We start from the raw sequence: 114396 nt of genomic DNA on the forward strand, positions 1-114396 counted from the left end.
ACGCCCTTTCCCCGTGACGACGGAACGGCCAGCACGATCAGCGGCGCCATGGGCCTGGCGAGTTTGTCGAACACCAACAGCTCACCGCGGCGCGGAATCACGGTGAAACGCCGATAGCCGAACTCGTTGTCCAGGCGGTCGGCGCCCAGGCCGGCGGCGTTGATGATCCACCGCCCCTGCACGGAGCCCGCGGTGGTGTGCAACGTCGTCGCATCGGCGCCCGCGACGACGTTCGTGACGCGGGCGCCACGCAGCAGACGTGCACCGCGTGCGACCGCGTCGGTGGCCAGGGCCAGGTTCGTGGTCCACGTGCAGATGATCGATTCCCCTGGCACAGTCAAGCCGCCCAGCGCGCCGGGCCCCAGATCGGGCACGCGACGATAGACCTCGTCGGAGTCGACGATCGCGCAGGCGTGATAGCCGTTGGCTTCGGCCTTTTCCTTGAGTCGCGGAAGTGCGTCGGCCTCTTCGTCGGTCCACGCGACCAGCATCGCTCCCGTGTGCTCGACGGGGATGCCGGTCTGCGTGGCGTACTCGCTCAGCAGCTGATAGCCGCGGGCGACGAGTCGGGACTCCAGGGTGCCCGGCTTCGAGTCGAATCCGGTGTGCAGCAACGCCGTATTGGCCTTGCTGGTGCCGTCGCCGACGTCGTTGCGGGCTTCCACCAGCGTGACAGAAAGTTCGGTACCGGCCAGCGCCCTGGCGATCGCGCAGCCGACGATTCCGGCGCCGACCACGACGACATCCGATATCACGCCGAAACCTCCTGTGCCAAAGTGCTTTCTGCGGCGCGCCGCCAACGATCGAGAAATTCCGCGGCCCGATCGGCGGGCCAGCGGGGCTCGTAGGTGTGCCGGGGTGACCACGTACTGACCGCCTCGGACGGGGTGATGCCGGGTTCGAGCGCCAGCCGTGCGCACGCGGCTGCGCCCAACGCGGTCGCGTGCATGGACGGGTACACGTCGACGGGCATCTGAGCCAGATCGGCTTGGGCCTGCATCAGCGAGGCCGAGCGGGTCAGGCCTCCGTCCACCCGCAACCGTGTTAGTGGGCTTCCCAGGTCGGCGGCGACGAGATCGGTCAGCGCGGTGACCTGCGCCGCCACCCCTTCCACAAGCGCCCTCACCAGGTGGCCCCGGCCGCTGGACAGTGTCATCCCGGCGAACGACGCCGTCGCCCGGGAATCCCACCACGGGGCGGCGAGCCCGGCGAGGGCGGGAACGCAGACGACCCCCTCACTGGATTCGGCTGCGGCAGAGTCGATCTGATCCGCAGAGGGGACCAGCCCGAGGTCGACGGCCCACCGGATCGCCGATGCGGCGGTGTAGACCTGACCATCGATGCAGTACGACGTGTCGCCGCGCAGGCGCCAGGCCGCCGAGGTGGTCAGCCCGGACGTCGAACGCACCGGGGTCGAACCCAGCTGAGCCAGCAGGAAGGCCCCCGTGCCGTAGGTGCATTTCGCGGATCCCGCCGTCAGGCAGCTTTCGGCGAGCAACGCGGCCTGTTGGTCGACGATCAGCCCCGCGACGGGCAGTTCGGGTCCGAAAACCCGGGTGGTGCCGACGATCTCGTCGCTGCCGACGATGTCCGGCATCGCTTCGCCGGCGAGCCCGAAGAAGGACAGCAGCTCGTCGTCCCACGCCAGGGGGTCCAGCGTCGTCACCAGTGATCTGCTGGCCGTCGATGCGTCGGTGACGAATGCGCCGCACATCCGGTGCACCAGCCAGGTATCGGTGGTGGTCACCACCCCGTCGCGGGTCAGGTTGGCGCGCAGCCAGGCCATCTTGGGCGCGGAGAAGTAGGGGTCGAGCACCAGCCCGGTACGTCGGGCCAGCTCATCGGCGTGGTCGGCGAGCGCAGCGCAGAGCGATTCGGCCCGGCGATCCTGCCAGACGATGGCGGGGGACAGAGGCTGTCCGGTAGTCCGGTCCCATGCCAGGACGGTTTCCCCCTGGTTCGCCAGTGCGACCGCGGCCACCGAAACCCCGGCCTGCTCGATGGCCCGACGGCCTGCCGCAACGACGGAATCGAACAGCGCCTCGGGGTCCTGCTCGACACCGCCGCCGGACAGATACTCGGGCCGCAGGGGGACCTCCGCTGTGGCGACCACCCGGCCCGTGTCGTCCACGACGACCGCCTTGGTGCCCGAGGTGCCCTGGTCGACAGCCAGGATGTGCTGCATCGCTTGTCCCGTCATTCCCTGAATTCAGCGTCGATCGAGTGCATGTCCGGCATCGACAGACCATGCTTGCCCCGTCTGATGAGCAGGTATGCCAGGTATGCCGCTCCGATGGCGACCATGACGAGCACGTAGAGCCAGGCTTCCTTGAACGCGGCGTCGCGGAACAACGCCAGTTCGAACGCGAGCCACACGACAGCGACGACGAGGACCGGGATCTCCCATGCCCCGAGATCGAACTTCCCCGATACGGGCAGCGTCTTGCGTTTGACCAGATACAGCACCACGGTCGAGGCGTACATGACGGCGGGGAGCAGCGTCGCCGCACCGAAAAGGGTGAACAGGGCGGTCTCGGAGTGGGCGAACACCGCCAGGATCAACTGGGCCAGGAAGAAGTACAGCAGTGTGGCTTTCAGCGGGGTGTGGAACCTCGGCGAGATCTGGTTCCACTGCTGCCACCCCGGGAACCGCTGGTCGCGCGACATCGCCCAGGTCACGCGGACGCCGGTGATCATGATGACCAGGCCGCAGGCGAAGATCGCCAGGACCACCATCAGCAGCAGCAGTGTGGCAACCGCGGAACCCAGTGTCCTGTCGATGACGTCGGCGATCGGGGTTCCCGATACTGCGAGGGCCACGGGATCTCCTGCCGCCAGGGTGACCGCGATGATGAACAGAAAGCCCAGCACGCCGGACGCGAGCACGGCTTGCCACATGGCCCGCGGCACCACGCGCTCGGGGTCGTGGGTCTCCTCGGCGAGGTTGGCGGCCGACTCGAATCCGACGATCGTGAAGGCGCCGAGCAGGAATCCGAGCATCCAGGGGCCGGCCGAGGTGAGGTCGCCGAAGCTCCAGTACCCCTCGCTCGGGATCGCACCTGTGCTGAACAGGTTGGAGAAGTCCATGTCGCCGCGGATCGCGGCCACGACGAGGAGGAGAACCGTCAGGGCGGCCATGCCGATCAGTTCGAGGGTCACCAGGCTGTTGTTGACCCGCTCGGCCCACGGCGTCGAGAGCGCCACGAGAAGCGCCTGGCCGGTCAACACGGCCGCGGTCATGATCCACGCGATGGTCGCCGTGCTCTCGTAGTTCAGCAGGACGGGCAGGATCGTCGACGCGATCGTGTAATCCACCGCGACCACGACGATGGCCAGGAACGTGAACGAGATCCATCCGATGATCCAGCCCAGGATCGGATTGGCCAGCCGGGACATCCACTGGTAGTGGTAGCCGGTCACCGGGATCCGTGCGGCGAGCGCGCCGAGCACGAACGCGACGGCGAGTTGTCCGACGACGGCGATGGGCCACGTCCAGATGCCTGCGGGGCCCGAGCTGTTGAGCACCGCGCCGTAGGTGGTGAAGATGCCGGTCGCGATGGAGACGAACGCGAAGGCAACGGCGAACGACGCGAATTTTCCGGTCCGTCGCTCCAACGACTGGGTGTAGCCGAACTGGGCGAGATCAGCGGAATCGCTGCGCGATGACTGGTCGGACATGTTCAACTCTCCGTCTGGACGATGGTATAGACCATGTGGTTGAACCAAAGTATCGGACAGCTCGGGTTATGCGTCAACGAAATCACAAAGTGTTTACACAGCACTTGTGACAACCGAAGTCGACTTACGTCGCTACGCTGCAGGGATGCCCTCTGGCACGCCCCTGTACATGACGATCGCCGCGGACGTCCGCGACCGCATCGACACCGAACAGATGGGTCCGCACACCCTGCTCCCTTCCGAGCGTGAGTTGGCCGAGCACCACAAAGTCAGCCGCATGACGGCCCGGCAGGCCTTGTCGCTGCTGGAGAGTGAGGGCGTCGTCTACCGGAAGCCGCCGCGGGGCACGTTCGTCGCCGAGCCGCGGGTGCGGTTCCATGTCGGCAGCTTCTCGGAAGAGGTCGCGCGCATGGGGCGCCGGCCCGCCGCGCAACTGCTGTGGGCCGAGCATCAGGTCGCCACCCCCGCGGTGCGCCGCGCGCTCGGCCTGGACGACGGTGCGGCTGTGCACGTGTTCCACCGGTTGCGCACCGTGGACGACGTGCCGTTCGCACTGGAGACGACGTTCCTGCCCGCCGCGTTGACGCCGGGCATCCTCGACGAGACCGACGACGGTTCGCTGTGGGCGGTGTTGCGCTCCCGCTACGGGATCGAGCTGGCACGGTCGACCGCGGTACTCGAATCGATCGTGCTGGACGACGCGTCGAGCATGCAGCTGGGTGTGCGTGCCGGGTCCGCAGGGACGCTGCTCACCCGCAACACCGTCGACAACACGGGCCGGTGCGTCGAGTACGCCCGCGACGTCTACCGCGCCGACCGCGCCGCCTTCGAGGTCTCCGAGGTTCTGAAGTCCCAGCGGCTCTCCGCGGTCTGAGTTGGCCGGAGGCCATCGTGACACTCCCGTAAGCTCGCTATTCGTGCAATCAGGCGGGCGACGTCGGCTAGGTGTGATGGGTGGGACCTTCGATCCCATCCACAACGGGCACCTTGTCGCGGCCAGCGAGGTCGCCGCACTGTTCGACCTCGACGAGGTGGTGTTCGTCCCTACCGGCCAGCCGTGGCAGAAACGCAGTCGCACCGTCACTGCCGCCGAGGACCGGTACCTGATGACGGTGATCGCGACGGCCTCCAATCCGCGCTTCTCGGTCAGCCGGGTCGACATCGACCGCGGCGGAGCGACCTACACCAAAGACACACTGCGCGATCTGCACGATCAGAACCCCGACGCCGACCTCTACTTCATCACCGGCGCCGACGCGCTCGCCTCGATCCTGTCGTGGCAGAACTGGGAGCAGATGTTCTCGATCGCCCGGTTCGTGGGTGTCAGCAGGCCGGGGTACGAACTCGACGGCAAGCACATCGCGGCCGCCATGGCCGAGTTGCCCCCCGACGCGCTGCACCTGGTCGAAGTGCCCGCTCTGGCGATCTCGTCGACCGACTGCCGCGTCCGCGCCGAACAGTCGCGGCCCATCTGGTACCTGGTGCCCGACGGCGTCGTGCAATACGTCGCGAAACGAAACCTCTACAGCAAGACCCCCGCAGGTGAAGGAGACCGCCCCTGACCGCCACAGCAGAAGCCATCGACATGGCCACCGTCGCCGCGCGGGCGGCGGCGGCCAAGCTCGCCGAGGACATCGTCGTCATCGACGTCTCCGGTCAGCTCGTCATCACCGACTGCTTCGTCATCGCGTCCGGAAACAATGACAGGCAGGTCAACGCGATCGTCGACGAGGTCGAGGAGAAGATGCGGCGCGCCGGCTACAAACCCGCGCGGCGCGAGGGCACCCGCGAGGGCAGGTGGACCCTGCTCGACTACGTCGACATCGTCGTGCACATCCAGCACCAGGACGAGCGCAATTTTTATGCGCTGGACAGACTTTGGCGTGACTGCCCGACGGTTCCCGTGGATCTCGCCGGCACAGAGGACGCGGAGGACTCGGAATGACGATCCGGCGGCTGGTCATGCTGCGGCACGGACAGACCGAGTACAACGCGGGCAGCCGGATGCAGGGCCAACTCGACACCGACCTCAGCGACCTCGGTCGCGAGCAGGCCGTGGCCGCCGCCGAGTCACTCGCGAAACGCCAACCGCTGCTGATCGTCTCGTCGGATCTGCGGCGCGCCCTCGACACCGCCGTCGCGCTCGGCGACCGCTCCGGTCAGCCCGTCAGCATCGATACCCGGTTGCGCGAGACGCACCTGGGGGACTGGCAGGGCATGACGCACCTCGAGGTCGACGCGGTGGCTCCCGGCGCCAGACTCGCGTGGCGCGAAGACGCGCGGTGGTCTCCTCACGGCGGGGAGAGCCGCGTCGACGTCGCCGAACGCAGCCTGCCGCTGGTGCGGGAAATCGTTGCCCAGCAGCCAGAGTGGGGTGTCATCGATTCGGACCGGCCGGTGGTTCTGGTTGCGCACGGAGGTCTGATCGCCGCGCTGACCGCGGCGCTGCTGGGGCTTCCCGTCGACAGCTGGCCGGTGCTCGGCGGGATGGGCAACGCGAGCTGGGTACAGCTGGCGGGGCATACCCGCGCCGACGGCGATCCTGCCTCGTTCGAGGACATCCGCTGGCGTCTCGATGTGTGGAACGCCTCCGCGCAGGTCGCCAACGATGTCCTCTAGGGCCGACTCCGGTCGCAGAACCTTGCTGGTCTTCTGCGATTCGCTGTCGTACTACGGACCGACCGGCGGGCTGCCTTCCGACGATCCCCGCATTTGGCCGAATCTCGTTGCAGAACAGTTGGACTGGGATGTCGAGGTCATCGGCCGCATCGGGTGGACCAGCCGCGACGTGTGGTGGGCCGCCACGCAGGACCCGCGTTCGTGGGCGGCGCTGCCCAGGGCCGGCGCCGTGATCTTCGCGACGTCGGGCATGGATTCTCTGCCGTCGCCGCTGCCCACCGCCCTGCGCGAACTCATCCGCTACGTCCGTCCGCCGCGGGCGCGGCGGTGGGCCCGTGACGGGTACGGGTGGCTGCAGCCCCGACTGTCGCCGATCGCGCGACCCGCGCTTCCCCCGCACTTGACGGCCGAGTATCTCGAAATGACCAGAGCCGCCATCGACTTCAACCGACCGGGGATCCCGGTCGTGGCATCGCTGCCGTCGGTGCACATCGCTGCGACATACGGGATGTCGCACCGGGGCCGGCCGGGAACCGTCGCCGCCATCACCCGCTGGGCAGCCGAACGCGATGTGCCGCTGGTCGACCTGAAAGCCGCCGTCGGCGAGGAAGTGATGAGCGGCAGGGGTAACCCCGACGGCATTCACTGGAACTTCGAAGCGCATCAGGCCGTCGCCGACCTGATGCTCAAGGGACTGGCCGAGGCGGGAGTGCAAGTGTCCGCCTCGGACGGTTGACAAGCCGCACATGCCGGTCGTCGTGGTCAGCGACTCGTCGTCGCGCCTGCAATCCGATGAACGCAAGCGGTGGGACATCCGCGAGGTTCCGCTGCACGTACTGGTCGACGGGACCGATCTGCGTGACGGTATCGACGAGATCCCGTTCGACATCCACGACCGTCCGAAGGTGACGACAGCGGGTGCCTCGCCCGCCGAACTCGTCGACACCTATCGTCAGGCGCTCGCCGACAGCGGCGGGGACGGCGTTGTCGCGGTACATCTTTCGGCCGCGCTGTCGAGCACCTACAGCGCGGCCGCGACCGCGGCGCGGGAGTTCGGGGCGTCGGTGCGGGTCGTCAATTCGCGTTCGGCCGCCATGGGCGTCGGGTTCGTCGCCAAGGCCGCCGCCGCGCGTGCGGCCGCCGGTGGCGACATCGACGCTGTCGAGGCCGCGGCACGATCGGCGTTGACCCGCTCACACGTCTTTCTGGTCGTCCACCGTCTGGACAACCTTCGCCGTAGTGGGCGGATCCGCACCACGGCGTCATGGCTGGGAACGGCACTGGCATTGAAACCGTTGCTGTGTCTCGACGTCGACGGGCGGCTCGTGCTGGACCAACGCATTCGCACCGTGAGCAAGGCGCACGCCGCGCTGATCGAGCGTGTCGCGGAGGTGGTGGGTGAGCGGGCCGCCGATGTCGTCGTCCATCACGTCGACAACCACGACGCCGCCGACCAGCTCGGCGCCGCACTGACACAACGACTTCCGCAGCTCTCGTCCCTCACCGTCGCCGACATGGGCCCGGTGTTGTCGGTGCATGTCGGCGGCGGTGCTGTCGGCGTCGCTGTCCAGGTGGCTCCCGCATGACGAAAGGGGCGCCTCCGAGGAGGCGCCCCTTTTGGTTCGTCGATCAGCGAACTTGTGCTGGACTGTCCGCTCAGCGGACTTGTGCTGGACTGTCCGCTCAGCGGACTTGTGCTGGACTGTCCGCTCAGCGGACGTTGACGTAGTAGACGTAGCCCGTGATCGTCTGCTGGTACGTGCGGTCGCTGAAGTCGTCCATGACGGTCCCGCGGATGGGGGCGCCGCGGTTGACGCTCACGACGTCGGCGTCGGCCAGTGACACGTCGGACTGCTTCTGGACGATGACGCGGTTACCGTCGGCCTCCAGCTGAGCGATGGTGGCCTGCGCGTCCCCGGCGCCAGTGGGTGCGGCCAGGGCGGGGGCGGCCAAACCCAGGACGGCGGCGGACAATCCGGCTACGGCGGCGGTGGTGATGCTGAGCTTCTTCATGGTCTTGCTCTCTTCCCTGTTGGGTCGACAGCCGTGGAGCGAGTCGCGCGGTTTCGACTTGAGTCGTGTAGATCTTTCCGATCTGACCGGTTAAACCCGCAGCTCAGGCGAATAATTCCAGTGGCAGAAATTGCATGCTGCCGTGGCAGGAACCCACCGTGCCCTCAGACCGAGGACCGCCCTGTGATCGGCGGAAGGTCGGCCAACGTCACGATCCCCGGTTTCGCCGCGACGACCGCGGGCACAGCATTGGTCACCGGCAGGGCGGTGTAGATCATGCCCAGGCCCATGAAGCCCGGCTCGGTCCAGTCCCTGGGCGGCAGGCAGTGCACCACGGTCCGCATGTTGGGCAGACCGAACACCTGCACGACGTGCCCGTGTTCGAGGGGCTTGGGCGGCGTGACGTGTTCGCCCATGATCCAGTTGAATCCGACGCTGACGACGTTGTGGTCGCCGACCCAGCCGCGGTGATAGCCCATGACGCCACCCACGGTGCCCTCGGGAATGGTCATGAAGCCGAGGTCGCTGTCGCCCGTCGCCGGCGTGAACGTGACATCGAAGGTCATACGGTCGAGTTTCGCGCCGATCGCATCGGCCATCATCGCCGCGGACTCGGCGAACACCTCGCTCTCGCGACGCACGTTCTCGGCGAGTCCGGGGGTGTCGGGATCCTGCGAAAAACCCATCGCGGTCTGGGTGCCCGCGGATTCATAGGTGGAGCAGTCGACAGACTCGGTGATGCGGATTTCGTCCACCCGCTCGCACGAGCCGGACAGCACCATGCCGACGAGGTTGCTCATCCCGGGGTGGGCGCCGCTGCCGAAGATCGTGGAGTTGCCTGCCTGGCAGGCTTTTCGAATGCGGTCGAGATCCTCAGGCGATTGCTTGCCGCCGGTGATCCACGCGGCGCTCGAACACACGTTGATCCCGGACTCCAGCAGTCGCACCAACTCGTCGATGCTGGGCCACAGCGGGTTGTAACAACATGCGTCCGGTTTCAGGGCGACCAGTTCTTCGATGTCGTTGGTGGCCCTCACCCCGGTCGGCTCGGCCCAGCCCGCGAGGTCGGCGGCATCCACCCCGACCTTGTCGGCGCCGTGGGCGAAGACGCCGACGAGCTCCATGTCGTCGCGGCCGATGATCGCGTGCAGCGAGCGTCGTCCGATGTTGCCGGTGGTCCATTGGATGACGCGCAGCGGTCGGTCGGTTGTGGTGGACATGGCAGGCAGGGCCCTCCTCGTCGAGTGTCGCTTCTCCTTCAACGAGCAAGCTACTGCCTCTAAGGTGACCGCATGAGCGACATGGCGCCGGTGGCCGTGGTGACCGGAGCGAGCCGCGGGGCAGGGCTGGGCATCGCGACGGCCCTGGCGTCGCTCGGGTGGCACGTGTACGGCACCGGCCGTACCGTCCCCGAGGCACCCGCGTGGGGCGTCGGGATCCGAGTCGACCACGGCGACGACGACGCCGTCGGCCGCATGTTCGAGCGTGTCAGCACCGAGGCCGGGCGCCTCGACCTCCTCGTGAACAACGCCGCGGTGATCTCCGATGCGTTGGTGAGCCCGAAACCCTTCTGGGAGAAGCCCCGCGATCTGGCCGATGTCCTCGACGTCGGCCTGCGGTCGGCCTACATCGCGTCGTGGTACGCGGCTCCGCTGCTGGCGGAGCAGGAACGCGGCCTCATCGCCTTCACATCGTCGCCGGGGTCGGTCTGCTACATGCACGGGCCCGCCTACGGCGCGCAAAAGGCCGGTGTCGACAAGATGGCGGCCGACATGGCGGTCGACTTCCGGGGCACCGGCGTCGCGACCGTGGCGGTCTGGATGGGAATCCTGTTGACCGACAAGCTCCGGTCGGCCTTCGACGGCAACCCCGAAGCACTCGACACGTTCGCCCAGCAGGCCGAGACGCCTGAGTTCGCCGGGCGGGTGATCGACGGACTCTACCGCGATCCGGACCTCGCCGACATCAGCGGCCACACGGTGATCGCGGCCGAAATGGCAGCCCGCTACGGCATCACCGATGAAGGGCGGACACCGCCGTCACACCGGGACATGTTGGGAGCCCCGCGGGTTCCCAGTTCGGTGGTCGTCCGCTAGGAGCTACGGGCAGATCAGACTCCACAGCCCCCCGGTGCCCGACTGCACAGCCATGTCGGTCAGCATCCGATCCCAGTGGCGCACCGACCCGTACTCCGAACGCCATGCCAGCGCGGCACGGGTGAACTCGTGGAGACGATGCTCCCTGGTGGTCCCGATCGCGCCGTGAACCTGATGGGCATTGCGCACCACCACGGTCGTCGCGTGACCTGCGCATGAACGGGCAACTGCGACAAGGAACTCCAGCGAGGGGGAGGACCAATGGGAGGCTGCGGCAACCGACAGCGCCGACTCTGTCGCACTCCGCGCCAGCGCGGCTTCGGCGGCGATGTCCGCGATCTGATGCTGAACGGCCTGAAACTTGGCCAGCGGCCGCCCGAACTGTTGCCGCGATGTCGTGTGCTCGATGGACAGCTCGAGCGCACGGTCCAGAGCCGCGCACACCTGAATCGACCGCACCAGCGCCGACCTCAGCCGCAACTGTGCCAGCAGTTCGTCGCCCACGAGGACCCCGTCGAGCGTCGTCAGGTCGGCGGCCACCCCATCTCGGGGCTCGCCGATCATGTTGGCGCCGGGGGTGATCGTCACGTGGTCGGCGGCGATGTCGGCCACGGCGTGGCCGCCGTCGCGGGGCCAGACGGCGACGATCCGTTCCGTACGCGAGGCCCACGGCACGTCACTCGCGAGGCCGCGCTCGTCGAACACGCACACCGTCCGCGTCGCCGTATCGCATCCGACACCGGCGGCTTCGAGGAGCCAGCAGGCCAGTAAATCGTGCTCGGCCAACGGGATCCGAACTCCGTGTCGCACCGCCGCGGACAGCAGTTCGGCGGCCTCGATCCAGCCGGCACCGCTGCCGCCGGAGTCTTCGGCGCCGGTCAGGCGTATGAGACCGAGCTCGTCGAGCCGGCGCCACAGCTCCGCATCCCGGCCGTGTTCGGCGAACACCGCATCCATCATCTCGGCGAGCGCCGGCTCAACCCCGGGCGTTGTCATCGGATCCCCAGACCGCGCGCGATGACCCCGCGCAACACCTCGTTGGTGCCGCCACGCAGCGTGAACCCGGGACGCTGATCCACTGCGGCATTCGCCATCGTGCACAAGTCCTGTCCCGCTGCGGATTCGGCAGAGAGATGGGCGAACTCGGCGATGTCACCCTCGGTCGTGGTGCCGAGCACCTTGACGACGGCGGCCGGGACGTCGGCGGGTTCGTGCCGTTCCAACGCTCCTGCCACCGCCGTGGACATCTGGTGTAGTCCGGCGACGCGGGCGACCAGGCGGCCCAGGTCGTCGCTGTGCGGGATAGCGTGCGCTGCCATGCTTTCTGCGCATGTGGCCAGCAGGACGAAGGTCGAGAGAAACCGCTCGGGCCCGCTGCGTTCGAAGGCCAGCTCGGAGGTGACCTGTTGCCAGCCTTCGCCGATCGTCCCGAAGACCATGCTGTCGGGCACGAAGGCGTTGTCGAGGATCACCTCGTTGAAGTGGTGCGCGCCGTTCATCGACACGATCGGGCGGATGTCGACGCCCGGCCCGCGCAGATCGACGATGAACTGGCTCAGTCCGGCGTGGCGATGCGCAGGATCGACGGGCTCGGTGCGGACGAGCGCAATGAACGCGTGGGCGAGGTGTGCACCCGAGGTCCACACCTTGGTGCCGGTCAGTGCCCAACCGCCGTCGACGCGTTCGGCCTTGGTGCGCACGCTGGCAAGGTCAGAACCCGAATCCGGTTCACTCATGCCGATGCCGAAGAAACACTCGCCGCGCGCGATCTTCGGAAGGAACTCCGCCTTCTGGAACTCGGTTCCGTACTTGAGCAGTGACGGCACGATCTGCCGGTCCGCGATCCAGTGCGCCGCCACCGGGGCGCCCGCGGCGAGCAGTTCTTCGGTGACGGTGAACCTTTCGTGGAACGAGCGGCCGTGCCCGCCGTACTCGACGGGCACGGTCATGCCGAGCCATCCGCGGTCGGCCAGCGCCCGCGTGAAGTCTTCGTCCCAACTGCTCAGCCATGCGTCGGGGGACGGCGTGAAGGTGCCGGCGGCGAGTTGGTCGGCAAGAAACCGGCGCACTTCGGTTCGCAGGGCCCCACCGGCGGAGGCGTCGGCGGTGGACGGTGGTACCAGTCGCGGTAGCGCCATCAGTCTCCTCGGCTTTCCTCGGCGGCGGTCATGTCCTCGGTCGGGCTGTCGTCCGGCGGGGGCACCGCCGCGACCGGTTCGCGCGGTGTCAGCGCGATCCCCAGGGCAAGGAAGAACGCCGCTGTCAGCGTGCCGCCCAGGTAATGGTTCATCGGTCCGCCGGGGGAGATGAAGCTGCCGGGGGGCCCGATGACGGTGATCGTCTCGATCAGTTGCTCGACGGTGTACACGGCGGCGGCGGTGCCCAGCCAGCGCGGCAGCTGACCTTCGTTGGCGGCCAACAGAATCGGGACGGCGACCAGGATGCTGGCGATCGTGGCGACGGGCAGCCACATGGCCCCGATGTCGCCGATGGCCCGTGCGGTGCCGACGGTCACCTGCCCGGGGCGCAGCGCGGGGCCGGCGACGAACCACACCGAAATGCCGATCTGTGCGACGGTCACGGCCGATCCGATGGTGAACAGGTGCGCGGGCGGTCCGACAAGGCGGTCCCGAGCGAACGCGAGGACGACCGCGACGGCGAGTGCCGAAAAGGTCAGCAACAGAGCCTGGACACGGACGACGCCGGGATCGGGGTTGGGCAGGGCGGCAAGCAGCAGTACGGCTGCGGCGTAGAGCACCGCGAACGCGACACCTGCGATCATCGGGGCTCGGCGATTCATCTCAAAGAGCAATGGTAGCCACCGCAAACGCGGGCCACGATCGGGCCCGCTGTCCCCAATGCCGAGTTCATCCACAGGCCGCGCCCGTCGGCTCTGTGGCGGACCGCCACCGTCGCCGGGGCGGAATACCGTCGCCGCATGTCCACCGAACTGCCCTCCGACCGTCTCAGACGCCGCCTCGGATCAGGCAACGACGCCGATGCCGCGGATGACGACGAGCCCTCGGACACGTCGCTGTCTCGATGGCTGCCCACACAGACGCAGGCGGGCCCGTCGGCGTGGCTGTCGAAGGTCCGTGCCGACCCGGGCCGCGCCGGTGTCGTGGCGCTCGGCGTCATCGGCGCCGTCGCGGTCCTTGTGACGGTGCTGACGCTGGTCCGGGACAGCCCGCCCGCAGTCGTCTCGGCCAAGCTCCCTCCCGTCGAGATGGCATCCTCGGCCGCCCCGACATCGGGCAGCTCCCCGGCCGGCCCCGCGCAGCCGGTCGTGGTCAGCGTCGTCGGTCTGGTGCACACGCCGGGGCTGGTCACGCTCGCCCCAGGCGCACGGATCGCCGACGCGCTCGACGCGGCCGGCGGTGCCCTCGACGGCGCCGATGTGCTGGGCCTGAACATGGCCCGCCGCGTCGCCGATGGTGAACAGATCGTGGTGGGCATCGGCGCGCCGCCCGGGCAGCCGGCCGAGATGGGGAGCTCGGTCGTGGCGGAGCAGTCACCTCCGGCGCATCAGAGTTCCGCTGAAATCGATTCGGCACCAACAGGTTTGATCGACCTGAATGAGGCCACCGCCGAAGAGCTGGACACTTTGCCCGGCGTCGGGCCGGTGACGGCCGCGGCGATCATCGCGTGGCGGGATGCCAACGGCCGCTTCAGCAGCGTGGATCAGCTCGGCGACGTCGACGGCATCGGACCCGCCCGGCTCGACAAGCTGCGTGACCGCGTCCGTGTCTGACCGCCGTGGACCTGCGACTCGTCCCGGCCGCGTTGACCAGTTGGGCGGTCACGGCTGCCGGCATCCTGTGGCTGCAGGCCGGTGCCGCCGCGGCGGCCCTGGGTGCGGTGGCGTGCACCGTCCTCGCAGGCTGGTGGGGCGCGCGCCGAAGTGCCGGTGGTCTGGACCGCAGAGCCCTGGCGGCGGGCGTGCTGGCGGTGGCGCTCGTCGGAGGTGGCTTCGCGGTTGCGGTGTCGGTGCGGGTCGGCGCGGTCCACGATCACCCGATCACCACGTACTTCGGCTCGATCACCTCTGTCACGGTGAAGCCGGCGGAGACGCCGCGGGTACTCGTCGGTGGCCGCACGATGATCCGCGGGTCGTTACTGGTGCTCGACGGGGCCGAAACTTCGGGCGACGTCCTGGTTTTCGCGTCAGGTGCCGACTACTCGACGCTGACGGCGGGACAGCCGGCGGCGTTCCGTGCGCAGGTCGGTCGGCCGAAGCGGCGCGACCTGACCGTCGCGGTGCTCTCGGCAACGGGCGCGCCGGTGCGGGGGGAGGCGGCCCCGATCCAGCGGGCGGCCCACCACCTGCGCACGCGCTTCGCCGAGTCCGCCCGCCTCGCGCTGCCTGCCGGCGAGGCCGCCATGCTGCCCGCGCTGGTCCTCGGCGACACCTCTGCGGTGCCGGCGGAGACGACGGCCGAGTTCCGGGTGTCAGGTCTCACGCATCTGACGGCGGTGTCGGGGGCCAACGTGACGATCGTCTGCGGGGCGGTGTTGATGTCCGCACTGCTGATCGGTCCGCGGGCCGCGGTCGGGCTGGCAGCGGTGACGCTGGTGGCGTTCGTCGTGATCGTCCAGCCGTCGCCGAGTGTGTTGCGCGCCGCCGTGATGGGCGCGATCACGCTGGTGGCGGTGTTGGCGCACCGGCGGCGCCAGGCGCTTCCCGCATTGGCGGCGACGGTGATCGCCCTGATGATCGGTGCGCCGCGACTGGCCGTCGATGTCGGTTTCGCGTTGTCGGCGTCGGCGACCGCGGCGCTGGTGGTGCTCGCCCCGGCGTGGTCGCGCCGGCTCACCGGGCGGGGCTGGCCGAAACCACTCGCCGACGCGGTAGCCGTGGCGCTGGCTGCGCAACTCGTCACGGCGCCGCTGGTGGCAGGGGTATCGGGCTCGGTCAGCCTGGTCGCCGTTGCAGCGAACCTCGTTGTGGCACCGGTGATCCCACCGATCACCGTCATCGGGACCGCTGCGGCCGCCCTGTGCGCTCTGTGGCCGGCAGGTGCCGAACTGCTCATCCGCTTCACCGGCCCGGAGGTGTGGTGGTTGCTGAGCGTGGCGCGCTATGCGGCGGGGCTGCCCGCCGCGTCGGTGCCGGTTCCGTCGGGCGTCGCGGGCGCGGCGACCGTCGCGGCCGCGGCGGTGGCACTGGGGGTGGTGTGGCATTGGGCGGTGTCGGAGCGACGTGGCACCATCGACCGGTGAGTCGAGTGGCGGGCCTGCACCTGGTGTTGGGCGATGAGGAGCTTCTGGTCGAACGCGCGGTCGCGGAGGTCCTCAAGAGCGCCCGCGCGGCCGCAGGGACGTCCGACGTGCCCGTCGATCGCATGCGCGCGGGAGAGGTCAGCGTCAGCGAGCTTGCCGAACTGCTCAGCCCTTCGCTGTTCGCCGACGAGCGGGTCGTGGTGCTGGAGGCCGCCGCCGAAGCCGGTAAGGACGCCGTCGCCCTCATTCAGAACGCCGCAGCCGATCTGCCGGAAGGCACCATGCTCGTGGTGGTGCATTCCGGCGGCGGTCGGGCGAAGGCGCTGGCCGATCACCTCAAGAAGGCGGGAGCGGAGGTGTATCCGTGCGCGCGGATCACGAAAGCCGCCGAGCGTGCCGACTTCGTCCGCAAGGAATTCCGCGCGCTGCGCGTGAAGGTCGACGACGCGACGGTGACCGCCGTGCTTGACGCGGTCGGTTCGGACCTTCGCGAGCTCGCTTCCTCGTGCTCGCAGCTGGTGGCCGACACAGGAGGAACGGTCGACGCGGCGGCGGTGCGCCGGTACCACTCCGGGCGGGCGGAGGTGAAGGGCTTCGACATCGCCGACAAGGCCGTGCTCGGGGACGTCGCGGGGGCTGCGGAGGCGCTGCGTTGGGCGATGACCGCCGGCGAACCGCACGTGGTGCTCGCCGACGCGCTGGCCGAGGCGGTCCACACGATCGCGCGGGTCGGTCCGCTGTCAGGGGATCCGTACCGGCTGGCCGGCGAACTCGGCATGCCGCCGTGGCGCGTACAGAAGGCGCAGAAACAGGCTCGGCGCTGGTCGCGGGACTCGGTGGCGGAGGCGGTGCGGCTGGTGGCCGCGCTCAACGCCGATGTGAAGGGCGCCGCAGCCGACGCCGATTACGCGCTGGAAAAAGCAGTCCGCTCAGTCGCCCAACTGGTCAGCGAATGATCGCCGGCGTGCTGGTCAACGACTGAGCGGAAAGAGAGCTGGGGGCTGAGCCCGTCGCTCAGATCTTCTGGAGGGCCTTGGCGAGCGCCGACTTGCGGTTGGCAGCCTGGTTCTTGTGGATAACGCCCTTGCTGGCAGCCTTGTCGAGCTTGCGGCTTGTCGACACCAGCAGCTCGCCGGCCTTCTCCTTGTCGCCGGCATCGATGGCCGCCCGGAAGCCGCGGACCGCAGTGTGCAGCGACGACTTCACCGACTTGTTGCGCAGCCTGCGGCGCTCGTTGGTGAGGATTCGCTTCTGCTGCGACTTGATGTTGGCCACGCGTGTATTCCTTCTAAATCTCGACAGGGTTGCTGAAGTCTCGGGGCGCCCGCACGGGGGCAGCGACTGTTCAGGGTAGCAGCGAGTGGGTAAAACCCCCAAAGCGAGATGCACTGGCCTGCCGAAATGGCCGGGATGCTGCAGCATGGCATTCGGATGCTCGCGCAACGTGCGCCCGGGAAAGAGTAGGGGACATCTTGGCGACCGAAACGGTACGGCCGGCGAAAACCGCCGCGAAGGCAGCTGCCAGGCGGCACGACGGGATTTTCGGGGGATACAACAAACTCGGGTCGTACTCGAAGGCGTTCGACGAGATGTTCGACGCCCACGGCAACGTCCGGGGCCCCTACAAGGGCATCCACAAGGAGCTGGCCCCGTCGGACGTCTCCGAGCTCGAAGCCCGCACCGAGGCGCTCGGTCGCGCGTTCATCGACCAGGGCATCACGTTCTCGCTGTCCGGTCAGGAGCGGCCTTTCCCGCTGGACCTGGTGCCGCGGGTCATCTCGGCCGCCGAGTGGACGAGGCTGGAGCGCGGCATCCGCCAGCGCGTCAAGGCGTTGGAGATGTACCTCGACGACATCTACGGCGAGCAGGAGATCCTCCGCGACGGCGTCATCCCACGCCGGCTCGTCACCTCCTGCGAGCACTTCCACCGCGAGGCCGTCGGCATCGTGCCGCCCAACGGTGTGCGCATCCACGTCGCGGGCATCGACCTGATCCGCGACGCCCAGGGCAACTGGCGGGTCCTCGAAGACAATCTGCGTTCGCCGTCGGGCGTCTCCTATGTCATGGAGAACCGCCGCACCATGGCGCGCGTGTTCCCGAATCTGTTCGCCACCCACCGGGTGCGTGCCGTCGGCGACTACTCCTCTCATCTGCTGCGCGCGCTGCGCAACGCCGCCGCCAATAACGTCGCCGATCCGACGGTCGTCGTGCTCACGCCTGGCGTCTACAACTCCGCCTACTTCGAGCACTCGCTGCTGGCCCGCCAGATGGGCGTCGAGCTGGTCGAGGGGCGCGACCTGTTCTGCCGCGACAACGCCGTCTACATGCGCACCACCGAAGGTGAACGTCAGGTCGACGTGATCTACCGCCGCATCGACGACGACTTCCTCGATCCGATGCAGTTCAAGCCCGACTCCGTGCTCGGCATCGCCGGGGTCCTCAACGCCGCGAGGGCGGGCAACGTCGTCATCTCCAGCGCTGTCGGCAACGGGGTGGGCGACGACAAGCTCGTGTACACCTACGTCCCCACCATCATCGAGTACTACCTCGGGGAGAAGCCGCTACTGGCCAACGTCGACACGTTCCGGTGCTGGCTCGACGACGAACGAGAAGAGGTGCTCGACCGTGTGGCCGAACTGGTGATCAAGCCGGTGGAGGGTTCGGGTGGCTACGGCATCGTCTTCGGACCCGACGCGTCGGAGAAGGAGTTGGCGGCGATCACCAAGAAGATCATCGCCGATCCGCGCGGCTGGATCGCCCAGCCGGTGATGCAGCTGTCGACGGTGCCGACCCAGATCGACGACAAGCTGGCGCCGCGCCATGTCGATCTGCGTCCGTTCGCCGTCAACGACGGCAACGACGTGTGGGTGCTGCCCGGCGGGTTGACCCGCGTCGCGCTGCCGGAGGGCTCGCTGGTGGTGAACTCCAGCCAGGGCGGTGGTTCCAAGGACACCTGGGTGCTCGCCTCGCGCACGTCGGTCGCCGACCGAGAGCTCGCCGCGGCCGAGGTGGTGCGCTCGCTGCCGACTGCTGCCGGCAAGAACGGCAGCAAGAACGGCAAAGTCGACAGCATTCAGGACCAGCAGCAACAGCAGAATCAGCAGTAGGGGGCGCTGAAACATGTTGGCACGAAACGCTGAATCGCTGTACTGGATCGGCCGCTACGTCGAGCGCGCCGACGACACCGCCCGGATTCTCGATGTCACCGTTCACCAGCTGCTGGAGGACTCCAGCGTCGATCCGGACCTCGCCTCGCGCACGCTGCTCCGAGTCCTCGGCATCGAGCCGCCCGACGACCGTCTCGACGTGTGGTCGCTGACCGACATCGTCGCGTTCAGCCGCGAAACATACGGGGGTTGTTCGATTGTCGAGGCGATCTCGGCGGCGCGCGAAAATGCCCGTGGCGCACGAGAGGTCACCTCCACCGAAATCTGGGAGTGCCTCAACACCACGTACAACGCCCTGGCCGAGCGGGAACGCGCCGCCAAGAGACTGGGCCCGCACGAATTCCTGTCCTATGTCGAGGGCCGGGCAGCGATGTTCGCCGGGTTGGCCGACTCCACCCTCAGCCGTGACGACGGCTACCGCTTCATGGTGCTCGGGCGGGCGCTGGAGCGGGTGGACATGACGGTGCGCCTGCTGCTTTCCCGCGTCGGGGACAGCGCGTCCTCACCCGCGTGGGTCACGCTGCTGCGGTCCGCTGGTGCGCACGACACCTATCTGCGGACATACCGCGGCGTGCTCGACGCCGGCCGGGTGGTCGAATTCATGTTGCTGGATCGCCTTTTCCCACGCTCGATCTTCTATTCGCTGCGACTGGCCGAGCACAGCCTCGACGAGCTGATGAACCGACCGCACAACCGTCTCGGTGCGACCGCCGAGGCTCAGCGCCTGCTGGGCCGGGCGCGAAGCGAGCTCGAGTTCCTCCAGCCCGGAGTGCTGTTGGACTCCCTGGAGGAGCGGCTGGCCGGTTTGCAGCAGACCTGCTTCGATGTCGGAGAAGCGTTGTCGCTGCAGTACTTCCACTCTGCACCGTGGGTTGCCTGGACGGATGCGGGGCACAACGCGTTGGTGATCGAAGAGGGAGAGATCTAACGATGAGCGCTTGCGCGAAGAGGAGACTCTGATGTGGCGGATGCGTGTGGTGCATTCGACCGGCTACGCCTACAAGTCGCCGGTGACAGCCTCGTTCAACGAGGCACGTTTGACGCCCCGCTCTGACTCCCGGCAGAACGTGATCCTCAACCGCGTCGAGACGGTTCCGGCGACCAGGTCCTACCGGTACGTCGACTACTGGGGTACCGCGGTGACGGCGTTCGACCTGCACGCGCCGCACACCGAACTCGAGGTGACGGCCTCCTCGGTGGTCGAGACCGACCGGCCCGAGGCGCCCCGGGACAAAGTCACCTGGCCGGATCTGGGCACCGAAGCGGTGATCGACAAGTACGACGAGGTTCTCGCCCCGACCCACTACGTTCCCGCGAGCAAGCGCATCGAGCGGGTCGGCAGGCGCATCGCGAAGTACCACGAACCCGCTGAGGCCGTCATCGAGGCGGCGCGCTGGGTGCAGGCGGAACTGAGTTACGTCCCGGGTACCACAGGCGTGCACACCTCTGGGGTGGACGCGCTGCGCGAAGGCAAAGGCGTCTGCCAGGATTTCGCACACCTGACGCTGATCCTGTTGCGCAGCATGGGTATTCCGTCCCGCTATGTGTCGGGGTATCTGCACCCGAAGAAGAACGCCAAAGTCGGCGACACCGTCGACGGGCAAAGCCACGCCTGGATCCAGGCGTGGACGGGGGAGTGGTGGTACTACGACCCGACAAACGATTCTGAGATCAACGAGCAGTACGTCAGCGTCGGGGTGGGCCGGGATTATTCGGATGTGACTCCGCTGAAAGGGATCTACTCGGGCGAAGGGTCAACCGACCTCGACGTGATCGTCGAGATCACCCGGCTGGCCTAAGTGGTGCGGGCGCACACGCCCGGGTGGACCTCGACACGGTGAAGGTCGTCGCCGATCTCGATCTGGCGGTCGAACTTCGACGCCGCCAACGCGCGCCAGTCGTCCTCCTGGCCGGGCTGCAGCGTCGGCACGTAATGCGTCAGGATCAGGATCCCGACGCCCGCGCGGGCGGCGGTCTCGGCGGCCTGCTCGACCGACGAGTGGTAGTCGCAGATGTCGCGGATGCGCTGCATCGGCATCGCGTCGATCAGATCGCGGCGGATCACGGTGTGTATTAGAGCCCCTGCGCCGGCGGCCAGTTCGTCGAGTCCCTCGCAGGGCACCGTGTCGCCGGCGAGTACCACCGACGCGCCGTGGTGCTCGATGCGGAATCCGATGGTCGGAGCGACGGGCCGGTGATCGGTCGGGCCCACCCGGATGGTCACCTCGTCGCGACCCCATACGACGCCGCCGGTCACCTCTTCGACCTCGACGGGCGGCGGTGCCGTCAGGTCGGCGTGGTGGGCGATGCGATAGCCGATGTCGTAGCTGAACGCCTTCAACATGTTCTCGACGACTTCGGCGGTACCCGGCGGGCCGATGATCGGCAGTGGCGGCAGGTCGGGCGCGAAGTTCGACACCCACCGGGTGATCAGGACGTCGCCCAGGTCGGCGATGTGGTCACTGTGCAGATGCGTCAGCAGCAGCGCGGTGATCGCGTTCGCGCCGACGCCGACGGCGGCGGCCCGTTGCAGGACACCGCGACCGCAGTCGATCAGGAACGTCTGTCCACCTGCCCGAACGAGTGTCGACGGGCCTGCGCGCCGGGCGTCGGGGATGGGGCTTCCGGTGCCGAGCAGCGTCACTTCGATCATGCCGCCAGGTATACCGCTCGAGGGGGTCGAGCGCGCGGGAATCGCGGGTTGGCCGCCCGTTATTCGCGGTTCGAGCCCACGTGGGACATGTCGGCGTAGCGGGCGCCGGTCGCCGCGTCGCCTGCGGCGCCGAGCGTGTCGACCTGTTCTGGCGTCAGGCTCACCGACAGCGAGGCGAGGTTCTCGTCGATCCGGGCGGCACGTCGCGTTCCGGGGATCGGCACCGAAGCCACACCGAGGGCGTCGGCACGGTGGCGCAGCCATGCCAGCGCGACCTGTGCCGGTGTCGCTCCCGCCTCTTCGGCGACCGCGGCCACCGCGTCGACCACGCTCAAGTTCGCATCCAGCGCGGCACCGGTGAAGCGGGGCATGGTCCGGCGGAAGTCGGTGTCGCCCATGTCGGCGGACGACCGCACGGTGCCCGTGAGGAACCCACGCCCGAGCGGTGAGAACGGGACCAGTCCGACGCCGAGTTCCGCGGCGGCCGGGGCGATGACGGCTTCGACGTCGCGGGTCCAGATCGACCACTCGCTCTGCAGCGCCGCGATCGGGTGAACGGCGTTGGCAGCCCGCAACTCTGCCGCCGAGACCTCGGACAGTCCCAGGTGGCGCACCTTGCCCGCGGCCACCAGCTCGGCCATCGCGCCGACGGTTTCTTCGATGGGGACATTCGGGTCGCGCCTGTGCAGGTAATAGAGATCGACGACGTCGGTCTCGAGACGCTGCAGGCTTTCGTCGATGCACTGGCGGACGTAGGCCGCGTCACCGCGCAGCGCGACGCGTCCGGCGGCGCGCTCGGCCGGGTTGGCCTGGATGCCGAACTTGGTGGCGAGCGTGACCTCATCGCGGCGGTCGGCCAGCAGGCGGGCGAAGAGTCGTTCGTTGTCGCCGGAGCCGTAGATGTTGGCGGTGTCGAGGAAGGTGACGCCGACGTCGACGGCGTGGTGGAGGGTGGCCAGCGATTCGGTGTCGTCGATCGCTCCGCCGTACACCGGGGTCAATGCCATTCCTCCGAAACCCATTGCACTGACCGATAATTCGTCGCCGAGGGTGATCGATTCCGGCATGGTGTCCTTTCGTGCGGGAATGGATACTGAGGTGTAACCGGGCTGATGGCGGATCTGTTCCGCGCCGAACCGCACAGTAGTAGCCTGATGTGAGCCAGGTCACTCAGGGAGATGTCGATGCGGATTTCCGACGTGTTGCGCAGCAAGGGTGCGACGGTCGCCACGATCACCCCCGAGACTTCTGTGGCCGGGCTTCTGACGGAGCTGTCGGTGCACAACATCGGGGCGATGGTGGTGGTGTCGCCGGACGGCCTCGTCGGCATCGTGTCCGAGCGCGACGTGGTGCGTAAGCTCCACGACATGGGTGCTGACCTGCTCCGCCGTCCCGTGTCGGAGATCATGACCACGCTGGTGGCAACGTGCTCGCCCGACGATTCGGTCGACAGTCTGAGCGTGCTGATGACCACCAACCGCGTGCGGCATGTGCCTGTCGTGGTGGACGGCCGGCTCGCCGGGATCGTGAGCATCGGCGACGTCGTCAAGACCCGCATGGAGGAGCTCGAGCGCGAACACGAGCAGCTCCAGGCCTACATCACTCAAGGCTGATGGCCGACGTCGATGTCCGCTTCGCGCAGAAGTCGGACGTGGTTGAGCTGTCGCGTGTGCTGGGGAGGGCGTTCTTCGACGACCCGGTGATGATGTGGATGGTCCCCGACGACGCCAGACGCGCTCGTGCGCTGCCGCGGGTGTTCGGGGCGATGATCCGCCACCACTTTCTGGGGAACGAGGCGGTGGAGACCGGGTCGAAGGACGGCACGATCGGCGCTGCGGCGCTGTGGGATCCGCCGGGGCGTTGGAAGCAGACACCGGGCGAGGAAATGCGGATGATGCCGAGCTTCCTGCTGGCGCTGGGCCTGCAGGTCGGTCGCGGCATGGGCATGTCCGAGTTGATGAAGAAGAACCATCCCGAGGAGCCGCACTGGTATCTCGCGGTGATCGGCAGCGATCCGGACGTGCGTGGGGGCGGGTTCGGGCACGCGTTGATGACTTCGCGGCTCGACAAGTGCGATGCCGAAGGGGCGCCGGCCTACTTGGAGTCCAGCAAGGAATCGAATGTGCCCTACTACATGCGGTTCGGCTTCGGAGTCACCGGCGAGATCACGATGCCCGGCGGCGGCCCGACCATGTGGCAGATGTGGCGGCGACCCGGCTAGCTCGCCCCGCCGGAGGCGAGAATCACGACCATGAGTATTCGGCGCGCAGCCGCGCCGCGACGAGGTCGAATACCGTCCGCTCCAGGATCGCGCCTTCGCGCCTGATGCCTTCCTCGGGCACGTCGAGCACCCGATCCAGGCGCACCCAGCTGGCTCTGCCCTCGTAGTCCCACGTGCCGCTGCCGATGCCGACCCAGTTGGGGTCGCCGCGGTGGTGGTCCTGGCTCGACAACATCAGTCCGAGCAGGATGTTGCGATCGCGGCCCACGACGAGCACGGGACGATCCTTACCCCGGGTCGGGTCGTCTTCGAAGACCACCCATGTCCAGACGATTTCGCCGGGGTCGGCGCGACCGTCGAGGTCGGGCGAATACGACACCCTGCGCGCGCGGTGTGCGGTGGGGACGAAATTGCTGGAAACGGGGCGGCCCGCGGGTAGCGCGGGCACAGTGTTGTCGGGTGCTCCGGCGAGGACGTCCAATCCGATGCGGATGCCCTGCTGGATACCGCGCTGCAGCGTGTCGGACTTCTGCAGTTGGCGGACCAGCTTCGGCGCCTCGTTGAACACAAGGTTCTCGGTGCTCTTCACCAGGAAGCGCTGAAACGCCTTGAAAGGCGATGCCGATGCGGACATACCCGACAAGCATAGGCGCTGAGCCACCACCTCGATCGCGGCTCGATTGGGCTGCGGGGTGCTGCGGTCGATACTCTGGACGGGCCTGATCAGGCTGACAGACCCCGCTCACCAGGAGATTCCCATCAGCAGCTTCGCCGACAAGACGTTCACTGCGCCGGCGCAGATTCGGAACTTCTGCATCATCGCCCACATCGACCACGGCAAGTCCACGCTGGCCGACCGGATGCTGCAGCTCACCGGCGTGGTCGACGAGCGTTCGATGCGGGCCCAGTACCTGGACCGGATGGATATCGAGCGTGAGCGTGGTATCACCATCAAGGCCCAGAACGTGCGATTGCCGTGGGTCGTGGACGATGAAGAGTTCGTCCTGCACTTGATCGACACGCCCGGCCACGTCGACTTCACCTACGAGGTGTCCCGCGCGCTGGAGGCCTGCGAGGGTGCGGTGTTGCTGGTCGACGCCGCGCAGGGGATCGAAGCGCAGACGTTGGCCAACCTGTACCTGGCGCTGGACCGTGACCTGACGATCATCCCGGTGCTCAACAAGATCGATCTGCCCGCGGCCGACCCCGATCGTTACGCCGGCGAGATCGCCCACATCATCGGCTGCGAGCCGGAGGACGTTCTACGGGTGTCGGGCAAGACGGGCGTCGGCGTCTCCGAGTTGCTCGACCACGTCGTCCGCGAGATCCCGCCGCCGCAGGGCGACCCGGACGCGCCGACCCGCGCCATGATCTTCGACTCCGTCTACGACATCTACCGCGGCGTGGTCACCTACGTGCGCGTCGTCGACGGCAAGATCACCCCGCGCGAGCGCATCGCGATGATGTCTACCGGCGCCACCCACGAACTGCTCGAGGTGGGGATCGTCTCGCCGGAACCGAAGGCGTCCGACGGACTCGGCGTCGGCGAGGTGGGCTACCTCATCACCGGCGTGAAGGATGTTCGCCAGTCCAAGGTCGGCGACACCGTGACGACCGCGCGCAAGGGCGCGACGGAGGCGCTGACCGGCTACCGCGAGCCCAAACCGATGGTCTATTCGGGGCTGTATCCGGTGGACGGGTCGGACTATCCGGTGCTGCGCGAGGCGCTGGACAAGCTGCAGCTCAACGATGCGGCGTTGACCTACGAGCCGGAGACCTCGGTGGCGCTCGGGTTCGGGTTCCGGTGCGGGTTCCTGGGGTTGCTGCACATGGAGATCACCCGCGAGCGGCTGGAGCGCGAGTTCAACCTCGACCTGATCTCGACCGCTCCCAACGTCGTCTACCGCGTCGTCAAAGAGGACAACAGCGAGATCGTCGTGACCAACCCGTCGGACTGGCCCGAAGGCAAGGTCCGTTCGGTGTTCGAGCCCGTGGTCAAGACGACCGTCATTGCGCCCAGCGAATTCATCGGCACGATCATGGAGTTGTGCCAGGCCCGACGCGGCGAGCTCGGCGGCATGGATTACCTTTCGCCCGAACGCGTCGAGCTCCGATACACGATGCCGCTGGGCGAGATCATCTTCGACTTCTTCGACTCGTTGAAGTCGCGCACCCGCGGCTATGCGAGCCTCGACTACGAAGAGGCCGGCGAGCAGGAGGCCGACCTCGTCAAGGTCGACATTCTGCTGCAGGGCGAGGCCGTCGACGCGTTCAGCGCAATCGTCCACAAGGACGGCGCGTCGGCGTACGGCAACAAGATGACGACCAAGCTCAAAGAACTCATCCCGCGCCAGCAGTTCGAGGTGCCCGTGCAGGCTGCGATCGGCTCGAGAATCATTGCGCGCGAGAACATCCGGGCCATCCGCAAGGACGTGCTGTCCAAGTGCTACGGCGGCGACATCACCCGTAAGCGCAAGCTGCTGGAAAAGCAGAAGGAAGGCAAGAAGCGGATGAAGACGATCGGCCGGGTCGACGTGCCGCAGGAAGCTTTCGTCGCCGCGCTGTCGACGGAGTCCGTCGCCGACAAACCCAAGAAATAGCCCGCGGAGTGAAGCGCAGGGCGTGTACCGGAGCCGTGATGGCCCTGACCGCTGTGTGGACAGCGGCCTGCACCAGCGTCGTGGAGGGTGAGCCGGTGCGCGGCGCCGGCGCCTCGTCCACCGAGATGCTGGGGGAGCGCGACCTCGGCGACATCCTGCTCGACGACGGTGAACTCGGCGACGTCCTGGGCAGCTCGAGCATCGAAGTCACCGACGAGGTCGACCGGATGACCGACGACACCGCCGACGTCTCGGACCCTGACTGCATCGGCGCGCTCTACACCGCGGAGGAGCCGGTCTACGCCGGCACCGGCTATACCGCCGTCCTCACCTGGCTCGCCAGCGAGTCCGGGGCCGAGTACGAGCACTGGGTGGAAGAGACGGGCGTCGTCATGCCGTCGGCGGCGGCCGCCGAGGAGTTCATCGTCGAGTCGGAGCAGCAGTGGCAGGACTGTGCGGGACGGGACGTGTCGGTCAGCGACGGGGAAGACTGGTACGACTGGGATCTGAGTGACGCGGTGCGCGCAGAGGGAATCCTGAGCCAGAGGTCGACGGCGGTCGATTCGATCCCGTGGCAGTGTGAACATGCCCTCGTTGCCGTGTCGAACGTGGTGCTGGAGGCGTCGGTGTGCGCCGAGCGGATCGACGACGAGGCGACGAAGCTGCTGACCGCGATGGTCGCCAAAGTCGCCGATCGGTAAGTGCGCGCGGGCTGCACGAGAAGCGTTGTTGATCTGTGTGCGCCGACTACGCCAGTACGTCGATCAATTCGCCGACCGTGTGTGCGGACTCCAGCGGGTGGCGCAGGCGTCCCGACGGATTCACCGAGTAGCTGTTCCGCCGGCCGACCTTCGTCTTTTCCAAGTAGCCCTCAGCGATGAGATCGGCCAGGATGGCCTGCACTGAGCGCTCCGTGATCCCGATGAGCAGGCTCAGTTCACGGGCGGTCAGCGATTCCCGCGCCAGGCACAACAGGACGTGGGCGTGGTTGGTCAGGAAAGTCCACCCGCGCGACTGACCGCCGGACTCGACGAGAGCCTTGACGTCACCCTCGGGCGCTTTCTTCGACCGCGCGCGGGTGGCTGCCTTATCGGGGGTGCGCGCCCGCGGGGGCGTCTTCGGCGTTCGTTTCGCAGCGACCATCGCCAACATGGTACGGCCCATTCATGTGAAGCATTTCACTAATCCAGCGCGTCGCTAGTCGGTTTTTCGGTTCGGGTTGCAAGCAGACTCCACACGATCGAGACGGTGAGCGTCACGACGATGACGCTCAGAGTCAACGGAATCGGAAGCTTGCCGACGGGAGTCTCAGACAGGATGAGCTTGACGCCTGCGAAGGCGAGCAGCACCGCGAGGCCGTAGTGCAAATGGGTGAACCGTCGGAGCAGACCGGATAGGCAGAAGTACAGGCTCCGCAAGCCCAGCACCGCAAAGGCATTGGCGGTCCAGACGATGAACGTACTGGTGGTGATGGCCAGCACGGCGGCCACCGAGTCGATCGCGAAGATCAGATCGGTCGCCTCAACGGCGATCAGGACGACGAAGAGCAGCGTGGCCATCCGCTTGCCGTTGACCCGGGTGAACAGTTTGTCTCCGTGGTATCGCGGATCTGTGGGGATCACCCGCTGCACCAACCGCACAATCACGTTTTTGTCCGGTTCGAGTGTTGTGTCGTGCTGGAAGGCCATCTTGTAGGCGGTGTAGATCAGGAAGGCGCCGAAGATGTAGGCGGTCCAGAAGAATGCGGCCAGCAGTTCGGCGCCGATGAAGATGAACACCAAACGGAACAGCAGCGCACCGATGACCCCCCAGAACAGCACCTTGTGCTGGTAGTGGTCCGGCACCGCGAAGTAGGTGAAGATCAGCGCGAAGACGAAGACGTTGTCGACCGACAGGGCCTTCTCGATCAGGTAACCGGCGTAATAGGTCCCCGAGACCTCGGCGCCGTACGCCCACCAGACGATCACGCCGAAACCCAGTCCCGCGGCAATCCAGATGGACGACCACACCGCGGCTTCGCGGAAGCTGATGACATGGTTGTCGCGGTGCAGGAAAAGGTCGATCGCCAACATCACCGCGATGGCCGCGGTCAGTGCGACCCATCCCCACAGTGGAACGACTATTGCGTCGGCCATCGGTCTCCTCGAATCTGGTGAACTGTCGGTATCAAGTCAGTCCGTGCTGGGCATTGCTGCCCCGATGCGTACCTCACGGACGCCGGGAACCATCCCCATCAGCGCCGTGGCGATCCGCCGCTCTGCGTCGCTGTCGAAGTGTCCGGCGATAAGCACCTCGCCCTGCCGCACCTGGGCGATCCACCGACTGCCGACGGCGACCGCCGGTGCTGTCATCGCAGTGATCGCCGTCGTTTCACCCGCGGGGCCGGCACGAAGTACGTCGCCGGCCGTGAGAAAGACTAGAAGACAACCAGATTCATCGACGACCGGCAGGCCGGCATAGCCGTAATCCGCCAGCACCGTACCGGCTTCACGCAGTGGCGCCGAGGACCGCACCGAGACCACCGGGCGAATCATGACATCTCCTGCGCGCACTGTCGGCGTCCTTCCTCTCACGACCTTAGTGCGAACAGTAACACACGAAACAAACTTCGTTACAAAACGATCTCAAAGATGCGCAGAAGAAAACACAACATTTGACACGCGCAATGCATTGCACGTAATTTAGTTCGTATGTTCGTGTGGGACGAAGCCGCCGCGCTCCTGCTGTTGCTCTCAGCGCCGTTATCGGCGGCCATGTTGGCGGCCGCGCTCGGACGAAGAGCGCCTGTGCTTACGGCGCGGTTCGGCTCCGTGAGCGCGGGAGCGGGATTCGTTCTTGCTGCAGGACTTGCCGTGAGCGCTGCCCGCGGCGAGGAGGTCACCGTCGGAACAAGTGTCTTCGTCTTCGGCACCGACCGGCTGGCGGTAACGGTGCTCCTGCTGATCTTCGGGGTGAGCACAGTGGCGCAGGCGTTTGCGGTGCGCTACCTCGCGGGTGATTCGCGGGCCTGGTGGTTCACCGCGGGCGCCGGCTTCCTGACCGCATCGTCCGCTGTGATGGCGACAGCCACGACAATCGTCGGCGTCGCTGTCGGCTGGACTGCGGCTGGTGTCGCATTGTGCCTGCTCCTGGGCACCTACTGGCATCTCGACAGCGCTCGCGACGGTGTCCGCCGTGCGGGGCTGGCATTTCTGATCGGCGACGGCGCGCTATGGCTTGCCGTGGGACTGATCTACGTCGGGACGGGCAGTGTCACCCTGGCCGACCTGCCGGCATCCCAGCTCGACGGTGCTTCAGCATCGTTGGCGGCCGTGCTGATCGTCACCGCCGCGTTGTCCCGATCTGCGCAACTCCCGTTTCACCGTTGGCTGCCCGCGACTCTGGCGGCACCGACCCCGGTGTCGGCACTGCTTCATGCCGGCGTGGTGAACGCCGGCGGAATTCTGCTGATCCGGCTGAGTCCGCTGCCCAGTCCGATGCTGGCCACCGCCCTCATCGTCACCGCGGGCGCAGCAACGATGGCCTATGGTGCCGCCGCCATGCTGGTAAAGCCGGACATCAAAGGCGCCCTTGCCTATTCGACCATGGCGCAGATGGGATTCATGATCCTGACCTGTGGGCTCGGACTCTGGGCTGCGACAGTGATCCACCTTGTGGCGCATGGCTTCTACAAAGCTACTCTGTTCCTTTCCTCCGGTTCGGCGATCGCCCGCCACCGTCGGCTCATCGCCCTGCCCCCAGCGCCGCGTCTGGACGGCCGCCGGCGGTTGTTCAGCCAGATCACCTCCGCGGCACTGCCGTTGGCCGCACTGCTCGCCGCCACCGGGCTGCTCTCGACCTGGACGCACACCCACGCGTCCGAGCAGGCTCTGCTGCTGTTCGCCTGGGTCACCGGTGCGGCGGCTACCTGGGGGTGGCTGAAGCGCCGCCCCGACATCGCCGGCGCAGTCAGCGCCGGGGCCGTCTTACTGCCCTGCGCTGTTGGCTACGTCGCAGTGATCAGCGCGATTACCGCCTTCCTTGCGCCGTCGCTACCGGACACCACGGTCGCCCCGGTCGAGGTCTGGGTGACCGTGACCGCCGCGGCCATCCTGCTCGGCGCGCTGGCAGTCTTGCGCCGGTCGCCGGTCGCCGCGGCCCTGCGCCGCACCGTTTACACCCAGGCGCTCAGCGCAGCAACCGTCCAACCTGCCACCGGAGGATCACCGCGATGACCGATTCCACGTCGAATCAACTGGACTCCCGGCGCGCGCGGCTGCGCAGCGACGTTCGCATCGCTGCGCGGGTGCTGCCGACCCACTATCCGCTCGAAACCTTCATCGCGGTCAACCCGCTAGCCGGCCTGCAGGCCATGCCGTTCGAACAGGCCGTCCGGCGTGCCGGCGACCTCTACGGGACACCGGGCACCCTTCACGAGACCGTATTCCGCAACCTGTACCGCCAGGGACGAATCACCGACGCCGACCTCGATCGGACGCTCCTGCGGCGCTACCCGATACTGGCCGGCGAGCCCGACCTGTCGCTTGCGGACCGCCGTCTGAGCGCGACCGCGCTGCTGCGTGCCGACCTCCTCCATGGCATTCCCGCCCCAGAACCACGGCGGTTGTACCGAACTCGAGCCGAGGACCATGGGGCTGACGCGGCCGACGTCGTCGACGCACAAACCTCCAAGTGGATGGCGGCTTTTCTCGGCGAGGCGGGTTGGCCGATGCCCGGCAGGGAACACGGCTTCTACAGCGCGTGGCGGGCGCTGGCGCCGACCGACCGCACGTTGCCGCGCACCTTACGCACCCGCCTGCGCGACATCGCCGAACGTCCCGACGACAGCGTGCTGGAAGCGCTTGACGCCCTTGCCATCCCGGATGAGAACCGGGTCACCTATCTGCAGGCGCATCTCACCCGGCTGCCGGGGTGGGCCGCGCACGTGAACTGGTGCGCCGATCGTGACGGCGGCATCGACCTGTTGCAGTACCTGGCCATGCGACTGAGTTATGAAGCGGCGCTTATGGAGAACGCGAACGGCCAGATCGAGGAGCCGGTGGTGTTCGCCCCGTCGACCGCCAGAGATCGTGCCGCGCACCTCTTCACGGTGTGGGGCCTGGCCGGCGCCACCGAGTCGGACCTGGCCACGGCCGCGCGCATCCTCGCCGCGTTGCCCGCCCCCGCCCGTCCACTCATCTGGCAGAACGCCTTCGAGGCTCACTATCAGGACGGGCTACTCGCCGACCTGGGTTCCTGGTCGCCCGGCAGCCCGGAGCCCGCGCACACCCACCTCATCACGTGCATCGACACCCGCTCAGAAGGTCTGCGCCGTCATCTCGAATCATGCGGCGGCTACCAGACTTTGGGTTTTGCCGGGTTCTTCGCTGTCGCCATCCGGTTCACCGACCTCCTGGGCGGTGCACCAGCTGACCTGTGCCCCGTGCTGATCCGGCCGCATCACAACATCGCCGAACAACCCGCGCCTGAGGCGCTCAGCGTCGCCGAGCGTCGCCTCAGCGGTGCGATCACCCTGGGCGGGGCCGAGTCGGCCTACCACGCCGCCAAAGAGTCTCCAGCGGGCCCGTTCACCCTCGCAGAAGCCGCTGGCTGGATCGCGGCTCCGTTGTCAGCGGCCAAAACCCTGGCCCCAGCTGCCGTCGCCGGCGTGCGGCGACGGCTGCGCGACGCGATCACGCCCGAGGCGAAAACCCTGGTGACCGTGGAATCGATTCCGCTGCACGAGCGTGTGCTCTTTGCGCAGGTGACCTTGAAAACCATAGGTCTAACAGATGGATTCGGAAGGCTCGTCGTCCTGTGTGCACACCACAGCGGCACCGAGAACAACCCGTACCAAGCGGCGCTGGACTGCGGCGCCTGCGGTGGGCAGGGCGGCGCGCCCAATGCCCGCACTGCGGCGCGCATCCTCAACCAGTCCGAAGTTCGCGACGAGTTGCGCAACGCAGGCATCGACATCCCGGACCACACCCACGTGGTGGCCGCTGTGCACGACACCGCCACCGACCGCGTCGCCGTCCTCGACGATCACCTGATTCCTCGCAGCCATCGCGCCGACATCGACCGACTCGAAGCCGACTTCGCCTGTGCTGGGGGGGCCTTGGCAGCCGAGAGGTGCGCGGTGTTGCCCGGAGCCCGGCGGCGTCCCTCGCCGCGCGTCGCCGCCAGGCACGTCGGGCGTAGGGCGGTCGACTGGGCACAGGTGTACCCGGAGTGGGGGTTGGCCGGCAACGCCGCATTCATCGTCGCGCCGCGTGACGTCACACGCGGACTCGACCTGGGTCGTCGAACCTTCCTGCACTCCTACGACGCCGATGCCGACGCCGACGCCACCGCGCTGGAGACCATCCTGACCGCACCCATGGTGGTGGCACAGTGGATCAACTGTCAGTACTACTTCTCGGCGGTCGCCCCCGACGTCTTCGGTGCCGGAAGCAAGACAGTCCACAACGTCGTCGGGAACGTGGGGGTGATCGCCGGTCACGCCGGCGACCTGCGCCTGGGCCTGCCCTCGCAATCGGTGAGCTATGGAGACCGGCTGCTGCACGAGCCGCTTCGGCTCCTCGCGGTCATCCAGGCGCCCCTGTCCCGCATCGACACGGTCGTCGAACGGAATCCGATTCTGCAACAGCTGTTTGGCAACGACTGGATCGTTGTCGCCGCCCGTGAAGATCCGACGCACTCATGGCAGCGCTGGACCCGCGCCGGCTGGCGGCCTTGGACTGAAACCCATCGTGCACAACAGGTTTACGACGAGGAGATGATTCCATGACCACCAACCTGACCAAGATGACCAAGATCGAAGTCGTGGTCGGAGGAGCCGACGCCGCGGCGGTGCGGGAGCTCATCGGGAGCGTCGGCGCCACCGGTTACACCAGCCTGTCCGGGGTTTCGGGGCTCGGCCATCACGGCTATCGCCAGGGCCGGCTGCTGTTCAACCAGCAGGCAACCCTGGAATTGATCATCACCGTCGTTCCGGACACGAAGGTCGAGGCATTGCTCGCCGGTCTGCGGCCACTGTTGGACGCGTCCTCGGGCGTGATGTTCGTGACCGAAACCTACGTCAGCAGGCCCGAGTACTTCAGCTGATCCACCATCACGAAAGGACGGAACTCATGACCCTTCCACTTGCAGCCTGGCAGCAGCTGCGTGACCGCGAGCGGCCGTCCTACGGACAGTCGTCAGATCACCCCGTCGCCGCCGTCTTCCGGTGTGCCGACGCCCTCCTGAGCATTGACGCGGTGTTCGGTCAGGACACCGGCGCGCTGTTCGACATCAGCACCTGGGGCCACGTCGTGGACAAAAGCGTGCTGGGCAGCCTCGAGTACGCGGTCGAGATACTCAAGGTTCCGTTGATCGTCGTGCTCGGTCACGACGACTGCCCGGCCATGCATGCGGCTCTGCGGGCATGGGAACACGCCGAACTCCCCGGCGGTTCCATGCGCCGGGTGGTCGAGCATGCGCTGGCGTCGGTGGTGCGGCGTGGAACAGCCGCCGACTCGGTCCAGTCGGTCGCCGCCGCCCACATCGTCGAGACCGGTGTCGCCCTGATGCAACGCTCCCCGATGCTGTCGCGCCGCGTGGACGACCGAACGTGCGGAATCGTGAGCGCCACGGTTTCTTCCACTGATGGCGAGGTGCACGTGCACGCCGCCTTCGGCGCCGTCGACGAGAGCGTGAGCAAGGTCTTCGAGCTCGTCTAGGTCTGACTGCGTGCCTTATTCGCGCACTGTGCCACACATTTCGTCAGGGCTTTGAGGAGTGGCCAATGACCAACCCGCAATCCTTGGGTAGCGCCAAGCTCGTCGCCGTCACGGTGGTGGTGCTCGTGGTCGTGTTCAACCTGACCGCGTTCTCGGCGGCGCTGCACCTCGGCAGCAAGTGACGTCGTCGCACCGCGAGCGCGCGTGTCGGCACGCCGCCACGCCGCACCTCCATGGCGCTTTGCGCGCGCACGTCTTCGGCGAACGCGCGTGGATTGTCAGCGGGGTCGGCGTGTTGCCGTGCTGACACGCGCGCTCGCGGTGCTTGGCGAAGTATTGAGGGTTCTCTGAACCAGGTCGCGCGCGGGGTCGAGGCGTGCTACCCAAGTGATATGTCGGGGAGATCAGCCGCCGGTGCGGTCGGCGCGGTGTGCGTCGCGCTCGGACTGTCCGGATGCTCGGGAGCCCCCGTCGACGACAGGCCTGTCGTCACGATCGTCGAGGCGGCGCAGCCATCGGCGGCGATCCCGCTCGCACGCTTCCTACCCAGCGCTCCCGAACTTTCCGCTGCGCTGGGCACCGGGTCGAACAGCCTGATGGGGCAGCCCGTCGAAGGTGAGGCCGACGTCCTGCTGAGCAGCGTCGCCGACGGCCAGGCCGCGCCGGTGGACTGCGTCAGCTCTGCCTACCGGCTCCAGAAGATCGTCTACGGCGCCAGTCCGGTGCAGTCGGTGGCAACGAACACGTGGGCCGGCGGCGGGTTCGACACCCCGCCGGTGACGGGCTTTTTCGGTGTGGTCCAGTTGGCTTCTCCCGGCGACGCGCAGGAGTTCTTCGCGTCGATGACCGATCAATGGCGGCGCTGCAACGGCCAGACGGTGTCGCTGCAGCTGCCCGGCCACGGGGCCGACGAGCTGAGCAGGATCACCGACGTCGCGTTCGGTGAGCAGGTGCTTTCGGCGAACGTGCTGCACACCTCCGGCGGCACCGAATCGCCGACCGGGATGCGCGCCGTCGGGCTCGCCGGCGACTGCATCGTCGAGGTGGAGCTCACCGATCCGCGACCCGGTGGCGACGCCCGCGGCGCGGTCACCGTCGCAGCCGCGATTCTCGACAAGATCAACACAACGCGCTGACGGGTGCCGCTGGTCACCGCGGCAGTGGCCCATGACCCACAATGAGTCGGTGAGAATCTCCGCCGCGAACCGTCGCGCCCGCCTCGCCGGCGTGATGGCAGCCGCATCGGTGCTGATCACAGGCTGTGTCAGCACCGTCGACGGGCAGGCGGTCCGCGGCCACGGGGAGGGACCGCTCAACGTTCCACCGCTCGACGAAGCCAAGCTCGACGAGATCTTGCTGACCATCGGAGAGATCAACGGCATCCTCGGCTCGACGCAGATGAAGGTCACCAGCGACCTCGACGACATGACCGACCACTCCGAGGACGTGTCCGATCCGGACTGCTTGGGCGCGGTGTACGGCGCCGAGGCGCCGGTGTACGAAGGCACCGATTGGACGGCCGTACGCGACCAGGTGGCACGCGAACCCGATGAGGACAACGACCATTGGGTGGAGCAGACGGCGGTGCTGTATCCGGCCGAGCAGAACGCCAGGGATTTCTTCGACCGCTCGCTGGCGACATGGCAGGACTGCGCGAACGACGCGATCGTCGTGGGCGAAGGGGAGTACCTGTGGCAACTCGACGACGTCCGCGTCGGCGACACGCTGATCACCCAGATGACCACGCAGGAGGGGGCCGACGGCTGGGGATGTCAGCATGCGCTGTCGTGGGTGTCGAACGTGACGGTCGAAGCCTGGGCGTGCGGCTACGACATCACCGACGAGGCGGCCGCCATCGCCGACGCGATGGTCGAGAACGCCGCGAAGTGACGCTCAGCGCGCAGCGGCGAGGGTCCCGGTACGGCTGCTCCTGATCAGGTCGCCCCACGCACTGAAGGCCTCGGCGTGGTCGGCGGATGACGAACCGCTCGCGACCGCCACCAGACCTGAGGCGATCGCTCCCAGGCCGATGCCGGTCTGATGTACGACGCGGACCAGTTCGTCGAACGCGTCCGCTCGCGCGCATCCGCGCAGCCCGACGAGAATGCCGACCGCGACATCGATGACCTGACGAGACGTGCCGTCCTGCCCACGGAAACTCATGCTCACGATGGTCCGCTTGACGGCGGGGCGGCGGGAGCGTTCTGCGCAGGCAGACGCAAAACCGCGACGGTCTTGTTACACAGGGGCGTTCGCGGGCTGGAAGACGCCTGAGCTGTCGGCCTCCTCCTCGGCGCGGATCACATGCACCACGGCGTTGATCAGAGCCAGGTGAGTGAACGCCTGGGGGAAATTGCCGAGGTGCCGTCCGGTGCGCGGCTCGATCTCCTCGGCGTAGAGATGCAGCGGACTGGCGAACGACAGCAGTCGCTCGCACAGGTGCCGGGCGCGGTGGATCTCGCCGATCTCGACGAGCGCCGACACGAGCCAGAAGGAGCAGATGGTGAAGGTGCCCTCTTCGCCGGACAGACCGTCGTCGGTCTCCTCGGTCCGGTAGCGCAGCACCAATCCTTCCTCGGTGAGCTCGTCGGCGATGGCCAACACCGTTGCCCGGATGCGCGGATCGTCGGGCGGGAGGAATCGGGTGAGCACGGCCAGCAGCAGGGACGCGTCCAGCGCCGGGTCGCCGTACCGCTGGGTCAGCACGCCCCGCTCGTCGACGCCGTGCTCGAGGATGTCGGTCTTGATCTCCTCGGCGATGGCACGCCACTGCTGGGCGTAGGACTTCTCGCCTTCGAGGTCGGCGAGTTTGGCGCCGCGGTCGAGGGCCACCCAGCACATGATCTTGCTGGAGGTGAAGTGCTGCGGTTCGCCGCGCACCTCCCAGATACCGCGGTCGGGCTCTTTCCAGTGTTTGATCGCCTCTTCGACCTGCTCCTTGAGGACGGGCCAGAGCGTCTCGGGGATCTGCTCGCGCGACTTGGTGTGCAGATAGACCGAATCGAGCATGGTGCCCCAGATGTCGTGCTGCATCTGGTCGAAGGCGCCGTTGCCGATGCGCACCGGCCGGGCGTTGTCGTACCCGGACAGATGGTTGAGCTCCTCCTCGACCAGGGTGCGCTCGCCACCGACGCCGTACATGACCTGCAGCGGGTGCCGTTCACCGTTGTTGGCGCCCGACACGTCGGCGATGAACGCGAAGAAGTCGTCGGCCTCGCGATCCAGCCCGAGCGTGTAGAGACCCCACAGCGCAAAGGTGGAGTCGCGCACCCAGGCGTAGCGGTAGTCCCAATTGCGTTCACCCTGAGGCGTTTCCGGCAGCGACGTGGTCGGGGCGGCCAGCAGCGCGCCGGTCGGGGAGTATGTGAGGCCCTTCAGCGTCAGCGCGCTGCGCTGCAGATAGGCCCGCCACGGATGGTCGGGGAAGTCGCCGACGTTGATCCACTGCCGCCAGCACTCGCTGGTCTGCCACATCTTGTCGGCGGCCTCGTCGAACGTCTGCGGCGCGGGGTGACCCGACCAGCTGAGCGCGACGAAGACGTTGTCGCCCTCCTTGAGCCGGGTCCGCGCACGCGCCTCGCGGCCCTCCAGCCCGATGCGCAGATTGGTCGTGAGCCGCAGCGTCGGATGCGAATCGGGATCCTTCGTCGCGCGCGCGATCGCCTCGCCGTAGGCCTGGGCCGAGTACTCCCACTGGGCGCTGGTGCGGTGGTAGTCGAATGACGGCTCGCAGCTCATGACCAGCTCGACGGTGCCGCTCACGCACCGCACCGTGCGCAGCAGGATGTGCTCGGCATCCCAGTCCATCGGGGTGCGGCGGTGTGTGCGCGAGCGTCGCTCGAGGTCGTGCCACGGGCCCATCACCAACGCGTCCCGCACGATGACCCAGCCGGTGTGGGTCTGCCAGGTGGTCTCGAGGATCAGGCTGCCGGGCAGGTACCGGCGCGCGGCGGGCACCGACACCCCGTAGGGACCGAGGCGAAAGTGGCCTGCGCCGCGATCGAGGATCGCACCGAACACGCTGGGGGAGTCAGGGCGAGGCACACACAGCCATTCCACCGACCCCGCCGAGGAGATCAGGCACTGCGTCTCGCAGTCCGACAGGAACGCGTAATCCGCGATGGGCGGGAATGGGTTCCGCAACGGGCCTGCGGTGGCGTACGGAGTCGGCGAAGGCAGGGTCAAGGCCGACGATTCCCCGTTGGGGGACACCCCGCCCGAGGTTTCGGGCTGCTGCAAAACCATGGGCACATCATCGACTGTCGGACACCCCGGCGTCTACCGGAACACCCCGTTATCCGTGTTGTTCGGCACCACCTAGGCTGGCCGGGTGGACGGCTTCCTCAACTGGTGGGACGGAGTGGAGCTGTGGCTGTCCGGGCTGCCGTTCGTCGCGCAGACGGTGGTCGTCATGCCGGTGGTGCTGGCGCTGGCGTACGCCGCGGCCGTGGTGCTCGACGGTCTGCTCGGCAACGGCATCAGGATTCTGCACCGTATCCGTCATACCGACGACGACAACGATGGACGTGAGGCTCCCCGATGACAGGTATGCCGCGCTCAAGGGTGACGCTGGCGCTCGTGGCGCTGATCGTTCTGGTCATCGTGATGTGGGTGCTCACGCGCTGACATTTCCGATCGCTCTGTTATTGTTCGCGCCATGCAACTGGCGTCCGGCAACAAGGGTGGTCACATCGTGGCCCTCATTGCCGTGGGTTTCTCCGCCGTTGCTGATGTCTGTTGTTGTTGCTGACACCCTGCCCGTTCGTGGCTCGGCGTCGGTGACGGCTGTGGCGTGATCGCCTTTCGGCAAGAACCTGCCTTTCCGCGACGGTCCATCCTCGCAAACCGACACCGGAAAGGTCACCAATGCAGAAGATCCTGAAATCCACGAGGCGCTGGCGCACCGCCGCCGCACTCGCCACCACGGCGACGCTGCTGGCGGCCTGTGGCGGCGGCGCGAGCGACGTGGCCGGCGGTGAGGGCGGCAGCGGCAATGCCGAGACCACGCTGACGCTCGTCGCGTTCGCCGTCCCGGAGCCGGGTTGGTCGAAGGCCGCACCCGCGTTCGCCGAGACGGACGAGGGCAGGGGCGTCGAGGTCACCGCCTCCTACGGCGCCTCGGGTGACCAGTCCCGCAGCGTCGAGTCGGGCAAGCCGGCCGACGTGGTCAACTTCTCGGTGGAACCGGACATCACCCGGCTCGTGAAGGCGGGCAAGGTCAACGAGGACTGGAACGCCGGCCCCAACAAGGGCATCGCGTTCGGCTCGGTCGTCACGTTCGCGGTCCGCCCCGGAAACCCCAAGAACATCCGCACCTGGGACGACCTGCTGCAGCCCGGCATCGAGGTCATCACACCGAGCCCGCTGAGCTCCGGTGCGGCGAAGTGGAACCTGCTGGCTCCGTACGCATACGCGAGCAACGGCGGCCAGAATCCGCAGGCCGGTATCGATTTCGTGAACAAGCTCGTGACCGAGCATGTGAAGCTGCGTCCCGGCTCGGGCCGGGAGGCCACCGACGTGTTCCGCCAGGGCAGCGGCGATGTGCTGCTCGCCTACGAGAACGAGGCGCTGAACTTCGACCTCGAACACGTCAACCCCGCGCAGACGTTCAAGATCGAGAATCCGACCGCGGTGGTCAACACCAGCCAGCACCTCGACCAGGCGCAGGCCTTCGTGGACTTCCAGTTCACCCCGGAAGGCCAGAAGGTGTGGGCCGAGGCGGGGTTCCGTCCCGTCGACCCGGCGGTGGCCGAGGAATACAAGGACAAGTATCCGGCGCCGGAGAAGCTGTGGACGATCAATGACCTCGGCGGCTGGAGCGCGATCGACAACGAGCTGTTCGACAAGGACAACGGCACCATCACGAAGATCTACAAGCAGGCGACTGGATGACGGTCGTTGACCCGAACCCTGAGGCCATCCGCCCGGAGCTGACACCGGCCCCGGGCGGGGGCCGGGGACTCCGCAGACCCGGTGGCGCCAGCCTCCAGGTCGGGGTCGCGGTGGTCTGGTTGTCGGTCATCGTGCTGCTGCCACTGGCCGCCATCGTGTGGATCTCCGCCAAAGGCGGCTGGGACGCGTTCGTCTCGGCGGTGACGTCGCCGTCGGCCATCGCATCGTTCGAAGTCACGTTGACGATCTCGGTGGTCGTGACACTGGTGAACCTGGTGTTCGGTCTGCTGATCGCCTGGGTGCTGGTGCGTGACGACTTCCCGTTCAAACGGATCATCGACGCGATCATCGACCTGCCGTTCGCGCTGCCCACGATCGTCGCGAGCCTTGTCCTTCTTGCCCTGTACGGCCCGTCCAGCCCGGTGGGCATTCATATCCAGCACACCCCGTGGGGCGTCGGAGTGGCGCTGGCCTTCGTGACGCTGCCCTTCGTCGTGCGGGCTGTGCAGCCCGTGCTGCTGGAACTCGATCGCGAGGTCGAAGAGGCGGCGGCCTCGCTGGGCGCCAACAATCTGACAATCTTCTTCTCGGTCATCCTGCCCGCGCTGGCGCCGTCACTGCTCTCGGGCGCCGGCCTCGCCTTCTCCAGGGCCATCGGCGAATTCGGGTCGATCGTGCTCATCGGCGGAGCGATCCCCGGCGAGACGGAAGTGTCGTCACAGTGGATCAGGACGCTGATCGAAAACGACGACCCCGCCGGTGCCGCGGCGATCTCGATTGTGCTGCTGGTGATCTCCTTCGTCGTCCTGTTCGTCCTGCGCTACTTCGGTGCCCGCGCCGCCAAGCGCGATGAGGCGGCGCGATGACCCTCTCGCTGCCGACCCGGCTGATCCTGCGCGTCATCGCGATCGTCTACATCTTCGGACTGCTGATCGTCCCCCTGGGGGCGATCCTGTGGCAGACGTTCGCGCCCGGCCTCGGTGCGTTCTGGGCCTCCATCACCACACCCGCAGCCCAGTCGGCGCTCTCGCTGTCACTGCTTGTCGTCGCCATCGTGGTACCGCTCAACGTGGTGTTCGGGGTGTCGACCGCATTGGTGTTGGCGCGCAGGAAGTTCCGTGGCAAGAACGCGTTGCAGGCGGCGATCGACCTGCCGTTCGCGGTCTCCCCGGTCGTGGTCGGCGTGGCGTTGATCGCGTTGTGGGGGACTGCAGGTCTGTTCGGCTTCGTCCAGAACGATCTCGGTCTCACGATCATCTTCGGCTTTCCCGGAATTGTCTTGGCCAGCATCTTCGTGACGCTGCCGTTCGTGATCCGGGAAGTCGAACCGGTGCTGCACGAGATCGGGACCGATCAGGAGGAGGCATCGGCCACCCTGGGCGCCAATGCGTGGCAGACGTTCTGGCGGGTGACTCTGCCGTCGATCCGCTGGGGCCTGACCTACGGCGTGGTACTGACCGTCGCCCGCACCCTCGGTGAGTTCGGTGCCGTGCTGGTGGTGTCCTCCAATCTTCCCGGCCAGTCGCAGACGCTCACACTTCTGGTGCACGACCGCTACACCCGGGGTGACGACTACGGCGCCTACACGATCTCGACGGTGTTGATGGCCGTCGCCGTCACGGTTCTGATCGCGCAGATCGTGTTCGACGCGCAGCGCAAACGCACGAAATCCGAAGACTGAGCAGGGGAGTCCCATTCATGACTGACGCGATCGTCGTCCGCGGCGCGAACAAGCACTTCGGTGATTTCGCGGCGCTCGACAACGTCGACTTCACGGTCCCGAAAGGGTCGTTGACGTCGCTGCTGGGGCCGAGCGGATCCGGCAAGTCGACGCTGCTGCGAGCCATCGCCGGGTTGGACAACCCCGATACCGGCTCGGTGGTGATCAACGGCCGCGACGTCACCAACATCCCGCCGCAGCGCCGCGGCATCGGTTTCGTCTTCCAGCACTACGCCGCGTTCAAGCATCTGACGGTGCGCGACAACGTGGCCTTCGGTCTGAAGATCCGCAAGAAGTCGAAGGCGGAGATCAAGGACAAGGTCGACAACCTGCTCGAGGTGGTCGGGCTCGCGGGCTTCCAGAATCGTTACCCGAACCAGCTTTCCGGTGGGCAACGCCAGCGCATGGCCCTGGCGCGAGCGTTGGCGGTCGACCCCGAGGTCCTCCTGCTCGACGAACCGTTCGGAGCGCTGGACGCCAAGGTCCGTGAGGATCTGCGCGCCTGGCTACGGCGACTGCACGACGAAGTCCACGTGACCACGGTGCTCGTCACCCACGACCAGTCCGAGGCGCTCGACATCTCCGACCGGATCGCCGTCCTCAACAGGGGACGGATCGAGCAGGTCGGTTCGCCGAGCGAGGTGTACGACGCACCGGCCAACGCGTTCGTGATGTCGTTCCTCGGCGCGGTGTCCTCGCTCAACGGAGTTCTGGTGCGTCCGCACGACATTCGGGTCGGGCGCAATCCCGACATGGCGATCGCGACCAGCGACAACTCGATCCAGGCCACGGGTGTCACCCGCGCGGTGATCGAACGCGTCGTCATGCTCGGCTTCGAGGTCCGCGTGGAACTGCTCAACGCGGCCACCCAGACGCCGTTCACCGCGCAGATCACCCGCGGTGACGCAGAAGCGCTGGGCCTCAAAGAAGGTGACACCGTGTACGTCCGCGCCACCCGCGTGCCGTCCCTGCCGACGGACCACGCGGTCGTCGTCTCCTGAGTCAGGCCGCTTCGGTCGGCAACAGCCGGTAGAGCAGATCCGTCAGCGTCAGCAGCCCGCGCCCCGAAGGCCCGTCGACGACCACGAGGTGGTTGCGCGTATTGCGCATGACTTCGAGCGCCTCGTAGACGGAGGTGTCCTCGGGCAGTGTGAAGATCGGACGCATCAGCTCCCGCGCGGTCGCAGACCCGGCGAGGCTGTCGCGGACGTGCACGACCCCGACCGTGGCGGCGCCGTCGGTCACCAACAGCCGCAGATGGCCTGTCGCCTTGGCGGTTTCCTGGATCTGCACGGAAGTGGCGTCGACGGGGACGTCGCTGTGCACGGTGTCGCGGCGGGCCACCTCGCCGACGGTCAGGGCTTCGAGCTCCAGTGCGCTGGCCAGGTTCGCGTGATAGCGCTCGTCGAGGGTGCCCACCGTCGCCGAATGCTCGACGAGCTGGCGCAGGGTGTCCGGGTCCTGGGTGTCGGTGAGCTCGTCGACGGGTGTGACACCGACGCGGCGCAGGCACCAGTTCGCGGCATGGTTGAGCGCGCGCAGCAGCGGGCGGGTCACGAACATGAAGCCGCGCATGGGCAGTGCCAGCAGGGTCGCCGAGCGTTCCGGATGCGCGATCGCCCACGACTTCGGCGCCATCTCGCCGATCACCAGATGCAGGAACGTCACGATCAGCAGGGCCAGGACGAAACCGCCCACGTCGGCCACCCACCCCGGTGCCCCGAGGTCTCTGATCATCGGAGTGATGGCGTAGTGCACAGCAGGTTTGGTGATCGCGCCCAGCAGCAGTGTGCACGCGGTGATCCCCAGTTGCGCGCCGGCGAGCAGCAGCGAGAGTTCTCCGGCGCTGCGCAGCGCGGCGCGGGCCGCGGCGCTTGTGGCCGCCGCATCCTCGAGCCGATTGCGGCGGGCGGCGATCAGCGCGAACTCGACGGCGACGAAGAACGCGCTCAGACCGATCAGCGTGGCGGTGATGGCGACGACAACCCACGGATTACTCATCGCCGGCCTCCGGACTGATCTCGATGGTGGCCGAAACCGTTGCCGGAACCCGTCTTTCGACGGACATGACCTTGGTGATCAACCGCCGCTTCGGTGGGGTGCCCTCGTCGATCAAGTCGGCAGGGTCGTCCGGCAGGTCGACCACCACGGTGTCGCCGACGGCGGGCAACCCGACGGCGTGGGCGATGACCATGCCCGCGACCGTCTCGTAATCCCCTGCGGGGAGCTTCACGTCGAGCGTGCGTTCCACTTCGTCGAGGGGGACATCGCCCGCCAGCAGCCAGCCGTCCCCGTCGGCCACGACGGCGGCGTCGCTTTCGGAGTCGTGCTCGTCGTCGATGTCGCCGACAAGCTCCTCGGCCAGGTCCTCGATGGTCACAATGCCGGCGAAGCCGCCGTATTCGTCGATGACGATGGCCATCTCCTCGCCGCGCTTCTCCAGCTCGCGGACGACATTGGGTAGCGGCAACGTCTCGGGAACGAAGACCGCCGGCCTGCAGTGCGCGCCTGCGCGGTCAGAATCGGGCACCGCCCCGAGCAGGTCATGCAGATGGATGACGCCGACGACGTCGTCGGGATCGGCTCCGGTGACGGGATAGCGGGTGTGTCCGGACGACATGCGTTGCAGTACAGCCGACACCGGTTCGTCGGCGGTGACCGCGTCTACGCGGGCGTGGGGCACCATCGCGTGTTCGGCAGTGCTGGTGGGGAAGTCGAGGATCCGGTCCAGCAGCGCGGACAGCTCCCGCGGAATCTCGCCGGCGTCCCGGGACGCGGCGACGATGTGGGCGAGGTCGCGTGGCGTGGCGGAGTGCTCGACATCGTGCACCGGTTCGATGCGCAGGGCGCGCAGCAGCAGGTTCGACGACTGGTCGAAGAGCTTGATGAGCCAGCCGAACACCTTCAAATAGAGCGTGGTCGACAGCGCCAGCCAGCGGGCCAGCGGCTCGGGGCGGGCGATCGCGAGGTTCTTCGGGAACAGCTCGCCGAAGAGCATCTGGACGATGGTCGAGAATCCGATCGCGAAGATACCGCCGATACCCACCGCCACCGCGGTGGGGATCCCGGTACCCCCCAGCACCACCTCGAACCCCCGACCGATCAGTGGTTCGGCGACGTATCCGACCAGCAGGCCGGTGACCGTGATGCCGAGCTGGGCGCCCGACAGCATGAACGACGTGCGGCGGGTGACCGTCAGTGCGCGTTCGGAGGCGGTGTCACCTGCCTCGGCGCGCGCTTTGAGCCGGGAACGGTCCACAGCCATGTAGGCGAATTCCTGCGCGACGAAGTATCCGGTCAGCGCGGTGATCAACAGGACGACGAGAAAGCCAGCGAGAATACCGAGAACGGCGGTCAGCATGTGACCGCCTCGGGTCTATGAGGATGCATCGAGTCCTTGCTCGTGAAAGGGCGTCGGCACCCACTGTACCGACTTCTCGGCAGTGGCGGCTTACAGCGGGGGCACGCGGTCCCGCCAGGGCACCGCCTCTTCGAGCTGAGCGGCGAGACGGAGCAGGAGCGCCTCTCCCGACAGCGGCGCCACGAACTGGACCCCGAGCGGCAGGCCGTCGGACGTCTGATGCAGCGGTAGCGAGATCGCCGGACGCCCAGTCAGGTTCGCGAGTTGGGTGTACGGAACCCAACCGAGGTTGTCGTCGACCATGTCGTCGACGATCTTGGTATAGCGCAGAAACCGCGCCGTGCGCGTCTTGAGCAACACGTCCGAGCCGCGCTGCAGAAGCTCCGGCAGGTCGAATTCACCGATCTTCGGGGGCGGCGTCGCCATCGTCGGTGTCAGCAGGAGGTCGTAGTCGGCGAAGAAGGTCGTCAGCCTGCGGGTGTGCTCGTGGCGACGCGCGACGGCATCGATGTAGTCGATGCTGGAGGTCGCCCGGCCCAGGGCCGCCATGATGAGCGTGTCGCGCTCGAACCCGTCGTCTCCCGCGCCGGAGATGCGCTTGGCTTCCTCGACCTGCCAGGCGAGGGTGGCGAACCAGGTGAGCAGGAAGTCGCGCGCGAGTGCGGCGTCGTCGAACGGTGCCTCCGGCAATTCCTCGACGTGATGGCCGAGGTCGGTCAGCGCGCGGGTGGCGGCCTCCACCGCGGCGTACGCCTCGCGGTGCGGTTTCGGGGTGATCGCGGACGGGACCCGCACCCCGATCCGGAGCTTCCCCGGGTCCTGGCCGACGAACGACGCGAACGGCGACTCAGGGAGGGCGGGAACGTAGGGTCCGCCGGGCTCGCCGCCGCAGAGGACATCGAGCATCGCCGCCGTGTCACGGACCGACTTCGACACGACGCCGTTGACCGCGGCTCCGTGCATCGGCTCGCCGGCCGACGGGCCCGACGGTGTCAGGCCGCGGCTCGGCTTGAGGCCCACGAGGCCGCAGCAGCCGGCCGGGATCCGGATGGAGCCGCCACCGTCGCTGGCCCCCGCGCACGGCACGATGCCCGCGGCGACCGCGGCCGCCGCGCCGCCCGAGGATCCGCCCGGGGCGCGGTTTAGGTCCCACGGATTACGCGTCGGCCCCCAGGCCACCGGTTCGGTGATGCCCTTCGCGCCGAATTCGGGGGTGTTGGTCTTGCCGAAGATGATGAGGCCGGCATCGATCCAGCGCTGGACGACCGTTGCGTGCTCGGCGACGGGCGTCGAGCGCAGGGCGCGCGAACCCCCCGAGGTGGGAAGCCCGGCGTAGTCCTGTCCGAGGTCCTTGATCAGGAACGGGACACCGCCGAACGGACCGGTGGGATTCGCCGGCGGCGATGCCGGGACGTCACGCACGATCGCGTTGATGCGCGGGTTCACCTCGGCCGCGCGGGCACGCGCCAGCGTGAGGAGCTCGTCGGCGGTGACCTCTTTGTCGGCGACCAGCTTTGCCAACCCGAGGGCGTCGAATGTGCGGTACTCGGCGAAATCCATCAGCTCACAGTAGGCGTGCCGGAGTCGGTGCGAGCGGCGCCCGCCGTTTCGCAGGATAGGGCCGCCACCGCCGCCATAGGGTTGTCGCATGGACGTGCTGCTCGGGATCGACATGGGAACGGGAAGCACCAAAGGTGTCCTGGTCGACCCCACGGGCACCGTGCTCGCCACCGAGACGATCGCCCACGGCATGACCCTGCCGCGGCCCGGCTGGGCGGAGGTCGATGCCGAACGGTTGTGGTGGCACGAGGTGTGCTCGATCAGCTCGACGCTGATGGGCCGGATGCCGCCGAACGCGTCGTTGGCGGCGATGTGCGTCAGCGGCGTCGGGCCGTGCCTGGTGCTCTGCGACGACGACCTGCGGCCGCTGCGGCCGGCCATCCTCTACGGCATCGACACTCGCGCTGCCGCCGAGATCGATTCTCTGACAGAGGAATTCGGTGCTGAGAACATTCAGGACCGAGCAGGCACCGTGCTGTCGAGCCAGGCGGTGGGTCCGAAGATCGAATGGGTACGCCGACACGAGCCTCACGTGTTCGATCGCGCGACGGGGTGGTACGGGTCGAACTCCTACGTCACGGCGAAGCTGACGGGCGAATACGTCCTCGACCACCACACCGCAAGCCAGTGCGATCCGCTCTACCTGACCCGTGAGTTCGCCTGGAACGAACCGTGGGCGCAACGCATCTGCGGTCATCTGCGGCTGCCTCGGCTGGTCTGGCCCAGCGACGTCGTGGGAACCGTCACCGCGACCGCGGCCGCGGTGACCGGGGTGCCGGCCGGCACGCCGGTGGCGGCAGGCACTGTCGACGCATACTCGGAAGCGTTCTCGGTGGGCGTGCGCCGGCCCGGGGATCAGATGCTGATGTACGGCTCGACGATGTTCCTGGTCCAGATCATCGGCGAGTATCACAGCGATCCGACGCTGTGGACGACCGCGGGCCCCGAGCGCGGAAGCCTCGCGCTGGCTGCGGGCACGTCGACTGCGGGAAGCCTGATCGGCTGGCTACAAGGTGTCACGGGAGAGGCCTCGTTCGACGACGTGATGGCCGAAGCGCGCGAGGTGCCGCCCGGGAGCGAGGGACTGCTGGTGGTGCCCTATTTCGCCGGCGAGCGCACGCCGGTCTTCGACCCGCAGGCCAGGGGACTCGTCGTCGGCCTGACATTGCGGCACACCCGGGGTCACCTCTTCCGTGCCGCCTACGAGGGCATCTCGTTCGGTATCCGTCAGATCCTGGAGCGCTTGGACGACGCCCACATGGGCAAGCGCACCGTTGCCGTCGGCGGTGGGCTGCGCAGTCCCATCTGGGCGCAGGCCGTCAGTGACATCACCGGCAGAACCCAACTGGTGCCCGAACAGGCCATCGGTGCCAGCTACGGCGACGCGTTGCTGGCCGCCATCGGTGTCGGACTGGTGCCGCCGGAAACGGACTGGGCGCGCATCGCCCACGAGATCACACCGGACCCGCGCAACAGGGACCTCTACGACGATCTCTACACCGCATGGCGTGAGCTCTATCCGGCGACGCGTGAGCAGGTGCATCGCCTGGCGGCGAGGGACACGACGTGAATCAGCGAAGTCCGCGCCGGACCGGGATCACGCAGCGGTCCGGTGTGCCATCGCGGAGTCGAACCGGTCCAGGACCGTCTCGGCGACCTGACGATGCGCGCCCAGTGGCGCCGACATCGGGATTCCTTGTGCCGCAGCGAAATCTGCCACTCGATCGGTGATGCGGCCGTGCGCGAGGAACCACGGCGCGACGACCAGTCGCGTGGCTCCGCGCTGCCGCAGCAGATCCGCAGCGTCGGCGAGCGTCGGCTGCGGGCCGGTGGCGAACGCCGTGGTCGCGCTCCAGCGGGTGGTCTGCCTGAGCTCGTCGGCGACCGATGCCGTGCGTGCGTTCGCATCCCCCCGCGACGAGCCGACCGCGGTGACGAGGACGCCGACCCGCGGATCCAACCGTGACACCCCGGCGTGCTCGAGCCGCTGCCGCAGCACGTGGATCAGCCGATCGTCCTCCCCGAGGACGTCGGCCTGCACGACGTCGGCACCGGACTCCGCGATCATCGCGGGGATGTCGACCCGCGCATGGTAGGCGTCGGCGAGCAGCAGCGGGACCACGACGGCCTCGCGTCCCCGCAGTGTCGACAGCACATCGCGCAGATTCGGAGCGTTCTTCTCGCAGAACGCGATTCGCGCATCCAGGCCCGGCCGCAGTCGCCGGATGCAGTCGACGATCGCCCCGGCCGTCGCGGCGGACCGCGGATCGGCACTGCCGTGCGCCGTCAAGACGAGCGTCACGAGGCGTGCAGCCCGCATTCCGTCTTGGCCTGCCCGGCCCAGCGACCGCTGCGCGGATCGGCGCCCGCGATCGGCTTGTTGGTGCACGGCGCGCATCCGATCGACGGATAGCCTTCGTCGACAAGGGGATTGACCAGGATGCCGTTGGCGTCGATGTAGTCCTGCATGTCGTCGTCGCTCCACGCAGCGAGCGGGTTGATCTTGACGAGCCCGAAAGCCTTGTCCCAGCTGATCAACGGCGCGTTGGCGCGAGTGGGCGCCTCGACCCGGCGGATACCGGTCACCCATGCGCTGTAACCGCGCAACGCCTTCGACAGCGGCTCGACTTTGCGCATGCCGCAGCACGCGCCCGCATCGCGCGCGAAGAGGTCCTTGCCGTACAGACGATCCTGATCGGCGACGGAGTTCTCCGGACGTACGTTGACGACGTTGACGTCGTACACGGCCTCGACAGCGTCGCGGGTGCCGATGGTCTCGACGAAGTGGTAACCGGTGTCGAGGAAGAGCACATCCACTCCCGGCCGTACTTTCGCCGCGAGATCGACGAGCACCGCGTCCTGCATGTTCGACGCGACGATGTAGTTGCCACCGAAGTTCTCGTCGGTCCAGCGCAGCAGGTCCTGTGCGCTCGCGTTCTCACCCAGCTCAGCAGCTCCACGCTCAGCCAACTGCTGCAGGTCCGCCTCTGTGAGCAATTCGGTCACCTCAAATCCGCCTCGTCTGCTCGTATGGCCCACGTAGCGAAACGCTCACCCTGCTCTCGTTGTTTCACGAAATTGCGGACAACCCGCTCGATGTAGTCACCGAGCTCGGTGGCCAGCACTTTGTGCTGGCGCAATTTGCGACCGAAACCGCTGTCCAGGCCCAGGCTGCCGCCGAGGTGCACCTGGAAACCCTCCTCCGGGCCGTTGCCGTCGTCGACCATCTGACCTTTGAAGCCGATGTCGGCGACCTGGATCCGCGCGCACGAGTTGGGGCAGCCGTTGATGTTGATCGTGACCGGCACGTCGAGCTGGGCGTTGATGTCCTCCAGCCGCTTCTCCAGCTCGGGCACCAGCACCTGCGAGCGGCTGCGCGTCTCGGCGAAGCTGAGCTTGCAGAACTCGATGCCCGTGCAGGCCATCAGGTTGCGCCGCCAGTGCGACGGCGTCGACGGCAGCCCCAGCGCATCCAGGCCCGCACGCAGCTCGTCCAACTTCTCGTCGGGGACGTCGAGGATGATCAATTTCTGGTATGGCGTGAACCGGACACGGTCGCTTCCTGCGGCTTCGGCCAGGTCGGCGACCTTGCTCAGGATGGTGCCCGACACACGTCCGGCAATCGGGGAAACACCGACGGCGTTGAGGCCGTTCTTGAGCTTCTGCACGCCGACGTGGTCGATGGGCCTGGTCACCGGATCGGGCGCGGGCCCGTCGATGAGTGGCCGCTTCAGGTACTCGGTCTCGAGAACTTCCCTGAACTTCTCCACGCCCCAGTCCTTGATCAGGAACTTCAGCCGCGCCTTCGCGCGCAGCCGGCGGTAGCCGTAGTCGCGGAACACGCTCACGACGCCCTCCCAGACGTCGGGCACCTCGTCGAGGGGCACCCACGCGCCGACGCGCTGGCCCAGCATCGGGTTGGTCGACAGCCCTCCGCCGACCCAGAGGTCGAAGCCGGGACCGTGCTCGGGATGGTTCACCCCGATGAACGCGACGTCGTTGACCTCGTGCACCACATCCTGCAGCCCGGAGATCGCGGTCTTGAACTTGCGCGGCAGGTTGGAATACTCCTTCTTGCCGATGTAGCGCTTGACGATCTCGTCGACCGCGGGGGTGCCGTCGATGACCTCGTCGAGCGACTCGCCGGCCAGCGGGGAGTTCAACACCACGCGGGGGCAGTCGCCGCACGCCTCGGTGGTCTGCAGACCGACCTCGTCGAGACGGCGCCAGATCTCCGGCATGTTCCGCACGTCGATCCAGTGGTACTGCACGTTCTGCCGGTCGGAGATGTCGGCGGTGTCACGGGCGAACTCTGTCGAGATGGCGCCGAGGGTACGGAGCGCCGCGACCGTGAGGGCACCGCCGTCGCTGCGAACACGCAGCATGAAGTACTCGTCTTCGAGCATGTCGGTGTTCTCGTCACCGGTCCACGTGCCGTCGTAGCCGGGCTTGCGCTGCGTGTAGAGACCCCACCAGCGGAAGCGGCCGCGCAGGTCGCCTTTGTCGATACTCTCGAAGCCCTGCTTGGCGTAGATGTTCTCGATACGGGCCCGCACGTTGAGCGGGTTGTCGTCCTTCTTGGACTGCTCGTTGGCGTTGAGCGGCTCGCGGTAGCCGAGTGCCCACTGGCCTTCGCCCTTGGGGCGCTTCACGGGCTTTGCCGCCGGCGAGCCGGCAGATGTTTTGGGTGCTGTCGTCATGGTGGGGCTCCTGGTCGGAGCCGGCGTTCAGATCGCGCTTCCCACCGGGGGGCTGTCCGGCGGCGCAGATCCGGCGGCCAGCTGTACGTGGGGTGAGGGCTGGGTCCTACGGAATAGCGGCTAAGGAAGACAGCAACAGCTACAGACGCGCTTGAAATCGACATGGCGGCGCGCCACCAGCGAGACCCGGCGAGGGAATCTGTGGGCTGCAGTCACGGGTCCGATTGTGCCACGGACACCCACATCAGCCCTAACCGGCCGATATTTGCGCTCAGGGTGAGCGAAAGTGCGCCCGACCCGGCGGCTGGGACACTGGTGGCATGCCTGTCACCGCGGCGCGCGCCGAACTGCCCGAGATGCAGTCGCCCGCGCGGGGGCCGTTCGGCATCTACGTCCACGTCCCGTTCTGCGCGACTCGGTGCGGTTACTGCGATTTCAACACCTACACCGCCGGCGAGCTGGGAGGCGCGAACCCGGAGGGGTGGCTGGCGGCGGTGCGGACGGAGCTGCAGCTGGCTGCCGGCCGGCTCGGCACAGCCCCCGACGTGGAGACCGTATTCATCGGTGGTGGAACTCCGTCGCTGCTCGGATCTACCGGACTGGCCGCGGTCCTCGACGCCGTCCGCGACAGCTTCACGCTCGCGCCCGGTGCCGAGGTCACCACCGAGTCCAATCCGGAGTCCACGTCTGCAGAGTTCTTCGCCGACCTACGTGGCGCCGGATTCACCCGCATCTCGTTGGGGATGCAGTCCACCGCGCCCCACGTGCTGGCGGCGTTGGACCGTGTGCACTCGCCGGGGCGGGCGCTCGCCGCCGCCCGGGAGGCCCGCGCAGCGGGTTTCGATCACGTGAATCTCGACCTGATCTACGGGACGCCGGGGGAGACCGACGACGATCTCATACGGACGGCGAGCGAGGCCGTGGAAACCGGCGTCGACCACATCTCGGGATACGCACTCATCGTCGAGGACGGCACTGCGCTCGCCAGGCGGGTGCGCCGCGGAGAGATCCCCGCGCCCGACGACGACGTGCATGCGCGCCGTTACGAACTGCTCGACCGACGCCTCGCCGACGCCGGGTTCGACTGGTACGAGGTGTCGAATTGGAGCCGCCCCGGTGGGGAGTGCCGACACAACGTCGGCTATTGGAACGGCGGCCACTGGTGGGGCGCCGGCCCCGGTGCGCACAGTTTCGTCGGCGCGACCCGATGGTGGAATGTCAAGCATCCCAACGCTTATGCCCAGGCGCTCGACGCCGGCGAGTTACCGGTCGCCGAATACGAGGAATTGGACGCCGAGACGAGCCACGTCGAGGATGTGATGCTGCGGATCCGTCTGCGCACCGGCCTTCCGCAGCGGCTTCTCGCGGACTCCGAACGTGAGCGAGCAGACCGCGCGGTCGCGGACGGACTGCTGCGGGCGCGGGACGACCGCCTCGTACTCACCGACCGCGGGCGGCTGCTGGCCGACGCCGTCGTGCGTGACCTGCTGAGCTGACTACAGCAGGGCCGATGCGAGCCTGCGCCACTGCTCCCGCGGGAACTCCCGTGGGTCGGCGGTGAGTACCTGGACACAGACGTGATCGGCGCCGGCGTCGAGGTGTTCCTGGACGCGGCTCCTGACGGCGTCCTCGTCACCCCATGCGATGAGCGCGTCGAAGACCCGATCACTCACCGAGGACAGGTCCTCTTCGGTGAACCCCAGTCGCAGCAGGTTGTTCGCGTAGTTCGGCAGCGCGAGATACGACCGCAGCCAATCGGTACCGATCCCGCGGGCCTCGTCGCGGTCGTCGGTGAGCAACACGGTCTGCTCGGGGAGCAGCAGCGGACCCTCACCGAGCACGTCGCGGGCCTGACGCGTGTGGTCGGGCGTCGTCAGGTAGGGGTGGGCGCCACCGGCCTTAGACTTCGACAGCTGCAGCATCTTCGGTCCGAGCGCGGCGAGCACCCGGTTCGCGTGCGGCACCGGAGCAGAGGTGGCGTCGATGGCGTCGAGGAACTTCTCCGTCGCCGCCAGCGGCTTGCGGTACAGGCCAGGTTCCTTCGAGTCGATCAGCGGTGCGTGGCTGACGCCGATACCGAGCAGGAAGCGTTCACCGTGGGCTTCGGTCAGCGTCGCGTAGCGCGACGCCACGTCGGCGGGCTCGTGCATCCAGAGATTGAGGATGCCCGTCGCGATGACCGTCTTCTGGGTGGCCGACAGCAGGTTCTCCACCGAGTCGAGCACCGGCCCCCCGACGTCGGGGATCCACAGGGCCGTGAAGCCGAGCCCGTCCAGTTCCGAGGCGGCTTCGGCCGCTTCCTCCGGATTTCCGTATCGCAGTTGCGAACTCCACAGACCCACTCCCGACAGCTTCATGTGTCTACTCATACCGTGCCGGTCGCTCGGGGCGCTACGGTCGTGCTTATGGCATTCGATCCGGCCGCCGTCGCCCGTGCGTTCTCTGAACACCGCTTCGACGACGCGCTCGGTCATCTCGCCAAGGACGTGAAGTGGACGATCGTCGGCGGCATGGTCCTCGAGGGGGCTGACGCGGTGCGGCGCACGTGCCGGGACACCACGGAGAGCCTGCAGGGCACCTCGGTCGAGTTCGACCGCCGTGTCACCGCGGCGGGGGACGACGTCGTCGCCGTCGACACCGTCGTCCGCTACGTGCGGCCCGACGGGATGACGGCCGTCGCGAGCTGCGCCATCTACGAGTTCGCCGATGAGCAGATCACCACCATCACGTCGTATGCGGTGGAGGTCGACCCCGGGGACCCGGGAGCGCAACCGTCGCCGCGGGTGTGACGAACGCCGCTCGCAGGAATTCCACAGCACGCGCCGGGTAAGTCCCTGTGAGCAAAGTCCTTGTGCCAGGATGTCCGACATGCCGCAGCGAGCCTTAGGGAAGGCTATCCACACATCGCCGGCACGGCCGACGTGGAGCTGAACAACGCCCAGCCCCCCGCCCCGATCGCCATCGTCGGCATCGGCTGCCGTCTGGCGGGCGATATCGCCACACCGGAGGACCTCTTCTCGTTCCTGCTCGACGGGCGCAGTGCGGTGTCGCAGGTGCCGGCCGAACGGTGGGAGCCCTACGTCCACCGGGATCCCCGCAACGCGGCGATCCTGCGTGAGACGACGCCGTGGGGCACGTTCCTCGACGACCTCCCCGGGTTCGACGCCGACTTCTTCGGTGTGTCCCCGCGCGAAGCCGAACTGATGGACCCTCAGCAGCGGCTGGCCCTGGAGGTGTCGTGGGAGGCGCTGGAGCACGCGGGGATCGCGCCGCGGTCGCTGGCGGGTAGCGACACCGCCGTGCTGATGGGCGTGAACTCCGACGACTACGGCAAGCTCATCATGGAGGACCTCGCCGGGATCGAGGCGTGGACGGGCATCGGCACCTCGCTGTGTGGCGTGGCGAACCGCGTATCGCACCTGCTCGATCTGCGCGGCCCGAGTGTGGCGCTCGACGCCGCGTGTGCGGCGTCGCTCGTCGCGGTCCATCAGGCCTGCCAGTTGCTGCGTGACGGGGAGACGTCGCTGGCACTCGCGGGTGGCGTCAGCGCGCTCATCGGGCCCGGCCTCACACGGGTTCTCGACGTCGCCGGCGCGACCGCGCCCGACGGGAGGTGCAAGACCTTCGACGACGACGCCGAGGGGTACGGACGCGGCGAGGGCGCGGGCGTCGTGGTCCTCAAACGCCTCGACGACGCGCTGCGCGACGGTGACCGGGTGCTCGCTGTGGTGCGCGGCGGCGCCGTCGCGCAGGACGGCCGTACCGTGGGCATCATGTCGCCGAACGGCGACGCCCAGGCCGACCTGTTCCGGCTCGCGTGTCGTGTCTCCGGCGTCGAGCCGTCCAGCGTGGACTACTGCGAAGCGCATGGAACCGGTACTCCCACAGGCGATCCCGTCGAGGTGGGCGCACTGTCGGCGGTGTACGGAACCGATCGCCGCGACGCTCCGTGCGCCATCGGCTCCGTGAAGCCGAACGTCGGACATCTGGAGGGCGGGGCCGGCGTGGTCGGGCTCATCAAGGTCGCCCTGGCGTTGCACCACGAGCTGCTGCCCCCCACGGCTGGGGTGAAGAACCTGACCACGGCCGTCGACTGGGCGAGCAGCGGGCTGCGGGTGCCCACCGCTGTCGAAACCTGGCCGCGCGGCGGCGAACCGCGCCGCGCAGCGGTGTGCAGCTACGGCTACGGCGGCACCATCGCCCACGTCCTCCTCGAAGAGGCGCCCGTCCCGGTCGACACCGAAACAACAAGTCGGTCAACGTCTTTCATACCGCTGTCGGCCCGTTCGGAGTCCAGACTGGCCGCACAGGCGGCGGCGCTGGCATCGCGCTTGCGCGCCGCGGACTTCGCCGTCGGCGACGTCGCTTCCACGATGTGGACCCGGCGATCCCAGGAGGCCGTCAGGGCAGCGGTGGTCACCGACGGACTTCCCGACGCCCAGGCGGCGATCGCCGCCATCGGTGCCCTCGAGGCGATGGCCACCCAGGTTCGCGACCCCCGCGTCGTGACGGGCAGCGTCGTCCCGAATGCCGAAGACGGTGCGGTCTGGGTGTTTTCCGGTCATGGGTCGCACTGGGCAGGCATGGGCCGAGAGCTGCTGGCGACCGAACCCGCCTTCGCGGCGACGATCGACGAGGTCGACGTCGTGTTCGCCAGAGAGCTCGGATTCTCCGCCAGGGAAGCGCTGACCGCCGAGCAACTCGGCGGCACCGACCGGGTGCAGGCTCTGACATTTGCGATGCAGGTCGGCCTCGCGGCCGTCCTGAAGGACCGTGGGGTGGCTCCCGCCGCGGTGATCGGTCATTCCGTCGGTGAGGTCGCGGCGTGTGTAGTGGCCGGGGTGTTCGACCTGACGCACGGCGCCGCCGTGGCGTGCTACCGGGCCAGGGGCTTCCGGTCGGTGATGGGCCGGGGCGCAATGGCTTTGGTGCGGCTGCCGTTCGACGAGGCGGATCGCCGTCTCGCGGGCCGGACCGACGTGGTCGCCGCGATCAGCGCATCGACGGAGTCCACCGTCGTCTCCGGCACGGTCGCCGCCGTCGACGAGATCGTCGACGCCTGGGGCGCCGAAGGTGTCACGGTGCGTCGGGTCAACACCGATGTGGCGTTCCACAGTCCCGCGATGGACGCGCTCACCGCCGAATTGGCGCGCCTGGTCGGGGGACTCCCGGCACCGGGCGCCGCCCGTGTGCCGCTCTACACGACGGCCCTGGAAGATCCGCGGTCCGGCAGGTCGCGCGGACCCGGCTACTGGGTGATGAACCTGCGGGGGCGGGTGCGGTTCGCCGAGGCCGTCCGGGCGGCCGCCGAGGACGGGCACCGGCTGTTCCTGGAGGTGTCGGCTCACCCCGTGGTGTCCCACTCGATTGTCGAGACGCTGCTCGGGATGGGCCTCGACGCGCATGCCGTGGTACCCGTGCTGCGACGCGACCAGCCGGAGCGCCGCTCCGTAGGGGCCGCGGTGGCGGGGCTTTTCTGCCATGGCGCGCCCGTGGCGCACGGCATGACCACGCGCACCCGATGGGCCGCGGATCTGCCGGGAACGCAGTGGCAGCACCGCCGCTTCTGGCGCACACCCACGCCGCCGCCCGGTACGCGCGCACTGCACGACCCCCTGACGAACACGCTCCTGGGCGGTGTGCTGGACGTGACCGGAGAGGTTCCGGCGCGGATCTGGCAGACCAGGCTGGACATGGGCAATCGCCCCTATCCCGGCGACCATCCCGTGCAGCAGACCGAGATCGTCCCTGCCGCAGTGCTTCTCCACACGTTCCTGAACGCCGCGGGTTCGGGTCTGACCGATGTGCGGCTGCGCACGCCGGTACCGCCCGGCCGGCCGCGCGACATCCAGGTCGTCCTGCAGGACCGGTCGCTGCGCATCTCGTCACGGCTCACCGACACCGGCGCCGTCGACCAGAACGCCGACCTCTCCGGCGGCTGGCTGACCCACTGCAGCGCGGTCGCCGCGACCGACCAGGATCTTCGGGACGAGCCGGGCGCCGTTGTGGACGCCCACGCGTGGGCTCGGTGCGCCGAGCAGCTGCCCCCCGGTCACGTGGTCGACACCCTCGCCGGTGTCGGGGTGGCGGCGATGGGGTTCGGCTGGCAGGTGCTCGACATGCGCCGTGGTGAAGGCGAATCGCTGGTGCGCGTGATGGCCGAGCCCGACGGATCGACACCGTCGACGTGGGCGGGTCTGCTCGACGCGGCGACCTCGGCCGCATCCACCGTCTTCGACGGGCCCCCGCGGTTGCGGATGCCTGCCCGGATCGACCGCGTGCACGCCTGGGGTGAGCCTCCCGCGGTGGCACTGCTGCACATCCGCCGCCGGGAAGGCACGAGTGCCGACGTGTCGATCGCCGACGACTCCGGGACGGTCCGCGCCTCGATCACGGCGATGACATTCGAGGAGCTGGAGAACCCCGCCGGCAGCGACCTGTCCCGGTTGCTGCACCACATCGCATGGCACCAGACACCCGCCGAACCCGATGCTCTTCCGTCGTCGGTCGCCCTCGTCGGCGGCTCGGGCATCGAAATCGCCTCTGTGCACCGTGATCTCGTGGACGCCGGGGTGACAAGTCACGTCTGCGCCGGCGCGGATCAGCTGCCCGACGGGCTGGATCAGGACGCCGTCGTGCTTTTCGTTCCCTGCATCGCAGATTCGCCGACCGAGTGTGCCGAGCAGCTGTTGCACATCGTGAAAACCATGCACGACAGAGGATCTCGGGCCAGGTTGTGGGTGTTGACCCGCCGTGTGCACGAGGGCGCGAACCTGGTTCACGCCCCACTGTGGGGGATGGCCCGCGTCGCTGCATCCGAGCATCCGGCACTGTGGGGAGGCGTCATCGACCTCGCCGACGATCCGCTTCCGGCACATATCCTCGCATCGCTGCACGGCCACGGAGTCGTCGTGGTCCGTGACGGCACGGCCCTGACGGCGCGACTGACCGACGCGCACCCTGCAGCCGGTGCGCCCATGACATGCACCCCGGGCGGCACCTACCTGATCACCGGCGGCACCGGCGCGCTGGGACTCCGGATCGCCCAGCGCCTCGCCGATCTCGGCGCGCGCCGACTCGTGCTGCTGTCCCGATCGGGCATGCCCCACCGCGAAGAGTGGAGCGCCGAGAGGCAGAACGGGGCGATCCGCGCGGTGTCGGCGTTGGAGGAACGTGGCGTGACCGTCCACGTCGCGGCCCTCGACATCGGTGCGCCCGACGCCGGCGACCGGCTGCGGGCGGTGCTGCGGAACATGCCTCCCGTCCGCGGCGTGGTGCACGCCGCCGGCGTGGAAGCCGGTGCGCTGCTGCTCAACACGTCGGCCGACGACCTGAGGACCGCGATGCGTCCGAAGGTCGAAGGCACGCTTACGCTGCATGAGATGTTCCCGCCGGAGCAGCTGGACTGGATGGTCCTGTTCTCCTCCTGCGGTTATCTCGCCGGATTCCCCGGGCAGGGCGCGTATGCGTGTGCCAACGCATTCCTCGACGCGACCGCACGCCACCGGCGCAATCTCGGAGACCGCACGGTCTCCGTCGCGTGGACCGCGTGGCGGGGCCTCGGGATGGGGTCGACATCGGGATTTGTCGCAGCGCAGCTCGAAGCACTCGGGATGGGAACGGTGGGCGCCGACGACGCTCTTCGTGCCCTGGACTCGGCGATGCGCGGCGAGGACCCGAATGTCGTTGTGCTGCCGCTTCTTCCTGAGGCCTCAGCGGTGCCGATGTTCGCGGACGTCGCGCCATCGGCACATGTGACCTCCGGCGGTGGCGAGCCGCCGGCCGGGCCCGGCGACGCCGATCTCGACGACTGGGTCGCGCAGCAGGTCATCGAGGCGGTCGCGGCCGAACTCGGCCTCGTCACCGACGACATCGATCCGCGGGTCCCGTTGGTCGAGACGGGCGTCGACTCGATCATGACAGTGGCGTTGCGGCGGGCACTGGAGAAGCGGACCGGCCTGGCGCTGCCGCCCACCCTGCTGTGGGAACACCCGACGGCAGCAGCGGTCACCGATCGGATCGTGGAGTTGCTCACACCGCAGGGCGAGGTGGCCGCGCAGGCGTGATCACGGGGCGCTGAGCCGGGCCACCAATTGCTTCTTGTCAACCTTGCCGACCGCCGTGCTGGGCAGCGACGGCACCGCGACGAGGACGTCGGGCCGCGCATGTTTGGACGCGCCGCGTTCGTCCAGGAACGCGTTGAGTTCTGCCAGGGTGATCGGCTTGCCGCGGAAAACCACTGCGGCACAGATTTTCTCACCGAGATACTCATCGGGCAGCGCGACGGCGGCCGCCGCATAGACGGCAGGGTGGGTATGAAGATGGTCCTCGAGGTCGGTCGCCGACACGGTTTCCCCGCCGCGGTGGATGACGTCCTTGATGCGGCCGACCACCTCGACGTAGCCCGCCCGCGGGCCCTCGGTGAAGATGCGGACCCGGTCGCCGGAGCGGTAGAAGCCATCGGGGGAGAACGATCGCGCGTTGGCGTCGTCGGCCCGGTAATAGCCGTTGAGCGTGTAGGGCCCTCGCACCAGAAGTTCGCCCTCCTCGCCGGGTGGCACCTCGTCGCCGTTGTCGTCGACGACCCGCATCTCGTCGTGGGGGGACATCGGCCTGCCCTGCGTGTGGACCACGACGTCCTCGGGATCGCCGGGCCGGGTGAAGTTCAGCATCCCCTCGGCCATCCCGAAGATCTGGGACATCCCGGGCGTGAGTCGCTCCAGGATGAACCGGGCCTCCTCCGGGCTCATCCGGGATCCGCCGACCTGGACGTAACGGAGGGAGGTGGGCAGCACAGGCTCCCATTCGCAGGCCTGGGCCCACACTTTGGCCAGTGCGTTGACCAGGCCCGTGACGGTGATCGAGTACCTGTCGATCAGCGCGAAGGCGTTCTCCGGGCTGGGGTCCGCGGTGAACACCGTGGTGGCGCCGACGGTCATCGATCCGAGCAGGCCGGGGCAGGCCAGCGGAAAGTTGTGCCCGGCCGGCAGGGCGACCAGATAGGCGTCCGCTGCGGTCATCTCGCACGTCTGCGCGCACGCGACCGCGTTGTAGACGTAGTCGTTGTGAGTGCGGGCGATCAGCTTGGGCAGGCCCGTGGTGCCGCCCGAGACCAGCAGCAGCGCGGGCAGCGACGGGTCGAGGGCAGGGCGCTCGACCGGCGCGCCGTCGAACGCGGCGATCGAGGACCAGGGCACGAACGGCCCGCTGTCCCCGTCGACGACGACGTGGCGCAGAGCGGCGTGCTCGCCGACGAGCTGGGTGGCCATCTCGCGGTAGTCGAAACCGGCCGCCTGATCGGGGATGATCAGCGCCACCGCGCCGCTGACCTCGGCGAAGTGGCCGAGTTCAGCCGTTCGGTGGCCGGGAAGGCACATGACGGGGACGGCCCCCGCGCGCAGCAGCGCGAACAGCGCGATCGCGAACTGGCACGAGTTGGGCAGCTGGAGCAGCACCCGGTCACCGGCGGCGATGCCGAGGTGCGCCAGACCGGCGGCCGCCCGGTCGGCGAGGACGTCCAACTCGGCAAACGTGAACGAGCGCTCGGCGTCCACGATCGCCGGCTTGGAAGGCCACGCCGCCGCGGCGTCACTCAGGATCGTGTCCAGGGCGCGGTCGGCCCAGTAGCCGGCCCGCCGATACTCGTCTGCGCGGTCCTGCGGGAATGGGACGAAGCCGCGCGCCAGGTCCCCACAGTCCGGTCCTCGGTCCGGTCCTCGGTCCGGTCCGGTCTGCTGGTCATTGCCGCGATCGGGCAAGAATCCGGTGCTCATCAGTCAATTCGCCGCTCTGGGTAGGAGTTTTCGGTGACCCGAATATAGGGTAGCCTCCTCAAAGTTAGGGCAGCCTGCCTTTATTGTTTAGCCCGTCGAGGAGGTTGGTGGGTTTGGCGTCGACGACTGCACAGTCGGTCCGCGACGAGGTTGCCGAGCTGCTCGGTGTGAGCTCGGACGAACTCGACCCGCAAGCCGATCTGATCGCCTCGGGCCTCGACTCCATCCGGATGATGTCGTTGTCCGGACGGTGGCGCAGGCAGGGCATCGACGTGGGCTTCGCGGCGCTCGCCGCAAACCCGACGGTGTCGGCGTGGGCCGATCTCGTCGCGGGCTCCGCGGCGCCGACCACTGCCGAGGTGGCCCGCGCCACGCTCCCCGTGGCCGAGGCGGACGCGGACAGTGACACCTTTCCGCTCGCTCCGATCCAGCACGCGCTGTGGGTCGGTCGCAACGACGATCAGCAACTCGGCGGCGTGGCGGCTCACCTCTACATCGAACTCGACGGGCAGGGTGTGGATCCCGCACGGCTTCAGTCCGCGGCGGCCGCTCTCGCCGCGCGCCACCCGATGCTACGGGTGGACATCCTGCCGGACGGCACCCAACGCATCAGCGACCGCGGACTGCCCGTCACCGTCTACGACCTGCGTGACCGCGTTCTCGCAGACGCCGAGGTGCGGCTCGAAGAGATCCGCGACGAGAAGTCGCATCAGATCATGCACGGCGAGGTTCTGCAGATCTCGCTGTCGCTGCTGCCCGATGGCCGGACCCGCCTTCACGTCGACCTGGACATGCAGGCCGCAGACGCGGTGAGCTACCGCAATTTCATGTCGGATCTGGCCGAATTCTACAGCGGTGGAACGCTTCCCGATCTCGGGTACACCTACCGCGAGTACCGCGCCGCGCTGACCGAAGCGGTGTCGGAGACCGAAGAGGATCGGCGCTGGTGGGCCGAACGGGTGCCCACCCTGCCCGAAGGGCCCGCGCTGCCACTGGTTCCGCGTTCGGAACAGGCCGACCCGCGGCGCGGCACCCGCCGCGTGCACATCTTCGACGTCGCCACCCGCGACGCGCTCTTCGCTGCCGCGCACCGACGCGGCATCACACCCGCGATGGCGGTGGCCGCGTCCTATGCCGGCACGCTGGCTCGCTGGTCGACCAATCGCCGATTCCTGCTGAACCTTCCGATGTTCGGCCGCGAGCAGTTCCATCCTGATGTCGACAGACTCGTCGGGGACTTCACCTCGTCGCTGATGCTCGACGTCGACCTGACCGGGGCCGACACCCCGATCTCCCGCGCACGCGTTCTGCAGGAGACCCTGCATGCCACCGCGCGCCACTCCAGCTATTCCGGACTATCGGTGCTGCGTGACCTGACCCGCCATCACGGCACACCGGTTCTGGCGCCGATCGTCTACACCAGCGCCCTGGGGCTCGGGGATCTGTTCGCGGGCAAGGTCACCGAGTACTTCGGCCGCCCGGTCTGGACGATCTCGCAGGGCCCCCAGGTGCTGCTCGACGCGCAGGCCACGCCGGTCGCCGACGGGCTCATGATCAACTGGGATACCCGGGAGGACGCGTTCCGCCCCGGCGTCGCCGATGCGATGTTCGCCTATCACATCGCCGAGCTCGAACGCCTCGCCGCCGACGAATCCGCCTGGGACAGAACTGATCTGCCCGCCGTCACGCCGGAGCAGCAGTCGGCGCGCGACATCGTGAACGGCGTCATCGATGCGCCCAGCGGCGACGCATTGCACGACGGTTTCTTCCGCCATGCCGAAACGCACCCCGACGCGCCGGCGGTGTTCGGTAGCGCCGGCGACCTGACCTACGGTGAACTGCGCCAGCGGGTTGTCGCTGCGGCGGCCGGCCTGGACGTCGCCGGTGTACGCCGTGGCGATGCCGTCGCGGTGATGGGCCCCAAGAACTTCGAGCAGATCATCGCGCTGCTTGCGATCTCCGCGATCGGCGCCGTGTACGTGCCGGTGGGTGTGGACCACCCGGCCGAGCGGGCCTCCCGGATGCTCGCGAACGGCAGGGTGCGGATGGCGCTGGTCTGCGGCGACGAGCCGCCGACGACCCTTCCCGCGCTGACCGTTTCGGAGGCGATCAGGGTCGGCAGCCGCGCGGACGGATTCACCCTTCCCTCTGTGGAACCCACGGAGCTCGGCTACATCTTGTTCACCTCGGGCTCGACCGGTGAACCCAAAGGTGTGGAAATGTCACACGACGCCGCCATGAACACCGTCGAATTCATCAACGGGCACTTCGAGATCGGCGCCGCCGACCGTTGCCTGGCGCTGTCGACCCTCGAATGCGACCTGTCCGTCCTCGACATCTTCGGCATGCTGCGGGCGGGCGGCGCGATCGTCGTCGTGGACGAAGAGCACCGCCGCGACCCGGATACCTGGGCCCGTCTCATCGAACAGCACGCCGTCACGGTGCTGCACTTCATGCCCGGCTGGCTCGAAATGCTCGCGGAGGTCGACGGCGACCTCTCGTCGGTGCGCGTGGTGCCGACCGGCGGCGACTGGGTGCGCCCCGAACTGGTGCGCACACTCCGAAAGCGCGCTCCGCGCATGCGTTTCGCTGGTCTCGGTGGCGCCACCGAGACCGCCACCCACAACACCATCTGCGAGGTCGGCGAACTGCCCGCCGACTGGACGTCGGTACCGCTCGGTGTCCCTCTTCCGAACAACTCGTGTCGGGTCGTCGGCGCAGACGGACAGGACTGCCCCGACTGGGTTCCCGGCGAGCTGTGGGTCGGCGGACGCGGCGTGGCGCGCGGATACTGCGCAAGACCCGACCTGACCGCCCAGCGTTTCGTCGAACACGACGGCAAGACCTGGTACCGCACCGGCGATTTGGTCCGGTATCGACCGGGCGCCGTCATCGAGTTCGTCGGGCGTGCCGACCATCGCATCAAGATCAGCGGTTACCGCGTCGAACTCGGCGATGTCGAGGCAGCGTTGCGCGGGCTTCCCGGGGTCGACTCCGCCGTGGCCGCCGTGGTGTCGGCGGACCGCGGCCGCGATGTCCTCGCTGCACTGGTCAGCGCCGACACCGGCGCGGCCGGACTGGAGCCGCAGAAGATCGCCGCGGCGATGGCTGAAATCGTTGCACCGCACATGATTCCGCAGATCATCGTGACCACCGACCAGATCCCCTACACGGTCGGCGGCAAGATCGACCGCGTCGCCGTCTCGTCCCTGCTCAAGGACGCCGACGTGCTCTCTGGGGTCGGCTATCGAGCGCCCGCCACCCCGTTGGAGACCGCGCTGTGCGCGATCGTGGGGTCCGTCCTGGGCCGCGACCGGATCGGAGCCGACGACGACTTCTTCGCCATCGGCGGGGACTCCGTGCTGGCGACCCAGGTCGTCGCCCGGCTGCGGACCTGGCTGGACATCCCCGGTGCGGCGGTCGCCGACATCTTCGGTACCCGCACCGTCGCGGCGCTCGCCGCCCGGCTCACCACCAACGAGGGGTCGAGTGCCAGGTTGAGTGAGGTGGCCGAGCTCTTCCTGGAGGTCTCGGGCATGGACGGCGCGGAGGTCCTCTCCGCGCTGGAAACCACGCCATGATCGGCGGGCAGAGCCAACTCGACATCACCCTGTGGATCAAACGATTCCCGGGTGGGCAGACGTCCCACGGTGAATCCCTGCCGACCATCGTCTTTCCTCATGCCGGAGGCGCCGCGGCGGCGTACCGCAATTTCGCCCTCGCCTTGTCCGCCAAAGGCGTCGACACCTTCGTCGTCCAATACCCGCAACGGGGCGAACGGCTCAGGGATCCCGCCCCCGATACGGTTGCCGAGTTGGCCGCCGAGATGCTCACAGCCGTGGACTGGGCTCACCTGGGACCGCTGCGGCTGTTCGGGCACTGCATGGGCGCGCTCGTCGGTTTCGAGTTCGCGCGGCTGGCCGCCCAGCGCGGAATCGTCGTGCGCGAACTGTGGGCTTCGGCCAGTCAGGCGCCGTCGACGGTCGCGGATTCGCGTCCGGCGCCGACCACCGACCGCGAGCTGCTCGCCGACATCGCCGACATGGGCGGCACCGATGCGCGTCTGCTCGAGGACGAGGACTTTCTCGAGCTGCTGCTGCCCGCGGTGCGCGCCGACTACCACGCCTTCAATCGGTACACGTGCGATCGCAGCGTCCGCATCGACGCCGACATCCACGCCGTCGGCGGCACCAGCGACCATCGCGTCGACCAGGAACTGCTGCGCCAGTGGGAGTTTCACACCCACGGTGTGTTCACGTTCACCCAGTTCGACGGCGGCCACTTCTACATCGACGACCACCTCGACGACGTCGCCGATCTGGTGAGTTGCACATGACCGAGGAGGATTCTCCCGTCGCTCCGCTGCGCTCCGCTCGCCCCGACGACCCCGTCGTCATTGTCGGGATGTCAGTCGAGGCACCCGGGGGAGTCGAGAGCGCCCACGATTACTGGACCCTGCTCTGCGAAGAACGCGAAGCCCTCACCCCGTTCCCGGACGATCGCGGCTGGTCGCTGCGGACCATCCTCGACGGATCACGCCGTGACGGTTTCAAGCAGATTCACAACCTCGGCGGATTCCTTGCCGGCGCGGGCTCGTTCGATCCCGAGTTCTTCGGCATCTCGCGCCGCGAGGCCATCGCGATGGACCCGCAGCAGCGCGTCGCCCTGAGGGTGAGCTGGCGGGCGCTGGAGAGCGCGGGAATCAACCCCGACGACCTGTCCGGTCACGACACCGGCTGCTACGTCGGTGCCTCCGACATGCGGTACGGCCCCGAGATGGACCAGTTCTCGCACCACAGCGGCCATCTGATCACCGGCACGTCCCTCGGCGTCATCTCCGGACGCATCGCCTACACGCTGGGCCTGGCCGGGCCCGCGATGACCGTCGACACCTCCTGCTCGTCGGCGCTGTCCGCAGTGCACGTCGCGGTGCAGGCATTGCGTGCAGGCGACTGCGATCTGGCGCTGGCAGGCGGTGTGTGCGTGATGGGCTCACCCGGATACTTCGTCGAATTCTCCAAACAGCACGCGCTCTCCGACGACGGGCACTGCCGCCCGTACAGCGCCCACGCCAGCGGCACGGTGTGGGCGGAGGGCGCGGGAATGTTCGTGCTGCAACGCAAGTCCGCGGCGATGCGTGACGGGCGGCCGATCCTTGCCGAGATCCTCGCCAGCTGCGTCAACTCCGACGGCAGATCGGTCGGTCTCACCGCGCCCAGCGGCGAGGCGCAGACCCGGCTGTTCGCGCGGGCCATCGCGACCGCCGGTGTCCACGTCGACGAGATCGGGATGGTCGAGGGGCACGGCACCGGCACCCGCTTGGGTGATCGGACCGAACTCGCGTCCCTGGCAGCAACGTACGGTTCGGGCGTCTCCGGTGGCGGACCACTGCTCGGCTCCGTCAAATCCAACGTCGGTCACGCGCAGGCCGCAGCCGGTGCGCTGGGCCTGGCCAAGGTGCTGCTCGCCGCCGAACATGCCGCCGTGCCCGCCACCCTGCACGTCGACGAACGCAGTCACGAAATCGACTGGGAGCAAACCGGACTCCGGCTGGCCACCAAACTCATGCCCTGGCCCGCGATCGGGGGCGTGCGGCTGGGCGCGGTGTCGGCGTTCGGGATGAGCGGGACGAACACCCATGTCGTCGTCGCTGTGCCGGACGCACCCGGGGAAGGCAGGGCGGCCTGATGTGGCCTGTCGGACTGCCCGACGGGCGTGTCACGGTTCCGCTGAGCGCCCACGCCGACGAACTCGTCGCCGAGGATGCGCGAGCGATCCTGGCCTTTCTTCGGCGGACGCCCGCCGCGCCCGGCGACATCGCCGCGCACATCGTGGCCACGCGGCGGATCCGCCGCCACCGCGCCGTCGTCCGGGCAGGAGATGTCGACGAGCTCGCCGCAGCCCTGCGGGCGGTCGCTGACGGGCGAGAACATCCCCTCGTCACGCGGTCCACGCGCCGCACGACCGGGCGAACCGCGTTCGTCTTCGCCGGTCAGGGTAGCCAGTGGCCGTCCATGGGTGCCGAGTCCTACCAGCGATTGCCGGCATACCGGGCCGAGGCCGACCGGCTCGATGCAGCGTTCCGCGCAGCCGGGTTGCCGTCGCCGCTGCGTTTCCTGACCGGCCCTGCCGATCCTGCTGCGGTGTCCCAGTTCGAACTCCAGAGCGCTCAGTTCGTGCACTCCGTCGCGCTTGCGGCGGTGTGGCGCACCTACGGTGTCCTACCCGACCTGACCATCGGACACAGCCTCGGCGAGGTCGCCGCAGCCTACGTCGCTGCGACCATCACCCTCGATGACGCGGTGGCCGTCCTGGTGGCGCGCTCCCACGCGATCGCGAGCATTCCAGGAGACCACAGCGTCGCGGTGCTCGGACTGAACCCGGAACAGGCCGGCGAGGTCATCGCGGCCACCGACGGATGGCTGGAGCTGTCGGGCGTCAATGCCGGGGCGACGGTGGCCGTGTCGGGGGAGCGCACAGCGGTCGAAGCCGTCGTGGCCACCGTGCGCGCTCGCGGCCAGTTCGCGCGGCAGCTCGCGATGAGCTTCCCGGCGCACACGACCGCCATGGAAACCCGGCGCGAGAGTTTCGTGGCAGCGCTGCCCGCATCGGTGTTCGCGGACTCACCGGTGCAGTTCATCGGATCCGCCACCGGCGCCGTCGTCGCACCCGGAACCCGGTTCGAGACCTACTGGTATGCGAACCTGCGCAACACGATCCGGTTCGACCGCGCGGTGCAGACCGCGATCCGGGCCCACACGGACATCTATGTCGAGATGTCGGCTCATCCGTCGCTGTTGATCGCGGTCGAGGACGGCCTCGAACGTGCCGGAACCGGGGAGGGTGCCCTCCTGCTCGGTTCCGGGCACCGGGACCGGCCGATCACCGACACCCTCGCTGAGAACATCGCCGCCGCCGCGGCGGCGGACCCGACCTATCGATGGGCCGACCTTCTTCCCCACGAAGCGGCACCGATGCGGGGATTCCCCGGTGCACCGATGCGGGCCGAGCACCTGTGGGCCGCACCCGAACCGCTGCCGTCCGTTCCCGCCATCACCGTGTCCGCCGAAACCTGGAAACCGCGCAGCCCGGGACCTCGATCGCGGGCCAAGACGGTCGCTGTGGTGGAAATGAACGGCGCAGCAGAGCTTTCCGCTGCTCTCCGGGATGCCGTGACGCGGCACTCGGGTGCGACGGCGGCCGACGCGGACGAGGCCGAGGTCGTCATCGCGGTAGCGCCGGCATCCGAACAGTCCGGTGTGCACGCGACGATCGAGGCGCTGGCCCGCGGCATCGATGACGGGTTGCTCGACTATGCGGGCTCGCTGGGGCCCCGCTGCCGCGACGTGTGGTTGCTGACCGCCGGCGCCGAGCACGTCCACGAGCACGATCCGGTCGCCGATCTCGCCCAGTCCGCCCTGGCTGCGATGCATCGCAGCGTCGGGTTCGAGCATCCCGACCAGAACTTCCATCACCTGGATCTCCCGGCAACCGGTGAGGCGGCCGGCCTCACCGCGGCGATCGACGTGATGCTCTATGAAACAGGGGAATTGGCACTTCGCGGCCACGGCGACCTCTACCGTCGCGTGCTCGGCGACGGCGCACCGCCGGCTGCCCCGTGGCCGCTGCATTCCGGCATCCTCGACAACGTCGTGATCACCGGGGGATCCGGAGCGATCGGACTGAGCTACGCCCGATACCTGGCCGCCCACGGGGCCAGACGGATCGTGCTGCTCAGCCGCCGCGGAGTCGACCCGGTGCTGCTCGACGGCCTCGCGGCCGAGATCGTCGCCCCCGCGTGCGACATCAGCGATCCCGTGCAGCTCGCGGCGGCGGCCGCCGACCACGCCGACGGCGAGGCCACGTTGCTCGTCCACGCGGCCGGCACGGCGAGGTTCGCCAACCGTGCGGACGTCATCGGCGCGGACGTGACCGAGATGGCCGCAGCCAAGATCGCGGGACTCGAAGCGCTGACCGAGCTGTGGCCGATCCGGTACGACGCACGAATCCTGTTGTGCTCGTCGGTGACCGGCGTCTGGGGTGGCAAAGGGGTGGCTGCCTACGCTGCGGTCAACCGGATGCTCGACGTGATGGCGGCACGGCTGCGCGCCGCCGGCAGGAACTGCATCGCCATGCGGTGGGGACTCTGGGAGGGCAGCGGGATCGTGGACGCCGCCGAGATCGCGAGGGTGGAGCGCGCCGGCCTGCGCCAGATGAACCCCGAGATCGCGGTCGAGACCAGCCTGCACGACCATCCCACCGATCCGCTGGTGCTGTCGGCGGACCCGGACAGGCTCCGGATGTTCTTCGGCGTGGACGAGCAACGCTCCGCCGTCGATTCGTCGCCGGCCGACAGCGATCAGCGGATGGAGGCGCCCGCGGCGGTACGCAGCCAGCTTGCCGTCGTGCTCAACGTGGATGCCACCGAGCTGGACCTGGACTCGTCACTGTTCGACCTCGGGGTCGATTCCCTGCTCGCGCTGGACCTTCGAAAGCGGCTGAAGCGGCTGACGGGACGGACGGTCCCGCTGGCGACGCTGCTCGGCGGCATCACCGGCACAGACCTGATCGCCGATCTTTCAGAGAAAGTGGACACTTCGAGTGACTGACATCGACATGGGCGCTCAGCTCGACGAGCGACGTCTCGAACTGCTGCGCCGCAGGCTGCACGAACGCGGCCTCAGCGCCGCCGCGGGCGAGCCCGTCGACGAGCCGGCCGCGCTGACCGAGGGGCAGCTGCGGATGTGGTTCGTCCATGCCGCCGATCCGAGCGGTGCGCTGCTCAATGTCAGCCTGTCGTACCGGATCACCGGCGACGTCGACGTCACCAGACTCCGCGATGCGGTGAACGCGGTGGCCGGGCGCCACGCCATCCTGCGCACCACCTACGCCGTCGGCGACGAAGATTCCGGTTTCCCGGTACCGACTGTGCATCCCGATCTGGTGCCGGGATGGGCCGAGCACGACCTCTCAGAACTCTCCGAGCGTGCCCGTCAGCTCCGACTCCAGGTACTGGCCCAGCGCGAATTCGCCAAGGCTTTTGATCTCGGCACCGAATCCCCGCTGCGAATCACGGTGCTGCGGACCGGCGCCACCGAACTCGTCATGCTGCTCGTGGCCCACCACATCGCGTGGGACGACGGCTCCTGGGAGGTGTTCTTCACCGACCTCACCCGCGCCTACGCCGGCGAGAAGCTCAAGCCCGCTCCCCGTCCGTCTGCCGCACCGCCGACCTCGGATGAGGAGGACGTCGCCTACTGGCGCACCGTGATGGCGGATCCGCCGGAGCCACTGGAGCTTCCAGGGCCGAACGGGTCGGCGATCCCGACGAGCTGGCGCTCACAACGCACTGCGACACACCTGGGCCCGGAGATCGCCCAGCGCGTGATCGCGGCCGCCGACCACGCCGGGGCGACACCGTATGCGGTGATGCTCGCCGTCTTCGGCGTTCTGGTGCAGCGCTACAGTCACGTCGACGACTTCCTCGTGGCGACACCGGTGCTCAACCGCACCGCCGATGCCGAGGACGTCATCGGCTACTTCGGAAACACCGTCGCGATGCGGCTGCGACCGAAGTCGGGGATGACTTTCCGCGACATGCTCGACCAGACCAGGGACACCGCCATCGGGGCCTTCGCCCATCAGCGGGTCGGACTGGACCGGATGGTCCGGGAACTCAACCCCGACCGCCGCCACGGCGCAGAACGAATGACACGCGTCAGCTTCGGATTCCGTGGACCCGACCGCTTCGGGTTCACCCCGCCCGGAGTGACCTGCGAAAGGGCCGATCTGCGTTCACATCTGACGCACCTGCCGCTGGGCGTGATGATCGAGTTCGACACAACGGGGATCGACGCCGAGCTCGAGTATCTGGTGGAGATCATCGAACCCGGCCTGGCCCAACAGCTGATCGACCATTACACCGTGCTGTTGACCAGCGCCCTCGATCAACCCGATACGCCGCTGAGCCGACTGGCGCTGATGGGCGCGGAGGACACCGCGTGGTTGCGCGAGGTGTCCTATGGACTCGAATTCCACACTCCCGCAGCGACGATCAACGAACTGGTGCAGGAACAGACGGAACGCACACCCCACGGCACGGCTGTGGTGTACGAGGGACGCCACTACACCTACCAGGAGATCAACGAGGCGGCCAACCGCGTGGCGCACTGGCTGATAGGCCAGGGCATCGGCACCGAGGACCGCGTCGCGGTACTGCTCGACAAGTCGCCCGAACTGGTCGTGACCGCGCTGGGGGTACTCAAAGCAGGCGCGGTCTACCTACCGGTCGACCCCACCTACCCCCAGGACCGCCTCGAGTTCATCCTCGGCGACTGCGACGCGAAAATGATCGTGCGCGAACCGCTCGCCGACATCGACGGCTATCGCGCCGACAACCCCACCGACGGCGACCGGGTACGTCCGCTGCGGCCCGACAACACCGCCTACCTGATCTACACGTCTGGCTCCACCGGGCTGCCGAAGGGCGTGCCGGTACCGCACCGGCCCGTCGCGGAATACTTCGTCTGGTTCAAGGGGGAGTATCAGGTCGATGCGAACGACCGCCTGCTGCAGGTCGCCTCGCCCAGCTTCGACGTGTCGATCGCCGAGGTGTTCGGCACGCTGGCATGTGGTGCGCGCCTGGTGATCCACCGGCCGGACGGTCTGAACGACATCGGCTACCTCACCGACCTGTTGCGCGACGAGGGCATCACGGCAATGCATTTCGTGCCGTCGCTGCTCGGCCTGTTCCTGTCACTGCCCGGGGTCAACCAGTGGCGGACTCTGCAGCGGGTGCCCATCGGCGGCGAAGCGCTGCCCGGCGAGGTGGCCGACAAATTCCACGCCACGTTCGACGCGATGCTACACAACTTCTACGGGCCCACCGAGACGGTCATCAATGCGACCCGCTTCAAGGTCGAAGGGCGTCAAGGCACCCGCATCGTGCCCATCGGCAAGCCGAAGATCAACACCCAGATCCACATCCTCGACGACGCGCTGCAGCCGGTTCCGTGCGGATCGATCGGTGAGATCTACATCGGCGGAACGCATGTCGCCAACGGCTACCATCGCAGACCCGGCCTGACCGCCGAGCGTTTCGTGGCAGACCCGTTCACTCCCGGCGCGCGCATGTATCGCTCGGGTGACCTCGCGCGCCGCAACGCCGACGGAGACATCGAATTCGTCGGGCGTGCCGACGAACAGGTCAAGATCCGCGGTTTCCGCATCGAACTCGGTGATGTGGCCGCCGCGATCAGCGTCGACCCCAGCGTCGGGCAGGCCGTCGTCGTGGTCAGCGACCTGCCGACGCTCGGGAAGAGCCTGGTCGGCTACCTCACGCCCGCCGACGGGTCGGGCGTGGATGTCGACCGGATCAGGGCTCGCGTCGCCGCGGCGCTGCCCGAATATATGACCCCGGCCGCATACGTCGTCGTCGACGCGATCCCGATCACCGCCCACGGCAAGATCGACCGTGCCGCGCTTCCCGAGCCGGAGATCCTGGCAGCCACCGAGTTCCGCGAACCCAGGGCCGGTGCCGAGCAGCAGTTGGCGGCCGTGTTCGCCGACCTGCTCGGGCATGACCGGGTGGGTGCCGACGATTCCTTCTTCGACCTCGGCGGGCACTCGCTGTTGGCGACCAAGTTGGTCGCCGAGTTGCGCGCACGTTTCGGCGTCGACGTCGGGGTCCGCGACATCTTCGAGAACGCGACCGTCGCCCGGCTCGCCGCACACCTCGACACAGTCGCCGCCGGCGAGAGCGGCACGACGAGGCCCCGACTCGTGGCCGCCCCGCTCGACGGCCCCGCACCGCTGTCGTCATCACAACTCCGGTCGTGGTTCGGCTACCGGATCGAGGGCCGCAGCCCGATCAACAACATTCCGTTCGCCGCGCGCCTGACCGGTCCATGCGATGTCGACGCCTTCGTCGCGGCGATCCGCGACGTGGTCGAACGGCATGCCATTCTGCGTACCACCTACCGCGAGATCGACGGCGTGCCCTACCAGATCGTCAACCCGGTGGCCGATGTCCCGGTGCGGCGTGCCCGCGGTGACGGCGAGCAGTGGCTACAGGCCGAACTCGACCGCGAACGCAAGCACACCTTCGACCTCGAAGAGGACTGGCCGATCAGGGCCGCGGTGTTGGGCGTGGGCGACGATCACGTGCTGTCACTGGTGATCCACCACATCGCCGGCGACCACTGGTCGGGTGGCGTGCTGTTCAACGATCTGGTGACGGCCTACCGGGCCAGAAAGAACGGGGAGCGCCCCGGATGGGGGCCGCTTCCGGTGCAGTACACCGATTACGGCGCGTGGCAGGCCGAATTGCTCAGCGACGAGGCGGGCATCGCCGGACCGCAGCGTGAGTACTGGGTCCGTCAGCTCGACGGTGCGCCCGCGGAAGCGGGCCTGCCCCGGGACTTCTCGCGGCCCCGGTTGCCCAGCGGCAAGGGCGCTGCCGTCGAATTCAACATCGACGACGCCACGCGCGACAAGCTGGCCGCTCTGTGCCGGGACCTCGGCATCACCGAGTTCATGCTGCTGCAGGCGGCGGTCGCAGTCGTGCTGCACAAGGCGGGAGGCGGGTCCGACATCCCGCTCGGCACGCCGGTGGCAGGGCGCTCCGAGGCAGAGCTCGAACAGCTCGTCGGCTTCTTCGTGAACTTCGTCGTGCTGCGAAACGACCTGAGCGGCAACCCGACTCTGCGGGAAGTGCTCAGCCGTGCCCGCGACATGGCGCTGTCGGCCTACTCGAACCAGGACGTGCCGTTCGAGCAGATCGTGGAGGCCGTCAACCCGCCGCGCACACTGGCCCGCAATCCGCTGTTCCAGGTCGTCGTTCACGTCCGCGAGCAGCTTCCGCAATCCCAGATGATCGACGCCGAGACCGAATTCACCGCGTTGGATCCGACGTTCGACATCGCCCAGGCCGACCTGTCGTTGAACTTCCTCGCCGGCGAGACCGGGTATCACGGCTATCTGATCTACCGGCCGGAGCTCTACACCCGGCAGACGATCGAGCGCCTTGCCGGCTGGCTCGACCGCGTGCTGGCCGCGTTCGCCGAGAACCCCGACCGCACGCTGCGCGACGTCGACATCGCCTCCCCCGGCGAGAAGCAGCGGATCACCGCGGACTGGAGCAAGAGCGCCGAGGTGCACGTGCTCGACAGCGAGCGGATGCCGGTGCCCGTGGGTGTGTTCGGCGATCTCCATCTCGGCGGCGGCCCGTTCGCAGGGGGCGAGCTCTACCGGACGGGCGACCGCGCCCGGTGGGGTGACGACGGGAGGCTGGAGATCGTGGCCGGCCGATCCGCCGTCGTCGAGGCCGCGCCGGAGCCCGTCGAATTCGAGCCGCCGCGGACCGACACCGAGCGCGCACTGGCCGGACTGCTCACCGACCTGCTGGGCGCTCAGGACGTGGGTCGTCACGACGACTTCTTCGGGCTCGGCGGCGACAGCGTGCTCGCCGTCCAGCTGGCGGCGCGGGCCCGCGACAGCGGGCTGGAGCTCACCGCCCGGATGGTCTTCGAGCATCCCGAGCTCGCCGCCCTCGCGACCGCGGTGGATTGCGGTGCAGGACAGGGAGAACAGCGCGAGGACGTCCACCACGAACCCATGTCGGCTTCAGGGCTGTCCGAAGACGAGCTCGCCGCGCTGACCGCGTCGTGGAGCAACGTCGGAGACGCGGTCTGATGGATACCGCCCCGTGACCCGAGCGGAACCCAGGGCCGGCAAGGCGGCCATCGAAGACGTCATGGCATTGAGCCCGCTGCAGCAGGGGCTGTTCTCGATGGCGACGTTGACCGACGACGGCGAATCGGTCGACCCCTACGTCATCGCGATGGCTGCCGACGCGATCGGCGACCTCGACGTGGACCTGCTGCGTGACTGCGCGGCGCTGCTGCTGGAGCGTCATGCCAACCTGCGGGCCAGCTTCGTGCAGGGCAACCTGAGCAGGGCGGTGCAGGTCGTGCCCACGCACGTCGAGGTTCCGTGGCGCCATGTCATCGCCCGCTCCGACGGTGAGCTCGACGACATCGAGACCGCCGAGCGCACTGCGCCTTTCGTCCTGTCGCAGGGCCCTGTCCTCCGGTTCCTCCTCATCGAGGCGCCGCAGCGGTGGCGCTTCGTCGTCACCGCTCACCACATCCTGATCGACGGCTGGTCGCTGCCGTTGTTCATGGGCGAGCTCCTGACGCTGTACCGCGCGCACGGCGACACCGCTGCGCTGCCGGAACCGCCCCGGCCCTACCGCGACTACATCGGCTGGCTGGCCGGTGTCGACCATGAGGCGAGCCGCGAGAAGTGGCGGAGCCACCTTGCAGGTGTGCAGGCCCCGACGCTGATGGCGCCCGCCCTGACCGCGACGGCGCCCACCGGCCGCCCGCAGCTGACCGAGGTGACGCTCGACGCGGACGCCACTGGTGCGCTGGCGGAGTCGGCGAGGCGGCGCGGCGTCACCGTCAACACTCTGATTCAAATGGCCTGGGCGACAGTGCTGTCGGTGATCACCGACCGCCGCGACGTGACGTTCGGTGTGACCGTTTCCGGTCGGCCCGGTGAGCTCGCCGGCGTGGAACGGATGGTGGGCCTGTTCATCAACACCGTGCCGTTGCGGGTGCGGCTCGATCCCGCGGCGACCGTCCGCGCGCAGTGTCTGGCACTGCAGCGCGAAGCCGCGATCCTGCGCGACCACAGCTACCTCGGCCACTCGGAGCTGCGGGCGCTCGCCGGCGTCGGCGAGCTGTTCGACACCTTGCTGGTGTACGAGAACTTCCCGCCCGGCGGTCTCGTCGGCCAGAGCGAATTCGAGGCCAACGGAGCGATCTTCACCCCGTCGGCGCTGGAGAGCCTGTCGCACTTCCCCGTCACGATCGCGGCGCATCTGGCCGGTGACGAGCTGACGGTGTTGGTCGAGGCGATCGACGGTGCGTTGGGACAGCTGCGCGCCGACGCCCTGGGCGAGCGGGTGCTGCATGTAGCGCAGCGGTTGATCAGCTGTTGGGACAGGCCACTGCGCGACGCCGGGATCCTGCTGGACACCGAATCCGATCCTGCGGCCGCCCGCGTGACAGAAGTGCCGTCCAGCAACGGTATTCACACCCGCTTCACCGAGATCGCGGGCGGCAGACTCGGTTCGGTGGCGCTGACATGGAGCGCCGCCGGCGACAGCGGCTCACTGACCTATCGCGAGCTGGACGAGGCAGCCGACCGGGTGGCGTCCGCGCTGCTCGCGGCGGGGGTGACTGCCGAGGCCCCGGTCGCCGTGAAGCTCTCCCGGGGGCCGGACTACGTCGTCGCCATGTTCGGTGTGCTCAAGGCGGGCGGCGTGATCGTGCCGCTCGACCCGGCTATGCCCACCGAACGGATCGCCGACATCCTCGACCAGTCGGGTGCGCGTGTGCTCATCGACGACACGTATCTGGCGTCGCTGCCCACCGACACCGCGCCACGCTATCGCCCGGCGGCCGTCTCGCGCGAGCGGGCCGCCTACATCGTGTTCACCTCCGGCACGACCGGCCGGCCCAAGGGCGTCATCGGGACCCATGGTGCCGTGCTGGCCTACGCCGAGGATCATGCCGCCCACGTCCTGCGGCCCGCCGCGGCGAGGATCGGGCGCCCGCTGCGCGTCGGGCATGGGTGGTCGTTCACCTTCGACGCCGCCTGGCAGCCGCTGGCCGCACTGCTGGACGGCCACTCGGTGCACATCGTCGGCGACGAATCGCAGCGCGACGCCGAGGCTTTGGTGCACACGATCGGCCGGTTCGGGATCGACCTCCTCGACACGACGCCGTCGATGTTCGCCCAGCTCTACGACGTCGGGCTGCTGACCACCGTCCCGCTTGCCGTGCTCGCGCTCGGCGGGGAGGCGGTCAGCGCGTCGACGTGGCGCCTGATCGGGGAGGAATGCGCCCGCACCGGAATGTCGGCGTTCAACTGCTATGGACCCACCGAGACCACGGTGGAAGCGGTGGTGGCGCCCATCGACAGGTACGAGCGTCCGTCCATCGGCGAGCCGACCCAGACCACCCGCGCCTATGTGCTCGACGCCTGGTTGCGTCCTGTGCCGGACGGGGTCACCGGCGAGCTGTACCTGTCCGGACAACAGCTCACCCGGGGCTACCTCAACCGGCCCGCGGAGACGGCGGGGCGTTTCGTCGCCGACCCCTTCGTCGCGGGGGAGCGGATGTACCGCACCGGCGACGTGGTGCGCCGCGGTGCCGACGGCGGCCTGCAATTCCTGGGCCGCGCCGACGATCAGGTCAAGATCCGCGGCTTCCGCGTCGAGCCGGGTGAGATCGCCGCGGTGCTCTGCGGACATCCCGGTGTCGCCGATGCGCATGTGTCCGTCGAGCAACGGGATCGCCACCCCCGTTTGACGGCCTACGTGGCCGGTGGCCCGCGCCCGCCCGAGGCGGCAGAACTGCGTTCCCTGATGGCGAAGCGCTTGCCGCACTACATGGTTCCGCAGCGCGTCATCGTCCTCGACACGCTGCCGTTGACCCCGCACGGCAAGATCGACGACGCCGCGCTGTCAGCCCTGGCCGCGGACGACGCACCGTCGGTCGACCCGGAGACGCCGACGGAGAAAGCGCTGGTCGACCTTCTGACCGACGTGCTCGACGGCGAGCAGGTCGGGGTGACAGCAGACTTCCTCGAGATGGGGCTCGACAGCATCGTCGCGCTCACACTGGTGCAGGCCGCGCGCCGGCGCGGTCTAGAGATGCGGGCCCGTCTGATGCTGGAATGCCACAACATTCGGGAGCTCGCCGCCGCGATCGACGCCGGTGGCCGGGACCATGCGCCCGCCACGGTGTCGGCCGGGCGTTTCGGGGAGGTGGCTCCCGCGCCGATCATGTCGTGGATGTACGAATGCGGAAGCTTCCGCCGCTTCACCCAGAACGTGCTGATCGCCCTTCCCGCCGACATCACCGAACGTCGCCTCGAGCGGGTCCTGCAGGCGCTGCTCGACCGCCACGACATGCTCCGCTCGACACTCGACGACGGGCGGCTGAGCACCCGGCCGCCCGGGACGGTGCGCGTGCGGGACGTGCTGGTGACCGTGGATGCGTCCGCCGACGAGGCCATACCCGCCGGAGTGCCTGCCGCCCTTGACCGTATCGATCCCGCGGCGGGGTCGATGGTGCAGGCGGTGTGGTTCCGGGAGGGTTCGCCGGTACTGATGCTGTGTGTGCACCATCTCGCCACCGATGTGGTGTCGTGGTACGTGATCCTCGGCGCATTGGCTCAGATCGACGCCGAGATCGCGGCGGGACGCACCCCCGATCCGGCGGCCGAATACACGACCTACCGGCAGTGGACGCAGATGTTGCACGAGCGCAGCCGATCCGACGAGGTCGCCGCGCAGGTCGGCTACTGGGCCGATCAGCTCACCGCACCGGACCCGTTGCTGGGCAGCCGGTTACCTGACCCGCAGCGCGACACGTGGGCGTCGCTGGAGCTGACCGACGTCGTCACCGACCCGCCCGCCACCCGGATGATCCTCGACCGCCTCGACGGCGCGGGCATCGAGATGCGTGACTTCCTGCTCACCGCACTGGCATTGACCTTGGCGTCCTGGCGGATCGAGCGCGGACAGCCGGCTCACGACGGTGCGCTCGTCGCCCTCGAAGGCCACGGCCGCGAGGACATGCTGTTCGACCACGTCGACACCTCGGCCACCGTCGGGTGGTTCACGTCGGTCTATCCGGTGCGGCTCGGGGCGGGGGAGGCCGCAGCAGACGTCGACACGGTCAGGCGCAATCCCGCCGCGGCGCGGGCGCTGCTGCGTGCCGTCGCCGATCATGTTGCGGCCGTGCCGAATCGGGGCCTGGACTACGGGCTGCTGCGCTACACGCGCTGCGACGAACAGCTTGCCCGCCTGCCGCACCCGCAGGTCGAGTTCAACTATGTGGGCCGACACGACCTCAGCGGCGACGGCGCATCAGAGGACTGGTCGCTGATCACCGACGGTGGCCTCAACGCCCACATGCCCGCAGCGTCCGAGCCCGATCTGCCGCTGCGGTACACCTTCGACGTCATCTCCGTCATCGCCGCCGGGGACGCCGAAACCGGCGGGCCGCACCTGCGGACCAGCTGGCGATGGAGCCCCCTGCTGTCGAGCCCGGGCGACGTCGACCGGCTCACCGACCTCTGGCGTCAAGCCGTCATCGTCCTCGGAGAAGCGCTATGACACCGACCCTCGCCGTCATCGGAGCCGGACCCAAGGCGATCTCAGTGGCCGCGAAGGTCGCAGAACTGCGCCACATGGGTGTCAGCGTGCCCGAGGTGGTCGCGATCGAACGCAGCGGCGTAGCCGCGAACTGGCAGGCTGTCGGAGGCTGGACCGACGGGCAGCACCGGTTGGGCACGAGCCCCGAGAAGGACGTCGGTTTCCCGTACCGTTCGTCGCTGGTCCCGCGCCGCAACGCCGAACTCGACGAGCGGATGATGCGGCACAGCTGGCAGTCCTACCTGATCGCCAGCGCGCAGTTCGCCGAGTGGATCGACCGGGGCCGCCCCTCGCCCACGCACTGGGGCTGGAGCCGCTACCTGCGCTGGGTTGCCGACAACGTCGGCATGACCGTCATCAACGGTGAGGTGCAACGGATTTCGGTCGACGACCACCGGTGGGCTCTGGTCACTGAGCAGCAGACCATCCACGCCGACGGCGTCATGATCACCGGACCGGGGCAGGCGCAACGGTCGATCCTGCCGCACGATCCGCGGGTACTGTCGATCGCGCAGTTCTGGGAACGCGCCGCTCGGCCCGACCGCATCGTGGCAGAACGTGTCGCCGTGATCGGAGGCGGCGAAACGGCTGCATCGATGCTCAACGAGCTTTTCCGGCACCGGGTTTCGACGATCACCGTCATCTCCCCGTCGGTGACTCTGTTCACCCGGGGCGAAAGCTTCTTCGAGAACGCGTTGTTCTCGGATCCGACGGACTGGTCGAGCCTGACGATGGCCGAACGGCGCGATGCGTTCAGGCGCACCGACCGGGGCGTCTTCTCGGCCCGTGTGCAGGATGCGCTGCTCGCCGACGACCGCATCCGTCACCTTCGGGGCCGGGTCGCCCACGCGGTGGCCAGGGACCAGCGAATCCGCTTGACGCTCAGCTCGAATCGCGGCGGGGAGGCACTGGAGACGGTGCACGGTTTCGACCTCGTGATCGACGGCTCCGGCGCCGATTCGATGTGGTTCGAGCCGCTGTTCAGCCAGGACGCCCGCGACCTCATCGAGTTGGCGCTGCGTGCCCCGTTGAGCGGCGACTCGCTGGAGGAGTCGATCGGGCACGACCTCTCCGTCGCCGGGCTCGCCCCGAAGCTGTTCCTGCCGGGGTTGTCCGGCCTCATGCAGGGCCCGGGCTTCCCCAATCTGAGCTGTCTGGGCCTGATGTCCGACCGGGTGCTGGGCGCCCGGTACCCGAAGGACGCCGGCGACCGGTCGACAAGGAGAACCGATGAGCACCAACCCGTTCGATGACGAAGACGGCACGTTCTTCGTGCTGAGCAATGACGAGCAGCAGTACAGCCTCTGGCCGACGTTCGCCGACATCCCGGCCGGGTGGCAGGTGGTGTTCGGCGAGAGCACGCGCGCCGACTGCCTGACCTATGTCGAGGAGAACTGGACGGACATGCGCCCGCGCACCCTGCGCGAGGCCATGCAGTCTCCCTAGGGCGAGCGCGGGTCTACGTGCGTCCGGGGATCGAGGGTGCGAGAACTTCGGATTCATCCCGGCGTGTCCGCTGCAGACACGCACGCTCGCCAGAAGCTGGAAGGGAGAAGCTAGAAGGCTGCGGCGGGCTCGTCCATGTCGAACACCCTTGCGTGCAGCACCGTCCGGTTCCGCAGCGCCGCCCGCACCGCGCGGTGCAGGCCGTCTTCGAGGTAGACATTCCCGCGCCACTTCACCGCATGCGGAAACAGGTCACCGTAGAAAGTGGAGTCCTCGGAGAGCAGTCGGTCGAGGGCCAGCACCGTGGTCGTCATCACCAACTCGTCGAGACGGATCTGGCGTGGTGGGATCTGCGCCCACTGCCGATGCGACAGCCCGTGGTCAGGGTAGGGCCTGCCGTCGCGAACACCCTTGAAGATCATCGACCGCGCCTTCTGATTTGCTTAGGTCCGTTAGATTAACCCGCGCGCGCCGACGACGCTGCGCTCGTCACCGTAAAATGAACGCGACTCGGACCGGTCTACTTCAGGTAGGTGAACAATGGGCAGCGCTGACGATCGTCGATTCGAGGTACTTCGTGCCATCGTCGCCGACTTCGTCGCCACCAAGGAACCGATCGGCTCCAAAACCCTGGTGGAGCGTCACAACCTCGGCGTCTCCAGCGCCACCGTCCGCAACGACATGGCGGTGCTCGAGGCCGAGGGTTACATCGCCCAGCCACACACCAGCTCCGGCCGTGTGCCCACCGAGAAGGGCTACCGCGAGTTCGTCGACCGCCTCGACGACGTCAAGCCCATGTCAGGCGCCGAACGCCGGGCCATCCTGTCGTTCCTCGAGTCCGGCGTCGACCTCGACGACGTTCTCCGCCGGGCGGTGCGGCTGCTCGCGCAGCTGACCCGCCAGGTGGCCGTCGTCCAGTACCCGATGTTGTCCACGTCGTCGGTGCGGCGACTCGAGGTGGTCGCGCTGACGCCCGCCCGCCTCCTGCTCGTGGTGATCACCGATTCGGGACGGGTCGACCAGCGCATCGTCGAACTGGGTGACGGGCTCGACGAGACGCAGCTGGGTCAGCTGCGCGATCTGCTGGGGCAGGCCCTCGAAGGAAAGCCGCTGACGGCCGCCTCCATCGCGGTGTCGGACCTGGCGTCACATCTCAACGGTCAGGGCGGACTGGCCGACGCGGTCGGACGATCAGCAACGGTGCTGGTCGAAACGCTGGTCGAGCACACGGAGGAGCGGCTGCTGCTCGGCGGCACCGCGAACCTGACGCGCAACACCGCCGACTTCGGCGGATCTTTGCGGTCGGTGCTCGAGGCGCTCGAGGAGCAGGTCGTGGTGCTACGCCTGCTGGCCAAACAGCAGGAGGCAGGCAAGGTGACCGTGCGGATCGGTCACGAAACCGAGGCCGAGCAGATGGCCGGCACCTCGGTGGTCAGCACCGCGTACGGCAGCTCAGGCAAGGTGTTCGGCGGTATGGGAGTGTTGGGTCCCACACGGATGGACTATCCGGGAACTATCGCCAATGTCGCCGCGGTTGCTCTCTATATTGGCGAAGTCTTAGGTAACCGCTGATCCGACGCCCCTCGGGGGGTTTGAACGGATCGGACGGGTGGGAAAGGTTGAGCGTGGCACGCGACTATTACGGGCTGCTCGGAGTGAGCAAGGGCGCAAGCGATGCGGAGATCAAGCGTGCCTACCGCAAGTTGGCCCGCGAACTGCATCCCGACGTCAACCCCGACGAGGGGGCCCAGGCACGGTTCCAAGAGATCAGCGCCGCCTACGAGGTGCTCAGCGATCCGGAGAAGCGCCGCATCGTCGACCTCGGCGGCGATCCGCTGGAGTCCGCGGCGGGTGGCGGAGGAGGTTTCTCCGGCTTCGGCGGACTCGGGGACGTGTTCGAGGCGTTCTTCGGCGGTGGCACCGCGTCGCGCGGGCCGATCGGCCGGGTCCGCCCCGGGTCGGATTCGCTGCTGCGGATGCGGCTGGATCTCGAAGAGTGCGCGACCGGCGTGACGAAGCAGGTCACCGTCGACACCGCCGTGCTCTGCGACCTGTGCCACGGCAAAGGCACACACGGCAATTCGACGCCCGTGGCATGCGACACGTGCGGTGGGCGCGGTGAGGTTCAGACAGTGCAGCGCTCACTGCTCGGCCAGGTGATGACGTCGCGGCCCTGCCCGGTGTGCGGCGGTGTCGGCGAAGTCATCCCCAACCCGTGCAACCGCTGCGCCGGTGACGGCCGAGTGCGGGCGCGCCGTGAGATCAGCGTCAAGATCCCCGCGGGCGTGGGCGACGGCATGCGGGTGCGGTTGGCCGCACAGGGCGAGGTCGGGCCGGGCGGCGGTCCGGCGGGCGACCTCTACGTCGAGGTCCACGAGAAGCCCCACCCGGTCTTCCTCCGCGAGGGCGACGATCTGCACTGCACGGTTTCGGTGCCGATGGTCGACGCCGCGCTCGGCACCACGGTGTCGGTGGACGCAATCCTCGACGGCCCCATCGACATCACGATCGGCGCGGGCACCCAGCCCGGCTCTGTCACCACTCTGCGGGGACACGGCATGCCGCATCTGCGCTCCGGCGTGCGCGGCGACCTGCACGCCCACATCGACGTGGTCGTGCCGTCCCGCCTCGACCACGAGGACATCGAGCTGCTGCGCAGTCTGAAGGAGCGCAGCCGCGACACGGCCGAGGTGCGCAGCGCCCAGGCCAACAGCGCCGGCTCGCACGGCGGTGGCATCTTCTCCCGGCTGCGCGAGACGTTCACCGGGCGCTAGTGCGCAGCCTCTTCTACGTCGACGCGGTTCCCTCGATCGGTGAGATCGTCGTCGTCGACGGCGAAGAGGGGCATCACGCGGCGACGGTGTGCCGCACCCGCTCCGGCGAGCATCTCGACCTGGCCGACGGCGCCGGAACCGTCGCGCACTGCATCGTCGAGGACGTTGCGAAGGGTCGGCTGACGGCGCGGGTGCAGGACCGCCGATCGCTCGACCCGCCCACCCCGACGGTCACCGTCGTGCAGGCGCTTCCCAAGTCGGACCGCTCGGAGCTCGCGATCGAACTGGCCACGGAGGCGGGCGCGGACGCGTTCGTCGCCTGGCAGGCCGCACGGTGTGTGGCCCGCTGGGACGGCCCCGCGAAAGTGGAGAAGGGACTGCGCCGCTGGGCCGCGGTGGCCCGCGCGGCGGCTCGCCAGTCGCGGCGCCCGTACGTCCCCGGCATCGACGGCGTCGTCTCCACTCGCGATCTCGCAAACTCCATCCGGTCGGCGGCCCCCGGGTCCGTACTGGTGCTGCACGAGTCGGCCACCCGGCCGCTTGCCGAAGCGATCCCCGCGGAATCTCAGAGTTTGACCCTGGTCGTCGGTCCCGAGGGCGGCGTCTCCGACGACGAGCTAGCCGCGCTCACCGAAGCCGGGGCGGTGGCCGTGCGGCTCGGTCCGTCGGTGCTGCGCACGTCGAGTGCGGCCGCGGTGGCGTTGGGGGCGCTCGGAGTTCTCACGCCCCGGTGGTCCTGAAGGACACCCCCCGGGGGTAGCAACCCGGCGGGAATTTAGATAGGTTAGCCTTCCCTCTGACCGCAGAAGTTCGCAAGCCGTACAAGCTCGCCGGCTCGCCGATCTGAAGGACTCCCGATTCTCACCCGTGTGACCCGTGCGTGGATACCGCTGGTCTTAGTGCTCGTTCTGGTCATCGGGGGCTTCACCGTCTGGCGTATCCGCAACATCTTCGGCTCCCATCAGTTGCCGACCTACGCCGGAAGCATGTCCGAGGACTCCAACAGAACTGATCCGAAGCGGGTGCGCTACGAGGTGTACGGCAATCCGGGAGCCACCGCAGACATCAACTACATCGACGCCGAGGGCGACCCCAACCAGATCGTCGGAGCGGCGCTGCCGTGGTCGATCGAGGTCGAGACGAACTCGCCGGCGATGGTGGGAAACGTTGTGGCCCAAGGTGACGGCGATTTCATCGGCTGCCGGATCTCGGCGGACGACGTCGTTAAGGACGAACGCACCGCCTACAACTACACCGCCTACGTCTACTGCTTCACGAAGTCCGCATGAAACTGTCGGTCAACCCACGCGCGGCCCTGCGCGAGCCCACCTTCCTCGCGCGGATGATCCGGCGCCTGGCGGTCCCGTTCATCCTGGTCTGGGTTCTGCTGGTCGTCGCCCTGAACCTGCTGGTCCCCCAGCTCGAAGTCGTCGCCGCGCAGAACGCCGTGTCGATGAGCCCGAGCAACGCTCCGTCCATGCAGGCGATGTCCGACATGGGCCGGCTGTTCGGTGAGTCCGAATCGGACTCGGTCGCGCTCATCGTGCTGGAGAGCGCCGAACCGCTCGGCGACGATGCGCACGCCTATTACGACCAGCTCATCGAGAAGCTCGAAGCCCGCCCCGACGCCATCCGCAACATCCAGGACACGTGGGGTGACCCGCTCACCCAGGCCGCGGCGCAGAGTTCCGACGGCCGGGCGGCCTACGTCACGCTGTATCTCGCCGGCAACATGGGCGAGACGGAATCCAACGAATCCGTCGCCGCGGTCCGCGAGATCGTCGACGGCGCTGCGCCGCCGCCGGGCGTGCAGGTCCATGTGACCGGACCCGCGGCGCTGACCGCCGACGTGAACATCGCCGGTGAGAGCAGCATGGCGTTGATCCTGTTGGTGACGTTCGTGGTCATCATCGTGTTGCTGCTGTTCTTCTACCGATCGATCACCACCGTGGTCCTGCTGTTGGTCATGGTCGGTGTCCAGATGTCGATCGCCCGCGGCGTCGTGGCCGCACTCGGTCACCACCAGGTCATCGGGCTGTCGACGTTCGCGGTGAATCTGCTGATCTCACTGGCCGTCGCCGCAGGCACGGACTACGCGATCTTCCTCGTCGGCCGCTACCAGGAGGCGCGCGCGTCGGGGGCGACGCCCGAAGAGGCCTACTACGAGATGTTCCACGGCACGGCGCATGTCGTGCTGGGCTCGGGTCTCACGATCGCCGGCGCGATGTACTGCCTGTCGTTCACCCGGATGCCCTATTTCCAGAGCATGGGTGTCCCATGTGCAGTTGGCATCGTCGCCGGGGTGCTGGTCGCCCTGACGCTGGGTCCCGCGATCGTCACCGTCGGAAGCCGGTTCGGGTTGCTGGAACCTAAGCGCGCCATGCGGATTCGTGCCTGGCGCCGTATCGGCACGATGGTCGTGCGCTGGCCTGGGCCCATCCTGGTGGCGTCCCTGGCGCTTGCCCTGATCGGCCTTGCGGCATTGCCCGGCTACAAGACCAGCTACGACGACACCCGCTACATCCCGGAGTCCATTCCCGCGAACGCGGGCCTGCAGGCGGCGACCGAGCATTTCTCGCTGTCCCGGATGAGCCCCGAGGTGCTGCTCGTCGAGGCCGACCGGGACCTGCGCAACCCGTCGGACTTCCTGATCCTCGACCGTCTCGCCAAGCGCGTGTTCGGCGTCGAAGGAGTGGCGCGGGTCCAGGCGCCGAGCCGTCCCGACGGGGCGCCGATCGCGAACACCTCGATCCCGTTTCTGATCAGCATGCAGGGTGTCGGTCAGCAGCAGAACATGAAGCTGATGAAGGACCGCATCGCCGACATGCGGGGCCAGGCCGACGACATCCAGAAGACCATCGACACGATGAAGACGATGTACGCGTTGATGTCGAAGTTCTCGACGATCACCACCGACATGATCGACGACATGACGGACATGCGGGACACCGTCCACCAGATCCGCGACATGGTCGCCAATTTCGACGACCAGTTCCGGCCGATTCGCAACTACTTCTACTGGGAACCGCACTGCTACAACATCCCGCTGTGCTGGTCCTTCCGATCACTGTTCGACTCGATGGACGGCATCAGCGTCATGACCGACACGTTCGACAAAGCGGTCAAGAACATGGACGAGATGAAGACGCTGCTCCCGCAGATGCTCGCGACGTTCCCGCCGATGATCGAGACGATGGAGAGCATGCGTCAGATGATGTTGACGACGTATGCCACCATGGGCGGTTTCTATGACCAGATGGACGAATTGACCCGCAACTCCACCGATATGGGCAAGGCGTTCGACGAGGCCAAGAACGACGACTCCTTCTATCTGCCGCCCGAGGTGTTCGACAACCCCGACTTCAAACGCGCGATGGAGAGCTTCTTCTCACCCGACGGCAAGACGGTTCGCATGCTCGTCGCGCACCGAGGCAACCCGACGACCGAGGATGCGTTGCAACGCGTCGAGCCCATCAAGATCGCGGCGATCGAGGCGCTCAAGGGCACGCCGCTGGAAGACGCCACAATCCAGTTGGGCGGCACCGCGGCCACCTTCAAGGACATGTCCGACGGATCCCGTTACGACCTGCTGATCGCGGTGATCTCGGCGCTGTGTCTGGTGCTGATGATCATGCTCGTGCTGACGCGAAGCCTGGTCGCCGCGCTGGTCATCGTCGGCACCGTGACGCTGTCGCTCGGTGCGTCGTTCGGCATCTCGATCCTGATCTGGCAACACATCGTCGGAGTCGAACTGCACTGGATGGTCCTCGCACTGTCCATCATCGCGCTCATCGCTGTCGGGTCGGACTACAACCTGTTGCTGGTGTCCCGGTTCAAAGAGGAGATCCCGGCCGGAATCAAGACCGGGATCATCCGGTCGATCGGCGGTACCGGCAGCGTCGTGACCGTCGCCGGTGTGGTGTTCGCGCTGACGATGGCATCGATGGTGGTCAGCGATCTGCGCGTGATGGCCCAGGTCGGTACGACGATCGGTCTGGGGCTGCTGTTCGACACGTTCGTCGTCCGGGCGTTCATGATGCCGGCGATCGCGACGTTGCTCGGACGCTGGTTCTGGTGGCCGCTGGTGGTGCGGTCGCGTCCGCTGCGGCCGAGGCCGCCGCAGCCGGAGACGGCGGAATCGACGCAGCCGATCACGACCGCCCCATGACCGGGCCTCGGCCGAGCCGGGCAATGTAGTTGGGGGGACGCCGTCGTGCGAGCTAAACTGGCTTTTTGTTGTAGGCCCCTCGGACGGAACCCAGAAAGCAGGCAGAAAACCGCACGTGACGCCCCGCGAAAATGCAGGCCAGAACGCTTCTGGTTCTGAGGTCCGCACCAGCATCACAGTTCCGCCCGCGTTGGTCATGGGCCTGTTGGGCTCCTCGGACGAGAACCTGCGAGCGCTGGAGCGGTTGCTGACCGCCGACATCCACGCCCGCGGCAACGCGATCACCATCTCCGGTGAGCCCGCCGACGTCGCGCTGGCCGAGCGGGCGGTCTCCGAGTTGATCGAGATCGTCGCCAGCGGGCAGCCGCTGACACCGGACGCGGTGCGCCACAGCGTGGCGATGCTGACCGGGACGGTCGAGGAGTCGCCCGCCGAGGTGCTGACACTCGACATCCTGTCGCGGCGTGGAAAGACGATCCGGCCCAAGACGCTCAACCAGAAGCGCTATGTCGACGCCATCGACGCGCACACCATCGTCTTCGGGATCGGCCCCGCCGGTACCGGCAAGACGTACCTGGCGATGGCCAAGGCTGTCAACGCGCTGCAGACCAAACAGGTCAACCGGATCATCCTCACCCGCCCCGCGGTGGAAGCCGGCGAGCGCCTCGGCTTTCTGCCCGGCACTTTGAGCGAGAAGATCGATCCGTACCTGCGGCCGCTCTACGACGCACTGCACGACATGATGGATCCCGAGCTGATCCCGAAGCTCATGAGCGCCAACGTCATTGAGGTTGCGCCGCTGGCATACATGCGCGGCCGAAGCCTCAACGACGCGTTCATCATCCTCGACGAGGCGCAGAACACCACGGGCGAACAGATGAAGATGTTCCTGACGCGCCTGGGATTCGGCTCGAAAATGGTTGTGACGGGCGATGTTACGCAGGTTGACCTGCCCGGGGGAGCGCCGTCCGGGCTGAACACCGCGATGCGCGTGCTCGGCGACGTCGACGACATCCATTTCGCAGAACTCACCAGCGCCGATGTCGTGCGCCACCGCCTCGTCGGTGAGATCGTCGATGCCTACGCCAAATTCGAGGAGCCGACGCTGATGAACCGTGCGCAGCGGCGCGCGTCTGGCCCGGGTCGTCCACGGCGGTAACAGGACTGAGATTATGAGCATTGAGGTGTCCAATGAATCGGGCATCGACGTTTCCGAATCCGAACTCGTCAGCGTCGCCCGTTTCGTCATCCGCAAGATGGACGTCAACCCCGCCGCGGAACTGTCGATGGTGCTGCTCGACACCGCGGCGATGGCCGATCTGCACATGCGGTGGATGGACCTGCCGGGCCCGACTGACGTGATGAGCTTCCCGATGGACGAGCTGGAGCCCGGCGGCCGTCCGGATGCACCCGATCCGGGGCCGTCGATGCTGGGCGACATCGTGCTGTGCCCCGAGTTCGCCGCGAAGCAGGCCGCCGACGCGGGCCACACGCTGGGGCAGGAACTCGCGCTGCTGACCGTTCACGGCGTGCTCCACCTGCTCGGCTACGACCACGCCGAACCCGACGAGGAAAAAGAGATGTTCGCGCTGCAACGCGAGCTGCTCGAGGAGTGGGTGGCAGATCAGGTTCAGGCCTACCACCTCGACCGGCAGACCGAGAAGGACCGTCGATTGCTCGACAAATCGCGGTATTTCGACGACGTCAACCACGGCGAGACTCGGTGACCAACCTCGGGCAGCTCATCAGCGCGGTCGTGCTGGTGATCTTCGGTGGCCTGTTCGCCGCCATCGACGCCGCATTGAGCACCGTGTCCATCGCTCGGGTCGAGGAACTCGTCCGCGAGGAGAGACCCGGCGCGACACGGCTGATCCGCGTCATGGTGGACCGTCCCCGCTACATCAACCTGATCGTGCTGCTGCGCATCGCCTGCGAGGTCAGCGCGACAGTTCTGATGGCGGCCTACCTCGACGACTATTTCGGTGTCAGTAAGGGTCTGATGGCCGCCGCCGGCATCATGACGGTCGTCAGCTTCGTCGTGATCGGGGTGGGGCCGAGGACGGTCGGCAGGCAGAATGCCTATCCCATCGCGCTCGTGACAGCGTTGCCGCTGCAAGCCATTTCGGTGGTGCTCACCCCGATCAGCCGGCTGCTGGTGTTGATCGGCAACGCGCTGACCCCGGGCCGCGGGTTCCGCAACGGTCCGTTCGCGTCCGAGATCGAGTTGCGCGAGGTGGTCGATCTGGCCCAGCAGCGGGGAGTCGTGGCCGACGACGAACGACGGATGATCCAATCGGTGTTCGAGCTCGGTGACACCCCGGCGCGAGAGGTCATGGTCCCGCGCACCGAGATGGTGTGGATCGAGAGCACGAAATCCGCCGGGCAGGCGACGTCGCTGGCGGTGCGCAGCGGACACTCGCGAATCCCCGTGATCGGGGAGAACGTCGACGACGTGATCGGCGTGGTCTACCTGAAGGACCTCGTCCAGAAGACCTACTACTCGCGCGACGGTGGCCGGAGCACCTCGGTGCTGGACGTGATGCGCAAGGCCGCGTTCGTGCCCGACTCCAAGCCGCTGGACGCGTTGCTGCGCGACATGCAGCGCGACCGCGTGCACATGGTGCTGCTGGTCGACGAGTACGGCGCCATCGCGGGCCTCGTCACCATCGAGGACGTCCTCGAGGAGATCGTGGGTGAGATCGCCGACGAATACGACACCGACGAGGTGGCTCCCATCGAAGATCTCGGGGACTCAACCTATCGGGTGTCGGCCCGACTGCCGATCGAAGATCTCAGCGAGCTCTACGGCATCAAATTCGACGAGGACCTCGACGTCGACACGGTCGGCGGGCTGGTCGCGCTGGAGCTGGGTCGCGTGCCACTGCCGGGCGCCGAGGTGGAGTGGGACCGCCTGCGGCTGCGCGCCGAGGGCGGACCCGATCCGAGGGGCCGGGTCAGGATCGGCACCGTGCTGGTCACGCTGGTCGAACCCGAAGACGAGGACGGGGAGGAACACGAATGAGCGAGCCCACAGCTCTGACCGACGAGGACGCCAAGCTGGTGGTGCTGGCCCGCGGTGCGATGGGCCGGGCGGAGGCAGGCAGCGGCGCCGCGGTGCGCGACGTGGACGGCCGCACCTATGCCGGGGCGCCGGTGACGCTCGACGCGTTGACCCTGACCGCGCTGCAGGCTGCCGTCGCGGCGGCGGTGTCGAGCGGGGCCGCGGGTCTTGAGGCCGCCGTGCTCGTGGGCGGCTCCACCGACGACGCAGGTGTGGCGGCGGTGCGAGAACTGTCGGCGGACGCAGCCGTCATCGTCACCGACCGTGCCGGCAACGTGTCGTGACCGAGGAGAACGAATTCCGTTCCGGCTTCGTCTGTTTCGTCGGCAGGCCGAACACCGGAAAATCGACGCTGACCAACGCGCTGGTGGGTACCAAGGTCGCGATCACGTCGAACCGGCCGCAGACCACCCGGCACACGATCCGCGGAATCGTGCACCGCGAGGATTTCCAGATCGTCCTCGTCGACACCCCGGGCCTGCATCGTCCTCGCACCCTGCTGGGCCAGCGGCTCAACGAACTCGTGAAGGACACCTATTCCGAAGTCGACGTCATCGGGATGTGCATCCCCGCCGACGAGAAGATCGGCCCGGGCGACCGCTGGATCTATGAGCAGATCCGTGCGGTGGCGCCGAGGACCACGCTCCTCGCCATCGTCACGAAGATCGACAAGGTGTCCAAGGACCGGGTCGGTGAACAGTTGCTCGCAGTCAGCGAGCTGTTCGGACCCGACACCGACGTCGTCCCGGTCTCGGCCACGTCGAACACGCAGCTCGACGTGCTCGTCGACGTCCTCGTCTCGAAACTGCCGCCCGGGCCTGCGTTCTACCCCGACGGTGAACTCACCGACGAACCCGAAGAAGTCCTGATGGCCGAGCTCATCAGGGAAGCGGCGCTCGAAGGTGTGCGCGACGAGCTGCCGCACTCGCTGGCGGTGGTGATCGACGAGGTGGAGCAGCGTGAAGGCCGCGACGACCTGATCGACGTGCACGCCATCCTCTACGTCGAGCGCGATTCTCAAAAAGGCATCGTGATCGGCAAGGGCGGTGCCCGGCTGCGCGAAGTCGGCACCGCCGCGCGCACACAGATCGAGAAGCTGCTCGGCACCAAGGTCTATCTCGACCTGCGCGTGAAGATCGCCAAGAACTGGCAGCGAGACCCCAAACAGCTTGGCCGGCTGGGTTTCTGACGTCCGTCAGCCCGGCTGGCCGTACACCGCCACCACCACGGAGCGGTCCAGGCTGTTCTCCGACCAGACGCCGATCTGGGTGTTGGCGCAGTTCGACATGATCGCCATGTAGTCCGGCCGGTAGTACCACCGGTTCATGATCTCGATGCCGCTGATGGCCAGCGCCGGGTTGATCGCGACGGTTTCGGCGACCGTCCCGACGAACCCGGCTCGATTGGCGCGGTCCTGCACGGTCGAGCCGTCCGAGCCGATGTCGCCGTCGAGCGCCCGGTTGTGCAGCAGATCCCTGGTGTGCCATTCGGCGGCCAGTTGCAGCTGCGGGTTGATCTTCAGGTCCGTCTCGCAGTCGGCCTGGTGCTGGATCGTGTAGACGTTCACCGCGACGCTCTCGTTGAGTCGCCGGTTGTCGGCCTGGGCGGCGGGCATGCCCGCGACAGTCGCGCCCACGAGAACCACGGCGGGCAGCGCACGCACGAACATGCTGACGGTCACAGGCGGGAGATTACGCGACCTGACCCGCCAGCGAGTCGGGAGCCGCCAGATCTGCGCCCGCTCCGGTGCGTGTGTCCGACACCGTGGGATCGGGCACTGTCGGGGGTTGCGGGGACCACCAATTCTCGGGCTGGTGCATGGCCCAGCCGTTGAGCGCCTCGAGTGCAGCGGCCAGGGACACCAGCAGCGGCTCGCTGTTGGCGGGGCCCATCAGCTGCACGCCGATCGGCAGGCCGTCCGAGGTGAAACCTGCGGGGACGTTGATCGACGGCCAGCCCAGGAGATTCCACGGCCACGTCACCGGGCAGGCCTGGATCATCATCCGGTCGGTGGCGAGCCCGCTGAGTTCGTCGAACGCGTGAGCCTTGGGTGGCGGCAGTGCGGTCGTCGGCGCCAGCACCACGTCGGCCAGGTTGAAGATCCAGCCGATGCGCTGCTGGGTGGCGGCTTCGCGGGCGCGGGCCTTGCGCAGCGTGTTCTGCGACAACAGCCATCCCATCCGGGCATTGGCCCGCGTCCTCTTGTCCCAGGTGACACCAGGGCCGAGCCGGTCCATCCACTCCGGGATGCCCGACGTCGAGCGGGACAGGAAATTCCACGACATCCGCAGGTTGTATTCGGGATCGGCGGCGACGATGGAGTGCCCGAGCTGGGAGAGCTGGTCGGCGACGTCTTCGAGCGCCGACCGGATCTCCGGGTGCAGGCGGGCGCGGAAACCGGTGAACGGGAACTTCGTCGACATCGCGATGCGCAGCGGGCCCGGTGCGCGCGACACGTAGTCGGACACCTGCACCGGAGGCGGGGTATGGAGGTCGCCCGGGGCGTTGCCCGCCGCCGCGTCGAGCACCAGCGCCGCATCGGAGACCGTGCGCGCGAGCACCCCGTTGACGGTGATGCCGTTGAACGCCTCGGGCAGCGGGGACGTCGAGATCCGCCCACGCTGCGGCTTGATGCCGACCAGGTGCGTCCACGCCGCGGGGATCCGCACGCTTCCCGCGCCGTCGGAGCCAATCGCGGCGGCGACGAGCCCGGCGGCCACCGCCGCGGCGCTGCCGCCCGAAGAACCGCCGGGGGTGTGGTCGCGCGACCACGGATTGCGCGTGTGGCCGAACGCGGGTCCGCTGGTGAAAGGCCACTGCCCGAGCTCGCAGGTGTTGGTCTTGCCGACGATCACCGCTCCTGCGGCGCGCAGCCGACGCACGACCTCGGCATCGGCGTCGGCATCGCGAACCTCGCCGGCAGCGCCGAACCGGGTGGGCACCCCGGCCACGTCGACGTCGTCCTTGACCGCGATCGGAATCCCCAGCAGCGGCTGTGCCGCCAGGTCGGCACCGGCGGCGCGCCGGCCATCGGCGTCGGCCGCATGGGCGAGGGCCCGGTCGGTGAGCACCACGCGGAACGCGTTCAGGGTGGGCTGGCTGGCCTCGATGGCCTGCAGCGACCGGCGCACCAGGTCGACGGACGTGGCGTTGCCACTGGCGAGCTGAAACAACTGGTTGCCCACAGTGGGCAATCGGGCGGGGGAACGGCGGGGAGGGGAGGAGTCGACCATCACTTACGAGAATATCGGCGCTGCGGACCAGAAATCGTCCCCCGGCAGTGGGAGACTGGCCGAATGCGTCTGTACCGGGACCGAGCGGTGGTGCTGCGTCAGCACAAGCTCGGTGAAGCCGACCGGATCGTGAGTCTGCTGACTCGCGATCACGGCCTGGTGCGGGCGGTGGCCAAGGGCGTGCGGCGCACCCGCAGCAAATTCGGCGCGCGGCTGGAACCGTTCGCGCACATCGACGTTCAGCTCCACCCAGGACGCAATCTGGACATCGTCACCCAGGTGCAGGCCATCGATGCGTTCGCCTCCGACATCGTCAGCGACTACGGCCGCTACACGAGTGCCTGCGCGATGCTGGAGACCGCGGAACGTCTCGCAGGTGAGGAGCGCGCACCGGCACCTGCGCTGCACAAACTCACTGTCGCCGCGCTGCGCGCCGTGGCCGATGGCACCCGGCCCCGCGAACTCATCCTCGACGCGTACCTGCTGCGTGCGATGGGCGTTGCGGGATGGGCCCCCGCGCTGACCGAATGTGCCCGCTGCGCCGCCCCGGGACCGCATCGGGCGTTTCATGTCGCCGCGGGCGGAAGTGTGTGCGTGCACTGCCGCCCGTCGGGGTCGGCGACTCCGCCGCAGGGCGTGCTGGACCTGATGGCAGCGCTCTACGAGGGTGACTGGGAGCACGCCGAGCTCTCGATCGCGTCGCATCGCAGCCAGGCCAGCGGGTTGGTGGCCGCGCATCTGCAATGGCATCTGGAACGGCAGCTGCGCACTTTGCCGCTCGTCGAGCGGGTGGCGCACGTGCCCGGCACGACCATCAGGCAGGATGTTGCGCATGGCATCGGCACGGACTGGGCGGCGGAAGGGAAGCTACCCACAGCTGCCTCCGGCGCCTGACGACTATCCCACCTTCCCGGACAAGTCGACCTGGCCGGTGATCTTCCCGGAGATTCCCGCGGGCACCAACGGGAAATTTGCCCGCCCCCCGCAGCACACGTCGAAAGAAGCCGCGCCGCAGATTCCTGCCGACCAGGTGCCCCACCACGTCGCGGTGGTGATGGACGGCAACGGCCGCTGGGCCACCCAGCGCGGACTCGGACGCACCGAAGGCCACAAGATGGGCGAGGCGGTGCTGATCGACATCACCTGCGGCGCCATCGAGATCGGTATCAAACACCTGACCGTGTATGCCTTCTCGACCGAGAACTGGAAGCGCAGCACCGAGGAGGTGCGCTTTCTGATGGGCTTCAACCGCGAGGTGGTGCGGCGCCGACGGGAAAACCTCAACGACATGGGCGTGCGGATGCGCTGGGTCGGTTCGCGCCCGCGCATGTGGAGCAGCGTCATCAAGGAATTCGACATCGCCGAGCAGATGACCGTCGACAACGACGTCATCACCATCAACTACTGCGTGAACTACGGCGGCCGCACCGAGATCGTCGAGGCCACACGCCAACTCGCCCAAGAGGCGGTCGACGGCAAGATCAAGCCCGGCCGCATCAGCGAAGCGCAGTTCGCCAAACACCTGCACCGCGCCGACATCCCCGACGTCGACCTCTTCATTCGGACCTCGGGAGAGCAGCGGGCGAGCAACTTCCTGCTGTGGCAGGCGGCCTATGCCGAATACGTCTTTCAGGACAAACTCTGGCCTGACTACGACCGCCGCGACCTGTGGGCCGCCTGTGAGGAGTACGTGCACCGCAACCGGCGCTTCGGTCGCGCGTAGGACACCGATGGACCTCTCGGAGCGGTTGGCGGTCGTGCTCACGGACATCCTGCCCGTGACGCGGGAGGACGACGGCGCGTTGACCGTGCAGCACGAGGCGACGTTCGCCTCCCTGAGGGTGGTGACCATCGCCGAGGACCTCGACCTGGTGTCGCTGACGCAGGTGCTGGCGTGGGATCTGCCGCTGGACAGCAAGATTCGAGCCAAGGTGGCCAAGCATGCCCACGACACACTGCTGGGCACGGTCTCGCTGGTGGAGAAGATCGGGGTCGGCGCGAAAGGCACGGGAAGTCCGAAGAAGACCGGTGACGTGTTGCTGCGCTACAACTTTCCGGCCGCCGGGCTCACCGACGACGCTCTCCGCACGCTGGTGCTGATGGTGCTGGCCACCGGGGCCGATGTGCGGCGCGCCCTGACCGCCTAGGGTCGAGACCATGCGTATCGCAATGATCATCGGCGGCGTCGTTGTTGCGCTCTTCGGTCTGCTGTTCGCGCTGCAGGGTTTCGGCGCAGTGCAGGGCAGTCCGATGAGCAGCACCACCACATGGTCGGTCCTCGGCCCGCTCATCGCCCTCGGCGGGATCGCCGTCGCCATCGCGGGATTGCGGATGGGCCGGAAACGGTAGCCGCGCTTCGGAGCTAGTTGCCCGCCGCCGCGCAATTGCGGCACACGCCGAAGATCTCGATGGTGTGGCGGATATCGGAGAAGCCGTGCGAATCGGCGACCTCGGCCGCCCAGTTCTCGACGTGATCTCCCTGGATCTCGACGGTCGAGCCGCAGACCCGGCAGACGAGATGGTGGTGATGGTCGTCGGAGCACCGGCGGTAGACGGATTCGCCGGTGTCGGTACGCAGGGTGTCGAGCACGCCCGCGGTGGCCATCTGCTGCAGGGTGCGATAGACCGTCGTCAGGCCGACTCCCTCACCGCGCTGGCGCAATTCGTCGTGCAGCTCCTGAGCCGAGCGGAAGTCGCTGGTCTTGTCGAGTAGCGCGCGGATTGCGGCGCGCTGCCGCGTCGCGCGGCCTTCGGTCGTCATCAGCTGTCCTCACCCGCATGTGTCACGGCTGCCACCACGATGTCGGTCAGGTGGTGATCGGCCAAGCGATACAACACTTCTCGCCCGGATCGCGAGCCCTCGACCACGCCCGCCGATTTCAGTATGCGCAGATGCTGGCTGACCAACGGTTGCGGCACGTCCAGGATGTCGACGAGTTCGTGGACGCAGCGCGCGCCTTCGCGCAGCTGCAACACGATCGCGATGCGCACCGGCGCGGCGAGCGCGCGCAGCAGATCACCGGCGTTGTCGAGGACTGCGCGTGGGGGCAGCTCGGTCGCCGACGGGCCGCCGTGGTGGTGGGGGTCCGACGAGTCCGCGATACTGGAAACGGTTTTCATTAGATCTCACGATACATGCACAATCATGCATGTCAATCGGGGATATCGCGTGAGGGACCGTCCCGGCCTCGCTACGCTGTCAACCCGTGGCTCCGTCTTCGATCATCGACACCGTTGCAAACCTGGCGAAACGCCGTGGCCTCGTCTTCCAGTCCGGCGAGATCTACGGCGGCACCAAGTCTGCCTGGGACTACGGGCCACTGGGCGTCGAGTTCAAGGAGAACATCAAACGGCAGTGGTGGCGTTCGGTCGTCACCAGCCGCGACGACGTCGTCGGCCTCGACAGCGCGATCATCCTGCCGCGACAGGTCTGGGTCGCCTCCGGCCACGTCGACGTCTTCAACGACCCGCTGGTCGAATGCCTGAACTGCCACAAGCGCCACCGGCAGGACCACATGCAGGAGGCCTACTTCGAGAAGCGTGGCGCCAAGGACGGACTGGCCGACCCCGATGCCGTGCCGATGGAAGAGATTGTGTGCCCGGACTGCGGCACCAAGGGGCAGTGGACCGAGCCGCGCGACTTCAACATGATGCTCAAGACCTACCTCGGCCCGATCGAGACCGAGGAGGGGCTGCACTATCTGCGGCCCGAAACCGCGCAGGGCATCTTCGTCAACTTCGCCAACGTGGTGACCACAGCACGCAAGAAGCCGCCGTTCGGCATCGGCCAGATCGGCAAGAGCTTCCGCAACGAGATCACGCCGGGCAACTTCATCTTCCGCACGCGCGAGTTCGAGCAGATGGAGATGGAGTTCTTCGTCGAACCCTCGACCGCGCCGGAGTGGCACCGGTACTGGATCGACACCCGGCTGCAGTGGTACATCGACCTGGGCATCAACCCCGAGAACCTGAGGCTCTACGAGCACCCCCTGGAGAAGCTGTCGCACTACTCGGCGGGCACCACCGACATCGAGTACAAATTCGGCTTCGCGGGCAACCCCTGGGGTGAGCTGGAGGGCATCGCCAACCGGACCGACTACGACTTGTCTACGCACGCAAAGCATTCCGGGGTGGATCTGTCCTTCTACGACCAGGCCAACGACACCCGGTTCGTGCCGTATGTCATCGAGCCGGCAGCAGGTCTGACCCGCTCGCTGATGGCATTCCTGGTCGATGCCTATCACGAGGACGAGGCGCCGAACGCCAAGGGCGGCGTGGACAAACGGACTGTGCTCAAGCTCGATCCGCGGCTGGCGCCGGTCAAGGCCGCTGTGCTGCCGTTGTCACGCCACGCCGACCTCTCGCCCAAGGCGCGCGATCTGGCTGCGGAGTTGCGTGCGTCGTGGAACGTCGAGTTCGACGACGCCGGGGCCATCGGCCGCCGCTACCGCCGCCAGGACGAGATCGGTACGCCGTATTGCGTGACGCTGGATTTCGATTCGCTCGAGGATCAGGCGGTCACCATCCGTGAGCGCGACGCGATGACCCAGGAGCGGGTGGCCCTGACCGAGGTGAGCAACTACCTGGCGACCCGCCTCAAGGGCTGCTAGGCCCGCCAGGGCTCCCCCCGGCGAGCGTGCGTGTTTGCGGGCGACACGCCGGGCGACGCGGCGACTTCACGCACGCTCACGCGGCCAATCGCGATCGCGTCAACGCGGTTTCGATGCGACGAACCATGTCGGCCGGCTGCCTTCGCACGTCATCGGAGACGACGGAAACCACCGTCCACTCGACTTCGTCGAGCGCGGCGCGTTTTTGGCGATCCCTGGCGAACTGCTCCCGATCGCTGTGCCAGTCGAATCCGTCGTATTCGACTGCGACCCGCTGGGCCAGCCACGCAAAATCGACGCGCCAGGTGCGGCCGTTGCGGTCGATGATCTCGTGCTGCAGCACCGGCAACGGCAAGCCGCCGTCCAGCATTGCCAGGCGAGCTTCACTTTCCATCGGTGATTCCGCGAGGGGGTCGGCCAGCGGGATGAGGCCGCGGATCGCGACGATGCCTCGTCGGCCGGCTTGCTCTGCTGCCGCTGCCCTCAGTTTCCGCCGGTCGCAAGTGCCACTGCGCAGGGCGGCGTCGAGTGTGGCCAGAGCGCGCGGACGGCGCAACGATCGTGCGACCTCGACTGCCGTCCAATCCGGTGTGGTGGCCGACCGTCCGCCGACGTGTGCGAGAGGGGCACCTTCCCGGCGATGGACGACGAGGCCGTCAGAGCTGCGCAGTTGATGACCCACCGGGTTCAGGACGTGGAGGTCGGCGGTGTCCTGGATGTCGAAACCCTAGGCGGCAGCAGCTGTTCCGAGGCAAATGGCCACAGGCTCCGCGGCCCTGAGGTCAAGGCCCCGCAGCCGTATCGAGTTGTCGGGCTGCTGTCGGCTGTAGACGCCAGGCCACACTTTGAGCAGTCCGCCGTTGCGGATCTCGATGTCGAGCCTGCTTCGGCTCAACGTCTTCAGTAGTTGCGCGGTGCTGGCAACACCGCCTTGTCGACGGAACACCTCGTCGAGATCGACCATGCCGACGATCCTCACAGGGTTTGGGCGGCCGCAGCGCTTCCCGTCGCCCCGGCTGGGGACAAAAGCGGCATTGGGGATCGCAGAGGCGCGACGAGCGTGCGCGAAGTCCTGAAGTTTGGCGGCGTGTCTGCCGCAGACACGCACGCTCGCCGGGGGAGTCCCTTAGAAGCGGCCGCCTCCGCCGCTGAAGCCTCCGCCTCCACCGCCGAACCCTCCACCGCCGCCGAAGCCGCCGCCGAAGCCGCCGCCGCCCATGCCGCCGCGCAGCACGCCGGACAGCACATTGCCGATCAGGATGCCGCCGATCACCGCGCCCATCTGACCGCCGCCTCCGCCGCCATAGGGCCCGCGGAAATGTTGTTGTGCCGCAGTCACATCGGAGTTCGCCAGCGACTGAGCCTGCGCCGCGAGCATCGAGGCGCCGTTGGCATGCGCGATCGCCTCGTTGAGATTGGTGGCCCGCTTGTCCTGTGCCGCCTGCAGCTGGCGGACGGCCTCAGCCAGCCGGGTCCGCGCCTCGGGGCCGATTGCTCCACGGCGGGTGTCGATGTAATCGGAGACGGCCCGCACCCGTGACTGCGCGTTGAAGAGCGCCTGGTCGAAGGTCCGGCTGAGCCGCTCGGCGGTCTCGCGCTCCTGGGCGACGTCGGCCAGGATCCGGTCCAGGTCCGCGTCGGCCTGGGTGAGCCGCGTGAAGGCGCCGAGCGGATCGGCAGTACCTGCGCTCTGCGCATGCGAGACCGCCTGCACCGCAGCATCTCTGGCGGCGCTGAGCTCGGTGGCCACCGCGACGTTGCCCTGTGCCAGCTGTGCGCCCGCCTGATTGATGCCGTTCTGCGCGTCCGCGATCACGGCGGGCAGGCCCGTCACGGCGCGGTTGATGTCGGTCGCCGCGCTGTCGACGGCCTCGAGCAGCGTGCGTGCCTGGCCGAGCGCGGCCTCGGCGGCGCGGATCGCATCGACCAGCCCGCCCTGTTTGTCGGCAGGCCGCGACACCAGACTGCGTGCCGTGGTGATGCTCTGGTCGGCGAACGTCAGCCGTTGCCGTGCCTCGTCGATGTTGTCGGCCACCGACACCAGCGCCGTCTCGGCGAACTGGTTCTTCAACTGAGCCAACGTCTGCTCGGCGGGCGTGATGCGGGTGGTCAGGTCGATCATCTGCTGGGTCAACGTGTCCAGCCGGGTGGGCGCGTTGATCACCAGATCCCTCAGCGCGGCGAATGCTTCGCGCTGCGCTTCGAGTTCCTGGTCCGCCTTCGCGGCGGCGACGATCACCCGGGTGAGCATGTCGCGCCGCTGCTGCGGCGTCTCGGGCACCGCGTCGTCGAGGATGTGCCGGACGTTGAGCGCCTGAGTCAGTGCGGCCTTGGCGTTGGCGACGGCGCGGCTGAACGCCGCCGTGTCCTGCTCACCGAACTCCTCGACCGCGAGCGCCAGTTCGCTTTCACTGGTGCGCATCTCGTTGTCGACGTCGACCACGATCTTGCGGGACAGGTCGTCGAGGGCGTCGAGCGGCACGGCGGCGAGCGCGTTCGGATCCGCCGGATCGACCCGCTGGGCCGCGGCGAACTCGGCTTCGCGGCGCTTGCGCCTGCGGCGACGCTGCCAGAGCACCAGGATCGCGACGGCGAGCCCGATGACACCGAGGATGACGAACATGCTGACCCAGTTCACCGAGCCCGGGCCTGAACCGGTGCCGCCTCCGGCCAATCCGTCGGCGGCCGCGACCGCCGCACCGGCCCAGTCGCCGGTACGCAGCAGCGGTTCGACACGGTCGCGCCGCACCGCGTCGACGTCGATGCCGCGCAAGGCCTCGCTGGGCCCCAGCAGCGCATACGCGCGGTCGACGGTCGCGACCGCGAGAATCACGTCCTGGCTGCCCAGATCGCTGCGCTGGAAAGTCATCTCAGCCCACGTCTGGGCGTTCTGGGCAGAGAACTTCGCGACATAGACCACCCACAGCCGCAGCCGCTTGTCGTTGTAGAGCTGGTCGATCGCGCCCTGTACTTCGCTCCTACCTGCGGCATCGAGCGCATCGACGTTGTCGGTCACATATGTCGGCAGACGCATCGGGGGTTCGGCGGCCGCGCCGGGGGCGCACAGGAGTCCGACGAACAGGACGGCGAGCAGCATGCTGAGCAGGCGGGCGACGCGCATGTCCGCCAATCTAGTGCGGCGCACCTGCCTGGCTGCGATTGCGGCGCTGATCTGCCTGGCAGACTGTGCGGCGGTGTCCACTGATCTCACGCAACGTGATCCCTACAGCGAGTTCGACCGCCAGCGGCTGGTGGTCGAGCTGCCCAAGGGTGCGGCGTTGCCGGGCACCGGCACCGAGCACCGCACCGATTTCGCGCGCGATCGCGCCCGGGTGCTGCATTCGGCGGCCCTGCGCCGTCTCGCCGACAAGACCCAGGTGGTCGGTCCCCGCCAGAGTGAGACGCCCCGTACCCGGCTGACGCACTCGCTCGAGGTCGCCCAGATAGGCCGCGGCATGGCCGTGGGGCTGGGCGCCGACCCCGACCTGGTCGACCTGGCAGGTCTGGCGCACGACATCGGCCATCCGCCGTACGGGCACAACGGCGAGCGAGCACTCAATCAGCTCGGGGAGGCGTGCGGGGGTTTCGAGGGCAACGCGCAGAATTTCCGCATCCTGACCCGGCTGGAGCCGAAAGTCCTGGTGCGAGAGCACCACGGAGAACGAAGCGCCGGGCTGAATCTCACCAGAGCCGCTTTGGACGCGGTGACGAAGTATCCGTGGTTCCGTCCCGCCGGGGGCGGCAAGTTCGGGTTCTACGCCGACGACGCCGAGGCGGCGGCGTGGGTGCGCGGCGACGCGCCCGACCGGATGTCGTGCCTGGAGGCCCAGATCATGGACTGGGCCGACGACGTCGCCTATTCGGTGCACGACGTCGAGGACGGCGTCATCTCGGGACGCATCGACCTGCGGGTGCTCGCCGACGACGACGCCGTCAACGCGTTGGGACGGCTGGGCCAGTCGCACGGTATGGGCGGCGGGCTGGCGGCGGCCGACCTCGTCGAGGCTGCCGACAGGCTCTCGGTGCTGCCCGCGGTCGCAGCGGTCGGCAAGTACGACGGAACGTTGTCCGCGTCGGTGGCCCTCAAGACCATGACAAGCGAGCTGGTCGGGCGCTTCGCCTCGTCGGCCATCGCGGCGACGCGCCGCGTCACCGGACCGGGCAGGCTGGTCCGCTACCGGACCAATCTGGAGGTGCCCACCGTGGTGCGCGCCGAAGTGGCGGTGCTCAAGATCCTGGCGCTGCAGTTCATCATGTCCGATCCGAAACACCTCGATCTGCAAGGCGAGCAGCGCGACCGGGTCGAGGCGGTCGTCGACTTCATCCTGTCCGGAGCACCCGCGACGCTGGACCCGTTGTTCGTCCCGGACTTCAACGCGGCCGAGGACGACGCTGCGCGGCTGAGGGTCGTCATCGACCAGGTGGCATCGCTGACCGAAGGCCGGTTGGAGCGGCTCGAACCCGCGTAGTCAGCTCCGCTGTGGCCTCTAGACTGGCCGGGTGGCGGCCGAAGTGACTCGAGGGCGGGGCAGGATCCCCGATCGGGACATCGCCGCCATCCGCGAACGGGTCAGCATCGAAGACGTCGTCGGCGACTACGTCCAGCTTCGGCGTGCGGGAGCGGACTCGCTGAAGGGCCTGTGCCCGTTCCACGACGAGAAGTCCCCGTCGTTCCACGTCCGTCCCAACCACGGCCACTTCCACTGCTTCGGTTGCGGGGAGGGCGGGGATGTCTATGCGTTCCTGCAGAAGATCGAACACGTCAGCTTCGTCGAGGCCGTCGAGCTGCTGGCCGACCGGGTGGGCTACACCGTCACCTACACCGGGGCGTCCAACACCAATGTCCAGCGCGACCGGGGCAGCCGCAGCCGGTTGCTCGCCGCGAACGCCGCGGCGCAGGAGTTCTACGCCGAGGCGCTGCGCAGCGAAGAGGCCGCCCCGGCCCGCCAGTACCTGCTGGAGCGCAACTTCGATGCGGCCGCGGCCGCGAAGTTCGGCTGCGGGTTCGCGCCTTCGGGCTGGGACACGTTGACAAAGCACTTGTTGCGCAAGGGATTCGAGTTCAAGGAGCTCGAGGCGGCAGGTCTGTCGCGGGAGGGGCGACGCGGTCCGATGGATCGTTTCCATCGCCGCCTGCTGTGGCCGATCCGGGCCAGCGGCGGTGAGGTGATCGGCTTCGGCGCGCGCAGGATCTTCGACGACGACCCGATGGAAGCCAAGTACGTCAACACCCCGGAAACGGTGCTGTACAAGAAGTCTTCGGTGCTGTTCGGCCTCGACATGGCCAAGCGCGACATCGCCAAGGCGCACCGCGCCGTCGTGGTCGAGGGCTACACCGACGTGATGGCCATGCACCTGGCCGGCGAGACGACCGCCGTGGCGTCGTGCGGCACCGCATTCGGCGAGAGCCACCTGTCGCTGCTGCGCCGGCTGATGATGGATGACAACTGGTATCGGGGCGAGCTGATCTTCGTGTTCGACGGCGACGCCGCCGGCCAGGCAGCAGCGCTGAAAGCCTTCGACGGTGATCAGCAGGTGGCGGGGAAGTCGTTCGTCGCGATCGCCGCCGACGGGATGGATCCGTGCGATCTGCGGCTGCGATCCGGTGACGGTGCCTTGCGTGACCTCGTGGCGCGACGGATCCCGATGTTCGAGTTCGCGGTGCGCAGCCTGATCCCCAGCGGAGACGTCCTCGACAACGAACCACAGGCCCAGGTCGACGCACTGCGCCAGTGCGTGCCCCTGGTGGCCAGGATCCGCGATTACGCGCTGCGCGACGAATACGCGCGCCGCCTCGCGGGCTGGACGGGCTGGCGCGACGAAAGCCAGGTGCTGACCAGGGTCCGCGAGGAGGCGACCAAACGCGGAATGCCGGACAGAAGCCGGCGTCGCGGCGCGGCGGCCGAGTCGGCGCCCCCGCCCGCAGCGCGAGGCGCAGCGGCGCCTGCGCAGGTGGTGGCGCGTCCCGACCCCGCAGATCCGACGTTGTGGCCGCAGCGCGAGGCGCTGAAGTCGGCCCTGCAGTTCCCGGCGCTGGCCGGTCCGGTGTTCGATTCGCTGGCCGCCGAGAGCTTCACCCATCCCGGTTACACGGCGGTGCGTACGTCGATCGAGGCCGCGGGCGGCACGTCGTCGGGAAAGACCGGGGCCGAGTGGATCGAGGCGGTGCGGGAACAGGCGTCCTCTCCGCAGACCGCGACCCTGGTCAACGAGTTGGGGGTCGAGGCCATCAACGCCGACGACGACCAACTGCCGCGCTACATCGGCGGCGTGATCGCGCGGTTGCAGGAAGTGTGGATCGGACGCCAGATCGCCGAGGTCAAGTCGAAGCTGCAGCGGATGTCGCCGGTGGAGCAGGGCGACGAATATCACGCGTTGTTCGGTGACCTGGTGGCCATGGAGGCATACCGCCGCAGCCTGCTGGAGCAGGCAAGCGGTAACGACCTGACTGCATGATTCCGATAGGCAGGTTATGGTTATGCCTGCTGCAATCGTCGGGGAGAAGGTGAGCGTTCAGTGCTGGTGAACAAGTCTCGGGTGATCGCTGGGGCCATCGCGGCCGCGGCCGTCGCGTTTCCGCTCTCTGCATCCCTGACCACGCCCGAAGCCCAGACCACCGCCGCGCCGCGGTGCCTGGCGTGGTTCGGCAACCAGGCAGACGGTCACTGCCTCTCGTACTCCAACGGCACCGGCGCCACCATCGGCACGCCGCAGATCGGCCTCGGCCAGGGTGGCATCTACTACGAATCGCCTCCGCTGCTGCCCGGCACCACGATCAACCGCGGCATCGGCCAGTGGGGCAACTGACCTAGCCTTTTTCTTTCGCCATCGACTCCGGCTCCAGAACCTCGGTGCCGGAGTCGATGCGTGTCAACTTCACCATCGCCGGGTCGGGGGACACCCGCTCGGCGATCTTGCGTCGTCCGGCATCGATGACGGCCTTGGCTGCCGGGCTTTCCGTGACGGCGCGATAAGTGCCTGAGATCTGCTCGAATCGCCGTCTGCCGGCCTTCGTTCCCAGCACGTAGCCGACAGCCGCTGCGGCGACATACCCGATCACAGGGGCCCTCCAAGGGTTCGATTGGTGGTGGACGTCATCGATGCGCTCCTGTGTCCATCCTGCCTCACGTCCGAGGGTCAGCGCTCACCCGGCGACGCATTGGCACGCGTGCGCCGACGTAGGCTAGAGTGCTCTCTGGCCCGCAGCACAGACCGCGGGAGGGCAATCCCCTGTAGCTCAATTGGCAGAGCATTCGGCTGTTAACCGAAGGGTTGCTGGTTCGAGTCCAGCCGGGGGAGCCACCTCACACCGCCACACCCGACTCTCGCCGTGTTCGCGCGGGAGGTCCCGTGACGCAACGTCTTTCGTGGTGCCCCGGCCCGGCTGGCCCTTCCGCGACCGAAGCCAGGGCGTGAGCGTGCCTATCCTTGACGGCATGCGACCTCCGCGTTTGCGCATCCGGCACGTGGCACCGGTACTGCTGACCCTCGGTGTCAGCGTCGCCGGGTGCGGATGGAGTCCGCCCGCCCCCTCACCCACGAGCTCGGCGGCTGCGGCCGACTGCGGCCCGGGGCCCACCGCGCAGGCCGTCGAGTCGGAGTTCGCGCTGCTGCCGCCCGGACCGTGGCGTGAGCAATCGCGAGGCCACGCCGCGGACTGCCGACTGCAGTGGGTGGTGGTCACGTCGGGTGACCAGCCCGACAGCCTGCAGCAGGTGTTGTTCTTCGACGACGGGGCGCCTGTCGGTTCACCGACGATGGATCCGCGGCCCTACATCACCGTCACCGCGCAGGGTGAGCACGACGCCGTCGTGCAATACCAGTGGAGCCAGGGCCAGGACGAGCCTTGTTGCCCCACCGGCATCGGCACCGCACGCGTCACCCTCGAAGACGGCAGGCTGACGATCCTCGACCCGATCCCGAACGCCTGAGCGCGCTCAGATGACGCCCGCGCTGGTGGCGTCCTTGCGCTTGTGCTCGTCGGCGTCGGGAATGTGCTCGGGGTGCAGCATCTCTGCGTAGCGCAACTGCTCGGGGATCCCGAAGCCGTCGACGAGCAGTTCGGCGTACGGGCGCAGGCGCCGGCAGCGATCGTTGATTCCGCGCGTGACTGCCTTGGCGCGCTCGGTCGACAGGAACCGGTGCTCGACGAACCAGGCCTTGTCCTCCTCGATCACCGACAGGGCGTAGAGGTCGCAGACCATGCCGAGGATCTCGCGGGCCGTGCGGTCCTGGCACGAGTCGATACCGGCGACGAACGCCTCGAGGATGATGCGGTCGATGTGCGCCTGCGCCACGTGCAGGACGTGATCCTGCACGGAGTTGAACGCCTCGAACGCACCCATCTCTTTGGACTTGCCCTGGAGGCGGCGTGCCACCGAGGCCAGCATGTACTCCTCGCGGTCCTCGAACATCTTCACCTGGGTTCCGCGGTTGAAGAGGCTGCCCTCTTCCTCGTTGTCCTCGCGGGTGTCCAGGATGGTCTGCATAATCGTCTGCGCCGCAGTGCGTTTCATGACCCGCTCACCGGCGAAGTTGGCCGCGAAGCGCACCCAGTCGACCGGGCTCATGCCCTTGATGTCGTCGGCGTAGGCGGTCAGGAGCTCCTTGGCGACCAGCTGGAAGAGCACGTGGTTGTCGCCTTCGAAGGTGGTGAACACGTCGGTGTCGGCCTTCAGTGCGATGAGCCGGTTCTCGGCAAGATAGCCTGCGCCGCCGCACGCTTCGCGCGCCTCCTGGATGGCGCGGGTGGCATGCCAGGTGTTCGCGGCTTTCAGCCCGGCGGCGCGTGATTCGAGTTCGCGCTGCTCCTCGGGATCGGGGTCGTCAGCCGACTGAAGCTCGTGGCATCGGGCGACGAGCTCGTTCTGCGCGAACTGCAGCGCATAGGAGCGGGCGATCAACGGGAACAGCCGGCGCTGATGAACGAGGTAGTCCATCAGCAGCACCTCGCCGCCGTCGGGGTCGGAGAACTGCCTGCGCTCCAACGCATATCGCGTCGCGATGTCGAGTGCCACGCGGGCCGCGGCCCCGGCGCTGCCGCCGACGGTGACGCGGCCGCGAATGAGGGTGCCCAGCATCGTGAAGAAGCGACGGTTCGGGTTCTCGATCGGGGAGCTGTAGGTGCCGTCGGGGGCGACGTCGGCGTACTTGTTGAGCAGGTTCTCGCGCGGGACGCGCACTTCGTCGAACTGGATCCGACCGTTGTCGACGCCGGGCAGTCCGCCTTTGTAGTGACAGTCCGAGGTCGTCACGCCCGGGAGGTCCTCGCCCTTGTCGTCGCGGATCGGCACGACGAAGCAGTGCACGCCGTGCGTGGTGCCGTCCGGGGTGATCAGCTGTGCGAAAACGGCTGCGACGCGGGCGGTTTGGGCGGCCCCACCGATGTAGTCCTTGCGGGACGTGCGGGTGGGGGAGTCGATAACGAATTCCTGGGTGTCCGGGTCGTAGGTGGCCGTCGTCTCCAGGGACTGCACGTCGCTGCCGTGCCCGGTCTCGGTCATGGCGAAGCAGCCGAGCAGGTCGAGGTCGATGAGTTTCTTGACGTAGGCCTCGTGGTGGCGTTCGGTGCCGAGGTTCTCGATGGCGCCGCCGAACAGACCCCACTGCACGCCGGCCTTCACCATCAGGGACAGGTCGCTCATCGCGAGCATCTCGATCTGCGTGACGGCCGCCCCGACGTCGCCGTTGCCGCCGTGTTCCTTCTTGAAGCCGTCCTCGGCGGCGCCGCGCGAGGCCATGATCCGCATCTGCTCACCCACTTTGGTGCGGGCGATGACGGTGTTCGGGGTGTAGTGCGGTCGGAAGATCTCGTCGCTGAGTTCGAGGCGCATCTTGTTCTTCACGTCCCGGAATCGGCCGTCGAGAGAATTGCGCAGATGCTCCGCAGTGGTGGTCATATCTCGACGGTAGCCCCAGATGAAGCCGCGCAAACTGTGATGTCACAAACCTAGGCAATCCTCAGTTTTCTGGCAGTCACCGGCGGGTGTTCAATCATCGGCATGACGCAGTCAGCCGAGGGGCCTCGCTCGCCGACGGGCAGACCTCACGTCGCCGACCACAAACACTCCGACGTGAGCGGAGGATGGTTGCGCGCAGCCACCTTCGGGGCGATGGACGGTCTGGTGAGCAACACCGCGCTGATCGCCGGTGTCGGTGCGGCCACCGCCGCGCACACCGTGGTCCTCACCGGTGTCGCGGGCTTGCTCGCCGGCGCCTTCTCGATGGCGCTGGGGGAGTACACCTCTGTGACGACGGCCAACGAGCAGATCGAGTCCGAGGTGCGGGTGGAAACACGCGCGTTCCGCAAGCACCCGCAGGCCGAGCGCGCCGAGCTGGTCGCGATGCTCACCGACATGGGATTGACGCCGCAGACGGCGCAGAAGGCCTCTGACGAGATCCACCGGGACGAGACGAAGGCCATGAATTTCCACCTGGTGCAGGAGCTGGGCGTGGATCCGCGCGAGAAGCCGTCGCCGTGGGTGGCGGCCATCTCCTCGTTCCTGATGTTCGCCATCGGAGCCGTGATCCCGCTGATTCCCTATCTGCTCGGGTTCGAGTCGCTGTGGGCGGGGCTGGCCTGTGGCGGGGTCGGTTTGATGCTCGCCGGGGGCGCCGCAGCGACGTTCACCAGGCAGCCGGTCGTGTGGGCGGCGTTGCGGCAGTTGGTACTTGGGTCCGCCGCCGTGGGTGCGACCTACTTCGTCGGGCACCTCATCGGTGCTTCGGTGACCGGCTGATCAGCTGTCGCTCCCGACGGTGACGGCTTGCGCCTCGTCGGTGAGTTCGTCGAGTTCTTGCTCGTCGTCGTCGATGTGGCCCAGATGTCCGCGCGTCGCTGCGAGCGCGACCGCGGCCAGGAGCAACGCGCCTGCGCCGACCCAGAACGGCACGTGCACGTTCACCTTTTCGCCGAGGACACCGGCCAGCCACGGCGCGACAGCGGCGCCGCCGAAGCGCATGAAGCTGTAGGCCGCGGATGCGACGCCGCGCTCGACGGGGGCGGCCTTCATGACGGTTTCTGTGATCAGCGTGTTGTTGATGCCGATCCAGAGCCCTGCCACCACGACGCAGGCGGCGAGCACCGCCTTGTTGTCGGTGCCGACCGCCATCACGACGAGGGTGAGCGTCATGGCGATCAGGTTCACGAGCAGTGTCGGGACGGTGCCGAACCGGTGCTGCAGCTTGGGTGCGACCACGACCGACGTGAACGCCAGCGCCACGCCCCATCCGAAGAAGATGAAGCCGATCTCGCGGGCGCCCATGTCGAGCGGGAACGGCGTGAACGCGAGCAGCGTGAAGAAACCGAAGTTGTACAGCAGTGCGGTGACGCCCACGCCGAACAGTCCGCGGTGGCGCAGCGCGCGGAACGGATCGGCCAGCGTGGTGGCATGTTCGGCGCGCGGTGTGGTGGGCAGCAGGAACGTGGTGACGATGAGCGCGATCACCATCAGCGCGGAAACGCCGAAGAACGGGCCGCGCCAGGATATCGAGCCGAGAACGCCGCCGACGAGCGGTCCGACCGCGATGCCGAGGCCGAGGGCCGCCTCGTACAGGATGATCGCCTGCGCGACGGACCCGCGGGCCGAGCTGACAATGGTCGCCAGCGCGGTTGCGATGAACAGGGCGTTGCCCAGTCCCCACAGCGCGCGCCAGCCGACGATGCCCATGACACTGTCGCTGAGTCCGGCGAGGCCCGCGCCGGCGATGATGATGACCAGCCCGAGCAGCAGGGTGCGCTTCGGTCCTATGCGGCTGGCGACGACGCCGGTGATCAGCATCGCGACGCCCATGACGGCCATGTAGCTGGTGAACAGCAGGGATACCTGTGACGGCGTGGCGTTCAGGTTGTCGGCGATCGGTTTCAGAATCGGGTCGACGAGACCTATGCCCATGAAGGCGACGACGGAGGCGAACGCGACAGCCCAGACGGCTTTGGGTTGGGAACGAAGCATAGGAGAACTATATAGAACTCCTATGGATCAGCTCAAATCAAGGTGGCCATCCGCTGAGGAAACGGGTTCAGCGGGCGGTGATGCTCGGGGCGGTGGCGTCCTCGATGATTCGCTTCATGATGACGACGGCCTGCGCAAGGCATTCCCGGTCGGCATCCGACATCCGCTCCAGGTAGGGGTCGACGGCCGCGCCGCGATCGGCGCGTGCCTGGCGCAATGCGGCCACGCCGTCCGGTGTGATGCGGATCAGGACGGCGCGGGCGTCGTTGGGGTCGGCCGTGCGGGTGACCATCCCGGCGTCCTCGAGGCGCCGCACCTGAGTCGTCATCGTCGGTTGGGAGCAATGGTCGAGCGCGGCCAGGTCGGAGATGCGTGCTTCCCCTCTGTCCTCGATCGTGGACAATAGGCGTGCCTGTGCGAACGGGACGGGCATCCGCAACCGCTGGTTGGCGAGCCGGTTGATCCGGGCTACGACGGCGAGCAGGTCTGAACCCAGAGTCGACGACATTCGCCCATGATTACATAGCATTTCTATGTTTTTCAACTGACGTCACGGGACGTGGCGTGTCACCGGTCACAGCCTCGGGCGGCCGTCCGCTCCCAGACGACTGGCAGAATCGAGAAATGACCGCGGCCGGCCCGGAGAGCGCCCCTCGACGGACGGGACCGCTGCAGCCGGTGGAGATCGCCCAGGCTGCCGTGATGGCCGCGCTGTGCGCGGCCATCGCCATCATCGCGGTCGTCGTGCCGTTCGCTGCCGGTTTGTCACTTCTCGGAACCGTCCCGATGGGGCTGCTGGCCTACCGCTACCGGCTGCGGGTCCTGCTCGCCGCGACGGTGGCCGGCGGTCTGGTCGCCTTCCTCATCGCCGGGATGGGTGGCTTCATGACGGTCATCAACTGCGCCTACATCGGCGGACTGACCGGCATCGTCAAACGACGCGGGCGCGGCACGCCGACGGTCCTGGCCTGTGCGCTCGTCGCAGGTGCCCTGTTCGGCGTGGCCACGGTCGCCGCGCTCGGCATCCTGAGCCGCCTGCGTCATCTGATCTTCGAGTCCATGACGGCCAACATCACCGGCCTGGCCGCAGTCATCGAGCGGATCCCCGGCATGGAACCGTTCGCCGAACGTCTCACCCGGGATTTCGCGACCGCGCTCCACTATTGGCCGTACCTCTTCTTCGGCGCCGGGGTCCTCAGCATCACCTTCGTCAGCCTTGTCGGCTGGTGGGCGTTGTCGCGGGTGATGAAGCGGCTGGTCGGCGTCCCGGACGTGCACGAGCTCGAGGCCTCGGCCGACACCGGTGCGATCGCGCCGATTCCGTTGCGCATGACCGATGTGCGCTTCCGCTACCCGAACTCCACGCACGACGCCCTGGGTCCGGTGTCGCTGGAGGTGCGGCCTGGCGAGCACATCGCAGTCACCGGAGCCAACGGCTCCGGCAAGACGACGCTGATGCTCGTGCTGTCGGGCCGCGAAGCGACGGCGGGGACGATCGAGCGCCCGGGCGCCGTCGGGTTGGGCAAGCTCGGCGGCACCGCAGTCGTCATGCAACACCCCGAAAGCCAGGTCCTCGGCACCCGCGTCGCCGACGACGTCGTCTGGGGCCTGCCGCCGGGTACCGACACCGACGTGGAGCAACTGCTCAGCGAGGTCGGCCTCGACGGGCTGGCAGAACGCGACACCGGCGGACTGTCCGGCGGCGAACTGCAGCGCCTGGCCGTCGCGGGGGCGCTGGCCCGCGAGCCCTCGCTGCTGATCGCCGACGAGGTCACCAGCATGGTCGACCAGGACGGCCGCGACGATTTGATGTCGGTGCTGTCCGGGCTGACGAAGCGGCATCGCACGGCGCTCGTGCACATCACCCATTACAACGACGAGGCCGACGCCGCCGATCGCACGGTCGCGCTGACAGGCCACGGCGCAGCGGCCGACAACACCGAAATGGTGCAGACTGCCGAGGCGCCGCAGGCAACCCCGCACACCGACACCCCGCGCGGCGCACCCGTGCTGGAGGTCAAGGGCGTCGGGCACGAGTACGGCAGCGGGACACCGTGGGCGAAAACCGCTTTGGCGAACCTCGATTTCGCGGTACACGAAGGCGACGGGGTGTTGATCCACGGTCTCAACGGCTCGGGCAAATCCACCCTGGCGTGGATCATGGCCGGGCTCACCGTGCCAACCACAGGGTCATGCCTGCTCGACGGTAAGCCGGTGTCCGATCAGGTCGGTGCGGTCGCACTGTCGTTCCAGGCGGCGCGCCTGCAGCTGATGCGCAGCCACGTCGCCCACGAAATCGCTTCCACCGCAGGCTTTTCGGTGCGAGACAGCGATCGTGTGATCAAGGCGCTCGGCACCGTCGGCCTTGATCCGGGGCTCGCCATGAGGCGGATCGACCAGCTCAGCGGCGGACAGATGAGGCGAGTGGTACTGGCGGGTCTGCTGGCCCGGTCTCCGCGCGCACTGATTCTCGACGAGCCGCTGGCCGGCCTCGACGCAGCGTCTCAGCGCGGGCTGCTGCGCCTGCTGGAGGACCTGCGCCGTCGTACCCGACTGACCGTCGTCGTCATCTCGCACGACTTCGCCGGCCTGGAGGATCTGTGCCCCCGCACCCTGCACCTGGAGAACGGGATGCTCGCGACTGCACCGACGGCGGCGGGGGGTATGGCATGACGTCTGCTGCGACGCCGCGTAAACCCCGTAGGCAGGTGGTGCTGCTGCGGCCGGTGCCGGGGCGCACCGCGATCCACGAATTGTGGGCGGGTTCCAAGCTGCTCATCGTGGCGGGAATCGGTGTGCTGCTGACCTTCTACCCGGGCTGGGTGCCGATCGGCGCCGTCGCGTTGCTCGTCCTGATCGCCGCCAGGATCGCGCGCATCCCGCGCGGAGTCCTGCCCACGATCCCGGGGTGGCTGTGGTTTCTCCTCCTGTTGGGTGCGGTCACAGCCACATTCGCGGGCGGCAGCCCGGAGTTCGAGGTCGGTTCGTTCACCGTCGGCCTCGGCGGGCTGTTGAATTTCCTGCGCATCACCGCGCTGTCGATTGTGCTGCTGGGGCTGGGCGCAATGGTGTCGTGGACCACGAACGTGGCCGAAGTGGCGCCGGCGGTCGCCAAACTGGGACGTCCGCTGCGGTCACTGCGCGTCCCCGTCGACGACTGGGCTGTCACGCTTGCGTTGGCGCTCAGGGCGTTTCCGATGTTGATCGACGAGTTCAGCACCCTCTACGCTGCGCGCCGACTGCGGCCCAAAGACGTCGACGGCAACCGTCGCGCGCGCGTACGCCGGCTGGCCTCCGAGCTGATCGACCTTCTGGCGGCGGCGGTCACCGTGGCGTTGCGCCGCGCCGACGAGATGGGCGACGCGATCACGGCTCGCGGTGGGGCGGGTCAGATCTCGGCTGTGCCGTCGGGACCGAAGCGTCGCGACTGGGTGGCGTTCGCCGTCGTCATCCTCGTATGCGGGATCGCGCTGGCGCTGGAGCTGACCATCCTGGGCACGAGCGGAATCCGAAGCTGATCTACATTGTGAAGGCGTGACAGCCCGAACGATCGACGCGGACTTTCTTGCGCTGCCGCGCCACGCACTCGCCGACGCCGCGCTGACCGCGGCTCGGCAGGCGGGCGCCGACTACGCCGACCTTCGCATCCATGCCATTACCACCGAAACCGTGCAGTTGCGCGACGGTGCGCTGGAGACCGCGGTCACCGACTATGAAATCGGGCTCGCGGTACGGGTGATCGTCAACGGCACATGGGGGTTCGCGTCCCACGCCGAGTTGGGCACCGGCGCCGCCGCGGACACCGCGCGACGTGCCGTCCGGGTGGCGACCACCCTGGCGCCGCTCAACGCCGAGCGCATCGAACTGGCCCCCGAACCCGTCTACCGGGACGTGACCTGGGTGTCGAGTTACGACATCGACCCGTTCACGATCACCACTGCAGAC

100 protein-coding genes, 1 tRNA gene and 1 pseudogene (2 of these 102 only partly in view) are annotated in these 114396 nt (G+C 68.0%); 65 read left to right on the forward strand and 37 right to left on the reverse strand.

Annotated elements, in window-relative coordinates; genetic code table 11:
• The 3 genes in view from ACAG24_RS15770 to ACAG24_RS15780 are tightly spaced (at most 11 nt apart) and all read right to left on the reverse strand, a layout consistent with a single transcriptional unit that may run on beyond the window.
• Positions 1-755 carry the 5' portion of an NAD(P)/FAD-dependent oxidoreductase gene (locus tag ACAG24_RS15770; RefSeq protein WP_370473762.1) on the reverse strand. Its footprint begins 619 nt before the window's first position, so only the first 755 of its 1374 coding nucleotides appear in the window; the start codon lies at positions 753-755; the stop codon falls past the left edge of the window.
• Positions 752-2185: an FGGY family carbohydrate kinase gene (locus tag ACAG24_RS15775; protein WP_370473872.1), complete on the reverse strand. Its 1434-nt coding sequence runs from the start codon at positions 2183-2185 to the stop codon at positions 752-754. Before ACAG24_RS15775 ends, ACAG24_RS15770 begins: the two co-directional genes overlap by 4 nt.
• A gap of 11 nt (positions 2186-2196) precedes the next feature.
• Complete coding sequence (locus ACAG24_RS15780) at positions 2197-3678, reverse strand: amino acid permease (protein ID WP_370473761.1); 1482 nt, start codon at positions 3676-3678, stop codon at positions 2197-2199.
• Positions 3679-3823: 145 nt separating this feature from the next.
• Here ACAG24_RS15780 and ACAG24_RS15785 point away from each other — a divergent pair, with 145 nt between their 5' ends.
• Genes ACAG24_RS15785 through ACAG24_RS15810 form a run of 6 tightly spaced genes read left to right on the forward strand, consistent with a single transcriptional unit; the run spans position 3824 to position 7883 of the window.
• Complete coding sequence (locus ACAG24_RS15785; protein ID WP_370473760.1) at positions 3824-4552, forward strand: GntR family transcriptional regulator; 729 nt, start codon at positions 3824-3826, stop codon at positions 4550-4552.
• 43 nt (positions 4553-4595) lie between these two features.
• Entirely contained in the window at positions 4596-5240 is a 645-nt protein-coding gene (gene nadD, locus ACAG24_RS15790) for a nicotinate-nucleotide adenylyltransferase (RefSeq protein WP_370473759.1), read from the forward strand.
• Positions 5237-5623 carry a ribosome silencing factor gene (rsfS, locus tag ACAG24_RS15795; protein WP_370473871.1) on the forward strand — a complete coding sequence of 129 codons (387 nt, stop codon included), beginning with the start codon at positions 5237-5239 and terminating at the stop codon, positions 5621-5623. The genes nadD and rsfS overlap by 4 nt, the downstream gene beginning before the upstream one ends.
• Entirely contained in the window at positions 5620-6297 is a 678-nt protein-coding gene (gene gpgP / locus ACAG24_RS15800) for a glucosyl-3-phosphoglycerate phosphatase (protein WP_370473758.1), read from the forward strand. The genes rsfS and gpgP overlap by 4 nt, the downstream gene beginning before the upstream one ends.
• Positions 6287-7033, forward strand: a complete 747-nt coding sequence (gene octT, locus ACAG24_RS15805) for a diglucosylglycerate octanoyltransferase (RefSeq protein ID WP_370473757.1) — start codon at positions 6287-6289, stop codon at positions 7031-7033. The genes gpgP and octT overlap by 11 nt, the downstream gene beginning before the upstream one ends.
• A 10-nt stretch (positions 7034-7043) precedes the next feature.
• Complete coding sequence (locus ACAG24_RS15810; protein ID WP_370473756.1) at positions 7044-7883, forward strand: DegV family protein; 840 nt, start codon at positions 7044-7046, stop codon at positions 7881-7883.
• Positions 7884-8007: 124 nt separating this feature from the next.
• On the opposite strand, the gene ACAG24_RS15815 is transcribed toward ACAG24_RS15810, so the two are convergent.
• Both ACAG24_RS15815 and ACAG24_RS15820 read right to left on the reverse strand, forming a co-directional pair.
• Complete coding sequence (locus ACAG24_RS15815; RefSeq protein ID WP_370473755.1) at positions 8008-8310, reverse strand: hypothetical protein; 303 nt, start codon at positions 8308-8310, stop codon at positions 8008-8010.
• A gap of 164 nt (positions 8311-8474) precedes the next feature.
• Positions 8475-9530, reverse strand: coding sequence for an NAD(P)H-dependent amine dehydrogenase family protein (locus ACAG24_RS15820; protein ID WP_370473754.1), 1056 nt, complete (start codon positions 9528-9530; stop codon positions 8475-8477).
• 72 nt (positions 9531-9602) lie between these two features.
• Between ACAG24_RS15820 and ACAG24_RS15825 the strand changes: the two genes are divergently transcribed.
• A complete protein-coding gene (locus ACAG24_RS15825; RefSeq protein ID WP_370473753.1) occupies positions 9603-10406 on the forward strand; it encodes an SDR family NAD(P)-dependent oxidoreductase in 804 nt (267 codons plus the stop codon).
• A 3-nt stretch (positions 10407-10409) separates the two neighbouring features.
• On the opposite strand, the gene ACAG24_RS15830 is transcribed toward ACAG24_RS15825, so the two are convergent.
• Genes ACAG24_RS15830 through ACAG24_RS15840 form a run of 3 tightly spaced genes read right to left on the reverse strand, consistent with a single transcriptional unit; the run spans position 10410 to position 13206 of the window.
• On the reverse strand, positions 10410-11402 hold the full coding sequence (locus ACAG24_RS15830) for an acyl-CoA dehydrogenase family protein (protein WP_370473752.1): 993 nt from the start codon (positions 11400-11402) through the stop codon (positions 10410-10412).
• Positions 11399-12544, reverse strand: coding sequence for an acyl-CoA dehydrogenase family protein (locus ACAG24_RS15835; protein ID WP_370473751.1), 1146 nt, complete (start codon positions 12542-12544; stop codon positions 11399-11401). Before ACAG24_RS15835 ends, ACAG24_RS15830 begins: the two co-directional genes overlap by 4 nt.
• Positions 12544-13206 (reverse strand): hypothetical protein, encoded by a 663-nt coding sequence (locus ACAG24_RS15840; protein ID WP_370473750.1) that lies wholly within the window; start codon positions 13204-13206, stop codon positions 12544-12546. Before ACAG24_RS15840 ends, ACAG24_RS15835 begins: the two co-directional genes overlap by 1 nt.
• Before the next feature lie 138 nt (positions 13207-13344).
• Between ACAG24_RS15840 and ACAG24_RS15845 the strand changes: the two genes are divergently transcribed.
• Genes ACAG24_RS15845 through holA form a run of 3 tightly spaced genes read left to right on the forward strand, consistent with a single transcriptional unit; the run spans position 13345 to position 16582 of the window.
• A complete protein-coding gene (locus ACAG24_RS15845; RefSeq protein WP_370473749.1) occupies positions 13345-14157 on the forward strand; it encodes a ComEA family DNA-binding protein in 813 nt (270 codons plus the stop codon).
• Between the two features lie 5 nt (positions 14158-14162).
• Complete coding sequence (locus ACAG24_RS15850; RefSeq protein WP_370473748.1) at positions 14163-15626, forward strand: ComEC/Rec2 family competence protein; 1464 nt, start codon at positions 14163-14165, stop codon at positions 15624-15626.
• Positions 15623-16582: a DNA polymerase III subunit delta gene (holA, locus tag ACAG24_RS15855; RefSeq protein ID WP_445206199.1), complete on the forward strand. Its 960-nt coding sequence runs from the start codon at positions 15623-15625 to the stop codon at positions 16580-16582. The genes ACAG24_RS15850 and holA overlap by 4 nt, the downstream gene beginning before the upstream one ends.
• Positions 16583-16640: 58 nt before the next feature.
• On the opposite strand, the gene rpsT is transcribed toward holA, so the two are convergent.
• Entirely contained in the window at positions 16641-16901 is a 261-nt protein-coding gene (gene rpsT / locus ACAG24_RS15860; RefSeq protein WP_370473747.1) for a 30S ribosomal protein S20, read from the reverse strand.
• Between the two features lie 263 nt (positions 16902-17164).
• Between rpsT and ACAG24_RS15865 the strand changes: the two genes are divergently transcribed.
• Genes ACAG24_RS15865 through ACAG24_RS15875 form a run of 3 tightly spaced genes read left to right on the forward strand, consistent with a single transcriptional unit; the run spans position 17165 to position 20592 of the window.
• On the forward strand, positions 17165-18733 hold the full coding sequence (locus ACAG24_RS15865) for a circularly permuted type 2 ATP-grasp protein (protein WP_370473869.1): 1569 nt from the start codon (positions 17165-17167) through the stop codon (positions 18731-18733).
• 13 nt (positions 18734-18746) lie between these two features.
• The gene (locus ACAG24_RS15870) at positions 18747-19721 is read left to right on the forward strand and encodes an alpha-E domain-containing protein (protein ID WP_370473746.1); all 975 of its coding nucleotides are present in this window, start codon (positions 18747-18749) and stop codon (positions 19719-19721) included.
• 31 nt (positions 19722-19752) lie between these two features.
• A complete protein-coding gene (locus ACAG24_RS15875; RefSeq protein WP_370473745.1) occupies positions 19753-20592 on the forward strand; it encodes a transglutaminase family protein in 840 nt (279 codons plus the stop codon).
• Here the strand turns inward: ACAG24_RS15875 and ACAG24_RS15880 are convergent.
• Together ACAG24_RS15880 and ACAG24_RS15885 are read right to left on the reverse strand one after the other, a co-directional pair.
• Positions 20589-21446 carry a ribonuclease Z gene (locus tag ACAG24_RS15880; protein WP_370473744.1) on the reverse strand — a complete coding sequence of 286 codons (858 nt, stop codon included), beginning with the start codon at positions 21444-21446 and terminating at the stop codon, positions 20589-20591. The genes ACAG24_RS15875 and ACAG24_RS15880 overlap by 4 nt on opposite strands.
• A gap of 59 nt (positions 21447-21505) precedes the next feature.
• Entirely contained in the window at positions 21506-22513 is a 1008-nt protein-coding gene (locus ACAG24_RS15885) for an aldo/keto reductase (protein ID WP_370473868.1), read from the reverse strand.
• A gap of 117 nt (positions 22514-22630) precedes the next feature.
• On the opposite strand from ACAG24_RS15885, the gene ACAG24_RS15890 reads away from it, so the two are divergent.
• A complete protein-coding gene (locus ACAG24_RS15890) occupies positions 22631-23059 on the forward strand; it encodes a CBS domain-containing protein (RefSeq protein WP_370473743.1) in 429 nt (142 codons plus the stop codon).
• Positions 23059-23667: a GNAT family N-acetyltransferase gene (locus ACAG24_RS15895; protein WP_370473742.1), complete on the forward strand. Its 609-nt coding sequence runs from the start codon at positions 23059-23061 to the stop codon at positions 23665-23667. Before ACAG24_RS15890 ends, ACAG24_RS15895 begins: the two co-directional genes overlap by 1 nt.
• Positions 23668-23689: 22 nt before the next feature.
• On the opposite strand, the gene ACAG24_RS15900 is transcribed toward ACAG24_RS15895, so the two are convergent.
• Positions 23690-24301 carry a type II toxin-antitoxin system PemK/MazF family toxin gene (locus ACAG24_RS15900; protein ID WP_370473741.1) on the reverse strand — a complete coding sequence of 204 codons (612 nt, stop codon included), beginning with the start codon at positions 24299-24301 and terminating at the stop codon, positions 23690-23692.
• A gap of 61 nt (positions 24302-24362) precedes the next feature.
• On the opposite strand from ACAG24_RS15900, the gene lepA reads away from it, so the two are divergent.
• Both lepA and ACAG24_RS15910 read left to right on the forward strand, forming a co-directional pair.
• The gene (lepA, locus tag ACAG24_RS15905; protein ID WP_445206202.1) at positions 24363-26267 is read left to right on the forward strand and encodes a translation elongation factor 4; all 1905 of its coding nucleotides are present in this window, start codon (positions 24363-24365) and stop codon (positions 26265-26267) included.
• A 38-nt stretch (positions 26268-26305) separates the two neighbouring features.
• On the forward strand, positions 26306-26968 hold the full coding sequence (locus ACAG24_RS15910) for a sensor domain-containing protein (protein ID WP_370473739.1): 663 nt from the start codon (positions 26306-26308) through the stop codon (positions 26966-26968).
• Positions 26969-27014: 46 nt separating this feature from the next.
• Here the strand turns inward: ACAG24_RS15910 and ACAG24_RS15915 are convergent, their stop codons facing one another.
• Genes ACAG24_RS15915 through ACAG24_RS15925 form a run of 3 tightly spaced genes read right to left on the reverse strand, consistent with a single transcriptional unit; the run spans position 27015 to position 28801 of the window.
• The gene (locus tag ACAG24_RS15915; protein WP_370473738.1) at positions 27015-27410 is read right to left on the reverse strand and encodes a helix-turn-helix transcriptional regulator; all 396 of its coding nucleotides are present in this window, start codon (positions 27408-27410) and stop codon (positions 27015-27017) included.
• Between the two features lie 38 nt (positions 27411-27448).
• On the reverse strand, positions 27449-28402 hold the full coding sequence (locus tag ACAG24_RS15920; RefSeq protein ID WP_370473737.1) for a TerC family protein: 954 nt from the start codon (positions 28400-28402) through the stop codon (positions 27449-27451).
• A gap of 36 nt (positions 28403-28438) precedes the next feature.
• Entirely contained in the window at positions 28439-28801 is a 363-nt protein-coding gene (locus ACAG24_RS15925) for a CBS domain-containing protein (protein WP_370473736.1), read from the reverse strand.
• Between the two features lie 318 nt (positions 28802-29119).
• On the opposite strand from ACAG24_RS15925, the gene ACAG24_RS15930 reads away from it, so the two are divergent.
• The 6 genes from ACAG24_RS15930 to ACAG24_RS15955 all read left to right on the forward strand — a co-directional run bounded on the left by ACAG24_RS15930 (position 29120) and on the right by ACAG24_RS15955 (position 35857).
• Positions 29120-30481: a proton-conducting transporter transmembrane domain-containing protein gene (locus ACAG24_RS15930; protein ID WP_370473735.1), complete on the forward strand. Its 1362-nt coding sequence runs from the start codon at positions 29120-29122 to the stop codon at positions 30479-30481.
• On the forward strand, positions 30478-33036 hold the full coding sequence (locus ACAG24_RS15935) for a DUF2309 domain-containing protein (RefSeq protein WP_370473734.1): 2559 nt from the start codon (positions 30478-30480) through the stop codon (positions 33034-33036). The genes ACAG24_RS15930 and ACAG24_RS15935 overlap by 4 nt, the downstream gene beginning before the upstream one ends.
• Entirely contained in the window at positions 33033-33353 is a 321-nt protein-coding gene (locus tag ACAG24_RS15940; RefSeq protein WP_370473733.1) for a P-II family nitrogen regulator, read from the forward strand. The genes ACAG24_RS15935 and ACAG24_RS15940 overlap by 4 nt, the downstream gene beginning before the upstream one ends.
• A gap of 26 nt (positions 33354-33379) precedes the next feature.
• Positions 33380-33967, forward strand: coding sequence for a carbonic anhydrase (locus ACAG24_RS15945; protein ID WP_370473732.1), 588 nt, complete (start codon positions 33380-33382; stop codon positions 33965-33967).
• Between the two features lie 392 nt (positions 33968-34359).
• Positions 34360-35103 (forward strand): sensor domain-containing protein, encoded by a 744-nt coding sequence (locus tag ACAG24_RS15950; protein WP_370473731.1) that lies wholly within the window; start codon positions 34360-34362, stop codon positions 35101-35103.
• Positions 35104-35134: 31 nt separating this feature from the next.
• Positions 35135-35857: a sensor domain-containing protein gene (locus tag ACAG24_RS15955; RefSeq protein ID WP_370473730.1), complete on the forward strand. Its 723-nt coding sequence runs from the start codon at positions 35135-35137 to the stop codon at positions 35855-35857.
• Positions 35858-35860: 3 nt separating this feature from the next.
• On the opposite strand, the gene ACAG24_RS15960 is transcribed toward ACAG24_RS15955, so the two are convergent.
• Both ACAG24_RS15960 and ACAG24_RS15965 read right to left on the reverse strand, forming a co-directional pair.
• Positions 35861-36130 (reverse strand): ANTAR domain-containing protein, encoded by a 270-nt coding sequence (locus tag ACAG24_RS15960; protein WP_370473729.1) that lies wholly within the window; start codon positions 36128-36130, stop codon positions 35861-35863.
• Between the two features lie 75 nt (positions 36131-36205).
• On the reverse strand, positions 36206-38212 hold the full coding sequence (locus tag ACAG24_RS15965; protein ID WP_370473728.1) for a glycoside hydrolase family 15 protein: 2007 nt from the start codon (positions 38210-38212) through the stop codon (positions 36206-36208).
• Between the two features lie 85 nt (positions 38213-38297).
• On the opposite strand from ACAG24_RS15965, the gene ACAG24_RS15970 reads away from it, so the two are divergent.
• The 6 genes from ACAG24_RS15970 to ACAG24_RS15995 all read left to right on the forward strand — a co-directional run bounded on the left by ACAG24_RS15970 (position 38298) and on the right by ACAG24_RS15995 (position 42580).
• A complete protein-coding gene (locus tag ACAG24_RS15970; protein ID WP_370473727.1) occupies positions 38298-38510 on the forward strand; it encodes a hypothetical protein in 213 nt (70 codons plus the stop codon).
• Positions 38511-38624: 114 nt separating this feature from the next.
• Positions 38625-38717: an Ms4533A family Cys-rich leader peptide gene (locus tag ACAG24_RS15975; RefSeq protein ID WP_370473726.1), complete on the forward strand. Its 93-nt coding sequence runs from the start codon at positions 38625-38627 to the stop codon at positions 38715-38717.
• Between the two features lie 116 nt (positions 38718-38833).
• Positions 38834-39859 (forward strand): sulfate ABC transporter substrate-binding protein, encoded by a 1026-nt coding sequence (locus ACAG24_RS15980; RefSeq protein ID WP_370473725.1) that lies wholly within the window; start codon positions 38834-38836, stop codon positions 39857-39859.
• Positions 39856-40725, forward strand: coding sequence for a sulfate ABC transporter permease subunit CysT (cysT, locus tag ACAG24_RS15985; RefSeq protein WP_370473724.1), 870 nt, complete (start codon positions 39856-39858; stop codon positions 40723-40725). Before ACAG24_RS15980 ends, cysT begins: the two co-directional genes overlap by 4 nt.
• Complete coding sequence (gene cysW, locus ACAG24_RS15990; RefSeq protein ID WP_370473723.1) at positions 40722-41540, forward strand: sulfate ABC transporter permease subunit CysW; 819 nt, start codon at positions 40722-40724, stop codon at positions 41538-41540. Before cysT ends, cysW begins: the two co-directional genes overlap by 4 nt.
• Before the next feature lie 17 nt (positions 41541-41557).
• On the forward strand, positions 41558-42580 hold the full coding sequence (locus ACAG24_RS15995) for a sulfate/molybdate ABC transporter ATP-binding protein (RefSeq protein ID WP_370473722.1): 1023 nt from the start codon (positions 41558-41560) through the stop codon (positions 42578-42580).
• Between the two features lies 1 nt (position 42581).
• Here ACAG24_RS15995 and ACAG24_RS16000 read toward each other — a convergent pair whose 3' ends face one another.
• The 3 genes from ACAG24_RS16000 to ACAG24_RS16010 form a co-directional block, all read right to left on the reverse strand.
• Positions 42582-43580 (reverse strand): hemolysin family protein, encoded by a 999-nt coding sequence (locus tag ACAG24_RS16000; protein WP_370473721.1) that lies wholly within the window; start codon positions 43578-43580, stop codon positions 42582-42584.
• Positions 43573-44940 (reverse strand): hemolysin family protein, encoded by a 1368-nt coding sequence (locus tag ACAG24_RS16005; protein WP_370473720.1) that lies wholly within the window; start codon positions 44938-44940, stop codon positions 43573-43575. The genes ACAG24_RS16000 and ACAG24_RS16005 overlap by 8 nt, the downstream gene beginning before the upstream one ends.
• 90 nt (positions 44941-45030) lie before the next feature.
• Positions 45031-46500: an amidase gene (locus ACAG24_RS16010; protein WP_370473719.1), complete on the reverse strand. Its 1470-nt coding sequence runs from the start codon at positions 46498-46500 to the stop codon at positions 45031-45033.
• Between the two features lie 88 nt (positions 46501-46588).
• Between ACAG24_RS16010 and ACAG24_RS16015 the strand changes: the two genes are divergently transcribed.
• Positions 46589-48070 carry an FGGY-family carbohydrate kinase gene (locus ACAG24_RS16015; RefSeq protein ID WP_370473718.1) on the forward strand — a complete coding sequence of 494 codons (1482 nt, stop codon included), beginning with the start codon at positions 46589-46591 and terminating at the stop codon, positions 48068-48070.
• 27 nt (positions 48071-48097) lie between these two features.
• On the opposite strand, the gene ACAG24_RS16020 is transcribed toward ACAG24_RS16015, so the two are convergent.
• The 4 genes from ACAG24_RS16020 to ACAG24_RS16035 all read right to left on the reverse strand — a co-directional run bounded on the left by ACAG24_RS16020 (position 48098) and on the right by ACAG24_RS16035 (position 51443).
• Entirely contained in the window at positions 48098-48802 is a 705-nt protein-coding gene (locus ACAG24_RS16020) for a sirohydrochlorin chelatase (protein ID WP_370473717.1), read from the reverse strand.
• On the reverse strand, positions 48799-49506 hold the full coding sequence (locus tag ACAG24_RS16025) for a phosphoadenylyl-sulfate reductase (RefSeq protein ID WP_370473716.1): 708 nt from the start codon (positions 49504-49506) through the stop codon (positions 48799-48801). Before ACAG24_RS16025 ends, ACAG24_RS16020 begins: the two co-directional genes overlap by 4 nt.
• On the reverse strand, positions 49503-51200 hold the full coding sequence (locus ACAG24_RS16030; RefSeq protein ID WP_370473715.1) for a nitrite/sulfite reductase: 1698 nt from the start codon (positions 51198-51200) through the stop codon (positions 49503-49505). Before ACAG24_RS16030 ends, ACAG24_RS16025 begins: the two co-directional genes overlap by 4 nt.
• 120 nt (positions 51201-51320) lie before the next feature.
• Positions 51321-51443, reverse strand: coding sequence for an Ms4527A family Cys-rich leader peptide (locus ACAG24_RS16035; RefSeq protein WP_374150783.1), 123 nt, complete (start codon positions 51441-51443; stop codon positions 51321-51323).
• 77 nt (positions 51444-51520) lie between these two features.
• On the opposite strand from ACAG24_RS16035, the gene hemW reads away from it, so the two are divergent.
• Positions 51521-52696, forward strand: a complete 1176-nt coding sequence (gene hemW, locus ACAG24_RS16040) for a radical SAM family heme chaperone HemW (protein WP_370473714.1) — start codon at positions 51521-51523, stop codon at positions 52694-52696.
• Here the strand turns inward: hemW and ACAG24_RS16045 are convergent, their stop codons facing one another.
• The gene (locus ACAG24_RS16045) at positions 52697-53557 is read right to left on the reverse strand and encodes an LLM class F420-dependent oxidoreductase (RefSeq protein WP_370473713.1); all 861 of its coding nucleotides are present in this window, start codon (positions 53555-53557) and stop codon (positions 52697-52699) included.
• Positions 53558-53605: 48 nt separating this feature from the next.
• Between ACAG24_RS16045 and ACAG24_RS16050 the strand changes: the two genes are divergently transcribed.
• Both ACAG24_RS16050 and ACAG24_RS16055 read left to right on the forward strand, forming a co-directional pair.
• A complete protein-coding gene (locus ACAG24_RS16050) occupies positions 53606-53989 on the forward strand; it encodes a nuclear transport factor 2 family protein (RefSeq protein WP_370473712.1) in 384 nt (127 codons plus the stop codon).
• A gap of 132 nt (positions 53990-54121) precedes the next feature.
• Positions 54122-59266 (forward strand): type I polyketide synthase, encoded by a 5145-nt coding sequence (locus tag ACAG24_RS16055; RefSeq protein WP_370473711.1) that lies wholly within the window; start codon positions 54122-54124, stop codon positions 59264-59266.
• Here ACAG24_RS16055 and ACAG24_RS16060 read toward each other — a convergent pair whose 3' ends face one another.
• Positions 59267-60973 (reverse strand): (2,3-dihydroxybenzoyl)adenylate synthase, encoded by a 1707-nt coding sequence (locus ACAG24_RS16060; RefSeq protein WP_370473710.1) that lies wholly within the window; start codon positions 60971-60973, stop codon positions 59267-59269.
• A gap of 107 nt (positions 60974-61080) precedes the next feature.
• Between ACAG24_RS16060 and ACAG24_RS16065 the strand changes: the two genes are divergently transcribed.
• From ACAG24_RS16065 to ACAG24_RS16100, 8 genes are all read left to right on the forward strand, one after another.
• Positions 61081-64554 carry a non-ribosomal peptide synthetase gene (locus ACAG24_RS16065; RefSeq protein ID WP_370473709.1) on the forward strand — a complete coding sequence of 1158 codons (3474 nt, stop codon included), beginning with the start codon at positions 61081-61083 and terminating at the stop codon, positions 64552-64554.
• Positions 64551-65309 carry a thioesterase II family protein gene (locus tag ACAG24_RS16070; RefSeq protein ID WP_370473708.1) on the forward strand — a complete coding sequence of 253 codons (759 nt, stop codon included), beginning with the start codon at positions 64551-64553 and terminating at the stop codon, positions 65307-65309. Before ACAG24_RS16065 ends, ACAG24_RS16070 begins: the two co-directional genes overlap by 4 nt.
• Positions 65306-66661: a beta-ketoacyl [acyl carrier protein] synthase domain-containing protein gene (locus tag ACAG24_RS16075; RefSeq protein ID WP_370473707.1), complete on the forward strand. Its 1356-nt coding sequence runs from the start codon at positions 65306-65308 to the stop codon at positions 66659-66661. The genes ACAG24_RS16070 and ACAG24_RS16075 overlap by 4 nt, the downstream gene beginning before the upstream one ends.
• Positions 66661-69582: a mycobactin polyketide synthase MbtD gene (gene mbtD / locus ACAG24_RS16080; RefSeq protein ID WP_370473706.1), complete on the forward strand. Its 2922-nt coding sequence runs from the start codon at positions 66661-66663 to the stop codon at positions 69580-69582. Before ACAG24_RS16075 ends, mbtD begins: the two co-directional genes overlap by 1 nt.
• Entirely contained in the window at positions 69575-74665 is a 5091-nt protein-coding gene (locus tag ACAG24_RS16085; RefSeq protein WP_370473705.1) for a non-ribosomal peptide synthetase, read from the forward strand. The genes mbtD and ACAG24_RS16085 overlap by 8 nt, the downstream gene beginning before the upstream one ends.
• A 61-nt stretch (positions 74666-74726) precedes the next feature.
• Entirely contained in the window at positions 74727-79166 is a 4440-nt protein-coding gene (locus tag ACAG24_RS16090) for a non-ribosomal peptide synthetase (RefSeq protein ID WP_370473867.1), read from the forward strand.
• Entirely contained in the window at positions 79163-80458 is a 1296-nt protein-coding gene (gene mbtG, locus ACAG24_RS16095; protein WP_370473704.1) for an NADPH-dependent L-lysine N(6)-monooxygenase MbtG, read from the forward strand. The genes ACAG24_RS16090 and mbtG overlap by 4 nt, the downstream gene beginning before the upstream one ends.
• Positions 80436-80651 (forward strand): MbtH family protein, encoded by a 216-nt coding sequence (locus ACAG24_RS16100; RefSeq protein WP_370473703.1) that lies wholly within the window; start codon positions 80436-80438, stop codon positions 80649-80651. The genes mbtG and ACAG24_RS16100 overlap by 23 nt, the downstream gene beginning before the upstream one ends.
• A 110-nt stretch (positions 80652-80761) precedes the next feature.
• Here the strand turns inward: ACAG24_RS16100 and ACAG24_RS16105 are convergent, their stop codons facing one another.
• Positions 80762-81073, reverse strand: coding sequence for a type II toxin-antitoxin system VapB family antitoxin (locus ACAG24_RS16105; RefSeq protein ID WP_370473702.1), 312 nt, complete (start codon positions 81071-81073; stop codon positions 80762-80764).
• A 118-nt stretch (positions 81074-81191) separates the two neighbouring features.
• Between ACAG24_RS16105 and hrcA the strand changes: the two genes are divergently transcribed.
• The 10 genes from hrcA (at position 81192) to era (ending at position 91843) form a co-directional block, all read left to right on the forward strand.
• Complete coding sequence (hrcA, locus tag ACAG24_RS16110; protein ID WP_370473701.1) at positions 81192-82223, forward strand: heat-inducible transcriptional repressor HrcA; 1032 nt, start codon at positions 81192-81194, stop codon at positions 82221-82223.
• A 53-nt stretch (positions 82224-82276) separates the two neighbouring features.
• Entirely contained in the window at positions 82277-83425 is a 1149-nt protein-coding gene (gene dnaJ / locus ACAG24_RS16115) for a molecular chaperone DnaJ (protein WP_370473700.1), read from the forward strand.
• Positions 83425-84165, forward strand: a complete 741-nt coding sequence (locus ACAG24_RS16120) for a 16S rRNA (uracil(1498)-N(3))-methyltransferase (protein WP_370473699.1) — start codon at positions 83425-83427, stop codon at positions 84163-84165. Before dnaJ ends, ACAG24_RS16120 begins: the two co-directional genes overlap by 1 nt.
• Positions 84166-84294: 129 nt before the next feature.
• Positions 84295-84714: an MmpS family transport accessory protein gene (locus ACAG24_RS16125; RefSeq protein ID WP_370473698.1), complete on the forward strand. Its 420-nt coding sequence runs from the start codon at positions 84295-84297 to the stop codon at positions 84712-84714.
• Entirely contained in the window at positions 84711-87593 is a 2883-nt protein-coding gene (locus ACAG24_RS16130) for an MMPL/RND family transporter (RefSeq protein WP_370473697.1), read from the forward strand. Before ACAG24_RS16125 ends, ACAG24_RS16130 begins: the two co-directional genes overlap by 4 nt.
• 115 nt (positions 87594-87708) lie before the next feature.
• Positions 87709-88752: a PhoH family protein gene (locus tag ACAG24_RS16135; RefSeq protein ID WP_370473696.1), complete on the forward strand. Its 1044-nt coding sequence runs from the start codon at positions 87709-87711 to the stop codon at positions 88750-88752.
• A gap of 13 nt (positions 88753-88765) precedes the next feature.
• Positions 88766-89320, forward strand: a complete 555-nt coding sequence (gene ybeY, locus ACAG24_RS16140) for an rRNA maturation RNase YbeY (RefSeq protein ID WP_370473695.1) — start codon at positions 88766-88768, stop codon at positions 89318-89320.
• Positions 89317-90615: a hemolysin family protein gene (locus ACAG24_RS16145; RefSeq protein ID WP_370473694.1), complete on the forward strand. Its 1299-nt coding sequence runs from the start codon at positions 89317-89319 to the stop codon at positions 90613-90615. Before ybeY ends, ACAG24_RS16145 begins: the two co-directional genes overlap by 4 nt.
• Positions 90612-90938 (forward strand): cytidine deaminase-like protein, encoded by a 327-nt coding sequence (locus tag ACAG24_RS16150; protein WP_370473693.1) that lies wholly within the window; start codon positions 90612-90614, stop codon positions 90936-90938. Before ACAG24_RS16145 ends, ACAG24_RS16150 begins: the two co-directional genes overlap by 4 nt.
• Positions 90935-91843, forward strand: coding sequence for a GTPase Era (gene era, locus ACAG24_RS16155; RefSeq protein ID WP_370473692.1), 909 nt, complete (start codon positions 90935-90937; stop codon positions 91841-91843). The genes ACAG24_RS16150 and era overlap by 4 nt, the downstream gene beginning before the upstream one ends.
• A gap of 6 nt (positions 91844-91849) precedes the next feature.
• Here the strand turns inward: era and ACAG24_RS16160 are convergent, their stop codons facing one another.
• Entirely contained in the window at positions 91850-92323 is a 474-nt protein-coding gene (locus ACAG24_RS16160) for a CAP domain-containing protein (protein WP_370473866.1), read from the reverse strand.
• Between the two features lie 22 nt (positions 92324-92345).
• Positions 92346-93887, reverse strand: a complete 1542-nt coding sequence (locus ACAG24_RS16165) for an amidase (protein WP_370473691.1) — start codon at positions 93885-93887, stop codon at positions 92346-92348.
• Positions 93888-93950: 63 nt separating this feature from the next.
• Here ACAG24_RS16165 and recO point away from each other — a divergent pair, with 63 nt between their 5' ends.
• Genes recO through ACAG24_RS16185 form a run of 4 tightly spaced genes read left to right on the forward strand, consistent with a single transcriptional unit; the run spans position 93951 to position 96236 of the window.
• Entirely contained in the window at positions 93951-94781 is an 831-nt protein-coding gene (recO, locus tag ACAG24_RS16170) for a DNA repair protein RecO (RefSeq protein WP_370473690.1), read from the forward strand.
• Positions 94720-95610, forward strand: a complete 891-nt coding sequence (locus tag ACAG24_RS16175) for a decaprenyl diphosphate synthase (RefSeq protein ID WP_370473689.1) — start codon at positions 94720-94722, stop codon at positions 95608-95610. The genes recO and ACAG24_RS16175 overlap by 62 nt, the downstream gene beginning before the upstream one ends.
• A gap of 7 nt (positions 95611-95617) precedes the next feature.
• Positions 95618-96034 carry a hypothetical protein gene (locus ACAG24_RS16180; RefSeq protein ID WP_370473688.1) on the forward strand — a complete coding sequence of 139 codons (417 nt, stop codon included), beginning with the start codon at positions 95618-95620 and terminating at the stop codon, positions 96032-96034.
• Positions 96035-96044: 10 nt separating this feature from the next.
• Positions 96045-96236, forward strand: a complete 192-nt coding sequence (locus ACAG24_RS16185; protein WP_370473687.1) for a hypothetical protein — start codon at positions 96045-96047, stop codon at positions 96234-96236.
• 13 nt (positions 96237-96249) lie between these two features.
• On the opposite strand, the gene ACAG24_RS16190 is transcribed toward ACAG24_RS16185, so the two are convergent.
• Both ACAG24_RS16190 and ACAG24_RS16195 read right to left on the reverse strand, forming a co-directional pair.
• Entirely contained in the window at positions 96250-96648 is a 399-nt protein-coding gene (locus tag ACAG24_RS16190; RefSeq protein ID WP_370473686.1) for a Fur family transcriptional regulator, read from the reverse strand.
• Positions 96648-97007, reverse strand: coding sequence for an ArsR/SmtB family transcription factor (locus tag ACAG24_RS16195; RefSeq protein WP_370473685.1), 360 nt, complete (start codon positions 97005-97007; stop codon positions 96648-96650). Before ACAG24_RS16195 ends, ACAG24_RS16190 begins: the two co-directional genes overlap by 1 nt.
• Positions 97008-97093: 86 nt before the next feature.
• Between ACAG24_RS16195 and ACAG24_RS16200 the strand changes: the two genes are divergently transcribed.
• Positions 97094-98497, forward strand: coding sequence for a glycine--tRNA ligase (locus tag ACAG24_RS16200; protein ID WP_370473684.1), 1404 nt, complete (start codon positions 97094-97096; stop codon positions 98495-98497).
• Between the two features lie 76 nt (positions 98498-98573).
• On the opposite strand, the pseudogene ACAG24_RS16205 reads toward ACAG24_RS16200, so the two are convergent.
• Positions 98574-99461: pseudogene (locus ACAG24_RS16205) on the reverse strand (type IV toxin-antitoxin system AbiEi family antitoxin).
• Positions 99462-99623: 162 nt separating this feature from the next.
• Entirely contained in the window at positions 99624-101618 is a 1995-nt protein-coding gene (locus ACAG24_RS16210; protein WP_370473683.1) for a TPM domain-containing protein, read from the reverse strand.
• 73 nt (positions 101619-101691) lie between these two features.
• Here ACAG24_RS16210 and ACAG24_RS16215 point away from each other — a divergent pair, with 73 nt between their 5' ends.
• Genes ACAG24_RS16215 through ACAG24_RS16225 form a run of 3 tightly spaced genes read left to right on the forward strand, consistent with a single transcriptional unit; the run spans position 101692 to position 105304 of the window.
• Positions 101692-102966 (forward strand): deoxyguanosinetriphosphate triphosphohydrolase, encoded by a 1275-nt coding sequence (locus ACAG24_RS16215; protein ID WP_370473682.1) that lies wholly within the window; start codon positions 101692-101694, stop codon positions 102964-102966.
• A gap of 31 nt (positions 102967-102997) precedes the next feature.
• A complete protein-coding gene (gene dnaG / locus ACAG24_RS16220; protein ID WP_445206200.1) occupies positions 102998-104953 on the forward strand; it encodes a DNA primase in 1956 nt (651 codons plus the stop codon).
• A gap of 60 nt (positions 104954-105013) precedes the next feature.
• On the forward strand, positions 105014-105304 hold the full coding sequence (locus ACAG24_RS16225) for a DUF7155 family protein (protein ID WP_370473681.1): 291 nt from the start codon (positions 105014-105016) through the stop codon (positions 105302-105304).
• A gap of 1 nt (position 105305) precedes the next feature.
• Here ACAG24_RS16225 and ACAG24_RS16230 read toward each other — a convergent pair whose 3' ends face one another.
• Positions 105306-105557, reverse strand: coding sequence for a hypothetical protein (locus ACAG24_RS16230; RefSeq protein ID WP_370473680.1), 252 nt, complete (start codon positions 105555-105557; stop codon positions 105306-105308).
• A gap of 166 nt (positions 105558-105723) precedes the next feature.
• Here ACAG24_RS16230 and ACAG24_RS16235 point away from each other — a divergent pair.
• Together ACAG24_RS16235 and ACAG24_RS16240 are read left to right on the forward strand one after the other, a co-directional pair.
• A tRNA-Asn gene (locus tag ACAG24_RS16235) sits at positions 105724-105799 on the forward strand.
• 134 nt (positions 105800-105933) lie between these two features.
• The gene (locus ACAG24_RS16240) at positions 105934-106428 is read left to right on the forward strand and encodes an LppP/LprE family lipoprotein (RefSeq protein ID WP_370473679.1); all 495 of its coding nucleotides are present in this window, start codon (positions 105934-105936) and stop codon (positions 106426-106428) included.
• 6 nt (positions 106429-106434) lie between these two features.
• Here the strand turns inward: ACAG24_RS16240 and ACAG24_RS16245 are convergent, their stop codons facing one another.
• Positions 106435-108396: an acyl-CoA dehydrogenase family protein gene (locus tag ACAG24_RS16245; RefSeq protein ID WP_370473678.1), complete on the reverse strand. Its 1962-nt coding sequence runs from the start codon at positions 108394-108396 to the stop codon at positions 106435-106437.
• 102 nt (positions 108397-108498) lie between these two features.
• Between ACAG24_RS16245 and ACAG24_RS16250 the strand changes: the two genes are divergently transcribed.
• A complete protein-coding gene (locus ACAG24_RS16250; RefSeq protein ID WP_370473677.1) occupies positions 108499-109236 on the forward strand; it encodes a VIT1/CCC1 transporter family protein in 738 nt (245 codons plus the stop codon).
• Here the strand turns inward: ACAG24_RS16250 and ACAG24_RS16255 are convergent, their stop codons facing one another.
• Entirely contained in the window at positions 109237-110451 is a 1215-nt protein-coding gene (locus ACAG24_RS16255) for an MFS transporter (protein WP_370473676.1), read from the reverse strand. It abuts the gene before it with no gap.
• 67 nt (positions 110452-110518) lie between these two features.
• Positions 110519-110959: a MarR family winged helix-turn-helix transcriptional regulator gene (locus ACAG24_RS16260; protein ID WP_370473675.1), complete on the reverse strand. Its 441-nt coding sequence runs from the start codon at positions 110957-110959 to the stop codon at positions 110519-110521.
• 116 nt (positions 110960-111075) lie between these two features.
• Between ACAG24_RS16260 and ACAG24_RS16265 the strand changes: the two genes are divergently transcribed.
• The 3 genes in view from ACAG24_RS16265 to ACAG24_RS16275 are tightly spaced (at most 16 nt apart) and all read left to right on the forward strand, a layout consistent with a single transcriptional unit that may run on beyond the window.
• Complete coding sequence (locus ACAG24_RS16265; protein ID WP_370473674.1) at positions 111076-113124, forward strand: ABC transporter ATP-binding protein; 2049 nt, start codon at positions 111076-111078, stop codon at positions 113122-113124.
• Positions 113121-113969, forward strand: coding sequence for a CbiQ family ECF transporter T component (locus tag ACAG24_RS16270; protein ID WP_370473673.1), 849 nt, complete (start codon positions 113121-113123; stop codon positions 113967-113969). Before ACAG24_RS16265 ends, ACAG24_RS16270 begins: the two co-directional genes overlap by 4 nt.
• A gap of 16 nt (positions 113970-113985) precedes the next feature.
• Positions 113986-114396: the beginning of a TldD/PmbA family protein gene (locus tag ACAG24_RS16275; RefSeq protein ID WP_370473672.1), read on the forward strand. It continues 1104 nt past the right edge of the window; the window shows 411 of its 1515 coding nt (coding positions 1-411); the start codon lies at positions 113986-113988; its stop codon lies beyond the right edge, outside the window.

It is taken from the genome of Mycobacterium bulgaricum (assembly GCF_041287165.2).
Lineage (GTDB): Bacteria > Actinomycetota > Actinomycetes > Mycobacteriales > Mycobacteriaceae > Mycobacterium > Mycobacterium bulgaricum.

What these genes read in the sequence shown, in the direction of transcription:
- ACAG24_RS16240 (WP_370473679.1), top strand. Translation starts at nt 105,934, where the DNA reads ATGCGACCTCCGCGTTTGCGCATCCGGCACGTGGCACCGGTACTGCTG.
- ACAG24_RS15910 (WP_370473739.1), top strand. Translation starts at nt 26,306, where the DNA reads ATGGCCCTGACCGCTGTGTGGACAGCGGCCTGCACCAGCGTCGTGGAG.
- ACAG24_RS16160 (WP_370473866.1), bottom strand. Translation starts at nt 92,323, where the DNA reads ATGTTCGTGCGTGCGCTGCCCGCCGTGGTTCTCGTGGGCGCGACTGTC.
- mbtD (WP_370473706.1), top strand. Translation starts at nt 66,661, where the DNA reads ATGTGGCCTGTCGGACTGCCCGACGGGCGTGTCACGGTTCCGCTGAGC.
- ACAG24_RS15840 (WP_370473750.1), bottom strand. Translation starts at nt 13,206, where the DNA reads ATGAATCGCCGAGCCCCGATGATCGCAGGTGTCGCGTTCGCGGTGCTC.
- ACAG24_RS16050 (WP_370473712.1), top strand. Translation starts at nt 53,606, where the DNA reads ATGGCATTCGATCCGGCCGCCGTCGCCCGTGCGTTCTCTGAACACCGC.
- ACAG24_RS16245 (WP_370473678.1), bottom strand. Translation starts at nt 108,396, where the DNA reads ATGACCACCACTGCGGAGCATCTGCGCAATTCTCTCGACGGCCGATTC.
- ACAG24_RS16045 (WP_370473713.1), bottom strand. Translation starts at nt 53,557, where the DNA reads ATGAAGCTGTCGGGAGTGGGTCTGTGGAGTTCGCAACTGCGATACGGA.
- ybeY (WP_370473695.1), top strand. Translation starts at nt 88,766, where the DNA reads ATGAGCATTGAGGTGTCCAATGAATCGGGCATCGACGTTTCCGAATCC.
- gpgP (WP_370473758.1), top strand. Translation starts at nt 5,620, where the DNA reads ATGACGATCCGGCGGCTGGTCATGCTGCGGCACGGACAGACCGAGTAC.
- ACAG24_RS16185 (WP_370473687.1), top strand. Translation starts at nt 96,045, where the DNA reads ATGCGTATCGCAATGATCATCGGCGGCGTCGTTGTTGCGCTCTTCGGT.
- ACAG24_RS16195 (WP_370473685.1), bottom strand. Translation starts at nt 97,007, where the DNA reads ATGAAAACCGTTTCCAGTATCGCGGACTCGTCGGACCCCCACCACCAC.
- ACAG24_RS16105 (WP_370473702.1), bottom strand. Translation starts at nt 81,073, where the DNA reads ATGATCTTCAAGGGTGTTCGCGACGGCAGGCCCTACCCTGACCACGGG.
- ACAG24_RS15875 (WP_370473745.1), top strand. Translation starts at nt 19,753, where the DNA reads ATGTGGCGGATGCGTGTGGTGCATTCGACCGGCTACGCCTACAAGTCG.
- ACAG24_RS16000 (WP_370473721.1), bottom strand. Translation starts at nt 43,580, where the DNA reads ATGAGTAATCCGTGGGTTGTCGTCGCCATCACCGCCACGCTGATCGGT.
- ACAG24_RS15955 (WP_370473730.1), top strand. Translation starts at nt 35,135, where the DNA reads ATGACCCACAATGAGTCGGTGAGAATCTCCGCCGCGAACCGTCGCGCC.
- ACAG24_RS15915 (WP_370473738.1), bottom strand. Translation starts at nt 27,410, where the DNA reads ATGGTCGCTGCGAAACGAACGCCGAAGACGCCCCCGCGGGCGCGCACC.
- ACAG24_RS16130 (WP_370473697.1), top strand. Translation starts at nt 84,711, where the DNA reads ATGAAACTGTCGGTCAACCCACGCGCGGCCCTGCGCGAGCCCACCTTC.
- ACAG24_RS15960 (WP_370473729.1), bottom strand. Translation starts at nt 36,130, where the DNA reads ATGAGTTTCCGTGGGCAGGACGGCACGTCTCGTCAGGTCATCGATGTC.
- ACAG24_RS16255 (WP_370473676.1), bottom strand. Translation starts at nt 110,451, where the DNA reads ATGCTTCGTTCCCAACCCAAAGCCGTCTGGGCTGTCGCGTTCGCCTCC.
- ACAG24_RS15825 (WP_370473753.1), top strand. Translation starts at nt 9,603, where the DNA reads ATGAGCGACATGGCGCCGGTGGCCGTGGTGACCGGAGCGAGCCGCGGG.
- ACAG24_RS16005 (WP_370473720.1), bottom strand. Translation starts at nt 44,940, where the DNA reads ATGCTGACCGCCGTTCTCGGTATTCTCGCTGGCTTTCTCGTCGTCCTG.
- ACAG24_RS16165 (WP_370473691.1), bottom strand. Translation starts at nt 93,887, where the DNA reads ATGGTCGACTCCTCCCCTCCCCGCCGTTCCCCCGCCCGATTGCCCACT.
- ACAG24_RS15775 (WP_370473872.1), bottom strand. Translation starts at nt 2,185, where the DNA reads ATGCAGCACATCCTGGCTGTCGACCAGGGCACCTCGGGCACCAAGGCG.
- ACAG24_RS16090 (WP_370473867.1), top strand. Translation starts at nt 74,727, where the DNA reads ATGGCATTGAGCCCGCTGCAGCAGGGGCTGTTCTCGATGGCGACGTTG.
- hrcA (WP_370473701.1), top strand. Translation starts at nt 81,192, where the DNA reads ATGGGCAGCGCTGACGATCGTCGATTCGAGGTACTTCGTGCCATCGTC.
- ACAG24_RS15935 (WP_370473734.1), top strand. Translation starts at nt 30,478, where the DNA reads ATGACCGATTCCACGTCGAATCAACTGGACTCCCGGCGCGCGCGGCTG.
- ACAG24_RS15885 (WP_370473868.1), bottom strand. Translation starts at nt 22,513, where the DNA reads ATGCCGGAATCGATCACCCTCGGCGACGAATTATCGGTCAGTGCAATG.
- ACAG24_RS15880 (WP_370473744.1), bottom strand. Translation starts at nt 21,446, where the DNA reads ATGATCGAAGTGACGCTGCTCGGCACCGGAAGCCCCATCCCCGACGCC.
- ACAG24_RS16265 (WP_370473674.1), top strand. Translation starts at nt 111,076, where the DNA reads ATGACCGCGGCCGGCCCGGAGAGCGCCCCTCGACGGACGGGACCGCTG.
- octT (WP_370473757.1), top strand. Translation starts at nt 6,287, where the DNA reads ATGTCCTCTAGGGCCGACTCCGGTCGCAGAACCTTGCTGGTCTTCTGC.
- ACAG24_RS15950 (WP_370473731.1), top strand. Translation starts at nt 34,360, where the DNA reads ATGTCGGGGAGATCAGCCGCCGGTGCGGTCGGCGCGGTGTGCGTCGCG.
- cysT (WP_370473724.1), top strand. Translation starts at nt 39,856, where the DNA reads ATGACGGTCGTTGACCCGAACCCTGAGGCCATCCGCCCGGAGCTGACA.
- ACAG24_RS16180 (WP_370473688.1), top strand. Translation starts at nt 95,618, where the DNA reads ATGGACCTCTCGGAGCGGTTGGCGGTCGTGCTCACGGACATCCTGCCC.
- cysW (WP_370473723.1), top strand. Translation starts at nt 40,722, where the DNA reads ATGACCCTCTCGCTGCCGACCCGGCTGATCCTGCGCGTCATCGCGATC.
- ACAG24_RS15845 (WP_370473749.1), top strand. Translation starts at nt 13,345, where the DNA reads ATGTCCACCGAACTGCCCTCCGACCGTCTCAGACGCCGCCTCGGATCA.
- ACAG24_RS15900 (WP_370473741.1), bottom strand. Translation starts at nt 24,301, where the DNA reads ATGTCCGCATCGGCATCGCCTTTCAAGGCGTTTCAGCGCTTCCTGGTG.
- ACAG24_RS15835 (WP_370473751.1), bottom strand. Translation starts at nt 12,544, where the DNA reads ATGGCGCTACCGCGACTGGTACCACCGTCCACCGCCGACGCCTCCGCC.
- ACAG24_RS15785 (WP_370473760.1), top strand. Translation starts at nt 3,824, where the DNA reads ATGCCCTCTGGCACGCCCCTGTACATGACGATCGCCGCGGACGTCCGC.
- hemW (WP_370473714.1), top strand. Translation starts at nt 51,521, where the DNA reads ATGCCTGTCACCGCGGCGCGCGCCGAACTGCCCGAGATGCAGTCGCCC.
- ACAG24_RS15870 (WP_370473746.1), top strand. Translation starts at nt 18,747, where the DNA reads ATGTTGGCACGAAACGCTGAATCGCTGTACTGGATCGGCCGCTACGTC.
- ACAG24_RS15895 (WP_370473742.1), top strand. Translation starts at nt 23,059, where the DNA reads ATGGCCGACGTCGATGTCCGCTTCGCGCAGAAGTCGGACGTGGTTGAG.
- mbtG (WP_370473704.1), top strand. Translation starts at nt 79,163, where the DNA reads ATGACACCGACCCTCGCCGTCATCGGAGCCGGACCCAAGGCGATCTCA.
- ACAG24_RS16100 (WP_370473703.1), top strand. Translation starts at nt 80,436, where the DNA reads ATGAGCACCAACCCGTTCGATGACGAAGACGGCACGTTCTTCGTGCTG.
- ACAG24_RS16075 (WP_370473707.1), top strand. Translation starts at nt 65,306, where the DNA reads ATGACCGAGGAGGATTCTCCCGTCGCTCCGCTGCGCTCCGCTCGCCCC.
- ACAG24_RS16030 (WP_370473715.1), bottom strand. Translation starts at nt 51,200, where the DNA reads ATGACGACAGCACCCAAAACATCTGCCGGCTCGCCGGCGGCAAAGCCC.
- ACAG24_RS16010 (WP_370473719.1), bottom strand. Translation starts at nt 46,500, where the DNA reads ATGGATTTCGCCGAGTACCGCACATTCGACGCCCTCGGGTTGGCAAAG.
- ACAG24_RS15815 (WP_370473755.1), bottom strand. Translation starts at nt 8,310, where the DNA reads ATGAAGAAGCTCAGCATCACCACCGCCGCCGTAGCCGGATTGTCCGCC.
- ACAG24_RS16270 (WP_370473673.1), top strand. Translation starts at nt 113,121, where the DNA reads ATGACGTCTGCTGCGACGCCGCGTAAACCCCGTAGGCAGGTGGTGCTG.
- ACAG24_RS15940 (WP_370473733.1), top strand. Translation starts at nt 33,033, where the DNA reads ATGACCACCAACCTGACCAAGATGACCAAGATCGAAGTCGTGGTCGGA.
- ACAG24_RS16175 (WP_370473689.1), top strand. Translation starts at nt 94,720, where the DNA reads ATGGCATCGGCACGGACTGGGCGGCGGAAGGGAAGCTACCCACAGCTG.
- ACAG24_RS15945 (WP_370473732.1), top strand. Translation starts at nt 33,380, where the DNA reads ATGACCCTTCCACTTGCAGCCTGGCAGCAGCTGCGTGACCGCGAGCGG.
- ACAG24_RS15920 (WP_370473737.1), bottom strand. Translation starts at nt 28,402, where the DNA reads ATGGCCGACGCAATAGTCGTTCCACTGTGGGGATGGGTCGCACTGACC.
- ACAG24_RS16060 (WP_370473710.1), bottom strand. Translation starts at nt 60,973, where the DNA reads ATGAGCACCGGATTCTTGCCCGATCGCGGCAATGACCAGCAGACCGGA.
- ACAG24_RS16150 (WP_370473693.1), top strand. Translation starts at nt 90,612, where the DNA reads ATGAGCGAGCCCACAGCTCTGACCGACGAGGACGCCAAGCTGGTGGTG.
- ACAG24_RS15975 (WP_370473726.1), top strand. Translation starts at nt 38,625, where the DNA reads ATGCAACTGGCGTCCGGCAACAAGGGTGGTCACATCGTGGCCCTCATT.
- ACAG24_RS15810 (WP_370473756.1), top strand. Translation starts at nt 7,044, where the DNA reads ATGCCGGTCGTCGTGGTCAGCGACTCGTCGTCGCGCCTGCAATCCGAT.
- ACAG24_RS15830 (WP_370473752.1), bottom strand. Translation starts at nt 11,402, where the DNA reads ATGACAACGCCCGGGGTTGAGCCGGCGCTCGCCGAGATGATGGATGCG.
- ACAG24_RS15995 (WP_370473722.1), top strand. Translation starts at nt 41,558, where the DNA reads ATGACTGACGCGATCGTCGTCCGCGGCGCGAACAAGCACTTCGGTGAT.
- ACAG24_RS15925 (WP_370473736.1), bottom strand. Translation starts at nt 28,801, where the DNA reads ATGATTCGCCCGGTGGTCTCGGTGCGGTCCTCGGCGCCACTGCGTGAA.
- ACAG24_RS16070 (WP_370473708.1), top strand. Translation starts at nt 64,551, where the DNA reads ATGATCGGCGGGCAGAGCCAACTCGACATCACCCTGTGGATCAAACGA.
- ACAG24_RS16190 (WP_370473686.1), bottom strand. Translation starts at nt 96,648, where the DNA reads ATGACGACCGAAGGCCGCGCGACGCGGCAGCGCGCCGCAATCCGCGCG.
- ACAG24_RS15780 (WP_370473761.1), bottom strand. Translation starts at nt 3,678, where the DNA reads ATGTCCGACCAGTCATCGCGCAGCGATTCCGCTGATCTCGCCCAGTTC.
- ACAG24_RS15980 (WP_370473725.1), top strand. Translation starts at nt 38,834, where the DNA reads ATGCAGAAGATCCTGAAATCCACGAGGCGCTGGCGCACCGCCGCCGCA.
- ACAG24_RS16015 (WP_370473718.1), top strand. Translation starts at nt 46,589, where the DNA reads ATGGACGTGCTGCTCGGGATCGACATGGGAACGGGAAGCACCAAAGGT.
- recO (WP_370473690.1), top strand. Translation starts at nt 93,951, where the DNA reads ATGCGTCTGTACCGGGACCGAGCGGTGGTGCTGCGTCAGCACAAGCTC.
- ACAG24_RS16210 (WP_370473683.1), bottom strand. Translation starts at nt 101,618, where the DNA reads ATGCGCGTCGCCCGCCTGCTCAGCATGCTGCTCGCCGTCCTGTTCGTC.
- ACAG24_RS15890 (WP_370473743.1), top strand. Translation starts at nt 22,631, where the DNA reads ATGCGGATTTCCGACGTGTTGCGCAGCAAGGGTGCGACGGTCGCCACG.
- ACAG24_RS16250 (WP_370473677.1), top strand. Translation starts at nt 108,499, where the DNA reads ATGACGCAGTCAGCCGAGGGGCCTCGCTCGCCGACGGGCAGACCTCAC.
- ACAG24_RS15820 (WP_370473754.1), bottom strand. Translation starts at nt 9,530, where the DNA reads ATGTCCACCACAACCGACCGACCGCTGCGCGTCATCCAATGGACCACC.
- ACAG24_RS16260 (WP_370473675.1), bottom strand. Translation starts at nt 110,959, where the DNA reads ATGTCGTCGACTCTGGGTTCAGACCTGCTCGCCGTCGTAGCCCGGATC.
- ACAG24_RS15965 (WP_370473728.1), bottom strand. Translation starts at nt 38,212, where the DNA reads ATGGTTTTGCAGCAGCCCGAAACCTCGGGCGGGGTGTCCCCCAACGGG.